General features: G+C 60.3%; 122 protein-coding genes, 1 tRNA gene and 8 pseudogenes (2 of these 131 cut by a window edge). 75 read left to right on the top strand and 56 right to left on the bottom strand.

Annotation, left to right across the window (positions count from 1 at the left end; all coding sequences use genetic code 11):
* The 3 genes from AC1DUP_RS20750 to AC1DUP_RS20740 all read right to left on the bottom strand — a co-directional run.
* Positions 1-74 carry the start of an OmpA family protein gene (locus AC1DUP_RS20750; RefSeq protein ID WP_115038720.1) on the bottom strand. 496 nt of this gene lie to the left of the window's left edge, so only the first 74 of its 570 coding nucleotides appear in the window; its start codon is at positions 72-74; the stop codon falls past the left edge of the window.
* A 52-nt stretch (positions 75-126) separates the two neighbouring features.
* Positions 127-477: a hypothetical protein gene (locus AC1DUP_RS20745; RefSeq protein ID WP_477834218.1), complete on the bottom strand. Its 351-nt coding sequence runs from the start codon at positions 475-477 to the stop codon at positions 127-129.
* A 434-nt stretch (positions 478-911) separates the two neighbouring features.
* Positions 912-2,585, bottom strand: a complete 1,674-nt coding sequence (locus AC1DUP_RS20740; RefSeq protein WP_115038723.1) for an arylsulfatase — start codon at positions 2,583-2,585, stop codon at positions 912-914.
* Positions 2,586-3,010: 425 nt separating this feature from the next.
* Here AC1DUP_RS20740 and AC1DUP_RS20735 point away from each other — a divergent pair, with 425 nt between their 5' ends.
* Positions 3,011-3,967, top strand: a complete 957-nt coding sequence (locus AC1DUP_RS20735; RefSeq protein ID WP_115039224.1) for a formylglycine-generating enzyme family protein — start codon at positions 3,011-3,013, stop codon at positions 3,965-3,967.
* Positions 3,968-5,048: 1,081 nt separating this feature from the next.
* Here the strand turns inward: AC1DUP_RS20735 and AC1DUP_RS20730 are convergent.
* Positions 5,049-5,282 (bottom strand): hypothetical protein, encoded by a 234-nt coding sequence (locus tag AC1DUP_RS20730; protein WP_113307407.1) that lies wholly within the window; start codon positions 5,280-5,282, stop codon positions 5,049-5,051.
* Between the two features lie 515 nt (positions 5,283-5,797).
* Here AC1DUP_RS20730 and AC1DUP_RS20725 point away from each other — a divergent pair.
* From AC1DUP_RS20725 to AC1DUP_RS20700, 6 genes are all read left to right on the top strand, one after another.
* Complete coding sequence (locus AC1DUP_RS20725; RefSeq protein WP_115038727.1) at positions 5,798-6,985, top strand: efflux RND transporter periplasmic adaptor subunit; 1,188 nt, start codon at positions 5,798-5,800, stop codon at positions 6,983-6,985.
* A 3-nt stretch (positions 6,986-6,988) separates the two neighbouring features.
* Entirely contained in the window at positions 6,989-10,105 is a 3,117-nt protein-coding gene (locus AC1DUP_RS20720; protein ID WP_477834085.1) for an efflux RND transporter permease subunit, read from the top strand.
* Positions 10,106-10,136: 31 nt separating this feature from the next.
* Positions 10,137-11,387: an oxalate decarboxylase family bicupin gene (locus AC1DUP_RS20715; protein WP_477834083.1), complete on the top strand. Its 1,251-nt coding sequence runs from the start codon at positions 10,137-10,139 to the stop codon at positions 11,385-11,387.
* Between the two features lie 179 nt (positions 11,388-11,566).
* On the top strand, positions 11,567-12,106 hold the full coding sequence (locus AC1DUP_RS20710; protein ID WP_113300595.1) for a sigma-70 family RNA polymerase sigma factor: 540 nt from the start codon (positions 11,567-11,569) through the stop codon (positions 12,104-12,106).
* A complete protein-coding gene (locus AC1DUP_RS20705) occupies positions 12,093-12,860 on the top strand; it encodes an anti-sigma factor family protein (protein WP_113307403.1) in 768 nt (255 codons plus the stop codon). The genes AC1DUP_RS20710 and AC1DUP_RS20705 overlap by 14 nt, the downstream gene beginning before the upstream one ends.
* Before the next feature lie 20 nt (positions 12,861-12,880).
* Positions 12,881-13,597: a Bax inhibitor-1/YccA family protein gene (locus AC1DUP_RS20700; RefSeq protein ID WP_113300593.1), complete on the top strand. Its 717-nt coding sequence runs from the start codon at positions 12,881-12,883 to the stop codon at positions 13,595-13,597.
* Between the two features lie 338 nt (positions 13,598-13,935).
* On the opposite strand, the pseudogene AC1DUP_RS20695 reads toward AC1DUP_RS20700, so the two are convergent.
* Positions 13,936-14,349 (bottom strand): annotated as a pseudogene (locus AC1DUP_RS20695) (IS6 family transposase); the annotation flags it as partial.
* On the opposite strand from AC1DUP_RS20695, the gene AC1DUP_RS20690 reads away from it, so the two are divergent.
* The 5 genes from AC1DUP_RS20690 (at position 14,296) to AC1DUP_RS20670 (ending at position 16,821) form a co-directional block, all read left to right on the top strand.
* On the top strand, positions 14,296-14,520 hold the full coding sequence (locus tag AC1DUP_RS20690) for a type II toxin -antitoxin system TacA 1-like antitoxin (protein ID WP_477834216.1): 225 nt from the start codon (positions 14,296-14,298) through the stop codon (positions 14,518-14,520). The pseudogene AC1DUP_RS20695 and the gene AC1DUP_RS20690 overlap by 54 nt on opposite strands.
* On the top strand, positions 14,517-15,044 hold the full coding sequence (locus AC1DUP_RS20685; protein WP_477834080.1) for a GNAT family N-acetyltransferase: 528 nt from the start codon (positions 14,517-14,519) through the stop codon (positions 15,042-15,044). Before AC1DUP_RS20690 ends, AC1DUP_RS20685 begins: the two co-directional genes overlap by 4 nt.
* A 348-nt stretch (positions 15,045-15,392) precedes the next feature.
* A complete protein-coding gene (locus AC1DUP_RS20680; protein ID WP_113307402.1) occupies positions 15,393-15,701 on the top strand; it encodes a type II toxin-antitoxin system TacA family antitoxin in 309 nt (102 codons plus the stop codon).
* Entirely contained in the window at positions 15,701-16,243 is a 543-nt protein-coding gene (locus AC1DUP_RS20675; RefSeq protein ID WP_477834078.1) for a GNAT family N-acetyltransferase, read from the top strand. Before AC1DUP_RS20680 ends, AC1DUP_RS20675 begins: the two co-directional genes overlap by 1 nt.
* A gap of 431 nt (positions 16,244-16,674) precedes the next feature.
* Positions 16,675-16,821, top strand: a complete 147-nt coding sequence (locus AC1DUP_RS20670; RefSeq protein ID WP_477834076.1) for a hypothetical protein — start codon at positions 16,675-16,677, stop codon at positions 16,819-16,821.
* Between the two features lie 365 nt (positions 16,822-17,186).
* On the opposite strand, the gene AC1DUP_RS20665 is transcribed toward AC1DUP_RS20670, so the two are convergent.
* The 7 genes and pseudogenes from AC1DUP_RS20665 to repA (AC1DUP_RS20635) all read right to left on the bottom strand — a co-directional run bounded on the left by AC1DUP_RS20665 (position 17,187) and on the right by repA (AC1DUP_RS20635) (position 23,375).
* Complete coding sequence (locus tag AC1DUP_RS20665; protein WP_477834074.1) at positions 17,187-18,221, bottom strand: DUF7146 domain-containing protein; 1,035 nt, start codon at positions 18,219-18,221, stop codon at positions 17,187-17,189.
* Positions 18,222-18,482: 261 nt separating this feature from the next.
* Positions 18,483-18,659 (bottom strand): annotated as a pseudogene (locus tag AC1DUP_RS20660) (DUF932 domain-containing protein); the annotation flags it as partial.
* Positions 18,660-18,695: 36 nt separating this feature from the next.
* A pseudogene (locus AC1DUP_RS20655) lies at positions 18,696-19,156 on the bottom strand (ParB/RepB/Spo0J family partition protein); the annotation flags it as partial.
* Between the two features lie 639 nt (positions 19,157-19,795).
* Positions 19,796-20,926 (bottom strand): RHE_PE00001 family protein, encoded by a 1,131-nt coding sequence (locus tag AC1DUP_RS20650; RefSeq protein ID WP_477834072.1) that lies wholly within the window; start codon positions 20,924-20,926, stop codon positions 19,796-19,798.
* Positions 20,927-20,988: 62 nt separating this feature from the next.
* On the bottom strand, positions 20,989-21,177 hold the full coding sequence (locus AC1DUP_RS20645; RefSeq protein ID WP_477834070.1) for a hypothetical protein: 189 nt from the start codon (positions 21,175-21,177) through the stop codon (positions 20,989-20,991).
* A gap of 6 nt (positions 21,178-21,183) precedes the next feature.
* Positions 21,184-22,182: a plasmid partitioning protein RepB gene (repB, locus tag AC1DUP_RS20640; protein WP_477834068.1), complete on the bottom strand. Its 999-nt coding sequence runs from the start codon at positions 22,180-22,182 to the stop codon at positions 21,184-21,186.
* Positions 22,179-23,375, bottom strand: coding sequence for a plasmid partitioning protein RepA (repA, locus tag AC1DUP_RS20635; RefSeq protein WP_477834066.1), 1,197 nt, complete (start codon positions 23,373-23,375; stop codon positions 22,179-22,181). The genes repB (AC1DUP_RS20640) and repA (AC1DUP_RS20635) overlap by 4 nt, the downstream gene beginning before the upstream one ends.
* A 200-nt stretch (positions 23,376-23,575) precedes the next feature.
* Between repA (AC1DUP_RS20635) and cobF the strand changes: the two genes are divergently transcribed.
* The 5 genes from cobF to AC1DUP_RS20610 all read left to right on the top strand — a co-directional run bounded on the left by cobF (position 23,576) and on the right by AC1DUP_RS20610 (position 27,898).
* A complete protein-coding gene (cobF, locus tag AC1DUP_RS20630) occupies positions 23,576-24,340 on the top strand; it encodes a precorrin-6A synthase (deacetylating) (protein WP_477834064.1) in 765 nt (254 codons plus the stop codon).
* 78 nt (positions 24,341-24,418) lie between these two features.
* Positions 24,419-25,780 (top strand): precorrin-3B synthase, encoded by a 1,362-nt coding sequence (gene cobG / locus AC1DUP_RS20625; RefSeq protein ID WP_477834062.1) that lies wholly within the window; start codon positions 24,419-24,421, stop codon positions 25,778-25,780.
* A gap of 2 nt (positions 25,781-25,782) precedes the next feature.
* Positions 25,783-26,415, top strand: a complete 633-nt coding sequence (locus tag AC1DUP_RS20620; RefSeq protein ID WP_113300575.1) for a precorrin-8X methylmutase — start codon at positions 25,783-25,785, stop codon at positions 26,413-26,415.
* Positions 26,412-27,137: a precorrin-2 C(20)-methyltransferase gene (locus tag AC1DUP_RS20615; protein WP_115038741.1), complete on the top strand. Its 726-nt coding sequence runs from the start codon at positions 26,412-26,414 to the stop codon at positions 27,135-27,137. The genes AC1DUP_RS20620 and AC1DUP_RS20615 overlap by 4 nt, the downstream gene beginning before the upstream one ends.
* Positions 27,134-27,898 carry a precorrin-3B C(17)-methyltransferase gene (locus tag AC1DUP_RS20610; RefSeq protein ID WP_477834060.1) on the top strand — a complete coding sequence of 255 codons (765 nt, stop codon included), beginning with the start codon at positions 27,134-27,136 and terminating at the stop codon, positions 27,896-27,898. The genes AC1DUP_RS20615 and AC1DUP_RS20610 overlap by 4 nt, the downstream gene beginning before the upstream one ends.
* Here AC1DUP_RS20610 and AC1DUP_RS20605 read toward each other — a convergent pair.
* The gene (locus AC1DUP_RS20605; protein ID WP_477834058.1) at positions 27,862-28,632 is read right to left on the bottom strand and encodes a cobalt-precorrin-6A reductase; all 771 of its coding nucleotides are present in this window, start codon (positions 28,630-28,632) and stop codon (positions 27,862-27,864) included. The genes AC1DUP_RS20610 and AC1DUP_RS20605 overlap by 37 nt on opposite strands.
* Between AC1DUP_RS20605 and cbiE the strand changes: the two genes are divergently transcribed.
* Together cbiE and cobM are read left to right on the top strand one after the other, a co-directional pair.
* A complete protein-coding gene (gene cbiE / locus AC1DUP_RS20600) occupies positions 28,631-29,860 on the top strand; it encodes a precorrin-6y C5,15-methyltransferase (decarboxylating) subunit CbiE (RefSeq protein WP_477834056.1) in 1,230 nt (409 codons plus the stop codon). The two genes, AC1DUP_RS20605 and cbiE, sit on opposite strands and share 2 nt — an antisense overlap.
* A gap of 4 nt (positions 29,861-29,864) precedes the next feature.
* The gene (gene cobM, locus AC1DUP_RS20595; protein WP_115038749.1) at positions 29,865-30,623 is read left to right on the top strand and encodes a precorrin-4 C(11)-methyltransferase; all 759 of its coding nucleotides are present in this window, start codon (positions 29,865-29,867) and stop codon (positions 30,621-30,623) included.
* 5 nt (positions 30,624-30,628) lie between these two features.
* On the opposite strand, the gene AC1DUP_RS20590 is transcribed toward cobM, so the two are convergent.
* Positions 30,629-31,441: a TIM barrel protein gene (locus tag AC1DUP_RS20590; RefSeq protein ID WP_115038751.1), complete on the bottom strand. Its 813-nt coding sequence runs from the start codon at positions 31,439-31,441 to the stop codon at positions 30,629-30,631.
* 215 nt (positions 31,442-31,656) lie between these two features.
* Positions 31,657-32,685 (bottom strand): LacI family DNA-binding transcriptional regulator, encoded by a 1,029-nt coding sequence (locus AC1DUP_RS20585; RefSeq protein ID WP_477834053.1) that lies wholly within the window; start codon positions 32,683-32,685, stop codon positions 31,657-31,659.
* Positions 32,686-32,819: 134 nt separating this feature from the next.
* Between AC1DUP_RS20585 and AC1DUP_RS20580 the strand changes: the two genes are divergently transcribed.
* From AC1DUP_RS20580 to AC1DUP_RS20480, 21 genes and pseudogenes are all read left to right on the top strand, one after another.
* Complete coding sequence (locus AC1DUP_RS20580) at positions 32,820-33,908, top strand: fatty acid desaturase family protein (protein WP_115038754.1); 1,089 nt, start codon at positions 32,820-32,822, stop codon at positions 33,906-33,908.
* A 22-nt stretch (positions 33,909-33,930) separates the two neighbouring features.
* On the top strand, positions 33,931-34,245 hold the full coding sequence (locus tag AC1DUP_RS20575) for a MocE family 2Fe-2S type ferredoxin (RefSeq protein WP_115038756.1): 315 nt from the start codon (positions 33,931-33,933) through the stop codon (positions 34,243-34,245).
* A gap of 8 nt (positions 34,246-34,253) precedes the next feature.
* Positions 34,254-35,477, top strand: a complete 1,224-nt coding sequence (locus AC1DUP_RS20570; RefSeq protein ID WP_115038758.1) for an FAD-dependent oxidoreductase — start codon at positions 34,254-34,256, stop codon at positions 35,475-35,477.
* Positions 35,478-35,514: 37 nt separating this feature from the next.
* Positions 35,515-36,318, top strand: a complete 804-nt coding sequence (locus tag AC1DUP_RS20565) for a 3-methyl-2-oxobutanoate hydroxymethyltransferase (protein ID WP_115038760.1) — start codon at positions 35,515-35,517, stop codon at positions 36,316-36,318.
* A 327-nt stretch (positions 36,319-36,645) separates the two neighbouring features.
* Entirely contained in the window at positions 36,646-37,035 is a 390-nt protein-coding gene (locus tag AC1DUP_RS20560; protein WP_113300629.1) for a c-type cytochrome, read from the top strand.
* 147 nt (positions 37,036-37,182) lie between these two features.
* Positions 37,183-38,001 carry a cytochrome c oxidase subunit II gene (locus AC1DUP_RS20555; RefSeq protein WP_115038762.1) on the top strand — a complete coding sequence of 273 codons (819 nt, stop codon included), beginning with the start codon at positions 37,183-37,185 and terminating at the stop codon, positions 37,999-38,001.
* 25 nt (positions 38,002-38,026) lie between these two features.
* Entirely contained in the window at positions 38,027-39,805 is a 1,779-nt protein-coding gene (gene ctaD / locus AC1DUP_RS20550) for a cytochrome c oxidase subunit I (protein ID WP_115038764.1), read from the top strand.
* Positions 39,802-40,515 (top strand): cytochrome c oxidase subunit 3, encoded by a 714-nt coding sequence (locus AC1DUP_RS20545; protein WP_115038766.1) that lies wholly within the window; start codon positions 39,802-39,804, stop codon positions 40,513-40,515. Before ctaD ends, AC1DUP_RS20545 begins: the two co-directional genes overlap by 4 nt.
* A 10-nt stretch (positions 40,516-40,525) precedes the next feature.
* Entirely contained in the window at positions 40,526-41,245 is a 720-nt protein-coding gene (locus tag AC1DUP_RS20540; protein ID WP_115038768.1) for a heme-copper oxidase subunit III family protein, read from the top strand.
* 7 nt (positions 41,246-41,252) lie between these two features.
* Positions 41,253-41,618: a cytochrome C oxidase subunit IV family protein gene (locus AC1DUP_RS20535; protein ID WP_115038770.1), complete on the top strand. Its 366-nt coding sequence runs from the start codon at positions 41,253-41,255 to the stop codon at positions 41,616-41,618.
* Between the two features lie 212 nt (positions 41,619-41,830).
* Positions 41,831-42,727: an NrtR DNA-binding winged helix domain-containing protein gene (locus tag AC1DUP_RS20530; protein WP_115038772.1), complete on the top strand. Its 897-nt coding sequence runs from the start codon at positions 41,831-41,833 to the stop codon at positions 42,725-42,727.
* Positions 42,728-42,796: 69 nt separating this feature from the next.
* The gene (gene nadA, locus AC1DUP_RS20525) at positions 42,797-43,768 is read left to right on the top strand and encodes a quinolinate synthase NadA (RefSeq protein ID WP_113300557.1); all 972 of its coding nucleotides are present in this window, start codon (positions 42,797-42,799) and stop codon (positions 43,766-43,768) included.
* A complete protein-coding gene (locus AC1DUP_RS20520; RefSeq protein WP_115038774.1) occupies positions 43,765-45,309 on the top strand; it encodes an L-aspartate oxidase in 1,545 nt (514 codons plus the stop codon). The genes nadA and AC1DUP_RS20520 overlap by 4 nt, the downstream gene beginning before the upstream one ends.
* A 1-nt stretch (position 45,310) precedes the next feature.
* Positions 45,311-46,210, top strand: a complete 900-nt coding sequence (nadC, locus tag AC1DUP_RS20515) for a carboxylating nicotinate-nucleotide diphosphorylase (protein WP_115038776.1) — start codon at positions 45,311-45,313, stop codon at positions 46,208-46,210.
* A 313-nt stretch (positions 46,211-46,523) separates the two neighbouring features.
* Entirely contained in the window at positions 46,524-47,336 is an 813-nt protein-coding gene (locus AC1DUP_RS20510; RefSeq protein WP_477834046.1) for an aldo/keto reductase, read from the top strand.
* 30 nt (positions 47,337-47,366) lie between these two features.
* Positions 47,367-47,572, top strand: a pseudogene (locus AC1DUP_RS20505) (hypothetical protein); the annotation flags it as partial.
* A 158-nt stretch (positions 47,573-47,730) separates the two neighbouring features.
* The gene (locus AC1DUP_RS20500) at positions 47,731-49,683 is read left to right on the top strand and encodes a tetratricopeptide repeat protein (RefSeq protein WP_115038780.1); all 1,953 of its coding nucleotides are present in this window, start codon (positions 47,731-47,733) and stop codon (positions 49,681-49,683) included.
* A 102-nt stretch (positions 49,684-49,785) separates the two neighbouring features.
* Positions 49,786-49,929 (top strand): hypothetical protein, encoded by a 144-nt coding sequence (locus AC1DUP_RS20495; RefSeq protein WP_477834044.1) that lies wholly within the window; start codon positions 49,786-49,788, stop codon positions 49,927-49,929.
* A gap of 13 nt (positions 49,930-49,942) precedes the next feature.
* Complete coding sequence (locus AC1DUP_RS20490; RefSeq protein WP_115038782.1) at positions 49,943-51,205, top strand: YcaO-like family protein; 1,263 nt, start codon at positions 49,943-49,945, stop codon at positions 51,203-51,205.
* Positions 51,202-51,948, top strand: coding sequence for a TfuA-like protein (locus AC1DUP_RS20485; protein WP_113307368.1), 747 nt, complete (start codon positions 51,202-51,204; stop codon positions 51,946-51,948). The genes AC1DUP_RS20490 and AC1DUP_RS20485 overlap by 4 nt, the downstream gene beginning before the upstream one ends.
* A gap of 58 nt (positions 51,949-52,006) precedes the next feature.
* On the top strand, positions 52,007-52,273 hold the full coding sequence (locus tag AC1DUP_RS20480; RefSeq protein WP_113300180.1) for a hypothetical protein: 267 nt from the start codon (positions 52,007-52,009) through the stop codon (positions 52,271-52,273).
* Between the two features lie 46 nt (positions 52,274-52,319).
* Here the strand turns inward: AC1DUP_RS20480 and AC1DUP_RS20475 are convergent, their stop codons facing one another.
* From AC1DUP_RS20475 to AC1DUP_RS20460, 4 genes are all read right to left on the bottom strand, one after another.
* Complete coding sequence (locus AC1DUP_RS20475) at positions 52,320-52,727, bottom strand: helix-turn-helix domain-containing protein (RefSeq protein ID WP_113307367.1); 408 nt, start codon at positions 52,725-52,727, stop codon at positions 52,320-52,322.
* 231 nt (positions 52,728-52,958) lie between these two features.
* Positions 52,959-53,783: an amidohydrolase family protein gene (locus AC1DUP_RS20470; RefSeq protein WP_115038784.1), complete on the bottom strand. Its 825-nt coding sequence runs from the start codon at positions 53,781-53,783 to the stop codon at positions 52,959-52,961.
* A gap of 73 nt (positions 53,784-53,856) precedes the next feature.
* Positions 53,857-54,642 (bottom strand): IclR family transcriptional regulator, encoded by a 786-nt coding sequence (locus AC1DUP_RS20465; RefSeq protein ID WP_113307365.1) that lies wholly within the window; start codon positions 54,640-54,642, stop codon positions 53,857-53,859.
* Between the two features lie 18 nt (positions 54,643-54,660).
* Positions 54,661-54,966: a hypothetical protein gene (locus AC1DUP_RS20460; RefSeq protein WP_162765565.1), complete on the bottom strand. Its 306-nt coding sequence runs from the start codon at positions 54,964-54,966 to the stop codon at positions 54,661-54,663.
* On the opposite strand from AC1DUP_RS20460, the gene AC1DUP_RS20455 reads away from it, so the two are divergent.
* The 7 genes from AC1DUP_RS20455 to AC1DUP_RS20425 all read left to right on the top strand — a co-directional run bounded on the left by AC1DUP_RS20455 (position 54,965) and on the right by AC1DUP_RS20425 (position 64,660).
* Positions 54,965-55,699 (top strand): SDR family oxidoreductase, encoded by a 735-nt coding sequence (locus AC1DUP_RS20455; protein ID WP_115038787.1) that lies wholly within the window; start codon positions 54,965-54,967, stop codon positions 55,697-55,699. The genes AC1DUP_RS20460 and AC1DUP_RS20455 overlap by 2 nt on opposite strands.
* 73 nt (positions 55,700-55,772) lie before the next feature.
* Positions 55,773-57,050, top strand: a complete 1,278-nt coding sequence (locus AC1DUP_RS20450; protein WP_113300185.1) for an L-fuconate dehydratase — start codon at positions 55,773-55,775, stop codon at positions 57,048-57,050.
* A gap of 737 nt (positions 57,051-57,787) precedes the next feature.
* Complete coding sequence (gene repA / locus AC1DUP_RS20445; RefSeq protein WP_477834039.1) at positions 57,788-59,008, top strand: plasmid partitioning protein RepA; 1,221 nt, start codon at positions 57,788-57,790, stop codon at positions 59,006-59,008.
* Between the two features lie 193 nt (positions 59,009-59,201).
* Positions 59,202-60,194 (top strand): plasmid partitioning protein RepB, encoded by a 993-nt coding sequence (repB, locus tag AC1DUP_RS20440; RefSeq protein ID WP_115038791.1) that lies wholly within the window; start codon positions 59,202-59,204, stop codon positions 60,192-60,194.
* Between the two features lie 207 nt (positions 60,195-60,401).
* Positions 60,402-61,613, top strand: coding sequence for a plasmid replication protein RepC (gene repC / locus AC1DUP_RS20435; protein WP_115038793.1), 1,212 nt, complete (start codon positions 60,402-60,404; stop codon positions 61,611-61,613).
* Between the two features lie 374 nt (positions 61,614-61,987).
* On the top strand, positions 61,988-62,548 hold the full coding sequence (locus AC1DUP_RS20430) for a sugar transferase (RefSeq protein WP_113300189.1): 561 nt from the start codon (positions 61,988-61,990) through the stop codon (positions 62,546-62,548).
* Positions 62,549-62,665: 117 nt separating this feature from the next.
* Positions 62,666-64,660 (top strand): polysaccharide biosynthesis protein, encoded by a 1,995-nt coding sequence (locus AC1DUP_RS20425; protein ID WP_477834036.1) that lies wholly within the window; start codon positions 62,666-62,668, stop codon positions 64,658-64,660.
* A gap of 57 nt (positions 64,661-64,717) precedes the next feature.
* Here AC1DUP_RS20425 and AC1DUP_RS20420 read toward each other — a convergent pair whose 3' ends face one another.
* Positions 64,718-64,840: a hypothetical protein gene (locus AC1DUP_RS20420; protein WP_477834034.1), complete on the bottom strand. Its 123-nt coding sequence runs from the start codon at positions 64,838-64,840 to the stop codon at positions 64,718-64,720.
* A 258-nt stretch (positions 64,841-65,098) separates the two neighbouring features.
* Here AC1DUP_RS20420 and AC1DUP_RS20415 point away from each other — a divergent pair, with 258 nt between their 5' ends.
* The 3 genes from AC1DUP_RS20415 (at position 65,099) to AC1DUP_RS20405 (ending at position 66,817) form a co-directional block, all read left to right on the top strand.
* A complete protein-coding gene (locus AC1DUP_RS20415) occupies positions 65,099-65,320 on the top strand; it encodes a hypothetical protein (RefSeq protein ID WP_477834032.1) in 222 nt (73 codons plus the stop codon).
* A gap of 456 nt (positions 65,321-65,776) precedes the next feature.
* Positions 65,777-66,139 (top strand): hypothetical protein, encoded by a 363-nt coding sequence (locus AC1DUP_RS20410; RefSeq protein ID WP_162805144.1) that lies wholly within the window; start codon positions 65,777-65,779, stop codon positions 66,137-66,139.
* 54 nt (positions 66,140-66,193) lie between these two features.
* Positions 66,194-66,817 carry an RlpA-like double-psi beta-barrel domain-containing protein gene (locus AC1DUP_RS20405; RefSeq protein WP_477834030.1) on the top strand — a complete coding sequence of 208 codons (624 nt, stop codon included), beginning with the start codon at positions 66,194-66,196 and terminating at the stop codon, positions 66,815-66,817.
* Between the two features lie 162 nt (positions 66,818-66,979).
* Here AC1DUP_RS20405 and AC1DUP_RS20400 read toward each other — a convergent pair whose 3' ends face one another.
* The 3 genes from AC1DUP_RS20400 to AC1DUP_RS20390 all read right to left on the bottom strand — a co-directional run bounded on the left by AC1DUP_RS20400 (position 66,980) and on the right by AC1DUP_RS20390 (position 68,785).
* A complete protein-coding gene (locus tag AC1DUP_RS20400) occupies positions 66,980-67,336 on the bottom strand; it encodes a hypothetical protein (protein WP_477834028.1) in 357 nt (118 codons plus the stop codon).
* A 274-nt stretch (positions 67,337-67,610) separates the two neighbouring features.
* A complete protein-coding gene (locus tag AC1DUP_RS20395; RefSeq protein WP_115038803.1) occupies positions 67,611-68,348 on the bottom strand; it encodes a dienelactone hydrolase family protein in 738 nt (245 codons plus the stop codon).
* Positions 68,345-68,785: a hypothetical protein gene (locus AC1DUP_RS20390; protein WP_162805145.1), complete on the bottom strand. Its 441-nt coding sequence runs from the start codon at positions 68,783-68,785 to the stop codon at positions 68,345-68,347. Before AC1DUP_RS20390 ends, AC1DUP_RS20395 begins: the two co-directional genes overlap by 4 nt.
* Here AC1DUP_RS20390 and olsE point away from each other — a divergent pair.
* Positions 68,784-69,671, top strand: a complete 888-nt coding sequence (olsE, locus tag AC1DUP_RS20385; protein WP_477834025.1) for an ornithine lipid hydroxylase OlsE — start codon at positions 68,784-68,786, stop codon at positions 69,669-69,671. The genes AC1DUP_RS20390 and olsE overlap by 2 nt on opposite strands.
* Positions 69,672-69,759: 88 nt before the next feature.
* The gene (locus AC1DUP_RS20380; protein WP_115038807.1) at positions 69,760-70,800 is read left to right on the top strand and encodes a substrate-binding domain-containing protein; all 1,041 of its coding nucleotides are present in this window, start codon (positions 69,760-69,762) and stop codon (positions 70,798-70,800) included.
* Positions 70,801-70,856: 56 nt separating this feature from the next.
* Here the strand turns inward: AC1DUP_RS20380 and AC1DUP_RS20375 are convergent, their stop codons facing one another.
* The 5 genes from AC1DUP_RS20375 to AC1DUP_RS20355 are packed head-to-tail and all read right to left on the bottom strand — an operon-like array spanning position 70,857 to position 75,902.
* On the bottom strand, positions 70,857-72,122 hold the full coding sequence (locus AC1DUP_RS20375) for an ABC transporter substrate-binding protein (RefSeq protein ID WP_477834023.1): 1,266 nt from the start codon (positions 72,120-72,122) through the stop codon (positions 70,857-70,859).
* A gap of 25 nt (positions 72,123-72,147) precedes the next feature.
* Complete coding sequence (locus AC1DUP_RS20370) at positions 72,148-72,987, bottom strand: carbohydrate ABC transporter permease (RefSeq protein ID WP_477834021.1); 840 nt, start codon at positions 72,985-72,987, stop codon at positions 72,148-72,150.
* On the bottom strand, positions 72,984-73,913 hold the full coding sequence (locus AC1DUP_RS20365) for a carbohydrate ABC transporter permease (RefSeq protein WP_113307348.1): 930 nt from the start codon (positions 73,911-73,913) through the stop codon (positions 72,984-72,986). The genes AC1DUP_RS20370 and AC1DUP_RS20365 overlap by 4 nt, the downstream gene beginning before the upstream one ends.
* The gene (locus AC1DUP_RS20360) at positions 73,906-75,069 is read right to left on the bottom strand and encodes an ABC transporter ATP-binding protein (RefSeq protein ID WP_115038811.1); all 1,164 of its coding nucleotides are present in this window, start codon (positions 75,067-75,069) and stop codon (positions 73,906-73,908) included. The genes AC1DUP_RS20365 and AC1DUP_RS20360 overlap by 8 nt, the downstream gene beginning before the upstream one ends.
* Positions 75,066-75,902: a metallophosphoesterase family protein gene (locus AC1DUP_RS20355; protein WP_115038813.1), complete on the bottom strand. Its 837-nt coding sequence runs from the start codon at positions 75,900-75,902 to the stop codon at positions 75,066-75,068. The genes AC1DUP_RS20360 and AC1DUP_RS20355 overlap by 4 nt, the downstream gene beginning before the upstream one ends.
* A 314-nt stretch (positions 75,903-76,216) precedes the next feature.
* On the opposite strand from AC1DUP_RS20355, the pseudogene AC1DUP_RS20350 reads away from it, so the two are divergent.
* Positions 76,217-76,503: pseudogene (locus AC1DUP_RS20350) on the top strand (hypothetical protein).
* Positions 76,504-76,617: 114 nt separating this feature from the next.
* Here the strand turns inward: AC1DUP_RS20350 and AC1DUP_RS20345 are convergent.
* Positions 76,618-77,055 (bottom strand): tyrosine-type recombinase/integrase, encoded by a 438-nt coding sequence (locus tag AC1DUP_RS20345; RefSeq protein WP_115038814.1) that lies wholly within the window; start codon positions 77,053-77,055, stop codon positions 76,618-76,620.
* Here AC1DUP_RS20345 and AC1DUP_RS20340 point away from each other — a divergent pair.
* A complete protein-coding gene (locus AC1DUP_RS20340) occupies positions 77,042-77,236 on the top strand; it encodes a hypothetical protein (protein ID WP_115038816.1) in 195 nt (64 codons plus the stop codon). The two genes, AC1DUP_RS20345 and AC1DUP_RS20340, sit on opposite strands and share 14 nt — an antisense overlap.
* A 535-nt stretch (positions 77,237-77,771) precedes the next feature.
* Positions 77,772-77,849: transfer RNA gene (locus AC1DUP_RS20335), tRNA-Met, on the top strand.
* A gap of 160 nt (positions 77,850-78,009) precedes the next feature.
* Here AC1DUP_RS20335 and AC1DUP_RS20330 read toward each other — a convergent pair.
* From AC1DUP_RS20330 to AC1DUP_RS20310, 5 genes are read right to left on the bottom strand one after another with little or no spacing between them, the layout of a single operon-like run.
* Positions 78,010-79,389, bottom strand: coding sequence for an aldehyde dehydrogenase family protein (locus AC1DUP_RS20330; protein ID WP_115038818.1), 1,380 nt, complete (start codon positions 79,387-79,389; stop codon positions 78,010-78,012).
* A 17-nt stretch (positions 79,390-79,406) separates the two neighbouring features.
* Positions 79,407-79,709, bottom strand: a complete 303-nt coding sequence (locus AC1DUP_RS20325; protein ID WP_115038820.1) for a putative quinol monooxygenase — start codon at positions 79,707-79,709, stop codon at positions 79,407-79,409.
* A 28-nt stretch (positions 79,710-79,737) separates the two neighbouring features.
* The gene (locus tag AC1DUP_RS20320; RefSeq protein ID WP_115038822.1) at positions 79,738-80,421 is read right to left on the bottom strand and encodes a type 1 glutamine amidotransferase domain-containing protein; all 684 of its coding nucleotides are present in this window, start codon (positions 80,419-80,421) and stop codon (positions 79,738-79,740) included.
* Between the two features lie 49 nt (positions 80,422-80,470).
* Positions 80,471-81,526 carry an NAD(P)-dependent alcohol dehydrogenase gene (locus AC1DUP_RS20315; RefSeq protein WP_477834014.1) on the bottom strand — a complete coding sequence of 352 codons (1,056 nt, stop codon included), beginning with the start codon at positions 81,524-81,526 and terminating at the stop codon, positions 80,471-80,473.
* 15 nt (positions 81,527-81,541) lie between these two features.
* Positions 81,542-81,970 carry a heme-binding protein gene (locus tag AC1DUP_RS20310; RefSeq protein ID WP_113300211.1) on the bottom strand — a complete coding sequence of 143 codons (429 nt, stop codon included), beginning with the start codon at positions 81,968-81,970 and terminating at the stop codon, positions 81,542-81,544.
* A 369-nt stretch (positions 81,971-82,339) separates the two neighbouring features.
* On the opposite strand from AC1DUP_RS20310, the gene AC1DUP_RS20305 reads away from it, so the two are divergent.
* The 3 genes from AC1DUP_RS20305 to AC1DUP_RS20295 all read left to right on the top strand — a co-directional run bounded on the left by AC1DUP_RS20305 (position 82,340) and on the right by AC1DUP_RS20295 (position 84,789).
* Positions 82,340-83,563, top strand: coding sequence for an MFS transporter (locus AC1DUP_RS20305; RefSeq protein WP_162805146.1), 1,224 nt, complete (start codon positions 82,340-82,342; stop codon positions 83,561-83,563).
* Between the two features lie 191 nt (positions 83,564-83,754).
* Entirely contained in the window at positions 83,755-84,471 is a 717-nt protein-coding gene (locus tag AC1DUP_RS20300) for an alpha/beta hydrolase (protein ID WP_115039228.1), read from the top strand.
* 12 nt (positions 84,472-84,483) lie between these two features.
* Positions 84,484-84,789, top strand: a complete 306-nt coding sequence (locus tag AC1DUP_RS20295; protein WP_113300213.1) for a putative quinol monooxygenase — start codon at positions 84,484-84,486, stop codon at positions 84,787-84,789.
* A 13-nt stretch (positions 84,790-84,802) separates the two neighbouring features.
* Here the strand turns inward: AC1DUP_RS20295 and AC1DUP_RS20290 are convergent, their stop codons facing one another.
* The 4 genes from AC1DUP_RS20290 to AC1DUP_RS20275 form a co-directional block, all read right to left on the bottom strand.
* Positions 84,803-87,673, bottom strand: a complete 2,871-nt coding sequence (locus AC1DUP_RS20290) for a helix-turn-helix transcriptional regulator (protein ID WP_115038828.1) — start codon at positions 87,671-87,673, stop codon at positions 84,803-84,805.
* 220 nt (positions 87,674-87,893) lie between these two features.
* The gene (locus AC1DUP_RS20285; protein WP_113334845.1) at positions 87,894-88,364 is read right to left on the bottom strand and encodes a nuclear transport factor 2 family protein; all 471 of its coding nucleotides are present in this window, start codon (positions 88,362-88,364) and stop codon (positions 87,894-87,896) included.
* A gap of 2 nt (positions 88,365-88,366) precedes the next feature.
* Positions 88,367-88,990: a pyridoxamine 5'-phosphate oxidase family protein gene (locus tag AC1DUP_RS20280; RefSeq protein ID WP_115038830.1), complete on the bottom strand. Its 624-nt coding sequence runs from the start codon at positions 88,988-88,990 to the stop codon at positions 88,367-88,369.
* Between the two features lie 97 nt (positions 88,991-89,087).
* Positions 89,088-90,062: an alpha/beta fold hydrolase gene (locus tag AC1DUP_RS20275; RefSeq protein WP_477834010.1), complete on the bottom strand. Its 975-nt coding sequence runs from the start codon at positions 90,060-90,062 to the stop codon at positions 89,088-89,090.
* Between the two features lie 410 nt (positions 90,063-90,472).
* Between AC1DUP_RS20275 and AC1DUP_RS20270 the strand changes: the two genes are divergently transcribed.
* Together AC1DUP_RS20270 and AC1DUP_RS20265 are read left to right on the top strand one after the other, a co-directional pair.
* Positions 90,473-92,383 (top strand): PAS domain-containing sensor histidine kinase, encoded by a 1,911-nt coding sequence (locus tag AC1DUP_RS20270; protein ID WP_115038833.1) that lies wholly within the window; start codon positions 90,473-90,475, stop codon positions 92,381-92,383.
* Positions 92,373-93,014, top strand: a complete 642-nt coding sequence (locus AC1DUP_RS20265; protein ID WP_115038835.1) for a response regulator transcription factor — start codon at positions 92,373-92,375, stop codon at positions 93,012-93,014. The genes AC1DUP_RS20270 and AC1DUP_RS20265 overlap by 11 nt, the downstream gene beginning before the upstream one ends.
* Positions 93,015-93,051: 37 nt before the next feature.
* Here AC1DUP_RS20265 and AC1DUP_RS20260 read toward each other — a convergent pair whose 3' ends face one another.
* The 4 genes and pseudogenes from AC1DUP_RS20260 to AC1DUP_RS20245 all read right to left on the bottom strand — a co-directional run bounded on the left by AC1DUP_RS20260 (position 93,052) and on the right by AC1DUP_RS20245 (position 94,903).
* Positions 93,052-93,300: a hypothetical protein gene (locus AC1DUP_RS20260; RefSeq protein ID WP_477834007.1), complete on the bottom strand. Its 249-nt coding sequence runs from the start codon at positions 93,298-93,300 to the stop codon at positions 93,052-93,054.
* On the bottom strand, positions 93,281-93,844 hold the full coding sequence (locus AC1DUP_RS20255) for a hypothetical protein (RefSeq protein WP_477834223.1): 564 nt from the start codon (positions 93,842-93,844) through the stop codon (positions 93,281-93,283). The genes AC1DUP_RS20260 and AC1DUP_RS20255 overlap by 20 nt, the downstream gene beginning before the upstream one ends.
* A gap of 41 nt (positions 93,845-93,885) precedes the next feature.
* Positions 93,886-94,194: pseudogene (locus AC1DUP_RS20250) on the bottom strand (recombinase family protein); the annotation flags it as partial.
* Positions 94,124-94,903: a recombinase family protein gene (locus tag AC1DUP_RS20245; protein ID WP_477834005.1), complete on the bottom strand. Its 780-nt coding sequence runs from the start codon at positions 94,901-94,903 to the stop codon at positions 94,124-94,126. The pseudogene AC1DUP_RS20250 and the gene AC1DUP_RS20245, both read right to left, overlap by 71 nt.
* 297 nt (positions 94,904-95,200) lie before the next feature.
* Here AC1DUP_RS20245 and AC1DUP_RS20240 point away from each other — a divergent pair, with 297 nt between their 5' ends.
* The 6 genes from AC1DUP_RS20240 (at position 95,201) to AC1DUP_RS20215 (ending at position 97,354) form a co-directional block, all read left to right on the top strand.
* A complete protein-coding gene (locus AC1DUP_RS20240; RefSeq protein ID WP_113300218.1) occupies positions 95,201-95,500 on the top strand; it encodes a type II toxin-antitoxin system TacA family antitoxin in 300 nt (99 codons plus the stop codon).
* A 3-nt stretch (positions 95,501-95,503) separates the two neighbouring features.
* A complete protein-coding gene (locus tag AC1DUP_RS20235) occupies positions 95,504-96,028 on the top strand; it encodes a GNAT family N-acetyltransferase (RefSeq protein ID WP_113300219.1) in 525 nt (174 codons plus the stop codon).
* Positions 96,029-96,084: 56 nt separating this feature from the next.
* The gene (locus tag AC1DUP_RS20230) at positions 96,085-96,465 is read left to right on the top strand and encodes a hypothetical protein (protein WP_162805147.1); all 381 of its coding nucleotides are present in this window, start codon (positions 96,085-96,087) and stop codon (positions 96,463-96,465) included.
* Between the two features lie 77 nt (positions 96,466-96,542).
* The gene (locus tag AC1DUP_RS20225) at positions 96,543-96,860 is read left to right on the top strand and encodes a hypothetical protein (RefSeq protein WP_113307300.1); all 318 of its coding nucleotides are present in this window, start codon (positions 96,543-96,545) and stop codon (positions 96,858-96,860) included.
* Positions 96,861-96,953: 93 nt separating this feature from the next.
* Entirely contained in the window at positions 96,954-97,208 is a 255-nt protein-coding gene (locus tag AC1DUP_RS20220; protein ID WP_113300222.1) for a hypothetical protein, read from the top strand.
* Positions 97,209-97,225: 17 nt separating this feature from the next.
* Entirely contained in the window at positions 97,226-97,354 is a 129-nt protein-coding gene (locus AC1DUP_RS20215) for a hypothetical protein (protein ID WP_477834002.1), read from the top strand.
* A gap of 151 nt (positions 97,355-97,505) precedes the next feature.
* Here the strand turns inward: AC1DUP_RS20215 and AC1DUP_RS20210 are convergent, their stop codons facing one another.
* Entirely contained in the window at positions 97,506-97,697 is a 192-nt protein-coding gene (locus AC1DUP_RS20210; protein ID WP_115038837.1) for a hypothetical protein, read from the bottom strand.
* Between the two features lie 105 nt (positions 97,698-97,802).
* Positions 97,803-98,093, bottom strand: a complete 291-nt coding sequence (locus AC1DUP_RS20205) for a hypothetical protein (protein ID WP_113300224.1) — start codon at positions 98,091-98,093, stop codon at positions 97,803-97,805.
* 245 nt (positions 98,094-98,338) lie between these two features.
* On the opposite strand from AC1DUP_RS20205, the gene AC1DUP_RS20200 reads away from it, so the two are divergent.
* Positions 98,339-98,602 carry a hypothetical protein gene (locus tag AC1DUP_RS20200; protein ID WP_477833999.1) on the top strand — a complete coding sequence of 88 codons (264 nt, stop codon included), beginning with the start codon at positions 98,339-98,341 and terminating at the stop codon, positions 98,600-98,602.
* 799 nt (positions 98,603-99,401) lie between these two features.
* On the opposite strand, the gene AC1DUP_RS20195 is transcribed toward AC1DUP_RS20200, so the two are convergent.
* A complete protein-coding gene (locus AC1DUP_RS20195; RefSeq protein ID WP_115038839.1) occupies positions 99,402-99,782 on the bottom strand; it encodes a VOC family protein in 381 nt (126 codons plus the stop codon).
* Between the two features lie 515 nt (positions 99,783-100,297).
* On the opposite strand from AC1DUP_RS20195, the gene AC1DUP_RS20190 reads away from it, so the two are divergent.
* The 3 genes and pseudogenes from AC1DUP_RS20190 (at position 100,298) to AC1DUP_RS20180 (ending at position 102,487) form a co-directional block, all read left to right on the top strand.
* On the top strand, positions 100,298-100,669 hold the full coding sequence (locus AC1DUP_RS20190; protein ID WP_477833996.1) for a hypothetical protein: 372 nt from the start codon (positions 100,298-100,300) through the stop codon (positions 100,667-100,669).
* A gap of 83 nt (positions 100,670-100,752) precedes the next feature.
* Positions 100,753-101,325 (top strand): hypothetical protein, encoded by a 573-nt coding sequence (locus AC1DUP_RS20185; RefSeq protein ID WP_162805149.1) that lies wholly within the window; start codon positions 100,753-100,755, stop codon positions 101,323-101,325.
* A 483-nt stretch (positions 101,326-101,808) separates the two neighbouring features.
* A pseudogene (locus AC1DUP_RS20180) lies at positions 101,809-102,487 on the top strand (DnaT-like ssDNA-binding protein).
* Positions 102,488-102,503: 16 nt separating this feature from the next.
* Here AC1DUP_RS20180 and AC1DUP_RS20175 read toward each other — a convergent pair.
* Complete coding sequence (locus tag AC1DUP_RS20175) at positions 102,504-102,704, bottom strand: hypothetical protein (RefSeq protein ID WP_113302053.1); 201 nt, start codon at positions 102,702-102,704, stop codon at positions 102,504-102,506.
* 313 nt (positions 102,705-103,017) lie between these two features.
* Between AC1DUP_RS20175 and AC1DUP_RS20170 the strand changes: the two genes are divergently transcribed.
* Positions 103,018-103,311, top strand: coding sequence for a hypothetical protein (locus AC1DUP_RS20170; protein WP_477833994.1), 294 nt, complete (start codon positions 103,018-103,020; stop codon positions 103,309-103,311).
* Between the two features lie 8 nt (positions 103,312-103,319).
* On the opposite strand, the gene AC1DUP_RS20165 is transcribed toward AC1DUP_RS20170, so the two are convergent.
* Positions 103,320-103,829 carry a lipocalin family protein gene (locus AC1DUP_RS20165; protein WP_113309744.1) on the bottom strand — a complete coding sequence of 170 codons (510 nt, stop codon included), beginning with the start codon at positions 103,827-103,829 and terminating at the stop codon, positions 103,320-103,322.
* 81 nt (positions 103,830-103,910) lie between these two features.
* Here AC1DUP_RS20165 and AC1DUP_RS20160 point away from each other — a divergent pair, with 81 nt between their 5' ends.
* The 3 genes and pseudogenes from AC1DUP_RS20160 to AC1DUP_RS20150 all read left to right on the top strand — a co-directional run.
* Positions 103,911-104,153 carry a peptidoglycan-binding protein gene (locus tag AC1DUP_RS20160; protein WP_162748526.1) on the top strand — a complete coding sequence of 81 codons (243 nt, stop codon included), beginning with the start codon at positions 103,911-103,913 and terminating at the stop codon, positions 104,151-104,153.
* Positions 104,102-104,554 (top strand): lysozyme family protein, encoded by a 453-nt coding sequence (locus tag AC1DUP_RS20155; protein WP_113309743.1) that lies wholly within the window; start codon positions 104,102-104,104, stop codon positions 104,552-104,554. Before AC1DUP_RS20160 ends, AC1DUP_RS20155 begins: the two co-directional genes overlap by 52 nt.
* A gap of 31 nt (positions 104,555-104,585) precedes the next feature.
* A pseudogene (locus AC1DUP_RS20150) lies at positions 104,586-104,858 on the top strand (DUF1515 domain-containing protein); the annotation flags it as partial.
* On the opposite strand, the gene AC1DUP_RS20145 reads toward AC1DUP_RS20150, so the two are convergent.
* Entirely contained in the window at positions 104,757-105,101 is a 345-nt protein-coding gene (locus AC1DUP_RS20145; RefSeq protein WP_162748525.1) for a hypothetical protein, read from the bottom strand. The pseudogene AC1DUP_RS20150 and the gene AC1DUP_RS20145 sit on opposite strands and share 102 nt — an antisense overlap.
* A gap of 101 nt (positions 105,102-105,202) precedes the next feature.
* Entirely contained in the window at positions 105,203-105,481 is a 279-nt protein-coding gene (locus AC1DUP_RS20140; RefSeq protein WP_113309741.1) for a hypothetical protein, read from the bottom strand.
* A 478-nt stretch (positions 105,482-105,959) separates the two neighbouring features.
* On the opposite strand from AC1DUP_RS20140, the gene AC1DUP_RS20135 reads away from it, so the two are divergent.
* A complete protein-coding gene (locus AC1DUP_RS20135; RefSeq protein ID WP_477833990.1) occupies positions 105,960-106,445 on the top strand; it encodes a hypothetical protein in 486 nt (161 codons plus the stop codon).
* A gap of 37 nt (positions 106,446-106,482) precedes the next feature.
* On the opposite strand, the gene AC1DUP_RS20130 is transcribed toward AC1DUP_RS20135, so the two are convergent.
* The 7 genes from AC1DUP_RS20130 to AC1DUP_RS20100 form a co-directional block, all read right to left on the bottom strand.
* Entirely contained in the window at positions 106,483-106,857 is a 375-nt protein-coding gene (locus AC1DUP_RS20130) for a thermonuclease family protein (protein ID WP_113309739.1), read from the bottom strand.
* Entirely contained in the window at positions 106,854-107,042 is a 189-nt protein-coding gene (locus tag AC1DUP_RS20125) for a hypothetical protein (protein ID WP_113309755.1), read from the bottom strand. Before AC1DUP_RS20125 ends, AC1DUP_RS20130 begins: the two co-directional genes overlap by 4 nt.
* A gap of 36 nt (positions 107,043-107,078) precedes the next feature.
* Positions 107,079-107,354: a hypothetical protein gene (locus tag AC1DUP_RS20120; RefSeq protein ID WP_477833987.1), complete on the bottom strand. Its 276-nt coding sequence runs from the start codon at positions 107,352-107,354 to the stop codon at positions 107,079-107,081.
* A complete protein-coding gene (locus tag AC1DUP_RS20115) occupies positions 107,332-107,598 on the bottom strand; it encodes a hypothetical protein (protein WP_113309738.1) in 267 nt (88 codons plus the stop codon). Before AC1DUP_RS20115 ends, AC1DUP_RS20120 begins: the two co-directional genes overlap by 23 nt.
* 485 nt (positions 107,599-108,083) lie before the next feature.
* On the bottom strand, positions 108,084-108,488 hold the full coding sequence (locus AC1DUP_RS20110) for a type II toxin-antitoxin system VapC family toxin (protein ID WP_113309736.1): 405 nt from the start codon (positions 108,486-108,488) through the stop codon (positions 108,084-108,086).
* Positions 108,445-108,732 carry a type II toxin-antitoxin system VapB family antitoxin gene (locus tag AC1DUP_RS20105; protein WP_477833985.1) on the bottom strand — a complete coding sequence of 96 codons (288 nt, stop codon included), beginning with the start codon at positions 108,730-108,732 and terminating at the stop codon, positions 108,445-108,447. Before AC1DUP_RS20105 ends, AC1DUP_RS20110 begins: the two co-directional genes overlap by 44 nt.
* 91 nt (positions 108,733-108,823) lie before the next feature.
* Positions 108,824-109,100: the 3' portion of a LysR substrate-binding domain-containing protein gene (locus AC1DUP_RS20100; protein WP_477833983.1), read on the bottom strand. The gene runs 776 nt beyond the window's last position; only the last 277 of its 1,053 coding nucleotides appear in the window; the start codon falls outside the window, past its right edge; the stop codon is at positions 108,824-108,826.

The raw sequence follows: 109,100 nt of genomic DNA, 5'->3' as shown, positions 1-109,100 counted from the left end.
TGCTGGGCTGTGGCGTAGCTTGTGGCAAGTAGCAGGCCGACCGCTGTCAATATGCGAATTCGTGCGATGAACATTCTCTTCCCTCCTATACCCTTGGCTCTAGCGCCATCCGGAGTCCGTGATTGCCTAGTCGCATTTCCTGCCATCAACGCGGCTGGTCTCGATTAGGCACGACAGGATGTTGCCGTCCCCCACGACACCGTTGCAATACTGAGACATGTCACGTTGGCAGACCTTGCTGTACGCCATCTGTGCCTCTTGCCGCTGCTTGATCGACGCCATCACGCTCGTGAACGTGGAGGTGCACGCCGGAGACACCCGGGCGACATTCTTTTCAAGACCGGCCTGAATGCGGCCACCGCCCAGATTGACGCCTTTGCAATGATTCTTGATGTCTTCGCCGCTCTCCTTAACGAGTTCTGTCACCGCGTCTGCGTAGCTGATGGTGTCGGCCCGGCTGGCGACGGCGTGGGTCATGAAGGCGGTGAACGTCACTGCGGCGACTAGAATGAGCCTCTTTTGTATCATGGCAAGATCCTTGAGTGGTTGAAGCTTTACGCGACGGCCTGCCGACGTCGACATTATCCGGTCCAACGGGCATCCCTGTTTGTGGCGGGAAAGCCGAGACTCTGTCTATTGCCCTTCGGGAAATCGTTGCTGAGAAGCTACGGAGTGACATTGACTGCACGCGCGTGGCACTTTCGCGCATTTCGCACGCCGGGTGATGGGCCGCAGGTCGATGGAACTGAAAGCGATCGCCGGATTGAACGCCAGCAACTGACAATCGATGGAGAGCGGTCGCCAGTCCAGTGACAGTCCGCCCCTCGGTCGGCCCAAGGACCTGACAGGTGAAGCACGGAGCGGACGCCGCGCAAGGTGTCCGCTCCGAAGTCGTTACGAAACTGCGTGCGTCAGTCGTGACCAGTCTTCATTTCCCGGACCTGCTGCATGACCTGCTCCAGATTGTAGCTTGCAGGGCTCTGAAGCGGCGGGAAGGCGATATAGGTCTCGAGATGCTTCAGCCACAACTGCTGCCCGATGGGCAGGATGTTCCAGTCGTAGACATAGGCGGTGGACGGCGAAGCGATAGCGCCGCCCATACCGAAAAGTGTCTTGATCTGCTGCCCGACCGAGGTCTCGAACGGGTCGCGCTTGATGTTGACGACCTGCGTCCAGGCGTACGGCATCACCCCGCCAATAAAGCCAGCCGGATCGTCGGAGACCATGGCGAAATACATCTTCCAGTTCTTGTAGCGGACAGCCGACGGCTCCTTGCCGGAATAGTACAAGAAACTGTCGCGCGCGGATGGAGACTTGCCTTCCAGGTAGTCACGCTGGTCGATCCCGTCGAGCGTCGTCTTGACAATTGCGGGATATGTACCCGCTTCGATCTCTTTTTTCAGGCCATCGCCCTTCGGACCGCCCGCGATGTTCACCAACGTCGGCAGCCAGTCGAGCGCCGAGAACATCTCGTTCTTCACCGTGCCGGGCTCGATGTGCCCCGGCCAGCGAACCACAAGCGGCACCCGCATGCCGCCTTCCCAAGTGCTGAGCTTTCCGCCCTTGAACGGGGTGGTGCCACCATCTGGGAAGGTAATCGTTTCGGCGCCGTTATCGGTGGTGAAGACGACGATGGTGTTGTCGAGTTCTCCCATCTCCTCGAGCCTCTTCAGAACGTAGCCGATGTTGTCGTCCATCTGCTTCATGCCGGCTTCGTTGACACCCCAATCCTTGCCGCCGGGCTCGCCGACCATATTAAGATATTTGTCGGGCAACACCGTCGTGATGTGCATGCGGGCCGGGTTGTACCAGACGAAGAACGGCTTTTTGGTTTTCTCGGGGTCATTCCTGTCAAGGAAATCGATGACCTTGCCTGAAATCTCTTCGTCAATCGTCTTGGAGCGTTCAAGCGTCAGCGGGCCCTCATCCTTGCATGTCTGGTTGGCCGCGGACCCGTCGGAGGATGTGCACGCGAGCATCGGACGCGGCGGCGTAAGGCAGGTCGTGGTCTTCGGGTCCACGGACGCCGGGTCTTCCCTTAGGCCGGGGATCGGCGTGTTCTTGCAAGGTGGTGCGATCCCCTGCTCGGTTGCGGTCTTGTTGATGTCGGGGAAGCTCACCCCCTGCATGGCATCGAGGTGATAGAGGTAGCCCCAGAATTCCTGGAACCCGTGTGCTGTCGGCAGGGATTCGGTGGTATCTCCGAGATGGTTCTTGCCGAATTCACCCGTCGAGTAGCCGAGATCATTTAGGAACCTGGCGAGATGAGGCGTGCCGGCCCGCAGGTAGGACGGGCTTCCGGGAATCTCCGGGAGAACCATGCCGACGCGCACCGGCTGCATGCCGGTGATGAACGCGGTCCGCCCAGCTGTGCAGCTCTGCTCGGCATAGTAAGTCATGAACTTCGCCCCTTCCCGGCCGATGCGGTCGATATTGGGCGTTTCACCGACTGCGAGACCTTGGTGATAGATGCTCGGCTGCATCCAGCCGATGTCGTCACCCATGATGAACAGGATGTTGGGTTTCCTGCTCTCCTGCGCATGGATTGCCGCCGTGCTCGCCAACAGGCTGCCGGCGACCGCCATTGCTGCTGTTATGAACTTTGTAGTCCGTCTCATTTCGAATGCCTCCCTCACGGGGCCGCATTGGCGGCCAAGGTTAGTTGAAAGATAAGTCAGAGCAAAAGGGGGCTTGTCGGCGACATCCAAGTTTACTGACCAGCAAATTTGACCAGATCTTTTCGGTAAAGACGCGGCTCCTCGGCCCGCACGGTGACCCTCAACTTGCGGAAGAGGGATTTCCGCTCTTCCATCCATTTTCTACATTGTATTGGCGGCAGCAGATATTGCCCTTTGGGGAATCCGCCGGAGCTGAGTCGCCAGTGATGGGAGCCGTCCGCGACGTATTTCCCGCGCCCCGCATCGAGACCTCCCTAAAGGACAATAGGCAGCAACCGCGGCCGCATGTCATAAGATGCTCGCAGGGGGAGGTTCCAGCGATGGGCAGGACCATGAGTGCAGTGGACGCATACGAAACGGAATTTGAAGGCTTCGCCTGGGTGCCCGCCCGAACGTTCACCATGGGATCGAACAGGCACTATCCTGAGGAGGCCCCCGCCCATCCGGTAAAGGTTGACGGCTTCTGGATCGACGTGACGCCCGTGACCAACCGCCAGTTCGCCGCGTTCGTCAAAGCCACCGGACATGTCACCGTCGCAGAAAAGGCTCCAAAGGCTTCCGACTATCCCGGTGCGATCCCCAGGATGCTGCGCGCCGGATCACTCGTATTCACTCAGCCGAAAACCGTCGTCGGCCCCGACATCAGACAGTGGTGGTCGTTCAAGTTCGGCGCCTACTGGCGGCATCCTTATGGCGGCCGCAGCGATATCCGCGGGAAGCTCGACCATCCGGTCGTCCATGTTGCCTATAGCGACGCCCTAGCGTATGCCCACTGGGCCGGGAAGGACCTGCCGACCGAGGCCGAATGGGAGCTGGCCGCTCGGGGAGGTCTCGAGGACGCCGAATTCGCATGGGGCGACGAATTGATCCCCGGCGGAAAGCTCATGGCCAACATCTGGCAGGGTGCGTTTCCCACAGTGAGCACAAAGCCCGCAGGAGCAGATAGAACATCACCTGTCGGGTCGTTCCCAGCGAACGGCTACGGCATCCACGACATGATCGGCAACGTCTGGGAATGGACGACGGATTTCTGGTCGACCCGCCACTCGGAGCCTGCGACGAAATCATGCTGCATTCCCCAAAATCCACAAGGCGGCGACCGAGAAGCGAGCTTCGACCTCCGCGAGCCGGAAATACGAATTCCACGGCGGGTGCTGAAAGGCGGATCACATCTTTGCGCGCCGAACTACTGCCGGCGCTACCGTCCCTCCGCCCGCCATGCGGAACCAGAAGACACGTCCACCAGCCACGTTGGGTTCCGATGCGTCAAGCGAATCCTAAACAACTAAGGCGAGGCATTCGGGTGCGTGTGCTCAGGTCGATCGTGGCATAGCATGAGCGCCAAAATGGAAAGGGCGCTTCTCGACATCATGTCGGAGCGCCCTCGGTCGGAAATGGCAACGTTGCGCGGAGGCCATCGTCCCAGAACCTTATCTGAGCGGATTCAGATATGCCGTGCAAGATTTCGCCCAGCTGCGCAACGTAGATGGCGGTCCACCCACAGACCCTCGACTGCTTGTCCATAAGATTTCCAATGTGGCGGCGCCGAGCACATTTCCCGCCATCAACCGCTTAGCCTGTGTAGGTATTCTCCTTTGCGACGAAACGGTGACAGAGAAGTCCTGATCGTGAGATCGTGATTCCGTTTCAGACTCGATCGAGATATGCTCGCCGTGCGTTTTTAGAGAGCGGGCGGCGGACCTCGAAGAGTGCGGCGGTGAGTACTCGATCCTCCACGCCACGACACAGGTGGCAGTGATTCCGACGTCGTCAATGACCTCATCTGAAGGACGAGCCTGATCTCGTTCCACTCGTCCAGAAGCGCATCAAACAGCGGACGAAACGCTGGCCCCAGAGATGTCGGTGACCCGATCTAGAAACGCAAGCTCATCGGAGAGAAAAGGAAGGCGCTCAAGCCCGCAAACAAGACCGCGAAATCAGGGTGATGGAAGTCTTGCGCGTGATGCTTGCTGCGTTCCTGTTGCTACCCGCTCGCTGTCCTTCCGCCGGACCCACCACGAACCCGGTCGCCAGCCTCCCGTCGGCATGATCGACAGAACTAGGAAAACTCAACTGCCAAGTCTGGTTCACCATCATCGCGGCTACCGGGTTGCGATCTGCACCCAGAGCGGCCATTTCGCCGAAATTACTCCGCCAGGCGACAACTCGCGCGTCATTCGGCATGACACGACGCCATCATCGACGAGTGCATTCCTCCTCAGCGGATGGCGCGCAATTTCACTTCCACTCCGTCGTACGTGTACAGCTTCGCAGCCCCAGACATTGACCCCAGAGACTTCTCGTGGACCGAAACGCAGAACGAGCGCCACGCAGGAGATAAACCAGAACGCGGCGCGAGTGCAGATAGGGTCAGTAGCCGTTAATGCCGTTGCCACGAACTGGGCCAATCCCGGCGGGGGTGGCGTAGGAATTGTTCTCTGCGCCGGTCGTTGCGCATCCTGAAAGCGTACAGAGTAATATTGCTGCCGCGAAAATGTGCTTTAGGGGCATGGCATATCGATCTTTGATTGTTTTTGGCTCGGTCAACTCAGCGATTTCAAAACTGACTTTCTCCGCCTTCAGCTTGCGTGGAAACGGTTGCATGCTTGGATCCTCCCGCTGTCGTTCTACGAGGTAACCCTTCCATCCATTTTCTACATTGTATTAGCGCAAGCAGATATTGCCCTTTGGGGAATCCCCGTAGGGGATCTCGAATTGCCGCCGATCGGAGCCATCGCGAAAACCCAATGCCGCTACCGTCCGCGTCCCGCCGTCCAGTATGTCCGCGTATTCGGTCGCCAGTACGACGGGAAGCGTGGGAAACCGCTCACATGCTCTTAGCGCCGGTCCTTCTGCGTGCCGCCGGCTGCCCGGATGCGGGAGCGTATACCTATGGGGAACGGCGACTAGACCTGCGTATAGATGCGCCGATGCCCGACCGGACGTAGGCTTCTCGCGTGGAATTGATTGGCAGGACACAGAAGCGCCGGTCGGCTGCCGATAATCAGCAGCCTGACCCCTGGCCTCGGCACCACCGTCAATTCAGGAGACAGATACAGAGGCCGCCCAATGCCGGTGGCCGTTGCAGCATATTCAACCTTTAGTCTATGGAGCCGGCAGTGACATCCATCCGCATCATGACTGAACCCCGTCGTCGCCGGAAACCGGCGATCCTTGCTGCGATTGCCATTCTCGCCGTTGCGGGCGGATCGGCCACAGCCTTCTGGTTTGCAGGGACGGAGCCGACCATTGCCGCCCCGGAGCCAAAGTCGCCGGCCGTGCCGGTCGAGGTCGCCACGCCTGACGTTACCGACGTGCCTGTCTATCTCGACGGCCTTGGCACGGTGCAGGCGAACTATACGGTCAATATCACGACGCGTGTCGACGGAGAGCTCCAGAGCGTGATGTTTGACGAGGGGCAGGCCGTCAAGAAGGGCGATGTGCTCGCCATCATAGACCCTCGCCCTTTCCAGGCAGCCGACGATCAGGCTGCCGCAAAGATCAAGCAGGACCAGGCCGACCTCGCCAACGCCCAATATCTGCTCGGCAAGGACCAGAAACTGGGCCAGCAGCAGATCGTCACGCAGGAAACCGTTGAACAGCAACAAAGCATGGTGGCAAGTGCACAGGCACAGCTCGTGCAGGATCAGGCGGCCAAGGAGGCCGCTGACATCTCGCTCTCCTACACGCAAATCCGCTCGCCGATCGACGGCCGCACGGGTATCCGTCGGATCGACGCCGGCAACGAGGTCCACACGACCGATACGACCTCGATCGTCACGATCACCCAGACACAGCCAATCACGGTTGTCTCCACACTGCGTGAGGACGATCTCGATTCTGTGCGCGACGCGCTGAAGGCCGGCCCGGTCGAGGTGACGGCGATGTCGATGGACCAGTCGCGGCAGCTTGCGTCAGGCACGCTCTCGCTCATCGACAACGAAATCGATCAGGCAAGCGGCACGATCCGCATCAAATCGATTTTTGAGAACAAGGATGATGCGCTCTGGCCTGGTCAATTCGTGACGCTGAGGGTCAAGCAGCAGACGCTCCAGAAGGCCGTGACCATTCCTTCCGCAGCACTTGAGCGGGGAGAGGACGGCTTCTTCGTCTACGTTATCGATGCCACCGGCACGGCTGCAGTGCGCAAGGTCACCCCCGGGCCGATCGAGAGCGGCCACGCCGTCATCGAAAAGGGCCTTTCCGGCAACGAACAGGTCGTCACGTCGGGCCAGTATCGGCTGGATGTCGGCACTCATGTCAGCATTCAACAGGCGGCCGCTACGCAAGCTGCCAGCAAGGAGTAGGCCATGTCGATCTCCTCCTGGTTCATCGAGCGGCCGATCGCCGCCTCGCTAATGATGGCAGGTCTCTTCGGCCTCGGTATCGTCGCCTACCCTCTGCTGCCGGTTGCACCCCTGCCGCAAGTCGATTTTCCGACAATCCAGGTCTCGACACAGCTCCCCGGCGCCGATCCGAAGACGATGGCATCGGCGGTAACCCAGCCGCTGGAGCGGCAGTTCGGCCAGATCCCCGGCGTCACCCAGATGACCTCGACGAGCACGCTCGGCTCGAGCGCGATCACTCTGCAATTCGATCTGTCGCGCGACGTCGATAGCGCCGCCCAGGACGTGCAGACCGCAATCAACGCAGCCGGAGGGCAATTGCCGACGGACCTGCCTTCGCCGCCAACCTATCGCAAGGTCAATCCCGCCGATCCGCCGGTCATGGTTCTTGCGCTCACTTCGGATACACTGCCGCTGACGCAAGTCGACGATTTTGCCGAAAGCGTGCTCGCCCAGCATGTCAGCCAGATCGACGGCGTTTCGCAGGTTCTGATCTTCGGACAGCAGAAGCCGGCCGTGCGCCTGCAGATCGATCCCGGCAAGATCGCCGAGATGGGACTTTCGCTTGAGGATATCCGCAGCGCCGTGACCAGCATCACCAGCAACTCACCGAAAGGCAGTGTGCAGGGTGGAGAGCACACCTACACGATCTATGACAATGACCAGCTCCTCAAGGCCGCCCCCTGGAACGATTCGATCGTCGCTTATCGCGACGGCGCTCCGGTGCGCATCAGCGATATCGGTCAGGCGATCGACGGACCGGAGAACGATCAGCTGGCAGCCTGGGCCGATGGCAAGCGGGCGATCCTCCTGCCGATCTTCAAACTGCCGGGCGCCAACATCATCGATACGGTCGGTGCGATCCGCGCTGCCCTGCCGCAGCTGCAAGCGATCGCCCCGGCGGCCCTCCACCTCTCCATCCTCAGCGACCGGACAACCACGATCCGCGCCTCGGTGGCGGATGTCGAAACGACGCTTGTTATTACCATCGCCCTTGTGGTCATGGTGATCTTCGTCTTCCTGCGCAATGTCTGGGTGACGGTGATCCCGAGCGTCACCGTGCCGCTGGCGCTCCTGGCCACATTGGCGCTGATGTATGTCGCTGGCTTCAGCCTCGATAATCTCTCGCTGATGGGCTTGAGTATCGCCGTCGGTTTCGTCGTCGACGATGCGATCGTCATGGTCGAGAACATCCATCGCCATATGGAGATGGACAAAACGCCGAAACAGGCGGCAATCGACGGCGCGCGCGAAATCGGCTTCACCATCATTTCGATCAGTATCTCGCTCGTCGCCGTCTTCATTCCGCTGCTCCTGATGGGCGGAATTGTCGGCCGGCTGTTCCGCGAGTTCGCAATCACAGTGACGATGACGATCGTCGTCTCGGCAATCGTCTCGCTGACCATCACACCGATGATGAGTTCACGCTTCCTTAAGCCGGAAAAAGACGCCCACCACGGCAGGCTTTATGTAATGAGCGAGCAGGCATTCGACGGGCTTCTTGCGGCCTATCGCTACACGCTTGATATAGCGCTGCGCCATCACCGGCTGACCATGACAGTCTTCATCGCTTCGCTTGCGGCAACCGGCTTCCTGTTCGTCAATATTCCCAAAGGCTTCTTCCCGATCCAGGACACCGGCCTGATCACCGGTACACTTGAAGCCGCGCAGGATATTTCCTTCGCTGAAATGTCGCGCCACCAGCTCGAGGCAGGCAATATCGTTGCCAGCGATCCCGGGGTTGCGACCGTCGGCATGGCCGTCGGCAGCGGGGCCGGCCAGACCGTCAATAACGGCCGCATGTTCATCACGCTGAAGCCTGAAGGCCAGCGCGATGCCTCGGCAAGCGAAATCATCAACCGGCTTCGTCCGAAACTCGCGCAGATGCAGGGTGCAGAACTCTTCCTGCAGCCGGCGCAGGATATCAACGTCGGCGGACGGGCTTCGGCCACGCAGTTCCAATATACGCTGCAGGACGGCAATGCCGACGAGTTGGACGACTGGGCAGCCAAGCTGCTTGCCACATTCAAGACGCTGCCGGAGCTGACCGATGTCGCCACCGACCAGCAGAATAGCGGCGCTACCGTCACGCTTACGATCGACCGTGACCAGGCATCGCGCTTCGGCATTGCGCCGCAAATGATCGACGATACGCTTAACGATGCTTTCGGCCAGCGCCAGGTCACCCAGTATTTCACCGACCTGAACAGCTACCATGTGGTTCTCGAGCTTGCCCCCCAGTTCCAGAAATCGCCGCTGGCGATCAATGGCCTCTACATCAAATCGCCGCTGACCGGCGAGCAGGTTCCCTTGAACGAGCTCGTCAAGCAGACGACGGAACCGACGGCCGTGCTTGCCGTCAACCACCAGAGCCAATTTCCGGCCGTCACACTCTCCTTCAACCTCGCAAAAGGGACCGCACTCAGCCAGGCGGTTGCCGCGATCAACAAGGCTGAGACCGATCTCGGCAAGCCGGCAACCGTCATCGGCACGTTCCAGGGCAATGCGCAGGCCTATCAGAGTTCGCTCTCAAGCGAACCGCTGCTGGTGCTTGCTGCGATTGCTGTGATCTATCTGATCCTCGGCGTGCTCTACGAGAGCTATTTCCATCCGCTGACGATCCTGTCGACGCTTCCCTCCGCCGGTCTTGGTGCTCTCGCCATGCTCTGGGCCTTCGGCTTCGACTTTACCGTCATCGCGCTGATCGGCGTGATCCTCTTGATCGGCATCGTCAAGAAGAACGGCATCATGATCGTCGACTTCGCCATTGCCGCCCAGCGCGAGAAGGGACTGTCGCCGGAAGACGCAATCCGTCAGGCCTGTCTCCTCCGCTTCCGTCCGATCATCATGACGACAGCGGCGGCACTTCTTGCCGGCCTGCCGCTGATGCTCGGCCACGGCACCGGCTCGGAACTGCGCCAGCCGCTCGGCTATGCCATGGTCGGCGGCCTGCTCATCAGCCAGGTGATGACGCTCTACACCACCCCGGTCGTCTACCTCTACCTGGAAAAGCTGAGCGAATTCGTCAGCCGCAGACGGCACGCCACCACCGGCGCCTCAACTCAAGCTCCGGCGGAATAACCCTCCCAATCGACACGAAAGGATTAAAACCATGGAACCTCTTTCTAGACGTACGGTTCTAGCGCTTGGAGCGATGGGCGGAACGGCACTGGCGGCGGGTGCTGCGCGCGCGGCGAGCTTCGGCAATCCCGATCAGCCGGCGGAGGGAGCTATCAACGCCAATCCAGGCGGCCTTTCCGATCCCGGCCCGAAGAACCCTGCCATCAACGACCAGTTTCCCGCGTTCGGCAGTCCGCCGGCAACCGATGTCGGCGATATGCAGCTCTTTTGGGGATCATTCAACAATGCGCCCAAGCGCATCCAGAACGGCGGCTGGGCACGGCAGGTGACGCAGGCCGATTTTGCGATTTCCCAAGCGGTCTCCGGCGTCAACATGCGCCTCGGCCCCGGCGGCATTCGCGAGATGCATTGGCATCGGGCTTCCGAATGGGCGATCATGACCAATGGCCGCTGCCGGGTGACCGTGCTTGATCCGCAGGGCCGCGCCTATGTGCAGGACGTCGAGGCTGGCGATCTCTGGTATTTTCCAGCCGGCTTCCCGCATTCGCTGCAGGGCCTTGGGCCCGAAGGCGCCGAATTCGTCCTCGTCTTCGACGAGGGCGACCAGTCCGAATACGGCACGTTGCTCCTGACCGACTGGCTGGCTCATACATCGCCTGAGCTGCTTGCCAAGAACTTCGGGGTGCCGCAGGACACGTTCAAGAACATCCCATTGCAGGATCTCTGGATCTTTCAGGGCAAGGAGCCGGGTCCGCTTTCGGCCGACCAGGAGGCCGTGGCTTCCGCAGGCCTGCCGCCCTACCCTTTCACCTACAGGCTGACGGCTTCGGCACCGCTGAAGCAGAATGCGTCGGGCACGATCCAGCTTGCCGACAGCAACATCTTCAAGGTGTCGAAGACGATCGCTGCGGCGATCGAGACGATCAAGCCGGGCGGCGTGCGCGAAATGCACTGGCATCCGAATGCCGACGAATGGCAGTACTGGATCAAGGGCGAAGGCCGCATGACGGTGTTCGATGCCGGCCCGCGCAGCCAGACCGCCGACTTCCGGCCTGGCGATATTGGCTATGTCAAACGCAGCCAGGGCCATATCATCGAAAATACCGGCAAGACGGACCTTCAGTTCGTCGCCGTCTTTAAAGTGGCTGAATATCAGGAAGTCGGCCTCTCCTCGTGGCTGACCCATACACCGGCCGCCCTCGTTGCCCAGCATCTCAATATCAGTGTCCAGGACATAGCGAAATTTCCCGCCGACCAGCCGGGGATCATGCCGAAGGCCTGACCCCGAATATTATGCCCGAGAGTTGATCCCTTGCATTAAGCCTGCAAAACAATACCTCCGCCCTAGCAGATGGCGGAGGTTTTTGGCATTGCCCAAAAATCGGCATTCATTTTCTGGCAGATTTGAAAAAATCTGCGTTTAGCCGGAATAAAATCGGCCATGCTTTCGTATACTCAATCATGGAACGGAAAGAACGCCCCTTCGATGTCATCGGTCAGCTTGCAGCGCTTCGACGCTACGCACGCTCGCTGGTGCGCAATTCGGATGAGGCGGAGGATCTGGTGCATGATGCGCTGGTCCGGGCCTTCGAGAAGCGCAAGAGCTTCCGCAGCGGCGGAAACCTGCGCACCTGGCTGCTTTCCATCCTGCACAATGCGCATATCGACCGTGTTCGGCAGAACCGCTCCCTGACACGCCGCCATGACGAGGCGGCCGTCGAGGCGGAACAGTCGCTACCGGCCGGACAGGAACATGCGGTGCGCCTGAAGCAGGTGCGCAACGCCTTTTTCGATTTGCCGGAAGAACAGCGTGAGGCGCTGCACCTCGTGGCGATCGAGGACCTTTCGTACCAGGAAGCAGCCAATGCGCTCGGCATTCCTGTCGGTACGCTGATGTCGCGTATTTCCCGAGCCCGCGCCCAGCTGCGCGAGCTCGAGGAGAAGGCGCCGCGTACTGCGCATCTGAGATTGATTGGGGGGAACGGCAATGAAGGCGATTGATCCAATCATTGATGCCGATCTCGACGCCTATGTGGACGGCGAGCTCGATGTCGCACGGCGCATCCAGGTGGAATCCTATCTCTCCGAGAACCCGGCGATTGCCGCCAAGGTCATGGCTGATCTCAGCATGAGAGGCGAATTGCGTTTGGCACTTGCCGGCGAAAGCGCCTTCGGCCGCGCTGAAACGCGCGATGTCGCCCGCCGGCTGGAGCGTGGCCTTTCTTATGGCCGCATCCTGCATTCCATGCAGCGCATCGCTGCGGTCGGTGTTCTCTTGGCGGCCGGCTGGGTGGCGCATAATTCCTTCGGCGCCTTTACGGCAACGGAGGTCGCAGCTTCTGTTCCGGCACCGGCCTATGTCGAGGATGCGGTGCGTGCCTATCGCACCGTTGCCGTGCGCGAAACCATTCGATCGCAGGCGGCCCCGGCCTATAGCGCCGAGGAAATCCGCGCTGCGACAGCAATTGTCATGCCCGAACTGCCAAAGGACTGGAAGGTCGCCGATGTGCAGATCTTCCCGTCGGATTTTGGCCCGAGCGTCGAAATGGCAATCGAGGAAGCCGACGGCAAGCGCCTGTCGCTCTTTGCCGTCCGGCCGGGTGCCTTCGAGGTGAAGCCGGTCAGCCATGTCGCCCTTGAAAAAATAGAAGCCGCTTACTGGCAGATTGGCGAGGTCGCTTACGCGCTGATCGCCGAAAACAAAGGCACCAATCTCGATCAGGCGGCCGAACGGCTTGCCCGATCGCTCTACTAGTTTAACCGAGGAGATCAGTCATGAACCCGATCAATCCCCGCTATGGTACCGGCTCGGCCGCCAATACGCAGGTCCTTTTCGATGAAGGCCTGCGCCAGCACATGCTGCGCGTCTATAATTACATGGCGCTTGGCCTCGTCATCACCGGCATCGTCGCCTTCGTCGTCGGCTCCACGCCGGCGCTCTACGTGCCGATCTTCCAGTCGCCGCTCAAGTGGGTGGTGATGCTGGCGCCGCTCGCCTTCGTCTTCTTCTTCTCGTTCCGCATCCAGTCGATGTCATCGAGCACCGCTCAAATGACCTTCTGGGCCTTCTGCGCAGTGATGGGCCTGTCGCTTGCCTCCGTCTTCCTGGTCTTCACCAAGACCAGCATCGCGCAGACCTTCTTCATCACCGCTGCCATGTTCGGCACGATTAGCCTCTACGGCTATACGACCAAGCGCGACCTCTCGAAGATGGGCTCGTTCCTGATGATGGGCCTGTTCGGCATCATCATCGCCTCGGTCGTCAATATCTTCCTGGGCTCGTCCGCCCTGCAGTTCGCGATCTCGGTGATCGGCATCGTGGTCTTCGTCGGCCTCACCGCCTACGACACGCAGAATATCAAGGAACAGTATTCGGAAAACTACGATCAGGAATCGAACCAGAAGCTTGCTGTCTTCGGCGCGCTCTCGCTCTACCTGAACTTCGTCAACATTTTCCAGCTTCTGCTCAACTTCACGGGCGAACGGGAATAAAGACCGCGCTTCTGGGGGCAATGGAAGCGCAAGAGCGCCCGGTCTGTGATCTGTGACAGGATGGCAGGCCGGGCGTTCACCCTAAAGGAAACGGCTGGGTTTGACGCCCGGCCGTTTTCCTTTGTCTCCCGGCATCGGTGCGCCGATCGGGACTTTTTCGGACGCGGTCGTTGCTGCTATCGGCTGGAATCTTGGCACATCGAGGACGAAGGCTAGAGCAGATCCTACTTAATCCGGATCGTATCCGGCGGCCCGGAAATAGTTCGCGCCTTCGTCAGGGGCATCGTAAACTTAAAAGTCGTGAGGCAATAATAGCGGGCCGCCTTGGCTGTCGCTGTTTACGCCCGAGCGATCTGCGGCCACACGGCTCATCGGCGCAGCACGTAGTTCGCGATAGTGGCTTGAGATGACGTCGTGGCGCGGGATGTAAACAGGTTGGCAATCGGATCATGGATGGAGACGAAGCGTTGCAAATGTCGCTTCGACTTGAAGCATTTCATGATCCGTTCTCGCCGCCTGATTGGCTGACGGGAATTCTCTGCTCGATTGTTCAGCCCCTTGTGAGAGCGATGTTCAACGCCGGGCATGATCTGACGCTTTGCGGCATCGTAGGATCGAAGCTTGTCAGTAACCATCACACGCGGCGCGCGGCCGTGACCCTTTAACAGTTTTCGCATCAAACGCCGGGCCGCCTGGGCATTTCGGCGACTTTGAACCAGCACTTCAAGAACGAAACTATCCTGATCGACGGCGATTTCGTTACGCAGACCGCCTTGCGTGAAGCCGAAGCTGTGATCGAGGCCGCCGAAGTCGTTCGCCTAACGGCGCGCGATCGCGCGCGCGTGCTTGAACTGCTCGAAAATCCGCCCAAGCCCAACGCGAAGCTGCGGGCGACGATAGCGGCGTTGCCTGACACTTTATGACGCTGCCTGCCTGGGGAGAGGAAGCAATCGCGAAATCGCATGATCGCCAGTCGTTCGACTGCGGCGATCCGGCGATGAACGACTTTTTCCGACGCTACGCGCGTCAAAGCCACGAACAGAATGCCTCAAAGACTTTCTGTGCGATCGACGTTTCTATGCCCAACCGCGTACTGGGCTTCTACACCATCGCCCCCTCTGCAGTCACGCACGAGGGCGTGCCGGCGTCGATGACGAAGGGTTTAGCCCAGCACGAGGTTTCTGGCTTCAAGCTCGCTCGGATCGCAACCAGTCTCTCCGTGGCGGGACATGGTTTGGGCGGCCAGCTTCTGGCGGCTGCAGCGCTTAGTTGTCTGCGGATAGCGTCGCAGGCAGGTGGCATGTTGCTAATTATCGACGGCAAGAGCGAGCGTGCGGCCCGATGGTATGTCAGCTATGGGGCCGAGCCGCTGGAGAACCAGCCACTCACGCTTGTCATGCCGCGCGCCACCTTCGCCGGCGACCTCAAGGCCAAGGGCCTTCTCTGACGGAAATCGTCACCGACTATCCTTCGACATCGCGCCTCGCCTTTCGGCAATTACGCAATGGCTCGGCACCGCATTAGATGCCGCATGGGGTGGCGCTATTCCTCTTGCACGAAGCTGCGATAGATCGGAGCATTGAGAGAGGTGCTAGGATCGCATCCGATCCCGTTGCCCGCGGACTCGAGCGACCATACGCCTTTCCACATGCACGGTGCGCCGGAACTATAGACAGGGCGTGACGTTCGGGTGCACGTACGCACACTTGACGTACAATGATCCCGATCTAACTTGACGTGTACGTCATTTTGACGTACACATAGCCACATCGTTACACTCGAATAGGAGGCGACTATGCTTGCTTTCAAAGACATGACTGCCGAAATCGATGAACCAAACGACGCACGTATGGGCTTTCGTACGAAGGCGCGCATCAAGACGGCAATCCAACGCGCTGCTGCGTTGTCGGGTGTAGACGACTCCGCTTTTACGATCAACGCTGCTTACCAATCCGCCATGACGACGATTGCCGCTCATGAACGGACTCTTTTGCAGCCAGCCGATCATGCTGCGTTTTTTGCTGCACTGGACAATCCGCCAGAGCCGACAGATAGACTTAAGGCTGCTTTCAAGCGTCACAGCGAGACTGTCGTCTCAAAATAATGCCGCAAAACGATACGCCCAAACCAATCATCGAGCCGCTCGATCCCTCAAAACATGATCGGGCGGCTTTTTCGTGCGGCATTGAGCAGGTCGACAACTTCTTTCAGAAGACCGCAAACAAGCTTCACAAGAGCGACAATCTTCGTGTTTTCGTGATGACGAAAGACGGAGGCCCGGTTATTGGCTTCTACGCCATCAACAGCCACGCTGTTGATTATACGGAGCTTCCGAAAAGGTTCGCTCGCGACCGACCCGGACATGGGTCAATTCCCGCGGCCTACATCTCAATGATCGGTCGCGACTTGAAATTCGCTGGCAGCGGATACGGCGGCGACCTGCTGATCGACTGCTTGACGCGAATCGCGCGTATCTCGGATGAAATAGGTACGGCAATCGTCATGCTCGACGTCCTGGATTGCGGTGATGCGGAACGAACCGATAGACAAGTAAAGCTTTACAAAGAATACGGCTTCCAGCCTCTGCCGACAAACGCGCTGCGGATGTTCATCCCAATCGCAACGATCAAAAAAATGTTCGACTGAATCTTGCCGCTCGCAGAGTGAAGCGCTACCCGATTTTGGGCCTGCCAGAGCTGGATTTTTCCGGGGTTAAGGCTCAGTTCGGCGGGGGTGCCGATGAGCCGTTCATGAGCGAAATCGGCACCTTGTTGCCGATCGCGCTGTGTGGCCGTAACTCGTTATAGATCCTATGCAAGCTCGTCGCGGAGCTTGATAATTCGCCTCCGCTTTTCCATGGAGGATGATCATGAGAGCTGCAGATTTCAACGATTGCTATATCGCCCTTTAACTCAGCCAGCGAACTTGGCTTATCGGCTACTTCCTGCCTGGCTCAGACAAGGTGTAGACGACCTCAGTTGCCGACGGCAACGCCGAGGCTCTCCTGTTAGTCCAAGAATTCGTCCGCACCTCCCTAACCAAACGAAGAACTGCCTCCTCGGAACGAGGAGTGATGGATGACGATCGAGATTTCAGCGCAATCTGCCTTGTCGCGGACGGTGCAGGGCGGGGATGTGCTTCAGGCTGATGAGGTATTGGCGATGTTGCGGCGGCACGAGCTTGGCTGGGGCGCCAAGCGGAGGGCGTGCATCGATAAATGGTGAAAACCGGGTATGAACCGGGGATCCGGAAAACCCGATGGCGTGACAGCATCCTGTACGCTTCTTGATAGGGACCATGACCCGCGGACTTCATCAGGGCTCGCAATGTTCATGCTGCGAATTTCAAGGCCGGACACATGGGAGCACTCTACCGGAGTTCATTTTTATCAAATCATGCCTTGACCGAAGGGGTGTCCACACACCTCTCGCGGGGAGGAAACCCGACTGACTCGCTGAAGGCCACGAGGCCCGCGTGGTAACGGTCGCCTCTCAGCAAGTCCGGCGGGCGCCCCCGCGCGGAAGGCCCACTTGGACCTTCCTTCACCAACGCAGCCGCCGGCGATGCCCTCCCTTTCCGGCCAGCCTCATCAGGGCAGGAAGGTGATCGCATCTTCCGGTTCCAGTTGAGCCCGCAGGCTTGCGGTCAGCCGGTCCGGGCCTAGCGAGCGCAGATCGTCGTTAAAGTCGCCGAGGTTGGGTGACAGCACCAGTGGCAGGATTCCATATTCCCGCGCTCGTCGACTCAATCCCTCCATACCATGCCGGCCGGCGGCATCCGCGTCGGCGGCGATGTAGATGCGCAGACATCCGGGCGGGAACCGGAAGGCGGCAAGATGATTGGCCGTCAGCGCCGCGACCATCGGCATGCCGGGTATGATGGCGACAAGCGAAAGCAAGGTTTCGAGGCCCTCGCCCACTGCTATGACAGGAACGGGTTCGCTCACAGGAAAGCGGAAGCGGACACCATTGCCGAGCAGCTTGCCGAGCGCGCGGCGGGGATCGTCCACCTTGGCCTTGCCGCCGCCGTCCGGGTCAAGCCAGGTCCGGTGAACCCCGGTGATCTGCCCTTCCCGATCGGTCACGGCCGCGATCAGAGCCGGATAGCTTGTCGTCCGACCGGTCAGGAGATCGCGATAGTGACAGGACGAGTGGAAGCGCAGCGCCGCATGCGTCGATGCTCGCAGGATGCCGCGCTCGCGCAGATAGACGTCAGCAAGCGTGCCTGCGAGCGGCTGTGTCATCCCAAACAGTCGCCGTGCCCGCTCAGTCGTCGGCCACTCGACCGACGCAGAATCACCGGCGTTGCCCTCTCTGAACGAGTGTAGATCGGGCTGGGGCAGGCTGAGGAAATGACGCACCTCATCGGCCACGTCGCGGAAGTCAACGAGACCGCAGCTCTCGCGAACGAGATCCAACAGATCGCCGAACTGGCCGGTCGCAGCATCCGTCCACCTGCCAGCGCGCGGGCCGATCAGATGCACGTAGAGCGACCGACCCTTGCTGTTGGCAACGTCGCCGACGAGCCAATAGTTGCCAGCCCGGCGGCCGGCGGAGAGGTAGTGGTGGCAGACGGCCTCGGCATCTTGCGCGAGACGGTCTGCCAGCTCCGAAGCGGACAACATGGCAAACCTCCGTCACGATTGGCGCGCGATATCGATGAGGCGATGGCGCTGTTTCAATCGCTCGAGGATGACCGGACCTTCCTCTGTCGTGGTTACGAAGAACCGCACCTTCCAGGCGATCATCTCGGAGAAGAGGCTGGTTGACCTCGGCCAGTCACGCATGCCGTGGGTGAAGCCGACGACCTCGACGTGGCACTTGTCCATGACGGGCATTCGCCGCAGGGTCCTCTCACCGACAAGGCCGATGATCGAGGATCCGTCATGGGCGTGATCGGCGCGGGATTTGACCCAGTCGTAAAGTTCGCCGAGGGAAAGATAGCGCTCATCGTCGGGCCCCGAGAACCACTCCGACGACATACGGCCGATGCGCTCGCCGCGCGAGATGTCGAGCTTGAAACCGGTTGACACCGAGCGGGAATGTTGGGCAAGATTGTTCATGGTGCAGTCTCCAGAAACGAAAGAGCCCGGCGGAAGCATCGTCGCGACGGAGACGAAGAGCGCGCGGCAATTTCGTCTTCATCCTGCCCCTGCTCGCGCAGTGTCTGAAACGCCCTGAACTGATCGAGGGGATGGAGGTCGACGCGATGAACGTTCGCGGCAAGAGAATCCTCGACTTCAGGTGCCTCTCCCCTGCTGACAACGCATGGACCGCCGTCGGTCTGCGGAAGTCGCTTCTGGGACACGAGCAATTCACGGGCGTAATAGCGCCGGCCGCCGGCGGGGACGCGATAAGTGCCGGTCTCGTTGCAGTCGCCGTCGAGTTCAGCGCAAGCATTGAGGCTGCTCAACAGTCCCCTACGGGCAATGTCCTCCCCAAGATCCTCGATCGAGACATGCGCTTTGGTCTTCCGGACGTTCTGCTGGCTCAAGACCAGCTTGTTGAAGGAAATATCGCACCCTGCGCTGTGCGTGATTTTCTGAATGGCCTGTGCCATGTCATTTCTCCGTGACGAGCCGGCCGTAGCCTCTCTCCAGCCTCCAAGCCCGTCGCGGAATCCCCCTTCCCTCCTCTTCCTCTGCACCGCCGGCCGCCTGCAACTTCGCATCGCCGAGGCCCGCTACCCTCTCTCGTTGATTGGTCGCGGCTTACCCCCCAATTGCATTGCCACAGTGTGCACCACTCGCGCGCAGGTCCGGTGAGTTGCCGATGATAAAATCCAGCCTGGTTTTCCTGATTGCGTTACGCAACGCCGTTACCACGGCGATGCCGAGCGGATCGTCGACACGACCCTCGACGAGGTGGCGGAATGCTGGCGCAGGCCGGCGCGTCGAGCTTCGCGGCTTAGGAAAAGCAGTGTCGTTTATGACGACGAGGTCGTGAGATCAGCCGACGGGAACCTGGTCATGCCAGCAGCTACCTCCGCAACCGTTCAGGCGCGCTTCCCTTGCGAGCATTCTGTCTGCAGGGGAGAGGGACCAATACGCAATGAAAAGGCCATGGCGTGGCCGCGGTCCAATGGCTTCGAAGGGACCGGTCAATTCTATTTTGTCCAAGTCAAATGTTCTCACGCTAGAAATACCTGAGTTTGCAACAACTACGCGGCAGCATCCGCCAACAACCTGACAACGCCGGATCAGATGATACCCCAAGCCCGGTAGCGGCCGCGACCGGTGATTTCGCGAATGCCAATCTCGTTGATGAGGTTCAGTGCGCCGCGCTGTGTGACGCAGAGTTGGCGGGCGACCATGGCGGCCGACACCATCGGCCGCGACAGGACGAAATCTGCCAATTGCGGTAGGCTGCTGTTCGAGCGGCGGCCGCGAAAGCGCAGCTCCATCTGCGTGCGCGCAAGCGACAGGCGATCGATCTCCTTGAGCCCGGTGACCGCACTCTCCCGCATTGCATCGAGAAAGGCCTGCAGACGCGTCAGCCGGTCACGCGAGCGCCGGCGCTCGTGGCGGATCTGCTTCAGCCCGGGGTGAAAAGAAAAGAGATGCGAGGCGACCTTGCCTCTGACACGCAGGCTGCTGGCAATCAGCAGGCCGCCGAGCCAATGCTGGCGGCGCAATGGCTCGATCCGCTCCCAGGCGTCGAAAAGAAGCGCAGCCGCCAGACTGGGCGGCAGGTCCTCGACGAGCGGGATCAGACCACGCCATTGCTGAAGCCGTTCCTCCTCGTTCCATTCATCGTCGCCGAACAGGCCGAGCGGATCGTCCTCGCGCAGCGCGGACGCATCCTTCGCTGGCTCCTGCGCAACAGGCTTTCCGGCATGATGATCGAGAAGTCTTTGCGAGCGGGCGAGCAGGGCATCGAGCTCGGCGATTTCGGCGGCGAGCGGCGCTTCGTCATCCTGATCGTCAGCCTCGCGCCCGGGGGGTGTAAGATCTGCGGCCTCCGGCGCCCTATCCTCCCCTTCCAGCGTACTGGCGCTCAGCGCGCCGAGGCCTGTCGGGCTGAGCGCCCAGCCGGGATCAGCCGTCTCGATCCGCCGTCGTGTGCGCAGCACCGAATAGGCGATCGTCAGCTCGTGGCTCGGCGCACGGCTGTCCATATGGGCGTCGTGCAAAACCAGATCTTCGACATGAACAAGTTCACCCGCTACCCACAACGCACCGGCGGCATCGAAAAAATGGCTGCGCTCGGCAAAGCCCTGCCCCACCGGTGAACGGGCTGCCCGTTCATCGAGCCGTGCCAGAGCATCCTCGGCCCCAGCGATAGCCGGAAGCAGCGTCTGGAGCATTGCAGCATCGATATCGTAGCGCATTGTTAGGCTTAATGGATTCTCACAAAGGGAAGCGAAAGGCGCATTTTCTTCCGTCAGTTATTTCACGGCATAAACTTGCCGACAACATCATGGCGGGCGAGCACAGGGTTTTCACCCAGTTTTTCGGATACAATCATTTCCCTATATCGATAAGCTCCGGTCGTGACCGGAGCAATCGCTGCGCCTATCAGATGAAATCGTGCCATCCACCATGGCGCTTCATCGCAAACGAGCTCCAGTTCGCCGCTCACCCTGGCCTACTTCCCGGCGTTCGGCTTTTCGGCCTTGTAAGCTTCATAGAGTTCATCGAGGCGGCTTGAGAGATATGCGCCGAAATCCGGCGCATCGCCGGTCTTGAGCGCAATCGTGAAGGACGTGCCGGAGCCCTTGATGCGGCCGGCGATCTTGCCGCCGCTCGCAGGCTTCCAGTCATATTCGACACTCTCGGGCTTCACCTCTTCCTTCTTGGAAAGCTCGGCAATGACCAGCTCGAAACGGCGATCGCTTTCCACAGCATTGAAGGTGGAAGATACAATCAGCTTCGTCAGACGCGCGGCAGCAGCATCGGTCCAGTCCTGAGCAAGCGTCATCCATCGCCTGCGACCGATGCCGGGAGCTGCACCGACGGCCTGGATGACGTCGGCTGGAATGGCCTTCGCCACGGAGATAAGCTTCGACAATTCCGTCTTGTCGGTCGAGAGCGCCTTCATGATGACGGGACGATCGAACTTCTTCAGCTCGAGATTGAGCGCGAAGACGGCGCGCTCGATGTAGGAGAGATTCCGTCGCGCCGAATTTTCAATGCCCTGGGCGATGACGAGATCGGTGTCGTCGAGCTTACGGATGACCGCTTGCACCTTGCGGCCGAGCAGCCTGACGGCCTGGAGGCGGCGATGACCATAGGCGACCTGGTAACGCCCGTCATGATGCGGATTGCGGCGCACGAGGATCGGCACTTCTTGCCCGTTTTCGGCGATCGATTGCACGAGCTCGTCTTCCATATCGAGCGGCTCGTCGGCGAGGCGATCGCGAATGAAGGAAGTGTCGATCAGTTCGGGATCGAGTTCGACGATATGCTCGCCTGATGACAGGGCCTCCTCCATCGCCCTGCTCTCTTCCTCCATGCGACCGAGTGTCAGGGCCATGGTACGCACCGGACCGGCTGCACCGCGCGCTGCAGTTTCCTCGAAGTTGGCCGCGGCCAACTCCTGCGCCGTATCGGTGAACAATCCCTTCAGTCGATCTCGTCTGCTCATGTGCGACCCCATGCTTTATGGATGCTGGCAATAATCTCGCCATTGGCGGCGTTAACCGATTCCAGTGCCCGGTCATAGGTGGAGCGGCGAACCTGGCCCTTTTCGATCTCGTAAAGGGTCTGCTTGGTCAGGCCGGCATCGGCGATCGCCGTCGATTTCAAAATGGTCGCCGTCAACACGTCATCACCGAAGAGACTTCGCAGGAGCGCAACGATCTGCGACTGCGGCGCATCGAAGGGCTCATGGCGCGTAACGACATATTTGATGAAATCGTGCTGCAGGTCGCCGCCAGCCTTGCGCACGACGGAGAGAAGATCCGAGGTCATCAGGAGAAACTGCGACATGGAGGCGACATCGACCATCTGTGGATGGACGGTAATAAGCAGCGACGTGGCGGCGCAGACCGCACCAAGCGTGAGATAGCCAAGCTGCGGCGGGCAGTCGATGACGACGATATCATAGTCCGCCTCGACCTCAGCAATAGCGTTGCCGACGCGGCGGAAGAACAGCTCTTCCGGCCTCTGGCGATCATTCAGGGCACGCGGCGTTTCATGCTCGAACTCCATCAGTTCGAGATTGCCGGGCACCAGATCCAGGCCATCAAAATAGGTCTTGCGGATGACATTCTTCAGCGGGCGTCGCTCCGCATCATAGCGGATTGCGCCATAGAGCGTATCGCCATCCCCAAGATCGAATTCCGGCTGAACACCGAGCAGCGAGGACAGCGAGGCCTGTGGATCGAGATCGATCGCCAGGACCCGGTACCCTTCCAACGCCAGATACTGTGCCAGATAAAGCGTGGTCGTGGTCTTGGCCGAACCGCCCTTGAAATTGGTGATCGCGATCGTCTGCAGCTTCTCACCGTCGCGGCGCAAAGGCAGGTAGGAGAGCGCATCCTTCGGCTTGATCTTGGCCATATGCTGGCGGAGCTCGTTGATCTGGCCGAGCGTATAGGACCGGCGGCCGTTCTGGGAAACGTCCGGCTGCGGCCCTTTGCCGTCAAGCGAAAGCTGGCGAAGATAGCCGTCGGAGACACCGACCATCTGTGCTGCCTCGCCCGAGGTGAAGGTGCGCAGCGTCTTCTGCGAAAGTGGCGGGAAGAGCTTCTCGCGCAGCAGTTTCAGCTGGCGAGAAAGTTGGGTGGCGTGCCGTTCGATGCGAACGTCTGTGGTTGATACGTTAATATTGTCCAAAACACTTGCCCCTTCTCAAAGCGCTTTTCCGTCAACATAGCCTCAAAAAGCGTATCGAAGATGACATGATTCGGGATTCGCGACAATAAACAGTTTGCTAACCACACCGATAGAAGTTGGCCGCGGCCAACTTTTGGTGTGCCCTTGCGAAAGACCCGCTTTAGCGGCACAAACCGCTGGAAATCGCGAGGGCTGAAAACGTGCGGCATATTCACATCATCGGTATTGGCACCGGCAATCCCGAGCATCTGACCATACAGGCGATTAACGCGATGAACACGGCAGACGTCGTGTTCATTCCGACCAAGGGCGCGACAAAGGCCGATCTCGCCGAGCTTCGCCGGGAAATCTGTGAGCGGTATCTGACCCGACAAGGCGTCCGCATCGTCGAATTCGAGGTACCGAAGCGGCTAACCCAGGACCTGAGCTACGGACAGAGCGTAGATGACTGGCATGCGGCGATCGCCGGTATTTATGAAAGCCTGATCGGCGACCTGCCAGCAACCGGTGCCGGCGCCTTCCTCGTCTGGGGCGATCCGAGCCTCTATGACAGCACGATCCGCATCATCGAACGGGTGCGGAATGCCGGCGCCTGCACCTTCGACTACAGCATCGTTCCGGGTATCACCAGCATCCAGGCGCTGGCGGCAAGCCATCGCATCCCCATCAATCTCGTCGGCAAGCCGATCGAGATCACCACCGGAAGACGGCTGATCGAAACCGGGCTGACGCATGAAAGTACCGTCGTCATGCTTGACGGCCAGCAGGCATTCTCGCAGATCGACGATCCCGATGCCGAGATCTTCTGGGGTGCTTATCTCGGCACGGACAATGAAGTGATCCGCTCGGGCCGGCTTGGCGACATTGCCGACGACATCGTCCGGCTCCGTGCCGAGGAGCGGGCGCGCCATGGCTGGATCATGGATATCTACCTTCTCCGCAAAGGGCGGGATTTCGAAGACTAACCGTCCCGGTTCTCAGCGCGACCTCACTTTGCTGCATCCTGCGCAATCATGTAAGAGACGGGTCCAGAGGATAGACGAATGCGCAGCCCCGCCGGCAAAACCTTAAAAGCAGAAAGCCCTGATATAGTGGGGATGCAACGTGGTGCCTGCCCGGCGCTCGCAGCCCCCATGCAGACCGGCGATGGCCTGCTCGTCCGGCTACGGCCGGCCGCCGGTGGGCTTACTCTTTCTCGGTTCCGACAATTGGCTTTGGGCGCGGCACAGCATGGAAACGGTATTCTGGAAATTACTGCCCGCGGCAATCTGCAGATCCGCGGCCTTCGCGCTGAAACCGTGGAGCCGCTGGCGGCTGATATCGAGACTGCCGGCATCACGGTGCCCAATGGCGTGGCGATCGAGATATCGCCGCTGCATGGTATCGATGCCAACGAGATTGCCGATGCGGGGGATATGGAGGCGGCGCTGCGCAACAGGCTCGGCGGGCTTCTCACCTCTCACCACCTCGCCCCGAAACTCTCCATCCTGATCGACGGCGGCGGGCAGTTTTCCCTGGCCTGCCTCACTGCAGATATCCGTCTCGTCGCGCAGCAGGCCGGGCAATGGCTGCTCTCCATAGCCGGCGATGCAGAAGCCGCGACGCCACTGGCTCTCGACAATGTCGATGCCGTGATTACAGCCGTGGGCGAGCTCCTTGAGATGCTGATTGCCAGCGGCCGGCAGATGCGCGCCCGAAATCTCGAGACAGCGGCATTGCATGCGCGTTTTCCACAGATGGATAGCATCCGATTTACTCAAACGGCACCAAAGAAACCCTCCTTCGTCGGCACCACCAGATTGGCCGACGGCAAAATCGTGCTCGGTGTGCGGCTCCAATTCGGGCAAGTGAAAGCCGCTGACCTGATCTCTTTCCTTGACGCTGCCGAAAGCGCCGGCGCGCAGCAAATCCGGCTGGCGCCCGATCGCGGCTTCTTGCTGATCGGCCTGACCGAGACAGCGCTGGCGGCTATGCAACGCACTGCCATCGAACATGGTTTCAGCGTGACGGCCAATGAACCGGCCGAGCAGATTGCAGCCTGTGCAGGGGCAGGCGCCTGCGCCTCGGCCTTCTACGATACAAGGGCTCTGGCCGGTCGGCTGACAGCGCTGATACCCGCACTCTTCGACGGCACGGTGAAACTTCACCTTTCCGGCTGTGTGAAAGGCTGCGCGCACCGGCGCGCCGATCTGGCGATTGTCGGTTCAGCCGAGGGCTATAGCCTCGTCCTCGACGGGCTTGCCGCGGACAGGCCGACTGCAAGGATTGCTGGCGAACGGATCGATTTCGCTATAGAGAGGCTCGCCCGGCTGATTGAAGACAAAAGAAGCGCCGGCGAGTCGAGTGCCGACTGCCTGAAAAGGCTTGGTCCCACCGGTCTCGCCAAAGCGCTGCAACAGGAATAACAATGCCAGACTATGATTATATCCGCAGCGGAGACGCGATCTACGAGCGCTCCTTCGCAATCATCCGCAGCGAAGCCGATCTCTCGCGTTTTTCTCCCGAGGAGGCGGATATTGCTGTCCGCATGATCCATGCTTGCGGGTTGGTCGAAGCCGCACAGAATTTTGTCTTCTCGCCGGATTTTGTCCATGCGGCACGCATCGCACTGCAGGATGGGGCGCCGATCTTCTGCGATGCCGAGATGGTCGCGCACGGCGTGACGCGCGCCCGCCTGCCAGTTCAAAACGAGGTGATCTGCACCCTGCATGATCCCCGCACCCACGAGCTTGCCCGTGAAACCGGTAATACCCGCTCGGCCGCCGCCATGCACCTCTGGCTCGATCGGCTGGGCGGCAGCGTGGTTGCGATCGGCAACGCGCCGACGGCCCTCTTCCATCTTCTGGAACTGCTGCGTGACGGCGCGCCGAAACCAGCTGTCATCATCGGCATGCCGGTCGGCTTCGTCGGTGCTGCCGAATCCAAGGATGCGCTTGCGGAAAATTCCTATGGCGTTCCCTATGCCACCGTCCGTGGTCGGCTCGGTGGCAGCGCCATGACGGCGGCCGCCATCAATGCGCTTTCGAGGCCCGGCCTATGAGCGGCCATCTGATCGGCGTCGGCACCGGACCCGGCGATCCTGAGCTTCTGACGATCAAGGCCGTCCGCGCCATCGAGAGCGCCGACGTGATTGCCTATTTCGCCAAGGAGGGCAGGGGCGGCAATGGCAAGGCGATCGTCGAGCATCTGCTGAAGCCCGGCATCGAGCTGCTGCCCCTTTATTATCCGGTCACGACTGAACTCGACAAAAACGATCCGCTTTATCAGAGCCGCATCACCGGTTTCTACAATGCATCGGCCGATGCCATCGCCCATCATCTCGCTGCGGGCCGCACGGTTGCGGTACTGAGCGAAGGCGATCCGCTCTTCTACGGCTCCTACATGCATCTGCATGTGCGGCTGGCGCAGCGCTACCCGACCGAAGTCATCCCCGGCATCAGCGCGATGTCCGGCTGCTGGTCGCTGGCAGGTATGCCGATCGTCCAGGGCGACGATGTACTCTCCGTGCTGCCGGGCACGATGGCCGAGCAGGAGCTCACCCGCCGTCTCGCCGATACCGAAGCTGCCGTCATCATGAAAGTCGGCCGCAACCTGCCGAAGATCCGCCGCGCGCTCCAGGCCGCCGGCCGTCTTGGCGAGGCCGTCTATGTCGAGCGCGGCACCATGGCGAATGCCGCGATGGTGAAGCTTGCCGAGAAGGACGAGAGCGAAGCACCCTACTTCTCGCTGGTATTGGTTCCCGGCTGGGAGGCCAGCCGATGAGCGGCCGGCTGTTCGTGATCGGTACCGGTCCCGGCAATCCGGAGCAGATGACGCCGGAAGCATTGGCTGCCGTCGCGGCCTCCACCCAGTTTTTCGGTTATGGACCCTATCTCGATCGCCTGACGCTGCGCGCCGACCAGACCCGGCATGCCTCCGACAATCGCGAGGAACTGGACCGGGCAGGGTCTGCGCTAGCGCTCGCAGCCAGGGGCGCCGATGTCTGCGTCGTCTCCGGCGGCGATCCCGGCGTCTTTGCGATGGCAGCCGCCGTCTGCGAGGCGATCGACAAGGGATCGGCGGAATGGCGCGACGTCGACCTCGTCATCCTGCCGGGCATCACCGCCATGCTGGCGGTTGCCGCGCGTGTCGGTGCACCGCTCGGACATGATTTCTGCACGATATCGCTGTCGGACAATCTGAAACCCTGGACCGTCATCGAAAAACGCCTGGAACTTGCAGCACAAGCAGGCTTCGTCATTACGCTTTACAATCCGATCAGCAAGGCGCGGCCCTGGCAGCTCGGCAAGGCATTCGAGCTGCTGCGCCGGCACCTGCCTGAGACAACACCGGTCATCTTCGGCCGAGCGGCCGGACGACCTGACGAGCGGATCACCGTGCAGCCGCTCGCAGAGGCCGATGCCAATGTGGCCGATATGGCGACTTGTGTGATCATCGGATCGCCGGAGACGCGGATCGTTGCCCGCGAAGGGCGGCCGGATCTGATCTATACGCCACGCTTCATGGCCTCGGAGATGAGATGATCGATCGCTTCGAGCGCCGCCTCCACCGTTTCCATCGTCATCATGGCGGCAGCTGGCGCGCGGGCGATCACGACAACCTTGATACCGAGCACACGTGCGGCTTCGATCTTCGCATAGGCAGCCGAGCCGCCGCTATTCTTGGTGATGATGGCCTCGATGTTGTGTTTCCGCAGGAGATCAAGCTCGCCTTCGAGCGCGAAGGGACCGCGGTCGAGGATATATTCGACGTCGGCAAGGGCAAGCGGCGGATCGACAGGATCGACGCTGCGCACCAGATAGGAATGCTGCGGAGCGACCTCGGCATGAGGGGCGCCCTGGCGGCCGGTCGCCAGAAAGACACGCCGCGGTGTCGGGCCAAGCGAGGCGATAGCCGATGGAATATCAGGAACGATGTGCCAATGATCGCCCGGCACTGGCACCCATTCGGGACGGACAAGTGCGATGGCGGTTATGCCGCTGCGTTCGGCTGCGGCCGCGGCATTGGCCGAAATGCGTTCGGCGAAAGGATGGGTAGCATCAATCAGCAGGTCGTAGCGTCCGGCCATCAGGAAATCGGCGAGGCCTTGCGCACCTCCGAAGCCGCCAATGCGGACGGGAACCGGCTGTTCTGCAGGAGCTTGCGTGCGGCCCGCCAGCGACAGCAGGATATCGAGGTCTTCTCGCGCGGCAAGTTCGGTGGCGAGTCTGCGCGCTTCGCTCGTACCGCCGAGGATCAGAATGCGGTTCCTGTCCATGTCTGATATCTCCCCCACCGGCCCGCGCTGGCTCACTCTTATCGGTATCGGCGAGGATGGTCCAGAAGGCCTTGGCGAGGAGGCAAAGCGCTTGATCGCTGCCGCCCCCGCCGTCTTTGGCGGCGCACGCCACCATGCGCTTGCCGGTCCGCTGATTTCGGGCGAGCGTATTGCCTGGCAGAGCCCTTTCGAACAATCCGTTGAGGCGATCCTGACACGACGCGGTACACCTGTCGTCGTACTGGCCTCGGGTGATCCCTTTCTCTATGGCGTCGGAGCGACGTTGTCGCGCTATGTCACGGCGGACGAAATGCACACCATTCCTGCACCATCCGCATTCAGTATCGCCGCCGCACGTCTCGGCTGGCCGCTGCAGGAGACGGCCTGCGTGTCGCTGCATGGACGCCCGCTCGATCTCATCCGCCCGCATCTTCATTCCGGCCGGCGCATTCTGGCGCTGACCTCCGATGAGAAGGGGCCGCAGGCACTTGCCGAACTGCTTGCTTCCGATGGGTTTTCCGGGACGCGGCTGACGGTTCTCGAAGCGCTCGGCGGCAAACAGGAGCGTATCAGGAGCACGATAGCATCGGCCTTCAATCTCAACGATATCGACCCGTTGAATGTCTGCGCCCTCGAAGTAGCAGCGGGGGCAGGGGCGCGCATCCTGTCCTATGCTTGCGGCCTCGATGACGCGCTCTTCGACCATGACGGGCAGATCACCAAGCGGGAGATCCGCGCTATCACGCTCTCAGCGCTTTCACCGCGCCATGGTGAGGTCCTCTGGGATATCGGCGCCGGCTCGGGTTCGATCGGCATCGAATGGATGCTTGCCGATCCATCGCTCAGGGCGATCGCCATCGAGCAGGCACCGGCGCGGGCCGCCCGTATCGCCCGCAATGCCGCCGCCCTCGGCGTGCCGCAGCTTGCGCTTGTCGAAGGAACAGCACCTACAGCACTTGCCGGCTTGCCGGTACCTGACGCGATTTTCATCGGCGGCGGCGGCAGTGAAGCGGGTGTGATCGATGCGGCGATTGCGGCCCTGAAGCGGGGAGGGCGGCTCGTCGCCAATGCCGTGACGCTGGAAATGGAAGCGGTGCTCTTGGCAGAATATGCCGCACGCGGCGGCTTCCTGACGAAGATCGAAATTGCGCGCGTCGCACCCGTCGGCGGCATGAGCGGTTGGCGACCGGCCATGCCAGTCACGCAGTGGCGCTGGATCAAGGAATAAAGGAATGACGGTTCATTTCATCGGCGCCGGACCGGGCGCAGCAGATCTCATCACGGTTCGCGGACGCGACCTGATCGGCAAATGCCCTGTCTGCCTTTACGCCGGTTCCATCGTTTCGCCGGACCTCCTGCAATATTGCCCGCCGGGGGCGCGTATCATCGATACCGCGCCGCTGTCGCTCGACGAGATCGAGGCCGAATATCTCCGCGCAGCGGAGGCTGGCGAGGATGTGGCACGGCTGCATTCCGGCGATCTGTCGGTCTGGAGTGCGGTTGCCGAGCAGGTCCGCCGGCTGGAGAAGCACGCCATCGCCTATACGATGACGCCGGGCGTGCCGGCCTTCGCTGCCGCCGCCGCCGCACTCGGCCGAGAACTGACGATCCCCGCTGTGGCCCAAAGCCTCGTGCTGACGCGTGTTTCCGGCCGCGCCTCGCCGATGCCGAACGAGGAGACGCTCGCAAAATTCGGGGCGACGGGGGCAACGCTTGCCATCCACCTCGCCATCCATGCGCTGGCTGAGGTCGTTGCGGACCTGACGCCGCTTTATGGCGCCGATTGCCCTGTCGCAATCGTCGTGAAAGCCACCTGGCCTGACGAGCGCATCCTGCGCGGCACGCTCGCCGATATCGAGGAGAAGGTGGCGGCCGAGCCGATCGAACGCACGGCGATCATCTTCGTCGGCCGCTCGCTTGCATCAGAGGATTTTCGCGAAAGCTCGCTCTACGACCCTGCCTATAAGCGCCGCTTCCGCGGTCGGGAATAGGCGTCTCAGACCTTCGCTGCGAGATAATCCATGCTCGCTTTCAATGCGGCGGCGGGATCCTTGAGCACATGGACTTCGGATGCGAAAGGCTCGAAGGAGAAAGGCCCCTTGTAGCTTGCCTGCAGCAGCGCGCGGATCTGGGCGGCATTGCCCACCCGGTCATCGGCGTCGACGAGAACCCGGTGCGGGTCGCGCATATCGGCGATGGAAACAGCTGGATTAGTGACGCCGGAAATATGCACCAGCCCCGTCAGATGTGGGAAGAATGTCTTTTCACCGGCCAGGTGATGATGGAAGGTGTCGTGCACCAGCCGGAAAGTCGGCTGCGCGTCGAGCGTCTCGATTGCGTCGGCGGCTTCCGCCTTGGAGCGTAACGAGCAGATCTCGAAGCCCAGCGGCTCCACGAGACCGACAATTCCGGCGGCATCGAGCATTGGGCGGAGTTCTTCGAGCGAGCGGAGCAGATTGGCCTGCCGTTCGCCATCGGCGCATCCCGTGCCGTCATTCTTCGGAACCAGCACTAGCGCCTGCGAGCCGACGGCCTTGGCATAATCGATCAGCTCGCGGGCTTCCCGCTCGCGCGTCGCATTCCATTCATTGAAGCGCTGCAGCGCATTGATGGAGATGATCGCGATGCCGTGGCGAGCCGCAGCAGCCTTGATGACATCGGGCCTGGTGCCATCAAGGATGGCGTTGCCCGAGAGATCGTTGCGGATTTCCACTGCATCGATACCGAGCGAAACGGCAAGCGCGAAAAAATGCTCGATCGAAAGCAAGGGCGCTGCCATATGGTTCAGCGCAAAACGAATGGATGCCATGCGAAGTCTCCTCCTTGCCTCTCAGGTGAGAAGCAATGTGAATGTCTAATCGAATCTCTACTGGAATTTGCGAGCCAATCCACCTGCAGCGCACCATCAAACCCTGTCATAGCTGATAGATTGTTCCATGAGAATGATGGAATTCCATCATTTTAACAGCCGTCTGTTCCGCAGTTGCGGGCTTGAAACCGCTGCACCCATTAGCGGGGATTGCTCTAGATATTCTCCGGCAGAAAAATCTCGAAGGGCAGGAAGGACTGGCCTGGAACGGCAATTTCGCCGTGTTCCAGCGCACCGGTCATCAGCGCCACCGCTTCCTTGCAGAGCGCGGTCAGCGGCGTTGCGATCGCCATGGTGACGATGCCGTCGGCAAGGCCTGCCTTGCTGTCGCCGGTCAGCTCGTTGACGATGAGTATGGTGCGGCCGCCAATCCCCTCCTCCCGAAATGCCGAGATCGCCCCCTCCATGCCGCCGCCGCAGACATAGAGGCCGACGAGATCGGGATGTTTCTGCAGGAGCGTCAACGTCGCCTCATGGGTGATTTCGGGCGTTTCCAGATTGATCAGCGTTTCGACGACCTCGAAATCCGCGGCCTCCTCACGGAAATAGGATCGGAAGCCCATTTCGCGCAGCTCATGACCATGAAAACGATGGCTGCCGACGAAACAGGCAACCTTGCCGGGCCGACGGGCAGCTCTGGCAATCATCCAGGCGGCGGTGCGGCCGACCTTGCGATTGTTGACGCCGACATAGGCGTCCCGCACGCCGGTCGCGAGATCCGAAAGCAGCGAGAAGACCGGAATGCCACGTTCTTTCAACTCCTCGACGGCTGCCGTCACCGCCGGATAATCCGGACCGACGAGAGCGACGGCCTGGTTCCGGGCGCCGAGCAGCTTGATTTTTTCAATGATCGCGGCGGGCGTCGTCGCGGCAGGGTATTCCACCTGAGTCTGGATCCGCGCACTTGTGACATTGCGGGCGGCAATCTCGATCTCGCGGGCGAAGGCCTGATAGAAAGGCTGCGTCGGCTTCTGCAGCAGGAAGGCCAGGCGGTATTGCGGCAGATCCTCGAAGACGCGCTGGCGGATCAGACCCACGGCATGATAGCCGATCGACTGGGCCGCATCATAGACAAGGCGCGCCGTTTCCTCACGCACACGGTGGCGGCCGTTTAGGACACGATCGATCGTCGCGACGCTGACGCCGGAAGCCTGGGCGAGATCGGAGATGGTCGGACGGCGCATGGTTGTTCCTGATAGTTTTCAATCATCAATGAAAGCCATTTTTGATGGTTCTTGATAGAATATATCAAGCCTGCATTGAGCGCCTTTCGAAGTCAACCTATTCTCCTGATCCAGAGCTTAGCAGGGAGGAAAGCATGGCTGGCGGGGCAGGCAGGCGCGATTACAGCCTCTTGGGAGAGAACGGCAGGACGGCGGTGGAAACCGGTCTTGCGGCTGCGCAGTGGTATCACACGGACGTTTCGCGCAAGGAGATGAAGGCGCTGATGCAGCGCTCCGATGCACCGGCCATTCGCGACACGGCGCTGTGGCTTGGTAGTATGGCCGTCTTTGCAGCACTTGGCATTTATTTCTGGGGCGCCTGGATCGCCGCGCCCTTCTTCCTGGCTTACGGTGTGCTCTACGGCTCGGCCTCCGACAGCCGCTGGCATGAATGCGGCCACGGCACGGCCTTCAAGACGCGCTGGATGAACGACGTCGTCTATCAGATCGCCTGCTTCATGATCATGCGCAATCCGGTGACCTGGCGCTGGAGCCATACGCGCCACCACACCGACACCGTCATCGTCGGCCGCGACCCCGAGATCGCCGTCATGCGGCCGCCGGATCTCTTCCGGCTGATCCTGAATTTCTTCGGCATTCTCGATGCCTGGCATGCTGTCATCGACATGATCAGAAATGCGGCCGGCATCGTCAGCGCCGAAGAAAAGACCTTCATCCCCGAGATGGAGCAGCCGAAGACGATCCGCATCGCCCGCATCTGGCTGGCGATCTACGTCGTCACCATCGCGCTTGCCCTCTCCATGGGCTCGATCCTGCCTCTGATGCTGATCGGCCTGCCGCGCCTTTATGGCGCCTGGCATCACGTCCTGACCGGCCTGCTGCAGCATGGCGGGCTTGCCGACGACGTCATCGACCACCGCCTGAACAGCCGCACGGTCTGCATGAACCCGATCAGCCGCTTCATTTACTGGAACATGAACTACCACGTCGAGCATCACATGTTCCCGATGGTGCCCTTTCACGCGCTGCCGAAGCTGCATGCAATGATCAAGCACGATCTGCCGGCGCCCAATCCATCGATCTGGTCCGGCTACCGCGAGATGATCCCGGCCTTCCTGCGCCAGCTTCGTAACGAGGATTATTTCCTGAAGCGGGAACTGCCGGCCACGGCGCGGCCCTATCGCGAGGAATTTCACGTCGAACTGGCACCGGCAGCCCAATAACAGGATCAAGGGAGGAACAGAGATGAGCGGAACCTGGATCGAGGTTTGCGGCAAGGACGAGGTCGACGAGGAAGACGTCATGCGTTTCGATCATGGCGGGCGTACCTTCGCGGTCTATCGCAGCCCGGACGACGAATTTTTCGCCACCGATGGGCTCTGCACTCATGAGCATATCCATCTCGCCGACGGGCTCGTCATGGACGAGATCATCGAATGTCCCAAGCACAATGGCCGCTTCAATTACAAGACGGGCGAGGCCAAGGGAGCACCGGTCTGCGTCAATCTGAAGACCTATCCCGTTAAGATCGAAGACGGTGCTGTCTTCATCGCGATCTGAGGTGCACCGTGGCCCATTGCGTTATTGTCGGAGCAGGCGAGTGCGGGGCACGCGCCGCCTTCGCGCTCAGGGAAAAGGGATTTGGCGGAGAGGTCACGCTGGTTGGTTCCGAGCCGCACGCGCCCTATGAACGGCCGCCGCTTTCCAAGGCCGGTCTTGCCGGCGGTGTCGATCCAAAATTCATCGCGTCACACGAAACCTATCCCGCTGGCAAAATCCGCCTGCTGACGGGTGTAACCACAATCAGCGTCGATGCTGTGGCGCGCACCATTGCCCTGTCGGATGGCAGCCAGCTTGCCTACGATCGGCTGCTGCTTGCGACAGGCGCCAGCGCCCGCAACTTTCCGAATGCACCCGAAAGCAGCCATATCCGCTCGCTGCGCACCCACTACGATGCCGTGACGTTGCGCGCCATACTGCAGCCCGGCAGGCGGCTTGCTGTCATCGGCGGTGGCTTCATTGGGCTGGAGGTCGCCGCGACCGCCCGACAGCTCGGCGCCGATGTCGTTCTCATCGAAGGGCTGGAGCGGGTGCTGAAGCGCGGCGTTCCGGAGGAAATTGCCCATGTGGTTGCCGAACGCCATCGCGCCGAGGGCGTCGACCTGCGTTGCGGTGTTTCCATCGAAAGCCTGACGGAGCGGAACGGCAAGGCCGTCATCGCGCTTTCGACCGGCGAGATGATCGAGGCCGATCTGGCGCTTATCGGCATCGGCGCCCGGCCGAATGTCGAGCTTGCGGAGGCCACCGGACTTGTTATCGACAACGGCATTGCCGTCGACGACCGGCTGCGCACCTCCATCCCCGATATCTTTGCCGCCGGCGACTGCTGCTCCTTTCCCTTGGCGATCTATGGCGGCCGGCGGGTGCGGCTCGAATCCTGGCGCAATGCACAGCAGCAGGGCATGCTTGCCGCTGCCAATATGCTCGGCGCCGATGAGCCGGTTTCTGCCGTGCCGTGGTTCTGGTCGGATCAGTACGACATGACGCTGCAGATCGCCGGCCTCGCCGATGGCGCGGTCATGCGTCTGCGCCGCGATCTCGGCGAGCGAGCCTTCATCCTCTTCCACCTCGATGGCGAGGGTCGGCTCATTGCCGCAAGCGGCATCGGGCCGGGCAATGCGGTGGCGCGCGATATCCGGCTGGCGGAAATGCTGATTGCCGCGCGCGCCCATCCAGATCCCGCCGCACTGACCGCCAGCAACGTCAAGCTGAAGACGCTGCTCGCCGCCTGAGAGAGATATCCAGATACTGGCCCCAAAGGAATTTGCGATGAAAAGACACTATCGCGCGACGGTCGCTGACCTGCTTGCACTCAAGGGAAAACGGCAGCTCACCATGTTGCGCATCACCTCGCTGGAGGAGGCGGAAGCGGCGGAAAAGGCGGGGATCGACATGGTCTCCGTGCCACCCGCTTTGCTCGGGCCGGTTTTTCGCGAAGCGGCGCCCACGCCCTTTGCCGTTCCGGGTCTGGAATATGGCGACCACGTTTCGGCCGAGGAGTATATGCGTGAGGCCTTCAAGGCGCTGAAGGCGGGCGGCGATGCCGTCTATTGCGCCGCAAGCCTGCAGATCATCAGACGCATGCGCGACGAGGGCATTCCCGTCTGCGGACATGTGGGCCTCATCCCATCGAAAGCCACCTGGACCGGCGGCTTCCGCGCCGTTGGTAAGACGGCCGCCAGCGCTTTCGATATCTGGCGCCAGACGAAGGCGCTGGAGGAGGCGGGCGCTTTTGCGGCCGAGATCGAAGTCGTTCCCGGCGATGTCGCGGCGGCAATCTCAAAGAGAACATCAATGCTGATGATCTCGATGGGCGCCGGCCGCGGCTGCGATGGGCAATATCTCTTCGCCGACGACGTGCTCGGCACCAACCGCGACCACACTCCGCGCCACGCCAAGATCTATCGCAATTTCGCCGCCGAACATGACCGGCTGCAGCGCGAGCGTATCGCGGCCTTCAGCGAATTTGCCGAGGATATCCGCTCCGGCGCCTATCCGGAAAAGCGCCACCTCGTCGGCATCGATGAGGCTGAGTTGCGCAATTTCCTGCATCGGCTGGAAGCCGGCGAATAGCAGCCACCGACACCCCTCGCCCGGCGGGAAGAAGATACCCCCGTCAGGGCAGATGAGGAGATCCGCTAGGGGCTCGGGGGCCGCTTCCGCTGAACTTTCTGCGTTGCCTTCCACGCCGCTCCATTCCGGCAACCTCTCCTGGGCCCAACCGGCAGGCGCGAAAGCCGGGTTTCGGCCTTGCGGCGATGCGTCACTGCACCGGAATTGTGGAACGATTGACTTGCCCCCGTGAAGGATTAAGCTTTGCGGCATCCCAGCCACCGTCCGCGCGCCAATGCTACGGAGAGTGCGAGTGGCTTGGCGACCTTGAGGAGGATGAGGTTTGCCGTGGATTACCGTGTTGTTCTGCTGATTGGCGTATCCGTGATTGCCCTTTCCCCTGGTAAGTCAGGGGCGCAGGAGGGTGATGCGACGGCAGGCGCCGTTGTCTTCAAGAAATGCGCGACCTGTCATGTCGTTGAATCCGATACGAACAAGGTCGGTCCGTCGCTGAACAAGGTGTTCGGTCGAAAGGCCGGAACGCATCCCGACTTCGCCTACTCGCCCGCAATGAAGGCGGCCGGCGAAGGCGGTCTTGTCTGGGACGAGACAGTGCTGCGCGACTATCTGCACAATCCGAAAGCAAAGGTGAAGGGCACAAAGATGGCCTTCGTCGGCGTGAAGGACGATCAGGAGATCACCGACCTCATCGCCTATCTCAAACAATATTCTCAGTGATGGGCAATACTCCAAATGACGGGCCTTTGATCGGCGGCGCATGCCTAAATTGCCGTAATTGCCGATATTTTCTATCTGTGCGATAATAAAGACGGACTTTTTGCGGAATGCGGTTTCACGGGTCAACCTGCTCGAGGAGGAGCAGAAATGGCTGTCGTGCTGATTCTCGTCCTGATTGTCGTCGGCTCCGTGCTGTTCCATGTGCTCAGCCCGTGGTGGTGGACGCCCATCGCGTCCAACTGGACCTATATCGACAGCACGCTGATCATTACCTTCTGGATCACCGGCATCGTCTTTGTGGCGGTGATTTCCTTCATGGCCTATTGCGTCTTCCGCTTCCGACACAGACCGGGCAACCGCGCTCATTATGAGCCGGAGAACCGCCGGCTGGAATTGCTGCTGGCAGGAGGAACGGCAGTCGGCGTGGCGGCCATGCTGGCGCCCGGCCTGATCGTGTGGAACCAGTTCATCACGGTTCCTGCCGATGCCGCATCCGTCGAGGTCGTCAGCCAGCAATGGCTTTGGAGTTTCCGCCTGCCGGGCGCGGACGGAAAGCTCGGCCGTGCCGAGACGCGCGATGTCAGCCCTGAAAATCCGCTCGGTCTCGACAGGAACGACGCAGGCGGTCTCGACGATGTCATCATCGAGGGTGGCGAACTGCATCTGCCGATCGGCAAGCCGGTGCACATTTTGCTGCGTTCCGTCGATGTGCTCCACGATTTCTATGTGCCGGAATTCCGCGCCAAGATGGACATGATCCCCGGCATGATCACTTATTTCTGGTTCACGCCGACGCGCACGGGGACCTTCGAGATCCTCTGCGCCGAACTCTGCGGTGTCGGCCATCCGCAAATGCGCGGCACCGTCGTCGTCGATAACGACGCGGACTACCAGACCTGGCTCGGGCAGCAGCAGACATTCACCCAGCTCACGGCGTCATCGGGAGAGCCGCCGCCGGCAAACTGAACCGGCAAAGGAAGGAAGAGAGATCATGGTCGAGATTCCATCCGGCAGCGCGGGCGCCATCCCATCCGCCGAAGTCGAGGATGTCGAACTCTATCATCCGAGAAGCTGGTGGACGAAATATGTGTTCAGCCAGGATGCCAAGATCATCGCCGTGCAATATTCGGTGACGGCGATCGCGATTGGCCTGGTGGCGCTGGTGCTCTCCTGGCTGATGCGGATTCAACTCGCCTTTCCCGGCGCTCTCTCTTTCATCGATGCCGATCACTATTATCAGTTCATCACCATGCACGGCATGATCATGGTGATCTATCTGTTGACCGCGCTGTTCCTCGGCGGCTTCGGCAATTACCTCATTCCGCTGATGGTCGGCGCGCGCGACATGGTTTTCCCCTACGCGAACATGCTGAGCTACTGGATCTACCTCGTCGCCGTGCTGATCCTGGTCGCGGGCTTTTTCGCCCCCGGTGGCCCGACCGGGGCCGGCTGGACGCTTTATCCGCCGCAATCCGTTCTCTCCGGCACGCCCGGCGGCAAGGACTGGGGCATCCTCTTGATGCTCACCTCGCTGATCGTCTTCATCATCGGCTTTACCATGGGCGGGTTGAACTATGTGGTGACCGTGCTGCAGGGACGGGCGCGCGGCATGACGCTGATGCGCATGCCGCTCACCGTCTGGGGCATCTTCACCGCGACCGTGATGGCGCTCTTGGCCTTTCCGGCCCTCTTCGTCGCCTGCGTCATGATGCTGTTCGACCGCGTGCTCGGCACCAGCTTCTTCATGCCGGCGATCGTGGAGATGGGCGAGCAGCTGAAACATGGCGGTGGCAGCCCGATCCTGTTCCAGCACCTCTTCTGGTTCTTCGGCCATCCGGAGGTCTATATCGTCGCGCTTCCGGCTTTCGGCATCGTGTCGGACCTGATCAGCACGCATGCGCGTAAGAACATCTTCGGCTACCGCATGATGGTCTGGGCGATTGTCATCATCGGGGGCTTAAGCTTCGTCGTCTGGGCACACCATATGTATGTCAGCGGCATGAACCCGGCCTTCGGCTTCTTCTTTGCCACCACGACGCTGATAATCGCCGTGCCCACGGCGATCAAGGTCTACAACTGGGTGCTGACGCTGTGGCGCGGCGACATCCACCTGACGCTGCCGATGCTCTTTGCGCTCGCCTTCATCGTCACTTTCGTCAATGGCGGCCTGACCGGCCTTTTCCTCGGCAATGTCGTCGTCGACGTGCCGCTGTCGGATACGATGTTCGTCGTCGCCCATTTTCACATGGTCATGGGGGTCGCGCCGATCCTCGTCATCTTCGGGGCGATCTATCACTGGTATCCGAAGGTGACGGGCCGCATGCTGGACGAGACGCTCGGCCAGATCCACTTCTGGATCACCTTCCTCGGCACCTATGCGATCTTCTTTCCGATGCATTATCTCGGCCTGCTCGGCGTGCCGCGCCGCTACTTCGAGATGGGAGAGACGGCCTTCGTTCCGCCTTCGGCTCATACGCTGAATATCTTCATAACCATCATGGCGCTGATCGTCGGGGCCGGGCAGATGGTCTTCCTGTTCAATCTGGTCTGGAGCTTTTTCCGCGGCCGGGAGGCGGGCGGCAATCCATGGCGGGCAACGACGCTGGAATGGCAGACGCCGCAGACGCCGCCTGCGCACGGCAACTGGGGCAAGGATCTGCCCGTCGTCTACCGCTGGGCCTATGACTATAGCGTGCCTGGCGCGGCCGAGGATTTCATCCCGCAGAATGTGCCGGCAAGTGACGGCATAACACGCGAGGTGCCTGCATGAACGTCATGCTGATCTTTCTTGCCGCAATCGGCGCCATCATCGTCTGGTGGCTTTCCGGGCAGCGCCTGACCTCCAAGCCCTGGCTCGAAACCGGGTCGGTGCAGCTGCCGGCCCATGACGGCGCCGATCGGCAACCTGTGCCAGCGGTCAAAATCGGCCTCTTCGTGTTTCTCGGCGTGGTCGGCGCGCTCTTCAGCCTTGCCGTCAGCGCCTATTTCATGCGTGCGGCGTCGGCGGACTGGTGGGGGATGCCGGTTCCGCGCCTCCTCTGGGCAAATACCGCTGCACTCGCCCTGAGCAGCGCTGCGCTGCAATGGGCCAAACGAGAAGCACAGTACGGCCGCATGGACGCCCTGCGGCCGGCACTTGTTGGCGCACTTGCGCTTGCCGTCGCCTTTCTCGTCGGGCAGATCCAGGCATGGCGCGAGCTGACGGCAGCCGGCTACGTGCTGGCCGATAATCCCGCCAACAGCTTCTTCTACATGCTGACCGGCCTGCACGGGTTGCATATCCTCGGCGGACTTGCCGTGCTCGCCCACACGACGGTCAAGGCCTTTGCGGTCGACGTTGCGCCGGAAAGGCTGCGCCTCAGTGTCGATCTTTCCGCCATCTATTCGCATTTCATGCTCGCCGTCTGGCTCCTGCTCTTTGCGCTTTTTGCGGGCTGGGCGAATGATTTCGTCGATCTCTGCCGCACATTGCTGAACTAGGGGGATACAGATGGCACAGACAATCGAGACGCACGGAGAGCCAGGCCTCAGGCCATCTGGCCTGCGCGGTGTCGCGGCCGATTTCAGCTCCGATCAACGCGCCTTCAAGACCGCCTCCTGGGGCAAGGCGATGATGTGGATCTTTCTCTTGAGCGACACCTTCGTCTTCGGCTGTTTCCTGATCGCCTACATGACCGCGCGCATGTCGACGCCGGTCCCCTGGCCCAATCCGAGCGAGGTCTTCGCGCTCCATATCGGCGGCCAGGACGTTCCGCTGATCCTGATCGCCATCATGACCTTCGTGCTGATCTCGAGCAGCGGCACCATGGCGATGGCGGTCAATTTCGGCTATCGGCGCGACCGCCACAAGACAGCTGTCCTGATGCTGCTGACGGCGCTTCTGGGAGCATGTTTCGTCGGCATGCAGGCCTTCGAATGGACGAAGCTGATCACCGAGGGCGTGCGACCCTGGGAGAACCCGTGGGGGGCAGCACAGTTCGGATCGACCTTCTTCATGATCACAGGCTTTCACGGCACCCATGTCACTGTTGGCGTCATCTTCCTCCTCATCATTGCCCGCAAGGTCTGGCGGGGCGATTTCGACGTGGAACGGCGCGGCTTCTTCACCAGCCGGAAAGGCCGCTACGACGCGGTCGAGATCATGGGCCTCTACTGGCACTTCGTCGACCTGGTCTGGGTCTTCATCTTCGCATTTTTCTATCTATGGTGAGGTCGTCATGAGCGAGACAACGGCGCATGCACAAACCCAAACGGCGCATGCTCAGGCACATACCGGACAGCAGCATCCGATCCGGCTCTATCTCATCGTCTGGGGCCTGCTCTTCGTGCTCAGCGCAGCGTCCTACATGGTCGATTATCTCGGCTTCCAAAGCTATACAAGGTGGACACTCATCCTGCTGTTCATGATGCTGAAGGCCGGGCTTATCGTCGCTGTCTTCATGCACATGGCCTGGGAACGGCTGGCGCTGGTCTACGCCATCTTGCTGCCGCCGGTGCTGGTGCTGGTTTTCGTGGCGTTGATGGTATCGGAAGCGGACTATACGATCTTGACCCGGCTCGCCTTTTTTGGAGCCGGGCCGTAGAAGGGGCGGGCGGCTCTATGAGCCACGGAAAAGTTGCGGCGAAAGCAATCATTGCCGGATCGTTTCGCAGAATTCGTTGGTAAGCACCGCCCCCACTTCCCTTCCGCCTGCCGGCACTTCTCTCCGCTGAGGGAGAAGGTGGAGCCTCCATTGGCATCAGTGCCAGCCTATGTCAGAGAATAGATCCATCAGGAACAGATTCTCGGTAACCGGTGACGATAGGCTTTGCACATGCGGAATTGATCGCGGTTCTCGTCGCGGTGACGGGCGACGAACCGCGCGTCATGACGATCCAGGGGGGCGATGCGCTGCCGTCAGGTTCCTTCGAAATGGGCCATCGCACGCTGCAATCGGGCTTGCGCGAATGGATCCAGGAACAGACCGCCCATCCGGTCGGTTTTCTGGAGCAGCTCTACACCTTTGCCGATCGCGACCGGAACAATGATATCCAGGGCGGGCGAACCATTTCGATCAGCTATCTCGGCCTCGTCAACGAACAGATGGGGGCGGGGCGGCCAGGATGGCACGGCTGGTACGAATATTTCCCCTGGGAGGACCATCGCGACGGACGCCCTGCCATCCTCGATGAGCTTGTTGCGCGCCTGCGGCTCTGGGCCGATGCCGATCTGGCAAAGCGCGAATACCGCCATCGCCGCGCCGACTTCACCTTCGGGCTCGACGGCGGTGGCTGGAACGAGGATCTGACGCTGCAGCGCTACGAACTGCTTTATGAGGCGGGCCTCGTCACTGAAGCCGGCTGCGGCAAGAAAGACAATCTCGGCCGGCCGATGTTTGCCGACCACCGCCGTATTCTGGCAACCGGGATTGCAAGGCTTCGCGCCAAGATCAAGTACCGGCCTGTTGTCTTCGAACTGATGCCCGAGAGTTTTACCCTGCTTCAATTGCAGCGGGCCGTCGAAGCGCTGGCCGGCCTGACGCTGCACAAGCAGAACTTCCGCCGCCTGATCGAACAGCAGGAGCTGGTGGAGGAAACCGGCGAGGCGACGAGCGAAACCGGCGGCCGGCCGGCCAAGCTTTTCCGCTTCCGCCAGACGATCCTCGAAGAGCGCGCGCTCGCCGGAACGAAATTACCGCTCTCCCGCAATTGACATATGCTCACCATGAGAATATCTCTTTGCTTGAGATATGCTCAAATCGAGCATAATTAGGAGCCGGCCATGAACCACCTCGTATCCGCGTCTTCCCTGTATGACCGCGTCAGCCGCGTCATTCCCAAAGCCGAATGGATGACGTTTCAGGACGATGTCGAAGCAATCCTGGAACTGAAGCGCAAGCGCAATGCGGTCATCCTGGCGCATAATTACCAGACGCCGGAGATCTTCCATGGCGTTGCCGATATCGTCGGCGACAGTCTCGCACTCGCCAGAAAAGCGATCGAAGTCGATGCCGACGTAATCGTGCTGGCCGGCGTGCATTTCATGGCAGAGACGGCAAAGCTCCTGAACCCGGAAAAGACGGTGCTGATCCCCGATATGGGTGCTGGCTGTTCGCTGGCAGATTCGATCACCCCAGAAGATGTCGCCCTGCTGCGCCAGGCTCATCCCGGCGTGCCCATCATCACCTATGTCAACACATCGGCTGCCGTCAAAGCCGCCTCGGATATCTGCTGCACCTCGGGCAATGCCAAACAGGTGGTTGAATCCCTCGGCGTGCCCAGAGTGCTGATGATCCCCGACGAGTATCTTGCCCAGAATGTTGCCAAGGAAACCAATGTCGAGATCATCGCCTGGCATGGCCATTGCGAGGTCCATGAGCTCTTCACTGCCGAGGATGTGCGCCAGCTGCGGGAAAACCACCCCGGCGTGACGGTGCTTGCCCATCCCGAATGCCCGCCGGATGTCGTGGCTGAAGCTGATTTCGCGGGCTCCACCGCCGTCATGTCCGACTATGTCGGGCAGAAGAAGCCGGCCCGGGTCGTGCTGCTGACCGAGTGCTCAATGAGCGACAATGTCGCCGTGCACCACCCCGACGTCGAGTTCATTCGCCCCTGCAATCTCTGCCCGCACATGAAGCGCATCACGCTCTCCAACATCCGCACGGCGCTCGAAGAAAACCGCCACGAAGTGACCGTCGATCCCGCGGTCGCTGTCGCTGCCCGTCGGGCTGTGGAGAGGATGCTGGCAATATGAGCGAGATTGCCGATCGACTAACCGGCCGCACCGTCATCGTCGGCAGCGGCCTTGCGGGCCTGATGACGGCGCTGACCCTTGCCCCAGAGCCCGTTACCATCGTCACCCGCGCGGCCCTGGGCGCGCAGACGTCGAGCGCCTGGGCACAGGGGGGCATTGCCGCCAGTCTCGGAGCTGATGACAGCGCCGAGCTGCATCTTGCCGACACGCTTGCTGCAGGCGACGGGCTTTGCGATCCCGTTATCGCCGCCGGCATCGTTGCCGAGGCGCCGGCGGCCATCGCCGCGCTGGAGCGGGCCGGGGTCCGCTTCGATAAGACGGCTAATGGCAGCTTTTCGCTGGGTCTGGAGGCCGCCCATAGCCGCCGTCGCGTCGTGCATGCGGAAGGTGATGGCTCGGGTGCTGCGATCGTCCGTGCGCTGGTCGCAGCCGTTATCGCGACACCTTCCATCACGGTGCTCGACGGTCACGAAGCCCGCCGTATCCTGACCGACGAGAGTGGCGTGACCGGGCTCCTCTGCGCCGGCGACAGCGGCGCCGTCACTCTGCCAACGCGGCGGATCGTGCTGGCGACCGGTGGTATCGGCGGGCTTTATGAAGCGTCCACCAATCCAATGGGCAATTTCGGGCAGGGCATCATGCTTGCGGCGCGCGCTGGCGCGGTACTCGCTGACATGGAATTCGTGCAGTTTCACCCGACTGCGCTCGATTCCCGCCGCCAGCCGTTGGCGCTGGTGAGCGAAGCCGTCCGCGGCGAGGGTGCCGTGCTCGTCAACGAAAGCGGCGAGCGCTTCATGGCTGGCGTGCCAGGCGCAGAACTTGCGCCGCGCGATGTCGTGGCGCGTGCCATCAGTGGGGAACTCGCGCGCGGTGGCAGGGTCTTCCTCGACGCCCGAGTTGCACTTGGAGATCGTTTTGCCACGCGCTTCCCGGTCATCGATGCGCTCTGCCGGGAAGCCGGCATTGATGCCAGTCGTCAACTCATCCCCGTTCGCCCCGCCGTTCACTACCACATGGGCGGTGTCGCCACCGATGCCGCCGGCCGCAGTTCCGTTGCCGGCCTCTGGGTTGCCGGCGAGGCGGCATCGACAGGGCTGCATGGCGCAAACCGGCTTGCAAGCAATTCGCTGCTGGAGGCTGCCGTCATGGGCATGCGCGCAGGATGCGACATTCTCGCAGGTCCGGCAGCAAGCACGCCTGTGACCCAAGCTGCCTATCCGCTGCCGGTCGTGGCCGATGCCTTGCTTGTCCGGCCGATCGTCTCGCGCCATCTCGGCGTGCTGCGCAATGCAGGCGCGATCCACGGCGCAGTCGCAAGCCTGCTGCCGCTGGCCGAAGGCGACGGCCCGGCCGCCGATCCGGCAATTGTTGCGCTATTGATTGCCGTCTTTGCCAGCCTTCGGACAGAATCGCGCGGCGCCCATGCCCGCACCGACTTCCCGTTGAAGCGTGCTGAAGTCGTGCGGCGGGCAATGACGCTTGCCGAAACCCTGGAAATTGCCCGGGCCACAGCCTCCCATCCCCTTGCAAGGAGTGCCTGAGATGAACTTCGCTTCCCTTCCGCGCGTCATTGTCGAGCCGCTGGTGCGTTCAGCTCTTGTCGAAGATCTCGGCCTTGCCGGCGACATCACCTCGGCAGCCGTCATCCCCTCAGATCATCGCTCGACGGTCGTCATGGCCGCCCGCCAGCTGGGCGTCGTTGCCGGCCTCGACGCAGCAGAACTGGCCTTCCAGCTCGTCGATCCCGCCATCACCCTGAAACGGCATCTGCCGGATGGTGCTACGGTGCAGCCAGGCAGCGTGATCGCCACCATCGAAGGCCCGTCGCGCGGACTTCTGGCGGCGGAGCGCACGGCACTGAACTTCCTCGGCCATCTCTCCGGGATCGCCACGGTGACGGCAGGCATCGTCACCGCGATCCGCGATACGAAAGCCTCTGTCGTCTGCACCCGCAAGACGACGCCCGGTCTCCGAGCGCTGGAAAAATATGCCGTGCGTGCCGGCGGCGGCATGAATCACCGCTTCGCACTCAATGATGCGGTATTGATCAAGGACAATCATGTCGCCATCGCCGGCGGAGTTTCGGAAGCAATCCGGCGCGCCAAGACCGGTGTCGGCCATATGGTCAAGATCGAGGTGGAGGTCGACACGCTCGATCAGCTTCATGAAGCCATGGCCGAGGGGATCGATGCCGTCCTTCTCGACAATATGACGCCCGATCAGCTCCGCGAGGCAGTCGACATCGTTGCCGGGCGTGCGATCACCGAGGCCTCAGGCCGCGTGACGCCAAGAACGGCACCTGCCATTGCCGCCTCAGGCGTCGACCTGATCTCGGTCGGCTGGCTCACACACAGCGCCCCGGTGCTCGATATTGGCCTCGATTTTGTCGAAGCCGATCTCGAAAGCGCGACGCTGTTGCGCCGGGTCGCCCAAGCCTTCTAGAGAGATTTGGCCGCCTGAGCCGCTCAAGCCGAGTGGGGCTTGCGGCTCCATATCGGAGTTGAACTCCAGAAGTCCGATCACGACACCGAGGTCCTTCACGGTGTCACGATGGCATCGCGCCCTCGTCCTCCCGAACCCGCGCTCCGCACCCGCCGCCTCCTGGATACAACGTCCGAATTCGAGACTTGTACTATTGCTGACCAGGCCGGAAATTTGCCTGAGGCCAACAGGTGTTTTTCGCTGTACTTCGCGGCACGCTGTTGCAAAGCTCGGCAAGTCTCTGGCGGAGTGAGGCGAAATGGAGGAGATACTCTTGGAAAAACAAAATGTTATTCCATTGATGGGATTTGGCACCTTTGGGCGGAACGGCACGGAAGGTATCGATGCAATCCTCTGCGCGCTCGAAACCGGCTACCGGCATCTCGATACCGCGCAGACCTATGACACCGAATTCGAAGTCGGCGAAGCGTTGCGCCGCTCCGGCCTTGACCGAGACGAGGTTTTTCTAACGACGAAGATTTCGACCGACAATTTCGGTCCCGGCGCACTCGTCCCTTCTCTGGAAAAGAGCCTGGAGACGCTCAGGGTCGATCAGGTGGACCTGACACTGATCCACTGGCCGTCGCCCAATGGCCGCATTCCGCTCGAAGTCTACATCACCCAGATCGCCGAGGCGCAGGCCCGCGGTCTGACGAAGCTGATCGGCGTTTCGAACTTCACGATTGCCCTGCTGGAGGAGACGGAAGCACTGCTCGGCAAGGGCAGGATCACCAACAACCAGTTCGAACTCAACCCGATCCTGCAGAACAAGAAGCTCGCAAACTACTGCCGAGAAAAAGAAATACTCGTCACCTGCTATCTGCCGATCGCCCGTGGCGCCCTTTCCGACGAGCCGGTGCTGCGCGCAATCGGTGAAAAACACGATGCGACGCCGGAACAAGTGGCGATCGCCTTCGAGCTTGCCAAGGGCTATTGCATCATCCCGACATCGGGCAGGCCGGAACGCATCCGCTCGAACTTCAAGGCAAGCTCGATCAGGCTTTCAGCTCAGGAAATCTCCCATATCGAGACCATCGACCGCAATCACCGAGTCGTGGATCCGGACTGGGGCCCGAAGTGGGACTAGGTGTTTGATCGGTTGCCTCGGCAGGCTGTCGGATCCGATCTCTGTGAGACCGAGGTCGAATATCTCGTCCAACATGAATGGGCCCGGCACGCGCAAGAGGTGCTCTGGCGGCGCAGCAGAAACGGGCTTAAATCTAGGCAGAGGAAGCTGCAACACAGGACGAATATATGGCGGCATCGCCGGTCCGCATGCTCCAAAATAGAGCGGTGTCTCACGCCGATATGCAGCATTCGTAAAGTATGCCGGCAGCAAGCACCTGCCGCGACCGTAAAGATTCGATGAAAATCTTGCTCCATCAAAGCAAAAGCGCTTCCCGTTGCCCGCTATTCACTCTAACATCATCCAATCGGCCGGTGCGCTCCAGGCGTTCCGGCTTTTGAAGGTGAGAACCGTGATGGACGGGTCAACGGGGGAAGTGAAAGCGAACAGACTATGTCTGCTCGGCAGGCCGCAATTGTTGGCCGCCGGGACTGAGCTTCCCTTACCCGAAAAATCCTACTTCCTGCTGGCAATGTTAGCGCTGTCGTCGGAGCCGCTGGTCGACCGCGAAACCATCCGATGCCAGCTCTGGCAATCCGAACTTCCCGAAAAACGCGCCGGCAGCCTACGCCAGCTCCTGTCCCGCATCGAGCAGAGCATTCCCGAAGGCCTGCCACCCTTGCTCACCGCCACGCGCACGCATCTCGGCCTGGCACCGGGTTGGGAGATCGACCTCAATATCCTCAAGCGGAAGGATGTGCTGGAGCGTGACGAAAGCGGCATCCTGCTCGGCGAACTGCTCGAAAGCGTCAAATCCCCGACGCAGGGCGCAGAAGACTGGCTGACCTTCGAGCGTCAACGCATCGACGAAACGCGCTCGGCCCATCTTGTCCGCCTGCTGGAAAGTGACGACGGACGCCCGGACGTGGAACTGATCGCCTTTGCCAAGCGGCTGATCGAGCTCGATTCCGCCAATGAGATCGCCTGCCGGGCGCTGATGCGCGCCCATGCCCGCATGAACGACCTGCCGGCGGCGCGTCAGGCCTATCTGAAGTGCCGCAGCCAACTGAAGAACGATTTCGATATCGAGCCGGACGGGGCCACGACGGCGCTTGCCCGTGAACTCGGCATCCTGGCCGCCGCGCAGCCGGTAACAGAACGTCCGCGTCCTACCTCGGAGTTGCTGATCGATCCGGCTGGCCAGCCGCGCATCGTCATCCTGCCCCCCGAAAGCATCTTCACCGATCCGCTGATGGAGCGTGTCGGCCGCGCACTGCTCGAGGATGTCACGATCGGCCTCAGCCAGCAACGCGGCTTCAAGGTGATCGCCGCCCATACGAGCCTCGAAATGCTGAGCCGCGCCCTCGACCCGACGCGCACCACCGTCGGCCCGCTCGACCTGTCCTTCGACTATGCCGTCTATGTGACAATCCAGGGCCGGGACGAGGATGTCTATGCCACCTGCCGGCTGACGCGCACGGCAACCTCTGAGGTTCTGTGGGCGGTCGAAATTCCCTTTGCGATGCAGAAGATCAGCGAAGCCTTCAGCCAGCTCACACGGCGCATCGTCATGACACTCGCCGATACGATCGAGCGCACCGAACTGGCGATGCCGCTCGGCGATGTGCCCGCTTCCGCCTATCGCCTCTATCTCGAAGGCAAGCGGTTGATTGCCCAGACCGACCTGCAGCACCTGCGCCAGGCGCGCAAATGGTTCAAGTCGTCGCTCAGCCGTTATGAACATTTCTCGCCGTCCCATGCGGGCATGTCGCGCGCCCTCGGCATGGAATGGCTGATCCGCGGTATGCGCGACCGTGACCTGCTCGACGAGGCCTATAGCGCCGCGAGGATGGCGCGGCAGACCGATCCGAACAGCGGTCGGGCCTATCGCGAACTCGGCTTCGTGGCGCTCTATCGCCGCCGCTTCGACGAAAGCCTTGAGCATTTCCAGCAGGCCCAGGATCTCAATCCTAACGATGCCGATATCCTTGCCGATTTCGCCGATGCGCTTTCCCATGACGGCGATTTCGATCGGGCGCTGGAGCTCAGCAAGGCCGCCTTCAAGCTTAACCCGCTGCCACCAGACTATTATTACTGGAACCTCGGCGGTATCCACTTCATGCGCGAAGAGTATGAAGAGGCGATCGAGGCGCTGGAGCCGGTGAAGGCGAAACAGGCGACAGCCCGGTTGCTCGCCGCTGCGCACGCCATGGCGGGCCATGCCGCGAAAGCCAGAAATTACGCCAGAGTGGTGCTGGAAAACTTCCCCGATTTCCGCAGCGAAGAGATCCGTCATTTCGTTCCCGATCGCGATCCGGCCTTTACCGAACCGCTGATAAAAGGCCTGCAACTCGCCGGTCTTCCATGACGCGCAGCCTTTTAACGAAGCCTGTAACGCTTAAATGACGCAGGCAATGCTCTCTTCCAATGGTTAACGGCGGCCAGCCGCCCAACCAATCGGAGAGAGATCATGAAGACCGTTGAAACCAACGCCGCAATCCAGACCCAGGCACTTCGTTTTTCCGCTGCCGCCAAGGCCGCCATCAAGCAGGACGAGCTTACCGTATCGGCAAACGGCCTCGAAAGCCTGACGCATGCGCTGAGGTTTCGCTAAGGAACCAATCAGCATGTCTGCTTTGGCCGACCTTGAAGTGCTTGCCGCCGACCTCAACCGGTCTTCGGCAGGCGTCAACAGTTACCACGACCGGTCGATGACACCGGCGCAGACCTTTGCGGCGATCAAACCGCATCTGCGCGACTTCGGCATCACCCGTGTCGGGCTGCTGACCGGGCTCGACGTGCTGAACATTCCGGTTGCCTTCGCCACACGTCCGAACAGCCACACGCTGTCGGTCTTCCAGGGCAAGGGCATCGACAAGGAAGCGGCGATGACCTCGGCCGCCATGGAGGCGATCGAGACCCGCATCGCCGAAATTGCGCCTGCCGACCTGACGCTCGCCAGCCTTGAGACCATGAAAGCGGAGCGGGCCGCGATGATCGATCTCGACAGCGTGGCGCGCTGTGCCCCCGACGAGATCGGCGACGGCCAGATCCCCTGGTGCTCCGGCTTCGAGCTTCTTTCTGGCAGCACCACTTTCGTGCCCTGGTGGCTGGTTGGACTCGACCATCGCGGCGAGCGACCACCGGGCTTCGAACAGTCGAGTGATGGCCTTGCCTCGGGCAATACGCCGGCCGAAGCCGTCTTGCACGGGCTCTGCGAACTGGTCGAGCGCGATGCCTGGGCGCTCACCCAGCTCAAGTCTCCTGAACAGCTCAAGCAGAACCGCGTCGATCCGCTCGCCTTCGGCGATGCCGTGATCGACGTCATGGTCGATCGCATTCGACAGGCCGGCATGCGCCTACTGCTGATCGACATGACCACCGATATCGGTGTCCCGGCCTTTCTCGCCGTCATCATTCCGGGCAATCTTTCCGATCGCGTCGATGCCCGCTGGGCTCACGTCTGCGGCGGTTGCGGCTGCCATCCCGATCCGGTGCGCGCGGCACTGCGCGCCATCACCGAGGCCGCCCAGAGCCGGCTGACGGCGATTGCCGGCAGCCGTGACGATTTCTCGCCGAGGATTTACCAGCGGATCGACCGCAGCGCCGGCATGCGCCAGGTCGTTGATCTCTGCAACGATGATGCGGCGCTCAAACCCTTCCCCATGCGCCCGCATCGCCCGGCGACGATCCAGGATACGATCCGCCATATCGCCGGCCGGCTGAGGGCCGCCGGCATCAGCCAGATCATTGCCGTGCCGTTTTGCCATCCCACCCTTCCGGTCTCCGTCGTGCGTGTCATTGTGCCGGGCCTCGAGGTCGATATCAGCGGCCAGTATATCCAGCTCGGCCTGCGCGCCGTCAACGTCATCAGGGAAGCCGCGGCATGAAAATCCTGTTCGTCGGCCCGAGCCTTGCAGGCGACATCGCCGAAGCCCGCAAGCAGCATCCCGATATCGATTTTCGCGCGCCCGCGGCCTGCGGCGACATTCTGAAAGCAGTGCATGAGGGGGCGACAGCGATCGGCCTGATCGACGGCTATTTCGGCGATCTGCCGTCGGTCTGGCACAAGGAGATCCTCTTTGCACTGCAAAAGGGCGTTGCCGTTGCCGGCGGTTCCAGCATGGGGGCGCTGCGTGCTGCCGAATGCTCCGTCTTCGGCATGGTCGGCATAGGCTCGATCTTCGACGACTACGAATCGGGCGATCTCATTGATGACGAAGCGGTGGCGCTCGTCCATGCGCCGCAGGAACTCGGCTGGCTGCCGCTTTCCGTCCCCTGGGTCGATTTCGAGCCGACCATAGAAGGTCTCTATGCCAAGGGTGAAATTAGCGTCAGCGAGCGCAAGAAGCTGCTGCTGGCCGGCCGCTTCCTGCATTTCTCCGAACGGACCTATTCGAAGGTGGTCGACGAATGCCATTTCGCCCGCAAGCTGCGGCGCGACCAGATCCTGGCGGCGATCCGCACCAACCGCGTCGAACGCAAACGCAGCGACGCCCGGTTGATGCTGGACTGGCTGAAGAAGGGTGAGTTTGCGTCAACACAGCGTGACTGGAGCTTTGCAGCAACCTCGCATTGGGACCTGCTGCAGGCCGAAATCACGCAGCAGATGCAACCTGTAACGCTCGAATAACGGTTCAAAGCCCAAGGTATCCTGCGTGGGGATTTGACTGTTGTCGAGGGCGGAAACAATGTTTGAAAAAAGGGACCAGGGTGCAGGCAGGGAATACGCAAGGCTCTTCCGGCTGCTGTCGGCAGCCAAGGACGAGGCTGAAAAACTTCAGCTGCGCAATCTCATGCACCTGACAAACATGGCACTGCTGCAGGTCGTCATCGATTGGGACGGCATCGATCCGGACAGGGAGCTCGATGCGAACCTCGAAAAACTCGTCGGCAGCAAAGCCAAGATCGCAATGAAGGACGCTGGCGAAAATCTGATCTTGATCGAACGCCATTAATCCCGATGCGGGGTGCGACTCATCGCTATAAATTCAGGCCGACGTGTTATTCCGCAGCGTCGGCTTCCATCTGCTCGGTACTGGCGATTGCCTGGACGAGCTTAAGGATTTTCTTGCGAAGCGGCTCATTCTTGATCGAGAAAAAGGCAGCGTTGAGCTGGACGCCTTCACGCGAAATGACGAATTCTTCGCTCGGAGCGGGATTATCATTTGCGTTGGCGGCAGCTGCCGTCAGATCGTCGAAGAAGGTTCTGACGTCAACGCTCAGCGCGCCGGCGATTTCGACGAGCATGCTGGCGGAGACGCGGTTGGATCCCTTTTCGTATTTCTGGATCTGCTGGAAGGTCACGCCAACACGATCGCCCAGTTCCGTCTGAGAAACCTTTCTCAGCAGTCGCTGTATACGGATCGTTTTGCCGACGTGAACGTCCACGGAATGCGGTTCTTCTTTCATCTGATATTCCCTCCTGCGAAAACCGGCCAGACAACTTACACGGCCGGCAGTAACAACTTTTAGCCGAGTTAGTTCAACCTAGCAATTGTTCGCATGTCGTTTAGGCTGGGCCAAAACATCGCGCCATCCGAGAGCCCCTACCGATTGCACGTCGCGACAGATCACTTCAAACGAGAATCCGGTAGAATTGAACGTCGAAAGCGCGACGCCGGGTGAGCTATCGGGGCAAACTCAGAGCTTCCACAGACGCTGCGCATTGCCATGAAGGAGCTTCGAACGCTCCGTTTCCGCCGTGCCCGACAGAACGGCCTGGGTGGCCGCGACCCAGGTGGAAAGGCCGTTCGCCAGCGTGCAGACGGGCCAGTCGCTACCCCAGACCACACGATCCCAGCCGAAGCTTGATACGACATGCTCGATATAGGGACGCAGGTTTTCCGCCGTCCAGCTTGTCGGGTCAGCATTGGTAACGATGCCGGAAATCTTGGCGACGATATTCGGCCGGCGGGCGATTTCGACGATACCGCGGCTCCAGGGCTCGAAAGCGTTCGACTTGATATCCGGATTGCCGCAATGATCGAGCACGAACTGGACATCGGGCGCGGCATCGGTGAGCGCGCCCACCTTGCTCACCTGATGCGGCAGCGTGCAGAGATCGAAGGTCAGACCAGTGCCGGAAAGTCTTCTGACATTTTCGCGAAAGAGCTCGCCTTCAGAGATATCGTCGGGCACCACATGCAGCACGCGCCGGAAGCCCTTGACGAAGGGATCGGCTTTCTGGCGATCCAGATAGGCGGCAAAGCCGTCGTCTTCCGGCCGGCAGGAGACGATCGCACCGGCCACCAGATCGCCGAGGCGGCTGACATAATCGGTCTCGGCCTGCATGATGACGGGATCGACGTCCACCTCCACGTGCAGCGCTTTGGTGATGCCACAGCGTTTGGCTTCGCTCGCGTAGGTTTCGTAGAGAAAATCGCGGTCGAGCGCGGGCACATCAGCAAGCCAGGGATAACTTAACGCCGAACGGTCGATGACGTGCAGATGGGTATCGATGAACACGCTCTTTTCCTCCAAAGAGTGGCATTCAACCTATCCCTGGTGAATGGATTGTTCAAATAGAAATTCTGCTGGCCTAACTCGGTGCGGCGATGCTGGCGCCGGCGAGCGCCGAAAGCTCGGCCGCCGTCTTCTGCACCATGCCGATCGCCTGGGTGATATCGGGCGCTGCCGGCGCATTGACGAGCGCGATATAGGGGCAGGTGAGCGCCGCAATACCGCGTCCGTCCGACCCCAGAACTGGTGCCGAGAGATTGTAGACGCCAGCGGTCTGGGCGCTCGCCATCATCTCATAGCCGCGCTTGCGGATCTGGTTCAGCCGCTCGTGAAAATCCGGGCCGAGATCGACCTCCTCGCGGCTGCGCGCATGCTCCGAGATCATCATCTCGCGCTCCTCGTCGCTGCGGAAGGCAAGCAGCACATGGCCGGACCCGGTGTCGAAAAGGCTGATATGGGAACCGATGCGGATCGACAGGCCCCAATAATCGGGCGCCTCCTGCTGGGCGATAACGACGGCAGCCCCACGGTCGAAGACGGCCAGATGGTTTGCCTGACGGGAGCGTTGGGCGAGATCGCGCATGAGCGGCGTCGCATAGGAAGCAAGCCGGCGCACCGGCGCATGCAGTTGCGCCAGGCCGAAAAGTTTCAGGGTGAGAGAATAGCGGTCGCCATCGAGCCGCGTGACGTAACCGCGCTTCACGAGACGGTCGAGCATGCGGTAAAATTCGTTCGGGCTGCGCTCCAGCCGCTTGGCGATTTCCGCCTGCGTCAGGCCGCTATCGACACCCGCCAGAAGTTCGAGAATATCGAGTCCCTTGTCGAGCGCCGGAGCGCGATAGCGATCTGACTCGTCGGTCTCCATTCTTCCCTCCTGTGAATATCATTCTGCATATACGCAGACAGGCGGACGGAAAAGAAAAAGTTCGCGCTTGACCATAGAGCTATCGTCTGTTTGTCTATAAACAGACAAATCAAGTCTGAGGATATCGTTCCCGGAAAACTCGCCAGGGCGAGACAAAAACAAGATAACGGGAGAGGGAGGAAGGCCATGCGCAGGGATATCGTGACCATCTGCCTGATGTCGCCCGACAGGGCGTTCGAACGCGGCCTGCATCCTGACCGATCCTTTTGAGATATATTTCAGCATCACCGCCAGCGCGCGCAATCCCCACAGAGGCCATGACATGACAAGCAATCTTTCCGGCAAGAGCGTTCTCATCACCGCAGCAGGTCAGGGCATCGGCCGCGCCACCGCGCTTGCTTTCGCCGCGGCCGGCGCCAGGGTGCACGCCACCGACATCAATACCGATGCTCTTGCGAGCCTGGCGGCGCAGGCCAAGATTTCCACCCACAAGCTCAACGTGCTCGAAGACGAGGCGGTCAAGGCACTGGTGGCCGAAATCGGCGCCGTCGATGTGCTCTTCAACTGCGCCGGCATCGTCCATAACGGCTCCGTGCTTGACATGAAGGATAGTGATCTCGAGTTCGCCATCGATCTCAACGTCAAGGCGATGATCCGCACCATCCGCGCAGTGTTGCCGGGCATGCTGGAGCGCAAGGATGGCTCGATCATCAATATGTCCTCGGTCGCCTCGAGCATCAAAGGCGTGCCGAACCGCTTTGCCTATGGCGTCACCAAGGCCGCCGTGATCGGGCTCACCAAGTCGGTCGCTGCCGATTATGTCACGCAGGGCGTGCGCTGCAACTGCATCTGCCCCGGCACGGTGGAAAGCCCCTCGCTGCAGGACCGCATGCGCGCCCAAGGCGATTATGACACGGCGCGCGCCGCCTTCATCGCCCGTCAGCCGATGGGCCGCCTCGGCACGCCGGAGGAGATCGCCGATCTCGCCGTCTATCTCGCGGGCGCCACCTATACGTCCGGCCAGGCCTACGCCATCGACGGCGGCTGGACGATCTGAGCTTTCGCATGGCCGGCTCGTTGCGAAGCGGATGCCGGCCAACCCAACGGCCTAGCCAAACGGGAAAGACATCATGACCCGCATTACCGACGTCCGCGTCTTCGACCTTCGCTTTCCGACCTCGCAAAGCCTCGATGGTTCCGATGCGATGAACCCCGACCCGGATTATTCCGCCGCCTATGTAATCCTTGAGACTGACAAGCAAGGTCTCGCCGGCCACGGCCTGACCTTCACCATCGGCCGCGGCAACGACATTTGCTGCGCGGCGATCGAGGCGATGCGCCATCTGGTCGTCGGCACAGAACTGTCGGAGGTGAAGGCGCATCCCGGCAAATACTGGCGGCATCTGACGAGCGATAGCCAACTTCGATGGATCGGGCCGGAGAAGGGCGCAATCCATCTTGCGACCGGCGCCATCGTCAATGCTGTATGGGATCTTCTTGCCAAGGAGGCCGGCAAGCCGGTCTGGCGTCTCGTTGCGGAATTGCCGGCCGAAGAGATCGCCGATATCGTCGATTACCGCTACCTCACCGACGTGCTGACACGCGAGGAAGCAATTGCCATCCTCAGACAAGCCGAAGCCGGCAAGGCGGAGCGCATCGCCACACTCGAGAAGGAAGGGTATGCCTGCTACACGACCTCGGCCGGCTGGCTCGGCTACGAGGACGAGAAGCTGCGCCGTCTCTGCCAGGAAGCGATCGATGCCGGCTTCAACCACATCAAGATGAAGGTCGGCCGTGACCTGCAGGACGATATCCGCCGTCTGAGGATCGCCCGCGAGGTGATCGGCCCGGACCGCTACCTGATGATCGACGCCAACCAGGTTTGGGAAGTCGGACAGGCGATCGACTGGGTCAAGCAGCTCTCCTTCGCCAAGCCCTTCTTCATCGAGGAACCGACGAGCCCTGACGATGTCGCCGGCCACCGCAAGATCCGCCAGGGCATCTCCCCGGTGAAGGTCGCGACCGGCGAGATGTGCCAGAACCGCATCATGTTCAAGCAGTTCATCGCCGAAGGCGCGATCGATATCGTTCAGATCGACTCCTGTCGCATGGGCGGTCTAAATGAAGTGCTCGCCGTGCTCTTGGTCGCGGCGAAATTCGGCCTGCCGGTCTGGCCGCATGCCGGCGGTGTCGGGCTCTGCGAATATGTACAGCACCTGTCGATGATCGATTATGTGGCGGTGTCGGGCACCAAGGACGGCCGCGTCATCGAATATGTCGACCATCTGCACGAACACTTCCTCGATCCCTGCATCATCAAGGACGCCGCCTATATGCCGCCGACACGGCCCGGCTTTTCGATCGAGATGAAACCTGCCTCGATTGCCGGCTACACATTCCGCGGATAGGGTGGGAAGCCCCTTTTCAACTGGCTTCGCCGGCATGCCTGGCGGGGAAAGCCGCAGGGCCGGCCATTGCAAAAGGCTCCCGGTTCTTCTATAAGACTGGCCTGTGAAGGCTGCTCGAGAGAGCCTTTTGAGAGCCCCGGGTAGCCCATTTGGCCTATTTCTAACTCACTGTTTTTTCTCACATCTTTCGCTGATACGGAATCGATCTGGCAGATTGATTCTGTCACCTCCTGGTCAATACCAGCCGTCGAGAACGCGCGTCAGAAGGCGGTTTTCTCTTATGCGCTCACCAAGTGGACGCAGCCTGCTGGTCTCGTGTTCCGGATTTGAAAAAGCGAACCCCGCTCCATTCTTCGCCGTAGCCCATAGAGTTGCGGCAACAGCACCTTCCCGGCTCCTAGCCATCGGTTCCTTTGCCGGCGAAGATTAGGGACCGGTAATAGCTGATTCTTCTCAATGGGATGGCCCGCGGCCCGTCTACGGGATCAAAACAGCGGCGCTGCCGCGTCGATCGCAAAAATCATGTGGGGATGACACGACTTTAAAAGACGAATCGAATTTCTGTTAACTGACGGAGATATCAGGGGAAATTGTAATCCTTCTGTCGTAAACTCCTGATCCTGGCCGCTCCCGCTAAGGGCTTGTCTGCCGGAGTACCTTGCCAGAATCGCTGCGATCGGTAATCGTCACGGTTAAATAGCCGTTTCTGGTATTTTTCCGTGATGAAAGATTAGAGCGTGAGCAAGGCACAAAGGACTTCTCGGACCCTTCAGCGTAGCGTCGATGAGACGATCGGCGCCCATGCGTCGACGATCAGTTCGCAGTTGCAGGCGATTAGCGAAGCCCTGTTTCCGCCAACCGCGAGCAAGACGCTGCGCCGCTTCACCTCGGGCGAGGCTGCCAAACTCATTGGTGTCTCAGATTCGACCTTGCGAAAGATGACGCTTGCCGGCGAAGGCCCGCAGCCCCATGTCGGCACCAACGGCCGACGGCTCTACTCCTTGCGCCAGCTCAATGAGCTGCGTGCCCTGCTTGCCGCCTCCGCCCGTGGGCGTGAAGCGCATGACTTCCTGCCGCGCCGCGGCGAGAACGACCATCTTCAGGTCATTGCCGTTACCAACTTCAAGGGCGGATCGGGCAAGACAACGACCTCGGTGCATCTTGCGCAATATCTCGCCCTACAGGGTTACCGCGTGCTCGCCCTCGACCTCGACCCGCAGGCCAGCATGTCTGCGATGCTCGGCGTCATGCCGGAGACAGACGTACGCTCGAACGAGACGCTCTATGCGGCGATCCGCTATGACGAAGAGCGTCGTCCCCTCTCCGAAGTCGTGCGCAACACCTATTTTGACGGTTTGGATCTCATTCCCGGCAATCTCGAACTCATGGAGTTCGAACACACGACACCACGTGCGCTGACCCGCGGCCACCGGGATGGCGAAGGCGTGTTTTTCATGCGTGTTGCCAAGGCGCTTGACGATGTCGCCGAAAATTATGACGTCGTTGTCCTGGATTGCCCGCCGCAGCTCGGTTACCTGACGCTGAGCGGCCTTTGCGCCGCAACCTCGATGATCGTCACTGTGCATCCGCAGATGCTGGATGTGGCGTCCATGAGCCAGTTTCTGCTGATGACCCATGATCTTCTCGCCGTCGTGCGGGAAGCGGGCGGCGAGCTCAATTATGATTTCATCCGTTATCTGCTGACCCGCTACGAGCCGCAGGATGCGCCGCAGACGAAAGTCGCTGCCCTCTTGCGCAATCTGTTCGACGATCACGTCATGATCAATGCGATGGTGAAATCGGCGGCGGTCTCCGATGCCGGCCTCACCAAGCAGACGCTCTATGAGATCGGCCGCGAGAACCTGACGCGTTCGACCTATGATCGTGCGATGGAAGCGCTCGATGCCGTCAATGGAGAGGTCGAGATGCTGATCCGGCAGGCATGGGGACGCGCATGATGCTCTCCTTGATCAATACCGATTTACCTTGTTTCGACGGACCAGCGGATCTGTTGGGAGCTCCCAACAAGAGGGGCTGGCGTGTAAGTATCCGGCTAAGATCCGTCCGTCCATCGGCAGCCATCAAGCGTGTTGGGAGCTCCCAACTGCGCTATTCCAGCTTGCCCGCATCCGACTGGAAAGGAGAGAATTGATGAGCAGACGCGATACGGTCAATTCACTTTTCATGCGTAAAACGGATGCATTGGCGCCATCTGCCGGTGTCGAGAAAAACCCGGACAGGGTGCGCACTGGTGCCGTCTCGGCCATGGGCGCATCTCTGCAGGAGATGACGGAAGCGGCACGTGCGGTCGGAAGACTGCAGGCGCAGATTTCGTCAGGATTTTCCATTCTGGAGATCGACCCATCGGACATTTCCAATTCCTCGATCAGCGATCGTATCCCGGTCGAGCGCGATGCCGATTTCGATGCTCTGGTGACAAGCATAGCCGAACACGGCCAGAAGGTGCCGATCCTGGTGCGCCCCGATCCCAACAAGGAAGGGCATTACCAGATCGCCTATGGGCGGCGGCGCCTGCGTGCTGCGGCAAAGCTTGGGCTCAAGGTCAAGGCAATCGTCCAGAGCTTGAGCGACGATGAACTGGTCATCGCACAGGGCAAGGAAAATCTCGACCGGCAGGATCTCTCCTTCATCGAGAAGGCGCTGTTTGCCCATCGTCTCGAAGAGGCCGGTTATCCGCGCGATGTCATTATCGCGGCACTCTCGACCAATAAGGCCGATCTCAGCCGTTATATCTCGGTTGCCCGTGGCGTGCCGCACACTGTGATCCTGGCGATCGGCCCGGCTCCCAAGGCAGGCCGCGCACGATGGCTGGCTCTCGTCGATGCCGTCTCTTCTTCTCCGAAGAAGGTGGAGGCGATCATTGACGACAATGCCTTTGCCGATCTCGACAGCGATCAGCGCCTGCAGCGCGTATTGTCCAAAATCGCGGCGCGTGATGCGAAGAAGGCAACGGGCGAAACCTGGAAAACGCGCCACGGTCAGAAGGCAGCGCAGATCGAACGCTCCGGAGCCAGGACGCGTATCACGTTCGATGAACGCATGGTGCCTGAATTTGCCGATTATCTCACGACCCGGCTGGATGAACTCTTCGAGGAGTTCGGCGCCGTCAGGTCACAACAATAACTGTTGGCAGGCTAGGCCTGCTGATGAGGATCTAACTGTCATGAAAAGGAGCCAATAGGCAAAGAAAAAGGCCCCCGAACAAACATCCGGAAGCCCTCTTCTCTCGTTTAGCACCTAGAGAATCGCACTTCCCGGAATCGCTGTCAAGGTTTTTGAACGCCGTTTTGGCGGGCGCCGATGATTTGCCTTTGTATAAGGTGAACCACGATGGATACGGGATTTGTCACGACGCCTTTCGGGCGGCGGCCGATGTCGCTTGCCTTGATGAGAGGTCAGCTTCAGGCCGAATTAATTAAACCAGATAAGTCCGTCGACAAGTGGAAGGTGTTTCGCGACGTCTGCGAAGCACGACCGCTGCTCGATATTTCCGACCGCACACTGGCTGTGTTGAACGCCCTTCTCTCCTTCTATCCCGAGAGCCATCTCTCCGGTGAAGCGAGCATGGTCGTCTTTCCATCCAACCGGCAGCTCATGGTCCGGGCGCACGGCATTGCAGTCACGACGCTGCGCCGGCACCTGGCGGCTCTGGTGGATGCCGGGCTCATCACCCGCAAGGACAGCGCCAACGGCAAACGTTTTGCCCGCCGGAAGAGCTCAGGCGAGTTGGAAGATGCCTACGGCTTCAGCCTGGTGCCGCTTCTTGCCCGCAGCGAAGAACTGTCTGCCATGGCTCAAAAGATCGAGGCCGACCGGATTGCACTTCGGCGTGCGCGTGAGCGCCTGACCATCTGCCGCCGCGATGTCCGCAAACTGATCGAAACCGCAGTCGCCGAAGGCGTTCCCGGCAACTGGGACGACGTCGAGGCTGCCTACGCCCATCATCTCGCATGCCTGTCCCGCAATGCCGCGGCTTGCGATCTGGACAGCGTGCGCCTGAAGCTCGAAATCCTTCGCGCTGACATCGTCAATCTGTTGACGAACTTCGATAATTTCAAAAAAACGAGCGCCAGTGTGGTTCAAAATGAACCGCACATACAGAATTCAGATACAGATTATCTTGAATTAGAATCTTGTGCGACGATGGAAACAGAAACGCTGCCGCCTGCGACAGAACCAATTGGTACTAGCGGACCCCAAAAAATATTCCCTCTTGCACTCATCCTGCAGGCTTGCCCGCAAATCAGCGATTATGCTCAGGGAGGGCCGATCAGGGGATGGCGGGATCTCGTGACCGCTGCCGTCACCGTGCGTTCCATGCTTGGGATAACGCCGGAGACGTATCAGGCAGCCTGCGAAAGTCTTGGCCGGGAAAATGCCGCTGTCACCATTGCCTGCATGCTGGAGCGGGCGACCCATATCAACTCACCGGGCGGCTATCTGCGGGATCTGACCCGCAAGGGAGCACGTGGAGAATTCTCGCTTGGACCGATGCTGATGGCTCTGGTACGGCAGAACAGTCCGGTCGCGCGCAGGGCCTGACACGGCTTGAGCAAGGTCGATAACGCCGCTGCCGTGACGGTTCATTTGGAAGAAGGAAAGGCACGGAAAGATGATTGCGACTATTTGCGCAGATCATAAGGACGATTGGGGAAGCATATCTTTCTTTGGCCAGAGCGCAGGGTGTCGGAAATGAAGTCTGGATTAACTTCCGCAGTGGAGAGAGAGGTATGTCTTATCAGTGGCTTGCATAAAATGTCGTCTCGATCGGTGGTGGCTGAATTGCCGCAAATACCCGAGAAACAACGCCTAAGGCGCCCGGAAGCCGGAAAGGATCGTTGACGAGAATTGGGTGGAGACGATAGGGCAGACGGGTCGGTGGAGGCGGGAAGAATGTGCAAAAGGCGAGGACGGACGTGAAGCGGGCAGTGGATCTTTTCCTGGCTTTGGTGGCAGCCGTGATCCTGATCATTCCGATCGGCGTCGTGGCACTGTGCGTGCGCCTGACCTCACCGGGACCGGCGCTTTACTGGTCGAACCGTGTGGGCCGCCGCAACAGGATCTTCCGAATGCCGAAATTCCGCAGCATGCGAATTGACACGCCGACGGTCGCCACGCATCTGCTCGATGATCCCTCCCGCTACCTGACGCCGGTCGGCGGCTTCCTGCGCAAGTCGAGCCTCGATGAACTGCCGCAGCTCTGGTGTATCCTGAAGGGCGAGATGAGTTTCGTCGGCCCGCGCCCGGCGCTCTATAACCAGGACGACCTGATCGCGCTGCGCACGGCCAAAGGTGTCGATGCGCTGCTGCCGGGGCTGACGGGCTGGGCGCAGGTCAATGGCCGTGACGAGCTGCCGATTCCCGAAAAGGTAAAGTTCGACGTTGATTATCTGAACCGCCGCTCCTTCTTCATGGATATGCGCATACTGGTCATGACTGTTGGCAAGGTATTGGGCAGCAGAGGCATAACCCATTGAGGTTACGACCTAAGGTTATGAACAGGTTGCTCACGCGACTACAGATTATTCGGTTGCACTTGAAATCGAAAAGGACAAGAAGAAGTTAGGCTGGAATGATGGGTGGACAGTATAAAAATGCATGATGATCCCTCAGGCGACGGATCAAAGACCAGCCGGTCCTGGACGTCGATGCAGGCATTGGTTGGACCGCTCTTGGCAATGCCGCGTCCGGCCAAGCGTATTATTGCGCTTCTCGTCGATTCCAGCCTCTGTGTTCTCACCATCTGGCTTGCCTATTGTTTCCGCCTGAACGAGTGGACCATCCTGGCGGGCGTGCAGTGGCTCGCCGTTCTTGTGTCGCTATGTCTGGCGCTGCCGATCTTCATCGTCATGGGCATGTACCGGGCGATCTTTCGTTACGCCGGCATTGCCGCTTTCCTGGCGGTGCTGAAGGCGATTGCGATCTATGGTGTTGCCTTCGCGACGATCTTTACCGCGCTCAGCGTTCCCGGCATCCCACGTACCGTCGGCATTCTGCAGCCCTTCCTGCTGTTGATCGCGATCGGCCTTTCCCGCCTCGGCATCCGCTACTGGCTGGGCGATACCTATCAGCGCATCCTGCATAAGGGCGCGATGGCAAAGGTGCTGATCTACGGCGCAGGCAGTTCGGGCCGTCAGCTTGCCGCCGCGCTGACCAACAGCGATGAGCTCAGCGTTGTCGGCTATCTCGATGACGACACGAAGCTGAAGGGCGGCATCATGGGCGGCCTGCCGATCTATGATCCTTCCGATCTCCAGGCGCTCGTCCAAACGCTTAATGTCCACAATGTGCTTCTGGCTCTTCCCTCGGCATCACGCCAGCGACGCAACGAGATCCTCGAGCAGATCCGCAAGGCGCGGGTGAATGTGCGCACGCTGCCGGATATGACGGCACTCGCTCAGGGCCGCATCGCCGTTTCCGATATCCGCGAACTTGAAATCGAAGACCTGCTCGGCCGCGAGGCCGTGACGCCGCGCCAGGAGCTTCTCGATAAGGCCTCCCTCGGCAAGGTGGTGATGGTGACGGGCGCCGGCGGCTCGATCGGCAGCGAGCTCTGCCGCCAGATCCTGCGCAGCGGGCCGACGCATCTCATCCTCGTCGAGCAGAACGAATACGCCCTTTATGCGATCCACGGCGAGCTGCAGAAGCTTTCGGAACTTTACGAACAGCAGAAGGTGCAGATCGTACCGATCCTCTGTTCGGTGCGCGACCGTGACCGCATGGAACATATCATCATGAGCTGGCGGCCGCAGGCGCTCTATCATGCCGCCGCCTACAAGCATGTGCCGCTCGTCGAGCAGAATGCCGTCGAAGGCATCAAGAACAATGTCATGGGCACGCTGATTACCGCACAGGCGGCTGAAAAATACGGCGTGTCGAACTTCGTGTTGATCAGCACCGACAAGGCGGTCCGCCCGACCAATGTGATGGGTGCCAGCAAGCGGCTTGCCGAAATGCTGCTGCAGGCGCTATCTGCCGAGCAGCCGACCGGCCGCGCGCGCACCAATTTCTCCATGGTCCGCTTCGGCAATGTGCTCGGATCCTCCGGTTCCGTCGTGCCGTTGTTTCGCCAGCAGATCAGGGATGGCGGCCCGGTGACGCTGACGCATCCTGACATTACCCGCTATTTCATGACGATCTCGGAGGCGTCTCAGCTCGTCATCCAGGCGGGGGCCATGGCTGACGGCGGCGACGTCTTCCTGCTCGACATGGGCGAACCGGTGCGCATTGCCGATCTCGCCCGCCGGATGATCGATCTCTCGGGCCTGACGGTCCTCAGTGAGGACAACCCAGAAGGCGATATCGAGCTTTCGGTCACGGGTCTCAGGCCTGGTGAAAAGCTCTACGAGGAACTGCTGATCGGCGACAATCCCGAGACGACGCAGCATCCGCGCATCATGAAAGCGCGCGAGGATTTCCTTTTCTGGCCGGAGCTTTCCAAGCGCCTGAAGGTTCTCGATGCCGCGCTCGACCGCAACGACATACCGGCCGCCCGCCTGATGCTTGCCGAACTCGTCTCCGGCTATGCCTCGACCGGCGAGGTAACCGATCTCGCCCTGAGCGCAGCCGAGGCCAATACGGCCGCATGATTAAAGTCCGGTATTGCGCCGGGCTTCTTTCTTCTTCCTCTGCAGAAGTATGTCTCTTCAGGCATTTGCCCCTTTGTCGTCCGTCCAGGCCGCACCGGTGATCGAACGGGCAGCCGGCGAGGCGAGAAGGACGATGTCGGCAATCTCGCCGGGATCGGCAAAGCCTACCGGATTGGACATCAGCCCTTTTCTTCTCCTCGGAATGCGGCCCGCCTGCCGGGTTCATGCCTGAACCGGCCGATGGGCATTGCGCCCCGAGCCTCTATGTCGCCTTCGGCTCCAAAGAGGCGCTCTTTATCGAAGAGCTTGATCTCTACCAAGCGACGGTCAACACCGAGATCTGGAATGCGCTCGAGGGGAACGATAGCCGCGGCGATCGAAGGTTCCCTTGTCGATACCGCCCGCGCCTATAGCCGTCCGGATGTGCGTGCCGCCTGAATGATCGTGCTCGGCGCAAACCCGGATGCCAGCGAAGTTGAAGCAGTCGGCAACGATATCAGCCCGCGCCGTACCGAGAATATTAGCCAGCTCATAAAAAAGTTCGAACAGGCCATCAGCGAAGGCGAACTTGCCCGGCAATTTCGCTGCAAGGCTGCTGCGATCTTCTTTGCAACGGCATGTCGCTGCCTCCCCGTGACGGCGGCTGAGACGATGTGCTGATGGCGGTTGCCTGGAGCGGCGGCGGCCCCGCGCTTGAAGGCATGACCCGCGGCCATCGTCGCGGATGAACCGGCACTCAGCAATACGATCCATCCCTATGATCTGCAGGTTCAACCTTTGAATGAACACTAGTATCCCAGGATTACCTATAACTGCTGATTGCAACTAGGATGGTTTGAGCTCATATCAGGGCATCCCGTTTTCGCGCCTCGCTATGCTTGCTCCCGGTCACAGTCATGACTTCGAGGAGCCTGCGATGACGGAGTTCATTTCATGGATCGCCGAAAACTTCAGGAGGACATGATGAGAGCCAGCGCAGTTGTAAACAGGGCATTGGTCGCAACCAACAAAGGAACGCGCTACGGGCTAGGTGCTGGGGGAATGAACCCCGGCAAGCCGTCACCGGCAGCGAACGGGAAATGTGACTGTTCCGGGTTCGTGGCCTGGTGTCTCGGCATGTCGCGAAAGACGCGGGAGGCCTTCTATGTCGAGGAGAACGGCGGATGGATCGAGACGGCAGCGGTTTCGAAAGACGTTCTTGCCTCGACAGGGATCTTCGCGCCGCTGGATAAACCCTTGCCGGGCTGCGTCGTCGTCTATGGCGATTACAAGGACAGCAACGGCCGCCATCACGAAGGCCACATGGCTGTCGTTACCGAGGTGAACAGCCGCAGCGGCATCGCGGGTATCGACAAGATCGTCCATTGCTCCGTGAGCAACGATAATTCCGGAGACGCGATACAGGAGACCGATGCGCGGATCTTTGCCAACAACAGGAATAGCGTGATCGGCTGGTCCATTCTCGCACACGAAGGCTGATCAGCGCAATCCACATCGTCGCAGGGCCGATGACCGGCAAATAGGAGGAGGATCATGCCAATAATAGGAATTATTGAAGGCTGCGAAATCCATCAAGATGCCGACGGCCGCGTCCATTTTACCGCCGATGCCGCCATCGATGCCGATGGCGCCAATGGCCAGCATGGCGCAGCGCCGGCCTACAAGGAAGACGACAGCGGGAGCGAAGCGTTGGCCAATGGCGGTATGAGGATCAACGCCCACGAAAAAGTCATCTGCGCTTACGACTGGGCGCGCAGTGTCGTTATTCTGAATACCGATAACGAGCCGAAGATCTTTCCGGGTGGCATCATCGCATCCCGGACCTGGTATCGCCACCGCAATCGGCCTGCCGGCGATCCCGCCGCTTACGTCGATGCGCAGACGGTGCCCTATATCGTCGTGCCGCCCCTCATCGTCCAACGCGTCACACCTGTCGTCCGGGGCTCGAGGGCGAGGGTGACATGGCGCGACAGGTCGGTCGAATGCGTTGTGGCGGATCTCGGACCCGGCAACAAGATCGGCGAGCTCAGCATCGCAGCCGCCGATGCGCTCGGCATGCCCTCGAGCCCCCGCCACGGCGGGGTCAACCACAAAGAAGTTCTCTACGAGCTGTGGCCGGGGGTGGCAATGAACGGTTACGAACTGCAGCCCGCCTGAAGCGGTCCCATCTCTCGCGGGCATGACCCGCGGCCATCGCCGTGCGGAGGCCTGTCCTTTCGCGGGTGAGCGAAAAGAGATGGAAATGCTTGCACATCAATTCGTCCGTAAGCCCTCGGTTCGGTTTCCCGACCGAGGGCGTTTCATGTCGGCCGGCAGCCGTTATCGGAGCGCCGGGCAGCCGCGGACGTTGGCAAAGCTGATCTCGTCGGGACCCCGCCGCGTCCAGCCCTGAACAATCACACGCCGCGGCGTAACGTCCACGACGCGAGCGCGACGGAAGCCAAAATCGCGCGCCTTGTCCGCTGCCCATCGGGGATCGCAGCCACCGCGCTGCGGACGACCCCAGCCAGGCGGCGGCGGCGGAGGCCGGCCCCAATCCCTGTCAGGTTCAAAACGGGGCGGCGGTCCCCTGTCGTAACCTTCGTAATATTGCGCAGACGCGATGCTCGATGTGGAGACTACAGTGCCAAGGGCAAGCAGAATGCCGATGGCAGATTTCGTGAAGTTGATCATCAATCCAATTCTCGTTGGGGCATACGCCTGCGAGGTTAGAGCACATCGTGGCAAACTGATGGCCAAGTGTATTGTCGCCGTCCGGCGAGACAATTCGCTATCAAGCCCAATGGGTTAATGTCGCAGCCAGCTTCAGCACATCGGCGCGCACTGCTGCGGCCACCCGCAAATGGCCGGCATGATCGCGCCATTGGGTCAGCGCCGTCCGGATAGCCTAGAGCAGGTCGCAGTGATCGCAGACCCCGCCCGAGGCCGGACGGGATCGCATTTCCTGATCTCAGCCAAGCGTTTCTGCAAAAAGTTCGAGCAGGCGCTTCCAGTGCCGCTCAGAACCCTTTTCGCTGTAGATCTCGCCGCGGTCGGGAACCGTCCAGCCATGCGACATGCCGATATAATTCTCGATGATGTGGTCGACGCCACCGGTGCGGAGCGCCTCGGCAAGGCGAGCGGACTGCTCGGGCGGGAAACTGCCATCGACGCCAGCGACGCCGACATAGATGCGCGCCTTGATGTCGCCGGCAAGGCGATGCGGACTGTCGGGCGCCTCGCTCGCCAGATTGCCGCCATGGAAGCTTGCGGCCGCCGCGATCCTGTCGGCATAAACGGCCGCTGCCGTCAGGGCGCGACCGCCGCCCATGCAATAACCGACGGCGCCGACCGGACCGGAAACGCCCTCGGATTCGAGCGCGTCGAGGAAGGCTGCGCTGTCGCGCTTCGTCATCTCCTGCGTCGTCTCGCGGATCATCTTCATGATCTCGGCACGCGAGGTCTCGTTGCCGAAGGAGGAGCCGTCGAAGGGGCCGTACGAGCCGAAACGGTAGAAGAGATCGGGTAACAGCACGACGTAACCGGCATTGGCGAGACGCTCGCCCATGATATCGGTTGCCTCGCGCGGCCCGAGCGCATCCATATAGTAGAGAATACCGGGCAGGACCTTGCCCTCACTGCCTTCGGGGCGGAAAAGTGACGCCTTGGCAACGCCGTCGGCCGTCGTGATTTCAATATCGCGTTTCATGCGTCAATCCCTTTGATTTTATTGAAGCAGCCCCAAAACCACTGCAGCAATCTGGCAAAGAACAGCAACAGTCTCAAGACACGAATATCTGGGGAGGGGTGCCGTTCAAGGGCGACCAGCAGGTCGCCGCGCGACAAAAGCAGTGCCGTGTTGAATTTCACAGCGCCCGGCACCCAGCCGGTTACAGGGACTGTCGCACCACTCGTCAAAATCACCGGCCCCGCAATGCACATGCAATCCTCCATCCACAAGTTGGCCCCATCGTTCCACCAGGTGATGGGCGCAAGCGATTGCCGATCGTCGTGATCGATGGCATGACTGACGGGAACACCGGGCCGAGGGCGATCCGGGCAAGATTGGGCGACGGGCTCGAAACGCGGCGAGCTCTTGAGGGACATGACATTGATGCCGAAAGCAGCCGCAGCCGCAAGATACATGCTTGCCTACCTGGCCTGGCCACTGGTGTTTTTCTCCGGCCTGACGGGCGCCTATTTTGGCTTTGCGAGTGGGCATCCGATGGTCGCATTTGCAGCCACTTACGCCGGTGCGGTCCTGCTGCTCTTCCTGCTCGAACGTATCATTCCCTATGAAGAAGGCTGGCTGCAGCCTGATGGTGAAACGGCCAACGATATTGCCCACACGGTGTTGACCAAGGGGCTCGTCGAACTGGCGGCGCTGGCCGGGGTCATCTTTCCGATGCTTGCCGCGGCCCTGCTGCAACCGCTTGCCGCCATGCAGTTCAGTCTCTGGCCGTCATCCTGGCCGATGCTCTTCCAGGCGGGCCTCGCCGTCGTCATCGCCGAGTTCGGCCTCTACTGGGCTCATCGCATCGCCCATGAGCGGCTGTTTTTCTGGCGCTTCCACGCCCTGCACCACAGCGTCACCCGTCTCTGGGTCGTCAATACCGGGCGCTTCCACGTCGTCGATTCGCTGTTCAAGATCGCGCTGAGCCAGATCCCGCTCTACCTTCTCGGCGCACCGCTGCAGGTCTTCTGGTGGCTCGGCGCCGTCACCGCCTTCATCGGCATCCTGACCCATTGCAACGTCGATATGCGAACAGGCCCTTTCGACCTCGTCTTCTCGACGCCCAGACTTCACCGCTGGCACCATTCGAAGGATCTTCGCGAGGGCAATACGAATTACGGCGAGAATGTCGTGCTGTTCGACCAGCTGTTCGGAACCTATTTCAATCCCGACCGGCCGTCCTCGACGGATATCGGCATCAAGGGTCAGATCGCTCCCGGCTTCGTCAGGCAATTGGCGCAGCCTTTCACCAAGGACGGCGTGCGCCAGATTCTCGGCCGCCATCCCAAGCGCGGCTGAAGCTAAGGCCTGTCCCGGACCGTCATCTTTTTATGACATGCTGCCTGTAATAGCCGGCGAACTTCGACGGAAACGCACGGGGACGCCGATGACGACGTTGAAACAGGTTGCGCTGAGGGCCGGGTGTTCCATGGCGACGGCAAGCCGGGTGCTGAACTTCAGTGGCCCGGTCAGCCGGGCGGCAGCACTTCGCGTGCGCCGCGCTGCGGCCGAAGTCGGCTATCGTGCGGCCGCACCGTCGGCCCGCAGCGGCCGCCGGCCTGTTATCGGCGTGCTGGTGCCGAGCGTCACCAATCCGGTTTTCGCCTCGTCGCTGTCCGGTATCCAGAACCGCATGCTGGTCGCCGGCCACAGCGTTCTCATTGCCCAGTCGAATTACGACCCCGATCAGGAGGCCGATGCCGTCGCCGGGCTTCTCGGCGAGCGGCCGACCGGGCTCATCCTCACCGTCTGCGATGCCGGCACCAGCCCGGCGCTCGCCCAGGACCTGCCGCCGACCGTGCTGCTCGGCAATCCTCCGACCCCCCGATATCCTGCCGCCGTTACCGTCAACAATTATGCGGCAGGCTGCAGGCTGACCGAACACCTGCTCTCCATGGGACATCGTCGCATTCTCTACGTCTCCGGCAGCTTCAAGGCTTCGGACCGCGCGCTGTTGCGTTATCAGGGCTATCTGCGGACCATGGCGGCGGCGGGCGTCGCGCCACTCGACGCCGTAGAGGTGTCCTTCGTCAGCGGCTACGACCAGATGGATCTCGGCCAGGCGCTGCGGACATTTGCACCGACCGCCATCATCGGCTCGAACGATCTCATCGCGCTCGGCGTCGTCGGCGCCATCCATCGCGAGGGCCTGCGTGTTCCCGACGATGTCTCCGTTGCCGGCTTCGACGGCATCGCCATCGGCAAGCTCATAAATCCGACGCTGACCTCGATCGAAATGCCCGATCTCAGCATGGGGGCGACGGCGGCATCGCTGCTGCTCGATATCGTCGAAAACGACGCGCCGCTGCGGCATCTGGAACTATCGCATGCCTTGCGTGCCGGCGGCACTGTTCGAAACCTCCAGAAAGACGAAACCGCCGCACCGATGGGATGCGGCGGTTCGGGATCGAAGCCAAGAGCGGCTTAATGCAATTCCGGCAAGTGAGCGGATCTTGCGTCCGGAACTGCGTGATAACAAGAAGCTTAGCTGCGCGGCAGCATGCCTTCGACGTCGGAGGCTGCGTCGTCGAGCGCTTCCTTCGGCTCGGCCGAGCCGTCGACGATGCGCGACAGGTTGTCGACGATCGTCTGGGTAACCTTGACGCCATTGGTGCCCGGGAAGGCATACCACGGGATCATGCGCGGCATCTGGCTGAGGCCAGCCTGGAAGAGCGGGTTCGTCTTGTAGAAATCACCGAGATATTCGGCGGACTTGGCGGCAAGCTCGTTGTTCGGCACATAGCCCGTGCCGGGCACGACGACCGAGGCGCCATAGGGGCCGGCGGCGAACTTGGCGAACTTCCAGGCAGCGTCCTGCTTGGCGGCATCCTTGGCGAGGATGACGACGGCGTTGCCACCGGTCGGTAGATGGCCCTTTTCCGGGTCGAGAAGCGGGATCTGGGCAGTGCGCAGATCGAACTTGGTGCCGACGTTCTTGATCGTGTTGACAAGCGCGCCCGTCGTCTGGAATTCAAAGCCGACCTTGCCGGCGGCGAATGCTTGTTCGCCTGCTGCCTTGGTGAAAACAGGCATGCCGCCTTCCTTGACGAAGCGGCTGATGAGTTCGACGGCCTTCTGTCCCTCGGGACCGTTGAAGGCGACCTTCTGCTCGTCGTCGCTCAGCATCTTGCCGCCGGCACCGAAGAGCAGGGCGGAGAACATCCAGTCGTCGCCCTGCCAGCGGAAATCCATGCCGTCGACGCCGTTGCCGAGCGCCTTGATCTTGCCGGCAAGCGCGATGACCTCGTCCCAGGTTTTCGGCGGGGTGTCCGGATTGCCGCCGGCTGCCTTCACGAGATCGGCATTGTAATACATGATCGGGTTGGAGGTGGCGAAGGCAAGGCCAACCTGCTTGCCGTTGACCTGGGCGAGCTTCAGGATCGTGTCCGAGAAGCCCTTCTCGGCCATGTTGCCTTCCTTCTGGACGAGCGGCGTCATGTCGACGGCGACATTGCGCTCGTTCAGCATGCGCAGGCGGTTCAGGCCGATGAAGGTGATGTCGGGCATTTCAGACGTGCCGGCCTGGCGCAGGATCAGCTGGATACCGTCTTCATAGGTCGCCGAAGGGGCGGCGAACTGGATCTTGATGTCGGGGTTTTCTTCCATGAACTTCTTCGAGATCGTGTCCATCACGTCCTTGAAGAAACCCGGCATCGGGTAGTGGATCGTCAGCGTCGTTTCGGCGTGGGCCGGCAGTGCCGCCACCACGGACAGAGCCGCTGCTGCGAGGAACTGGGTGAAATGCTTCATCGCTCGTTCTCCTGGGTTTAACCGGTCAGCCTTTGAGACCGGTCATGGTGATGCCCTCGACGAAGCGTTTCTGCGCCAGCAGAAAAGCCGCAACGAGGGGAATGGTGATGATGATGGTCGCCGCCATCAGCGCGCCGTAGTCGTCGCCGGCTTCGGCGGCGCGGAAATTCATCAGGCCGAGCGGCGGAGTGGCGTAGCCCGGCTTCGAGATGACGATCAGCGGCCAGTAGAGGTCGTTCCAATGGGCAACGACCGAAAAGATCGCGAAGGCCGTGACGGCCGGCCAGGCATTCGGCACGACGACGCGCGAGACGATGCCGAGTTCGGACATGCCGTCGAGACGGGCGGCATGGATCAGGTCGTCAGGCATGGCGCGGAAGAACTGCAGGAACAGGAAGATCGCAAAGACCGAGATGGTAAAGGGGGCGACCAGCGCCGTGTAGCTGCTGAGCAGCGACAGTCGGTCGAAGGCGACATAGAGCGGCAGAGCGGTGGCATGGATCGGCACCAGCAGACCGAGCAGTACGAGCACCATCATCAAGCGGGCGGCGCGGAACTTCAGCTTCGCCATCGCATATGCGCAGGGGATGGCGACCAGCACCTGGAAGAAAAAGATCAGCGCGCAGACCACCACGCTGTTCCACAAGAGCGTGCCCATCGCCACCTTGTCGAGCGCCTTGGTAAAATTCTGCAGGTAAAAGAAATGCGTCGGGATCAGCGAAAGTGCTGCCGTGAAGATATCGTCCTGCGACTTGCCGGCCGCCGATATCATGAAGATGTAGGGCGCGAGGAAAATGACTGTGCCGAGAACAAGCAGCGCCAGGCGGGTCAGCCGGCCGGGGGTAAAGCGGGGTCGCGTCTTCATGAATAGTGCACCCGCCGGTCGAGGAAGCGGTACTGCAGGAACATCATGACGACGAGGATGGCGAGGAAGACCACGGTCATGGCCGAGGCATAACCGACCTTCATGTAGACGAAGCCCTCCTGATAGATGGTGAACAGTAGGACTTCCGAAGCATGATTAGGTCCGCCATCGGTCAGCGTCTTCACCGTCTCGAAGGTCTTCACGGCGTTGATGATGCTTATCGTGGAGACGAAAAGCGCCGTCGGCCCGAGCATCGGCCAGGTGACGAGGAAGAAGCGGTCGAGTGAGGATTTGGCGCCGTCGATCTCGGCGGCGGCATAAAGCTCGCGCGGGATCGCCGTCAGCCCGGCAAGGAACAGCACCATGTTAAAGCCGACCGTCTGCCACACACCGATGATGGAGAGGCTGTAGAGGGCGGTCGACGAGGCCCCGAGCCAGTTCGGCTTCGGCAGGCCGGCCGCACCGAGCAGCGCATTGAGCGGGCCGATGGTCGGATGGAAGAGATACTGCCAAACGGTCGCCATGGCGACGATCAGCGAAACCACCGGCAGGAAATACGCGGTGCGAAAGACGCTCTTCCCCCAGCCCTCGCTTTCGATCAGCATCGCCACACCAAGGCCGAGCAGGATCGAGACGGGCGCGACGATTGCCGTATAGACCGTGGTGTTCCACAGCGACTTGCGGAAGGTGCGGTCGGTGAAAAGCTCGGCGTAATTCTCCAAGCCGACAAAACGTATCTTGCCGACGCCGAGCTCGAAATCGGTAAAGCCGAGAACGACGACAGCGACGATCGGCAGCAGCACGAAGAGGACAATGAGGATGATCGCCGGCAGCGCCAGCAGCCAGGCGGTCTGCGCCTCGCGGCGCTCGTGCCGGATAGCCGATGCGGCCGGCCGGCCAACCTCGCCTGCGGCAATGCTAGCCATGCGCCTTCTCCCGTGCAACGTCGGCCGGAAGCGCTGCCGCACGCAGCCGGCGGCCATCGGGGGCAAAGACCATGGCCTTGTCGGGCTGAAAAGACAGCGCAACGGCCATGCCGGCGGCAAGTCCCGCAGCTTCGGCCGGTGCAAGCTTGGCAAGCACGGTCTCGCCGATTGCATTCAGTCGGCAGAACAGGATCACCTCGGAGCCGAGGAATTCCATGCGCTCGATACGGGCGGGAAGGGCCGTCTGGCCGTCTGCAGCAAGCCGCACAAATTCCGGGCGGATGCCGATTGTCACGTCTGCGCCGGTAAGATCAGATTCTTCCAGCGCCAGTCTAATATCGCCGAAGGCGATCGTCCCGCCATCGGCGCGCGCGGTTAAGAGATTGATGCGCGGCTGGCCGACGAAGTGGGCAACCTCGATATGGGCGGGGTCGTCATAGATGACCTGGGGTGCTGCCAGCTGCAGCAGTTGGCCGCCGATCATCACGGCGACGCGGTCTGCCATGGAGAGCGCTTCGGCCTGGTCGTGGGTGACATAGACGGTCGGCACGCCGGCGCGCCGATGCAATTCGACGATCTCGCCGCGGGCATGAACCCGCAGGTTGGCGTCGAGGTTCGACAGCGGTTCGTCCATCAGAAAGACGCTCGGATGGCGCACCATGGCGCGGGCAAGCGCCACGCGCTGCCGCTGGCCGCCCGACATCTGGCCGGGCTTGCGCTCCAGGAGGTGGTCGATCTTCAAAGCTTTGGCCGTCTCCTGCACGTCACGAGAAATACTCATGCGAATAGCGCGGTAGCCGGGCATGACCGCACCGAGGAAGGGAAGGCGCTGAACACGGCTCAGCCGGCGCATGGCCAATGGCACGGCAATATTCTGGCCGGCCGACAGATGCGGATAGAGCGCGTAGGACTGGAAGACCATCGCGATATTACGGTCGGCGGCCGCCACGCCAGACATTTCCCGCCCGCCGATGACGATCTCGCCACTATCGGCATGATCGAGGCCAGCAAGAATACGCAGAAGCGTACTCTTGCCGCAGCCCGAAGGGCCGACCAGCGCGATGAATTCGCCCGGTTGAACGTCGAGGCTGATATTCTTGAGGATGGCGCTGTCGCCATAGGATTTTGAAATGGCCGAAAGCGTCAGCGCGCTCATTGCGCCGGCTCCTTCTGCACTTTGTGGGCCTCGTGCGGATAGACTTCGGCGACCACATCGTCGAGCACATGGGCGGTCATGCCGGATATGGCGACGATCTCGCTCGAGGCGTGATCGCCGAGATCGTGAAGCACGGCTCCAACAAGCTTCTCGCCTGGCATCTCTCGTTCCATCGTGCCGATGATGAAGGCGGCGGACGGTCCCCAGACGAGCGAGGTATCGTTGAGGGCGCCCTTCCAGGCCCAGTGCAGATGGCCGCTGGCGTAAAGCGCGACATCATGGGCCGACATCAGGTCGTAAAGCCGGCGGCGCTGGGCCGGGCGGATGCTCCAATAGCCGGTGTCGCCCTCATCGGGCGCATCGACGAAGAGCGGCTTATGGGCAAACATCGCGATCCGCCGACCGGCGCGCTCGGCAAGCGCTTTTTCCAGCCATGCAAACTGCGCTTCCTGCTCGCCATCCTCCATGCCCATCAGCAGGCTGTCGAGGCCGATCAGCCGCCAGTTGCCGGCATCCTCGAGCCAGTAATCGGGGCCAACGAGCCTGCGCCAGCGGTTGAGCCTTGTCTCATCGACCGGTTGGAGCGAGCCTGGCAGATGGCCGACATCGTGATTGCCGGGAACGATCAGCATCGGGATCTTCACCTGCCGCATCAATTCCATGCAGAAGGTGAGATCTTCGTCCTTGTCGGCGCCATCGACCGCGAGATCGCCGGTATGGACGACGAGATCAGCACCGCTGCGATTGATCCAGTCGGCAAGCGGCTGCCAATTGCCGTTGAAATGCGGTATCGACGGGCTGAAATGCGTGTCGGTGATCTGGACGATTTTCATGCCGGGGCTCTCCACTAAGGCCCGCGGCAGGTTTCCGGCGGCAGGCAATGCTGATGCCGCCTCTTTAGAGCGCCCCAATGTCAGGCGAGTTACAAGCGTTTCCACCCTTGTTCCAATTGTGTCGTGCAATTGTCATGGAGCCGATCGCACCCAAAGCCAAATCCGCAATGTATCGGCAATCGATCGGCGCTGTCGCCTGGGTAGGGATAAATCTGGGCGCACAGTACCGATTGATGAACGCATTGATGGAGAAAAGGAAACGGAGTTGGCCGCGGCCAATTCTTCTCGGCTTCGCCGTACTTGCGACCACAGCCATGCTCGCGACCTGTGCCTCGCAGATCACTAAGAGCTATGTCGGCGTGCCGATCAGCAGTGTCATGCTGGATTAGGCCCCGCCCGACAATGTCTATGAGATGCGCCCTGGTTAGCGGGCCTATCAATGGCGCGAGGACAAGACGTGGTCTCCGGCGGCTCGAGCGGCGAGCTACGCCAGACGCGCCGTGGTGAGCGCTATGAGGTGACGGAGAGGCATGGTTATGTCGAGCGGACGGAATGTGCCTACACCTACTACACCCGCAATTCCGGGCGAGGCCTCCAATAACTTTTCACCCCATTGATAAGCGATTGCAAAGCCGAGATGTTTTTCGAGGTGTGGCAGTTTGGACTTGAACCGTTCCGCCACACCTAAAGGCAGGTGTGGCAGTCTGTTCCCGGTTTAGCCGCTCGCCGCTTCCGTTTCATCGGGCTGTTCGGCGATCGCCAGCAGCTTCGTTCCGACGCCGTCCCAGTTGATTCGTGCGACCGTCTGGCGCGCCAGGGGGGCTCGGTCGGCATTCCTCGTATAAACTTTTGACGTTTTTGCATCGCGCCATCCAAACATCGCCTCGAGCATGCTGTCGGTCGCTTCGTTGTGGGCGACATCGGTCGCAAGGCCCTTTCGGACGGAATGCGCGGTGAGGTGGCCGAGGCCGGCCTGTCGAAACCAGTCCGAGATCCTGTTGCCGAGGCCCTTGATTGAGAATGGTCTGGCGAATTCAGTGAGCACGTAGGTGAGCGCGTTGGTCTTGTGCAAAGCCAGAACTGATTCGAGGATCGGATGAATGGCGATCTCGATATCGTAGGGCGTCTTGTTTCTGTTTTTGAAGAGGCGCATCGCAGCCGACGCGCCGATTGACGAGCGCACCGCCTACAGGGATCCGGATGCGAAGCCGATGGCCTGCTACTTCGATAGCGAGTTGACCGACTTCGACTGGGCCATCAAGCAGAATGAGAAGCGCAGGGCGCGCGAGGCCAAACGCCGCGAGGAAGAGGCCAAGAAGCGTCAGGCCGCGTAACCCCAGCAGCGGCATCGATTGGGCGATGTCACTCGGGGCTGTTCAATTCGGCGATCTAGCTGTCGCCATAGCCGCCTCCGGGCGGCTTTTCCGTTCTAGGCGTGGATCACGGTATCTTCGCGACGGGCTTCTTTCGGTTACGCGGTGCGATTGGCTTGGGACCATTCTTGCTGGCCGCCAATTCGGCGTCCCTTGAGAGACGCAACTCGCGAAGGCGAGCAGTCTTCGCGTCGCGGGCAACGTCTTGGGCGGAGGTAAGAGCTTGAGATTCCCGGTGGGTGGTCTCGGCTTTGTTTTCGCGGATTTTACTGGTCATCAGTTTCAAGTAGTTCAGTCGGGGCGGAAAAGAAGCCCAAACCGGCTCCTGAGACCTCATCCCGATGAAACAACCCGGTCGGACTAGCTTAGTCTGATGGCCCAGGCCCAAGGGATGCCGAGACCAGCGGGAACTCTGCGGCCCACCAATTGCTACGCTTCGCGGGTGTAGCTAGCCCGAAATCGGTCCTTGTAACACCTGGGTCGGCACGCCATTTCATGTCGGAGTAGAGCAGCCCGGTAGCTCGTCAGGCTCATAACCTGAAGGCCGCAGGTTCAAATCCTGCCCCCGCAACCAATCTCTGTTCATCAAAGCAAAATTCTATCGCTGGCGATCCTAATTTTTGCGGGCGCGCCGGCACTTCTCGACCGAAAAGCCAATCTTTCGTTCGGCAACACGCGTGGGTATCGCCCGGAGCATTCCAAACGACACAACACGCGTGCGCTCCGAAGGCCAGCTAGTGCTGCGTGAAGACGATCATTTTCTCTGCCGTCATTTCACGCGCGGTATATGGAATGCCGCCAATTCCGTAGCCCGACGTCCGCCGACCGGAAAATGGCATCCAGTCGGTCCGAAACGCGCTGTGGTCATTGACCATGACCGTTGAGGCGTCTAGGTGCTCGGCTGCCTTGAGCGCGACCGCGAGATCGCGCGTGAAGATGCTGCTCTGAAACGAGACCGGCAACGAATTTGCCTCGTGAATGGCTTCATCGAGACTGGAAAATGAGAACACGCAGGTGACCGGGCCGAACACCTCCTCGCGCGATACCTTCGCGTTTTTCGGCGGTTCCACGAGAATAGCAGGTGCCAACGCGGTGTCGCTGAGGCGTTCGCCTCCGATAAGCCGTGCACCTCCCGAGGCTGCTTGCGCGACCCAGTCTGCGACCCGATCGGCTTCTGTGGGCGTAATGAGTGGGCCGACTTCGGTCTGGGCAAGCAGGGGATCGCCGACACGCAGTTGCTCGACGCGCGCGGCGAACCGATCGACGAAGGCGTCCTTGAGCGTATCGTGGATGTAGATGCGTTGAACGGAAACGCAGACCTGACCGGCGTGATAGTAGCCGCCCTTCGCGAGCGGCTCGATGATTGCGTCTATATCGGCAGTCTGGTCGATGATGACAGGGGCCACGCCGCCATGCTCGAGCGCGCAGCGGGTTCCCGCCGCCAGATTGGCGCGCAGGTGCCAACCCACCGCGGCCGAGCCGATGAAGCTCACTAAGGCGATCCGAGGATCGCTTGCAAAGGCGGTCGACAGATCGCGGCTCTCGGGAAGCAGGGTCTGGACCCAGCCTTCGGGCATGCCGGCTTCATGGACGAGCTTGACCAGCTCCAGGCAGCTAAGCGGTGTCGCGGCGGCAGGCTTGACGATGACAGGGCAGCCCGTGGCGATCGCCGGCGCGATCTGGTGCACAATGAGATTGAGAGGATGGTTGAACGCCGAAATCGCGGTAACCACGCCGATGGGTTCCAGGATCGTCCAGGCGCGGCGGCCCACGCTGGCCGGGGTGAGGCCCATCGGTATCTCGGTGCCGCCTCTGGTGCGAAGCAGTTCGGCGGCGTTTTGAATTCCATCGATCGCGCGATCGGTTTCGACCAAGGCGTCGGTGTAGGGCTTGCCGCTTTCTCGTGCGATGCGGATCGCGAAGGTCTCGCGTTGCTGCAAAAGCAGATCGGCAAGGCGGAGGAGAATCGCCCGACGCTGGTGCGGCTGCAGCCAGCCGCGCCGGTCTTCGAAGCGTTTGCGCGCGACGGTCAGCTTGCGTTCGAGCGCTGTGGCGTCGTCCGTCGGAAGATCGGCGATATGTTCGCGGTCATAGGCTTGCACGACTTCGAGCATGAGACACTCCGTTGCAGCTATTCGCCAAGCGCGACAGCTTCGAGAACAAGCGCCGAGCGATCCGCCAGCGCCGGAACGCGGGCGAGATAGGCCTGATAGTGCGATGTCTGGCGATGGGCTTCGACCGCCTCGGCGTCACGATAGAGCTCGTCGAGCACGTAGCGCGTGGGCATTGAAGTGTCTCGCCAGATGTCCCAGCGCAAATTGCCCGGTTCTGCCCGGCTATGCGGGATCATGCCGATCAGCAGTTCGCGCAGTTCATCCGCCTTGCCGGGATGGGCGGTCAGGCTGGCGGTGATTTTCACGGATGATTGCGGCATGATGGTTCTCCCGTTTGACGTTGCCGCCTCAGGCCAAAGAGGCGCGGTCTCGAAGGGCCGCGAGCAGTTTCCTCCCGAGCTCTCCTGCCGAAGCGGGATTCTGGCCCGTGATCAGCCGGCCGTCGACGACGACATGCTCCTGCCAATTGGCAACCGATGAATAGTCCGCGCCCTCGGCTCTGAGCGCATCCTCGAGTTCGTAGGGCACATCCTCGCGGGCGTAGTCATATTCTTCTTTCGTGGAGAAGCCCGTGAGCCTTTTGCCATGGACGAAGGGCTTGCCGTCTCCGACGTCCACGCCGAGCAGCGCGCAGGGTCCGTGGCACACGGCGGTCACCAGCTTGTCCGTCGTCCAGGCGCGCGCGACCGCGTGCTGCACCTGCGCATTGCGCTGTATGTCGACCATCGGCCCCAGGCCGCCGGGCACAAGGATGGCGTCGTAGTCGGCCGCGTCCACCTCGCTGAGTTTACGGCTGCGGTTCAGCCGCCGAAACGCCTTGCTCTGGAAGAACGCCTTCTGGGCGGGGTCGTTTTCGTCATAGGCGTCATAGGGCGTCCACCCGCCGGCGGGCGAGGCAAACTCTACCGCAATGCCGGCGGTGTCGAGGACATCGAACGGGTGGGCAACTTCCGCAAAGAAGAAGCCGGTTTTCCGGTTATGCGGTCCGATAACGGCTGCGTTGGTGACGATGAACAGGACATGCTGGGTCATGATTGTCTCCTAGACATATGGTTCGGTTTGGTTCTCGCAGGCCCTGCCGTCAGAACATGACCACGGCACGCCCGACGATCTTGTTGTCTCGCATGAGATCGATGTATTCGTTGATATCCTTGAACGAGATCGTCTTGATCGTGTGCTGGATCTTGCCCGCGGCAGCCAGCGCCATGACCTCGATGAGATCGGCGTTGTTTCCCCAGAACGAGCCGTGAAAAGTCTGCTCGCCGGAGACGCGCGGAAACAGCGGAATGTTGATCCGGTCGCCGATGAAGCCGACGTCGGCGTAGTGCCCGCTGATCGCCAGGCGTGAGAAGGCGAGCTGCATCATCTCCGTCGCGCCGGCGCAGTCGATGATCGCGTCGAACTTGTCCTGGCCGGTCGCCTTCTTGAGCTCCTTTCCGACATCTTCCGACGACTTGCCCTCGATCGCGATGACGTGGTCGGCGCCATATTTCGTGGCGACCTGGAGCTTCTCCTCGTTTCGCGCGACGGCAACGACCGGGCCGCCTGCGCCCAGCAGCTTGGCATATTGGACGGCATAGGTGCCAAGACCGCCAATCCCGAATACGCCGATGACTTTATCGGGTCCCAGGCCACCGGCATCGCGGATCTTCTTGAGCCCGCGATAGGGGGTCAGCCCGGCATCCGTCAGTGGCGCCAGCTGCTCGAACTTGAGGTGCTTGGCGACCGTGATGGCATAGCGGGCCGGCACCGGGATGTATTCGGCAAAGCCACCATAGGTACCGAAGCCCGGCCAGCGGACATTGGGGCAGATGTGCGTATTGCCGACCTGGCAATGCTTGCAGACGCCGTCGCCCCATCCGGGCGAGACGACGACATGGTCGCCTTCCTGAAGGCCCGAGGCCTTGGCCACGACGCCGCCGATCTTCTCGACCGTTCCGGTGATCTCATGGCCGGGAATGACGGGGGGCGGGATATCGCCATAGCCCTGGAAGAACCCATCGATGAGCAGCACGTCGGAGCGGCACATGCCGCATGCGGCGACCTTCACGAGCACCTCGTCGGGCTGAATGTCGGGAACCTTGATGTCCTCGAGGACGAGGGGCTTGTTGTATTCAAGAATACGCGCGGCCTTCATAACGGGTCTCCTTCATCATGTTGGATTTGTCATGATCGCGGCGGCCGCCGCCTCGGCGACCGCGATGTCCTGCTCGACGGAACCGGCGCTTGCGCCCACCGCACCGACGATCTGATCGCCAATCGTCACAGGCAAACCGCCACCGAAAATCACGACACGGCCATCGTTGCTCTGCTCGATCCCGAACAGCGGTGCGCCGGGCTGTGCCAATTCAGCGAGATATTCGGTCGTCTTGTTGAACATCCGGGCCGTCTTCGCCTTGCCGATGGCAAGATCGATGCTGCCTTCGAGCGCGCCGTCCTGGCGTGCGAAGGCGATCAGCGCGCCACCCGCATCGACCACGGCGATGTTGTAGGCAATGCCAAGATTGGCCGCCTTGGCCTCAGCTGCCTGGAGCATCTGCTTGGCGTCCGATAAAGTCAGTGTGCTCAGCGCGCGAGGCATGGTTCCTCCTCGATCCGATGATCTCTCGACCAGTCTGGTCTAGGCGCAAGCAGGCATGGCCGACACAGACCACCGAAAGCTCGAACCTGCTGATGCTGTCGGGCCGTAACCTAAGGGAGTTCGTTATTCGCCGGCCCCATCACCTTGATATCATCGCTCAAGGAAGGTCGCCGGTTAAAAAAGGTGAATCTTCTCTCTTCGACACGGAGGCCGTCATGTTTCTCATCCGATCGGCCACCTTCCAATCGGTCCCGCCGGTGTTACGACTGTGGTCAGCCGTGCGTGAGTTGCTGACAGAGATAGATTGCGCATAAACTTTGTGCCGTGATTGCGGTTGCCGAACTATTGGTTTCGACGAAGGAAGCCTTCATGAAGGGAGCGGACTTCTCCGAGTTCAGGAACGGCTGGCGGATCGTTCTGGCCAGCCTGCTTGGAACGGCTTTTGGCTTGCCTGCCATAGTGTTTTACACGATCGGCGTTTTCGCGCCGATCTTCGCGCGGGAATTCGGCTGGTCGTTTACGACGATTTTTGGCGGCCTGTCGTTGTTGGCCGCTTCGGTTCTGGCTATCGGGCCATTTTTCGCGATGTTGATCGACAGGTTCGGAGCGCGGCTGGTGGCGTCGACCTCTCTGTCATGCCTGGGCCTGAGCTATATGACGCTTGCGGCGTCGAGTGGCTCCATCGTCCAGTATTATCTCTCGTGGCTGGCCATCGCGATCTTCGGGCTGGGGGCGACGCCGGTCGTCTTCACGCGGGTGGTCAACGGCGTATTCGAGGAGCGCCGGGGGCTTGCACTTGGCATCGCGCTGTCAGGCGCGGGCCTGTTTGCCTTCGTGGTAAAGCCGCTGGCGCAATTTTTGATCGAGACCGGCGGCTGGCGTGTCGCGATCCTCATCGTGGGCGCCATGCCTATCCTCATAGCATGCCCGTTGGTGCTTTGGGGCTTTGCCGGATTGCGCAGCAGGAATGTCGACGCGGCGCTGGCGCCAAGGATTGCGCTGGAAGGCATGACCGCACGCGAGGCCTTCCGCTCACGCTCGTTCTGGCTTCTGGCTATCGTCTTCATCCCGATGTCGCTTGCCGTTGCGGCGCCGCTTCCCAACATCGAAAACATCCTTCGTTCGCTGCGTCTGTCGCCGACCGAAGTTGTCCAGCTCGCCTCGCTCGTCGGCATAGCGGCCGTCGCCGGTCGGCTGCTTGGCGGCGTTCTGGTCGACAGGTTCTGGGCGCCTGCGGTTGGTACGGTGATATTGACGCTCGGCGCGGTCGCCTGCTTCACCCTGTCGCTGGATGAGGTGAGCTTCGCCACGGCTTGCATCGCCATTCTATTGCTTGGCCTGGTATCCGGGATCGAATTCGACCTGATGGCCTATCTGGTTTCGCGCTATCTCGGGATGCGGAGCTACGCCACGACATATGCAACATTATACGGGATCTTCGTCGTCGGTGCCTTCGTGGGCCCCAGCCTGTTTGGGTACGCGTTCGACAGCACCGGCACCTATGCGGGCATCCTGAAAGCCTGCGCTTTGCTCCTCATCGGCGGCGCGACCGTGGTTCTTTTCCTGGGACCTTATCCGACCCGGAAAGCCTAGCAGCGCCAGCGGGCCGATCCCGGTGGGTTGTGTGAGCGACTTCGATTTTTACGTCTTTTAACCAGCCGAGCCGCAACCCTCACGATATCATCTCCGCAGTTTCCAGGACGGCCGGCATCGGTGCGCCGCCCATCGCGAGACATCAGGAGTTCGACAAAATGAAACCCTCAATCTGGATATTGTTCGCGGCCATGACTGCTTTTGCCCCAGCGGCCTCTGTCGCCGCCGAAAAACCCGTCTCGATCGTTCTCGTGCACGGCGCGTTCGTCGATGGCTCCGGCTGGCAGGCGGTGTTCGACACCCTCAGCAAGGATGGATACGAGGTGCTGGTGGTCCAGAACCCGACGATCAGTCTCAGTGGCGATGTCGCGGCCACGGAGCGCGTGATCTCGAAGGCGAAACATCCCGTGGTCCTCGTTGGACACTCCTATGGTGGGATGGTCATCACCGAGGCCGGCGATAACCCGAAGGTGCGCAGTCTGGTCTATGTCGCGGCGTTCGCGCCCGCCGCAGGCGAGTCGGTGGCGTCGCTCGCGGAACAGCCGGTTCCCGCCGGGGAGTCAGGGGCGCCGCTATTGCCGCCCAGTGATGGCTACCTGCTGGTGGATCCGTTGAAATTCCCGAAGGCATTTGCCGCCGATGTCGACGCCTCGATCACGGGCTTCATGGCCGCGGCCCAGGTGCCCTGGGGGCTGGAGGCTGTGAAGACGCCGATCAGCAAGGTGGCGTGGAAGGCCAAGCCCTCGTATTTCATGATCACCACGAAAGACATGATGATCCCTCCAACCTTCCAGCGGGCGTTCGCCAAGCGGGCAGGGAGTGTGACCACCGAGATCGACAGCAGCCATGCCGTGATGCTTTCGCACCCCAAACAGGTCGCAGCCTTCATCGAAAGCGCGGACAAATAGCGGAACCGGATCATGCCCTACGTCAAGATCATGGCTACCTTGCTTGCCAGGCCGGGCAAAGCCGAAGAGCTCGAGGCGCTGCTCTTTTCTATGGCACCCGACTGCAGGATGGAGCCGGGCAACCTGAGATGGGATGTCTGGCGGGATCAGGCGAAAGCCGACCGCTATGTTCTGGATGAACTCTATATCGACAACACCGCGGTGGCAGCGCACCGGGAGACGCCGCACTTCAAGCATTACCTCGCCAGCATCCATGATCTCGCCGAGCGGAGCGCCTTTGTCCTCGACCCTGTTCTGGTCGCGAACAAGAATGGTTAGCCAGGGGCGAAACTCAATGAGGATAGGTGTTCTGCCGGAGCGCTTCCAGAAGTTGGCGCGCCTTCACCACGGTCACGCACGGCAACACGTCATCGAACTCGGCGCAAACCGGAGACAGCAGTTCGGCGGCGGCCGCGTGCCGGTCGGCTTCCACCCATAGTTCCGCCAATGCCGTCGATGCCCGAAGCCGGAAGAAGAGCGCACCGCTTTCCCTTGCGGTTTCCGCCGCGAGCAGCAGCGTTTCCGACGCGCCCGACAGGTCGCCATCCAGTCGCTGCAGCATTGCGCGCACGCGGAGCAGTTCCGGCCGCGACCAGTGTTCGCCCTGCCGGTCGGCGCGGTCGAAGGCGTCGCTCAGGCAGTCGCGGGCAAGCGCGATGCGCCCATCGCGCAAGGCAGCTTCGGCGAGAGTGGTCAGATAGAACGGCACCCGAACAAGGAAGTTGTTAGCGATGAGTTGCTCGATCGCGAGCTTCATCGTGTCGATTGCTTCCGGGTCGCCGTCCATGCTCCCGACGACGCCACGATAGAAAAGGCAGACCGGTCGCCAGATCGCGATCTCGCGCAGGGTAAGATTGCGGGCAAGTGCGGCGACACGCAGGCGCGCGACTTCGGTATCGCCGGACCAAAAAGCGATGGGCAGGGCGGCCTGGGCCAGAGCGTTGGAATGCGAGACGGTGTGGTTGAGTGCGACGCTATGGTCGAGCGCGTCCTGCAGCGCCGCCGCGGCTTCACCGCGATCTCCCGCTACCCAGGCGGTCATCGCCAATGCCACCCGCACCGAGACGAACCGGTCCATCTGGAAGCGGGCGACGGCCGAGCGCTTGGCGGTGGTGGCATTTTCGCGCGCCAGCCGCTTCAGGTCCAAGTGCGCGCGCCTTACCTCACCGCGATAGAAGATCGCCGTCAGCCGGACCCGTTCTCCCTCCACGACAGCCAGCCGTTCATCCTCGCCGCCTGCGAGCTGGGCGAACTGCTCGAGCGTCGCGATCGCCTGCCTGTGCCGACCCGTGAAGCTCTGCAATATGCCAAGGCCCCACAGCGTTCGAAGCTGATAGTCGACATTGCCGATCTCGCGGGCCAGCCGGTTGGCCTCCGTCCAGGCCGCGTCGGCTTCGGGGCCGAGACGATCGGAGAAATTGAGGCCGGAGGCATAGGACGCGATGAGCTTCATCCTGACGGCGGGGTCGCAGCGCGACAGCGCTTGCGTGCATTGCAGCGCCTGCTCGACACATCGCCGGCTTTCAACGACGGTCGACAATTCGTCCCAAAGCGGAACCGCGGCAGCGGTAAGGCGCACGCCCACTTCCAGCTGGCCGCCGTCGCCGAAGGTCCAGTCGATTGCCTTGCGCAAGTCGTTTGTTCGCTCTGCGTAGAACGCGGTCCATTCGTTCCTCGGTCTCCATATCCACTCCGCTTCGGCTTGCTCGAACAGCCGGAGAAGATAGCGTGCGTGGCTGGATCGGGCATCGGCGGCTTCGCCACTCCCGTCGAGCTGCGCGGCCGCGAAGCTGCGGGTGCTGTCGAGCAGCCGATAGCGTAGCCCTTCGGCGTCGTGCGAGACCGACAAAAGCGATTTCGCCGCGAGGCTTTCCGTGCAAGTGGCGATCTCCCCGATGCCCAGGTCGATGTGACCCGCCACGCCGATGATATCGGAGATGGAAAAGCTTGCCGAAAAGACCGAAAGGAGGCGTAGAAGTTTGGCCTCATCCCTGGACAGGAGCTGATAGCTCCACTCCATGGTCGCGAGCAGTGTCTGGTGTCGTTGCGGGACACCCGCAGAGCTGGCGACGAGCGGCTCGAAACTGTGTTCAAGCAGAACGAGCAGGGTTGTCGGCTTCAATATCGGCAGCCGCGACGCTGCGAGCTCGATTGCAAGCGCAATGCCGTCCAGGCGCCGACATATCGCTGCCACGACGGGCGCGTCGGCATCATCGAGTTGGTAGCCGCAAGCTTCGTCAACGCGTTGAACAAAGAGCTGGACGGCGGGGAAAATCAGGGCATCCGCTCGGCTTTCTCCGCTGTGCTCGTCAGGGTACGGGAGCGGAGACAGGCGATAGACGCTCTCTGAGCGCGATCGAAGCGGCTCCCGGCTCGTGGCGATGATGTGAAGACCCGGAAGCGCGAGCGTCAGGTGTTCGGCGATCGCCGACGCGGTGCTGAGAACATGCTCGCAGTTGTCGAGCACCAGCAGCATTTCGTGACTACGCAATGCCTCGACGATCCCGGCAAGCGTATTTGCCCATCTGCCGCCGATGCCCAACGACCTTGCTATCGTCACATCCACAAGCTGGGGATCGCCGATGACGGCAAGATCCACAAAACAAACACCGTCCCGATAGCGGTCCAGAAGGCTTCGCGCGACGGCGACGGCGACAGTCGTCTTGCCCACTCCGGCCGGTCCGACGACCGTTACCAGGCGGCTTTGCGGGAGCCTGGCAGAAAGCTCCGCAACGATGTCATCGCGACCGACAAGCTGCGGCAGAGGAGGCAGCTCGCGGGTCGAGGCCTTTGCCGCATCGAGGGAAGGTTGCGGCTGGTCCCCACCATAGATGCGCAGAGGCGCAGCGAAGCGGTAGCCGCGCCCGTTCACGGTGGCAATGCACGACAGGCCCGAAGCCATTCGTGGAAGAGCACGGCGCAGCGCCGCGATGTTGACTTTCAGGTTGCTCTCATGAACGAAGGTGTTCGGCCATGCGAAGCTCATCAGCTCGTCCTTGCCGACGACTTCTCCCGAGCGGCTGACGAGCAGGTGGAGCAGATCGAGAGCCCGGCTTCCCACTCTCAACGGCTTGTCGCAAAACATCAGCAATTGCCGGTCCGGAATGAACCGATAGTCACCAAAGCAATATGTCTTGCCGTCTGGTCTGCCGGATCGTTCCATGCGCCCTCAAATGATTCCGCCGTGAACGTGCTTTTCCAAGTGGCGCCGAACTGCATCGGACCGAAGGTATTCGAGGCTTTGGCGCATGTCGGCCAATTTAGCCGTTTTGCGCGCTAGCGTCACCCACACCGGTGCTGCTCGGCAAGCTGAGGCGCCCCTTCATCATGGCACAAGACGGCCGCCCTTGGCGCGAGGTCGGACGTTTCATCTTTTGATCGTCCTAGAAGCCAAAGTCGCTGAGGCCGGGATGATCATCCGGGCGGCGGCCCTGCGGCCAGTGAAACCGGCGGTCCTGTTCCGGTATCGGAACGTCGTTGATCGATGCGAAACGCTCTCGCATCAAGCCGTTGGCATCGAACTCCCAGTTCTCGTTCCCGTAGGAGCGGAACCAGTTGCCGCTGTCGTCGCGCCATTCGTAGGCGAAGCGAACCGCGATGCGATTGTCGGCAAAGGCCCAGAGCTCCTTGATCAGCCGGTACTCGAGCTCGCGCTGCCATTTGCGCGTGAGAAAGCCGATGATCGCTTCGCGGCCGGTCACGAATTCGGAGCGATTGCGCCATTGACTATCGGGCGTATAGGCCAGCGCCACCTTTTCGGGATTGCGGCTGTTCCACCCGTCTTCGGCAAGCCGGACCTTTTCGCTCGCGGACATCAGGGAGAAGGGTGGAAGGGGTGGCCTCGTGGTGTCCATGTCTATTCTCCAATCGCTTCGATGCGGCTGCGCAACGCCAGATTCTCGGCTTCCAGTTGAGCCAGCCGCTCACGCAATGGCGTCACGGCCTGCTCGACCTCGCGCTCGGTGTATCGCGGGGTGATATGTTGAGGGCAATTCCAGTCGAACGCTTCCAGCCGGAGCCGGAAAATCCGCTCCGCCTTGGCCCGGTATCCGACGTCGGAAACGAGGCTGGTCAGCGCGGGGTCGCTGTCGAGCGTCAGCTTCTCGACGTGCATGTAGATCTTGAGGCGTGCCCGTCGCGGGTAATCCACCAGGAAGAGGCAGGCCCGGTCGTTTGCGGCAAAGTTTCCGGTGCTGATGTATTGGCGGTTGCCTCTGTAGTCCGCGAAAGCCATCGTCTTGCGATCCACGGCTTTGAGGAAACCTGGTGGCCCGCCGCGATGCTGCACATAGGGCCAGCCGGTTTCCGACACGGATGCCATGTAGAAGCTGTCGCGCGCGGCGATGAAGGCAAGCTCGTTCTCGGTGAAACTGTCGGACTCGCGATGATGATCGCCCAGCCAGATTTGATCCGCCCCCATTTCGGCCTGCGCCAGCCGCACATTCGGAGTGATTGCAACGTCCAGGAAATGGTACGGCATGGGTGATCTCCGGATTTCAGGTGCCTGCTCTGCTGCAGTTCCGGTGCGACCTTAGCTTACACGAGCCTCGGCACCTTCAGTCAGCACGGCACCGACATCATTTGCCTGCGATGTTGCGATCCAGGAAGTCGTTGATAAGCGGCGCAGCGACGTCCAGCTTCTCTTCGAGCAGGAAATGACCGGAGTTCAGGATATGGACCTCGGCATTTGGGAGGTCCTTGAGATAAGGATGAGCGCCCGCCTCAGGGAAGATGTAATCGTTCTTGCCCCAGATGATCAGCGTCGGTGGTTTACGCTCACGAAAGAAGCTCTGGAAATCTGGATAGAGCGGCACGTTGGTGCGGTAGTCGTACAGCATGTCGAGCTGGATGTCGCGGTTGCCCGGCCGGTCCAGCAGGGCCTGGTCGTGGACCCAGTTGTCAGGGCTGATGCGCGAAACGTCTTCCATGCCGTCGGTATATTGAAACTTCGTCGTTTCCAGCGTGACGAGACCATTAAGCGCCTCACGGCTCTTGGCCGATCCGTCGGACCAGTAGGTCTTGATCGGATCCCAGAACTCCTTCAGCCCTTCGTCATAGGCGTTGCCGTTCTGGATGATCAGGCCGATAACGCGTTCCGGATGTTTCAACGCCAGGCGGTAGCCCACCGGCGCTCCATAATCCATGACGTACATCGCGTAGCTTTTGACCGCCAATTGATCGAGAAACTTGTCGACGATATTTGCGGTTGCGGCAAACGTATAAGCATATTTGCCATGATCGGGAGCAGCACTCTGGCCGTAACCCGGATAGTCCGGCGCAATGACATGGTAGCGATCAGCAAGGAGCGGGATCAGGTTGCGGAACATGTGTGACGACGTCGGAAAGCCATGCAGAAGCAGAACGACCGGCGCATCGGCAGGACCGGCTTCCCGGTAGAAGATATCGAGGCCTTCGATATTCGCGGTCCTGTAATGGACGGGAACAGGGGCTTTGCGAACGTCTGCCGTGGCTGCTGCGGGGGCAGCGCTTACCATTGCCGCGGTCGTCATGGTGGCGGTTGCCAGCATCAGGCCTAAAATCAAATTACGCATAATGGTCTCCCATAAGTAGCGATGGAACGAAAATGTGGCCGCCTGCTCATGCAAGCGGTAGTGCGATCGCTGCGACAAACGCCGCCAAGGCATCGGCCTGGAAATTGCGAGCGCATCGCTGCCCCGTATCTCTGTCACCGCGGCACGATAAATCTCGATACACGTTCTTTGGACTTGAACTGTACGAGCGCCGTGCTGATCGGGGTCCGTCGACTGCTCCGATGCCTAAGGATTAAGTCGGATCACGATCACTCTCAATTGCGATCTAGGTCCCTTGCAACTAGACCATGGCATTGCAGCCATCGACCTTGGTATATTGATTAGTTGTTACGTAACTCACAGAAATCCCGTAAGAATTTCACTTGAGGCATTGGCAGCTTGAATGTTGCAAACTCTGCGCGGAGCATGTTGTGGATAGAAAATCGGAAGCCGATCCCATTGTCGATCTGATACCTGCGATGGTTTGGTCCGCAACGTCGGATGGGATGCTCGATTTTGCCAACCAGCACTTTCTGGAGTTCATCGGAGCGCCACTGCACACGATTTCCGGCGTGGGATTCTACAGGATTTTCCATCCCGACGACACTGCGCGTCTTGCTTCGGAATGGCATGCCATAATGGAGTCTCGCCACGCTCGCGAGGTCGTGGGCAGGATCCGGCGCCAGGATGGCCAGTATCGCTGGTGCACGCTTCGACAGAAGCCGCGGCTGGACGACGAAGGCAATGTCGAGCGGTGGTATGGCGTGGTTCTGGATATCGAAGACCGGAAGCAAGCCGAAGATGCCTTGCAGGCGACAAAGACGGCACTTGCCGCAAGCGAGGAAAACCTCAGCCTGATCATCAATTCGCTGCCGGTCCTCGTCTGGTCGGCGCGCCCGGATGGAAGCGCCGACTTCGTCAATCAGAGCTGGCTGGATTATGCCGGTCTTCCGGTGGAGAAAATCCTCGGCTGGGGTTTTCTCGATCTGTATCACCCGGATGATGTTCCAGGCATGGTGGACATCTGGAGACGGGATCTCGCGCACTCCGACCACACTGTCTTGAAGGGGCGCATTCGCGGAGCCGATGGAAATTACCGGTGGTTCTATTTTTCGGGCCGCAAGCTAATCGATGCCAGCGGCACGGAGCGCTGGTTTGGCGTCAACATCGACATTGATGATCTTCAATCTGCCGAGGACGCGTTGCGAGAGGGCGAGCAGGCCCTGCGGGAGAGCGAGCGCAAGCTCAATCTGATCGTCAATACGATACCGGCGATGGCCTGGTCCTGCACGCCTGATGGCCGACTGGAATACTGGAACCAGAATCTCATCGATTTCGTCGGGTTGCCCTTCGACGAGATCGTTGGATTTGGCTTTTATCGAATGTTTCATCCGGACGATATCGAGCCGATGCGCACGGCCTGGGAAGAGATACTCCAGTCGAAACGAGGTCGCCCCGTAGATGCGCGTATCAGACGCGCCGACGGCGAATATCGATGGTTCAATCTCCGACAGAATCCGCTCATGGATCCCGATGGAAATGTCATCCGGTGGTATGGTGTGGTCGTCGATATCGAAGATCGCAAACGGGCGGAAGAATCGTTGCGACAAAGCCAGAGTGACCTGGCGCATGTCACGCGCCTGACCGCCGCGGGCGAGCTTGCAGTGTCGATTGCCCATGAGGTCAACCAGCCACTGATGGCGATTGTCACAAATGCAGGCACCTGTCTGCGGTGGCTGCAGCCGGGGAATACCGATCTGGAACAGGCGCGCCTGGCGGCAGAAAGGATCGTGAAAGATGGCCATCGCGCCGGAGACATCGTGGCCAGTATTAGAGCAATGGCTCAAAAGCTCCCAGCCAAGATCGAGCAGACTGAGCTCACCTCTGCGGTGCGTGACGTTCTCGATCTCCTGCGGGGAGAGCTTCGAAAACGCGCGATTGAGGTCAATCTGGCTATACCGGATCTCCCTGTCACGGTCCTTGGGGATCGAACACAGTTACAGCAAGTGGTGCTGAACCTGGTCATGAACAGTGCCGAAGCGATGACGGCTTCTTCAAGGGAAAGGCGGATCAATATCCGTTGCGCTTTAGATGAACCGCATCTTGTGACCGTGAGCGTGTCGGACACTGGCCGCGGCGTTTCCGCAGGCGAAGCGGATCGCGTGTTCGAAGCATTCTACAGCACGAAAACCGACGGCATTGGGATGGGGCTTTCAATATGCCGTTCGATTGTTGAGGCCCACGGTGGCCGAATATGGATTTCGGCGACGGACAGCGACGCTGGCAGTGAATTCACCTTCATCTTGCCAACGGTGGAGGGCAGGCCAGACTATGATCGATGATCGCAAAAGAGGACAGCCAACCGTCATTGTCATCGACGACGATGAAAGTGTTCGCGATGCCCTGAGGGGACTGTTCGAATCCGTGGGACTGACTGCCGAAACCCATGGTTCCGTGAGCGAGTTTCTTGCCGCCGACGATCCCGATCGAGCAGGCTGTATTGTTCTCGATATTCGCCTGCCAGGCCAGAGCGGCCTGGAGTTTCAGGAAGCGCTGGCGAAAAGCCGGCATCCACGATCCGTGGTGCTGATCAGCGCCCACGTCGATGTAGCGATGGCCGTCCGCGCCATGAAAGCCGGCGCCATCGATGTCCTTACCAAGCCGGTGCGGGAGCAGGATCTCCTGGAAGCGGTGAACCGCGCATTGGCGAGCGATAACGCCCGACGCGAAGAGGCAAATCAATCGGCTGCACTGCGCCTGAGGTACTCCAAACTTACCGAGCGTGAGCGGCAGATAATGACGATGGTGGTTGCCGGTAAGCTAAATAAACAGATCGCAGCCGATGTTCAGCTCGCCGAGGCTACCGTAAAGCTTCATAGGGGCCACATGATGCGCAAGATGCGCGCGTCGTCAGTTGCCGATCTGGTAAGGATCTCAGCTATTATCGACAGCGAGGAGCCGAACGGAGTGTAACGTCCACCTCATATCGAGGCCGAAAATATGCAAGCCTCTATGCCATCAGGCCCCCGCATTGCGACTTGCCCGAGCCTTCGGCGGGCTTTTGCGTTTTTACCGACAGCGTCAGGATTCCAGCGAGATCACTACGAACGTCGATCTCGAGTTTGCCTTTGACCGGCGTCAGGATGATGTCCTCGACAAGCGAACGGATTACGTTCGCCGCTTCAATACGCTTCTCCTCGGAGTCGTCCTGGAGCGTTTCGTAGAGTTGCTGAACTCGCTTACGATATTGCTGCGCCATTCCAGGATGGGAGAAGGGGAGGCGGCTCGTCCGCGGTCGTGAGGAATGCGGTGAGCTCGGCCTTGCGGAGCTTCAACAGGTCGCCCCGTTCCTTCACGGCTTCGATGGAGATGGCCGCTTTAAGATAGAGGTCCATCAACCGGCCTTCCTCCCGGCTGATCTTCTCAATCTCAGCTTGAGCCGCATCGATATTCGCGCGGCTTTCGATGCGCAGACGATTTATCTCCTGTGTATAGGCGTCGCAGAACTCCGCAAAGATCGCTGGATCAAGCATCCGGTTTCGGAGCGCGTTGAGCACGCGCGATTCCAACTCGTCGCGGCGAATGTTGACACGGTTGTCGCAGGTGCCCTTGTCCGCGCGGTCGAGCAGCCGATCAGATTTGCCGAGATCGCCGAATTGCCGCCTCCGCAGCAGGCGCATCTGGTAAGCCCTGAGAAGAGGTACTTGGGTCGACGGCGCGTGTTGATGACGGCGACATCGGCATGGCCGGTTGCGTCGCGCTCGATCCTGTTCTCTCCTTGACGGACCTTTACTGTCTGCCACAGTTCGTCGCCGATGATGCGCAGCTTAGGCGCCTCCTGAACGACCCATTCTAACTCTGGATTGGCCCGCGCTTGGCGCTTGCCCGTATCGGGATCCTTGACGAAGCGCTGACGGTTCCAGACAATCTTGCCGACATACATCTCGTTGTTGAGGATGCCGTTCCCGCGTTTCGGGTCGCCGTTGATCGTGCTGAAGCCCCAGTCGCCCCCGGAAGGGTACGGTATGCCCTCCTTGTTGAGGGCGAACGCGATGGTCTTGGCAGACTTTCCGGCCGCGTAGTCACGGAATCCGCTCGACGACGCTGGCCTGGGCCTCGTTGATGGTGCGGTCACCGCGAATAGGCTCGCCATTGCCGTCCAGCTTTTTGACGACATCGTAGCCGTAGGCGTTCCCGCCGCCCGATTTACCGGCCTCGACCCGCCCGCGCTGACCGCGGCGCGTCTTGTCGGCCACATCCTTGAGAAACAGGGCGTTCATTGTGCCCTTGAGGCCAATATGAAGATGCGAAACTTCACCTTCGGACAGTGTGAAGATATTTACGCCCGAATAGGACATCCGCTTGAACAAGCCGGCGATGTCTTCCTGATCGCGCGACAGGCGATCCATCGCCTCGGCCAGGATCAGATCGAAACGACCGCGCGTGGCATCCGAGATCAGCGCCTGAATGCCGGGTCGAAGAAGGGAAGCGCCCGAGATCGCGTGATCGGTGTATTCCTCTACGATGTGCCAACGTTGCTTCTCGGCGTGAAGCCGGCACATGCGGAGCTGGTCGGCGATGGAAGCATCGCGTTGATTGTCTGAGGAATAGCGGGCGTAAATGGCGACTTTCAATTGGGGTCTCCGGTCTTCAGGAGCTGTCCGAACCGCTTGTTCGTCTGCGCCGCGAAATTCTGACGCGCCATCTGCTGCTGAGCAACCGGGCGAGTTGCACGAGACGGGATCTGGATTGCCGCGCGGGGTCAGTGTCAGTTCTGGCGCGTCCAGAAGCATCGCTGCGAGCAGCTCTTCGCGCTCGCTTTCCGATACCCCAGTCCCTGATGGGCGTGCTTTCTGGCTCATGCCCCGCAGAATTCACGCTAAAACCATGATTAACAACTGAATTCAAAGGTGAGCAGGCGGCAATGGTCGGGGCGGATGCGCGCGTTATGGAGCAGTCCAGCGAAGCATATCGTATGCTGGCATAGTGAAATGACCTACGAAAAATCCGTGAAACCGATCCGTGGCACATATAAACTCCTCGGTGACCATCCTCCCGCGCCAATTCCATAATGGCAAGGCAGGTCGTGAACGAGATTGATAGTATCGTATTGCATTTGGCGCTACAGGTCGCTATTTTCCTCGTAAAGGAGACAAGTCATGGCCGCCACTGTTGAACGCAAGGAATACCCGATCTCAATGCGCTTGCCCGAAGCAGACGTCGCAATGATCGATCGTGCGGCAAGCCTGCGCGGCCGCTCACGAACCGATTTCGTGCGGGAGGCCGCTGTGCGCGCCGCAGAAGAAGTCGTTATGGAGCAGGGACTCATCCGCATGAGCCCGGAAGGCTTCGCTGATTTCATGGGTGTCTTGTCCCTACCGGCCGCTCCTGTTCCCGAGATGGTGGAACTGGCCAGGCGGCCCGCTCCGTGGGAAGCGGGTTCCAAGCCGAAGCAATAAGCCGTGGCATTATCGGCTCCAGAACCGCTTACGGCGGCGCATAATGTTTCCGAATTTTCCTGTGGCAAGCCGACGCTCGATCATTGGCTGAAGACGCGCGCGCTTTCCAATCAGGAGAAAGGTTTCACGGCGGTTCTCGTCGTCCACGAGGCGGGGCGCGTCGTCGGATATTATGGCTTGGCGCCGACCGCTGTCGTTCCTGCGATCCTGCCGCGCTCAATCCGCACCGGGCAACCGCCCGATCCGGTTCCCTGTCTTCTCCTCGGCCAGCTTGCGACGGACACGGAGTGGGCGGGAAGAGGCATYGGTACAGGTCTGGTGAAACATGCCCTTGAGCGATGCGTCCAGGCCGCTGCTCTGATCGGTGGCCGAGCGTTGATGGTCAATGCAGTCGATCAGGAAGCGGCTCAGTTTTGGCAGCGCCGAGGTTTCATGCCCTCGAAGGACGATCCGCTCGTCCTGTTTCGCTCCATCGCCGCAATCGCCGCATCGCTGGCGGAGGCGCGGTCGCAAGGGCAGGGCAAATAATCTGAAGTCTTCCCAAGCCAGGCAATTGGGCAAAAGGCATAACGAAGCATTTGATAATGGACCACGAAGACGACATTCTCGTTTCACAATATTCTGAATATCGGAAAGCTCTCCGCGACATAGAACCATGCATGTCATTCATGCCATATGGATGGTTCGAGCCGCCGAAAACCGTCCGGCTCGACGCGGAGTTCGGCCGTCAGCAGATGGTCTATCGCGATCTGGCGGATGATGCCGCACGAGATCTTGCCAACGGGATCAATCACCTGACCGGTCTCACGATGCGTCTGGAGGCTTGGAGCAAGGTTATCCAAGGGCTTGATGTCCACGACAAAAACCTGCTGCTGCACGTTTGTTCAAGACCTGGCCGCCACGGCGCTTTAAATGCTGCCTCCGCAACCAAATCCAGCCCGCCCGGTTCGCCGAGGCGGGTGTAAACATGAACAGCAAGTTCACATAACGTTCATCCCCGTAAGAGCATGGTCGCCCACATTAGAAATGGAAAGGCGTAACCATGAATAGTTTTTCTCGCATCGGTACTGCTATAGTTGCTGCTGTTATCGCAGCATCGAGCTTCGGCATGGCCTCTGCCGCCCCGCTCGTCGCGCAGCATCAGCAATTTACATCCGACGTAGAACTCGCCCAGTACCGTGAAGATCGCCGGGATGACTGGCGTCGCGACAGGCACCACCGGGATCGCTACGAACACCGGCGCGACCGTCGCGGCTACTGGAACGGTCATCGTGGTTACAGGGACTACCGCAAGGGTTATCGTCGCCACAGCGACGGCTACTACTATCCGCGGTCTGTGTTCCAGCTCTACATCCGCTAAGCGGTTTTAGCTTCCTTCGACAACCCCGTCAGAAATGGCGGGGTTTTTTCGTTCCGAGTCCGGCGGTATCCGGACCAACAAGGAGAAGACGCCATGAGCGTACAGGCAATGTTTTACGCGAAGGAAATCAACCATCGCTCCACCACTAATCCCGGCGACGTCAATGTCGAAGTGAAGATGTCCGCTGCCTTCGGCGGTTACCTTCGCGGCCTTCCGGAAGGCAATGAAGACTGGTCGAAGTATACGCCCTCGGGCGAGCTTTCCATGACCGTCACTAACCCGGCCGCCATCGAGCAGTTCGAACCGGGCGCGGTCTATCGCCTGACATTCGAAAAAGTCAGCCAGTAATCGAGGAGGGGAGCGTCATGTCGAACTGGAAGCGGGCGCTCCTCATCCTGGCGGTCGTTGTAGCTGTTTCCCGCATGGCTGCGGGATTCCTCACGGCCTGCCAGTCGTATCAGCCGCCAGGCGAGGGGATTTGGCGGGCGCTGTAAGAGGCTTTCAAGGCGTCAAGAAGTCCAGGTAAACGACGGCGGCGTTCACCGCGAATACAATGATGGTCAGCGAGTACGCGACTATGCGTTTGCCGGCTTTTTGCTCGGTATCGTTCATGGCAGCTTAACAGCGCGGCCCGCACTTGTCCCTTCAATGGGCAGGTCGGCCCATAGCTGCATATTTTCGGGATAGCCGCTCGTGCTCGTCTTTGGCGTATTGATCAGCCTTCTCTCGGCTGCGAAACGTTTCCCGAGATACGACGGCTCCATCGTCATTGACAGTCACGATGTGACGTTCGTTCTCGCTCTCGACACTCACGCTGAACGGCGGCTTCATATCCATTGTGGTTTCCTCCTCGCCAAATCGGGAAAACGCGCGAGAAGGCAAAACGTCTATCGTACGTCTGAATCAGGCTCGTGCCTTCACCAGTAGGCTCCGGCGTGCGCTTTAGGGTCGCTCGTCAGCGCGCCACAGGCTGGCGATGATGTACGGGTTCTCGCCAGCCATGTAGATGATGCGATCGCCGTTGCCTTCATCGCGATCAGCCTTGAAGAGCGACGGTGTCTCAGCGATATCCCGCTCCGACAAGTATCTCTTGGCCATTGTCTCGATCTTCGCAATGATCTGGGCCTCGGTCGCGTCAGATAACGGGATGAACTCTTCGGAAATCAGTTCGGCCCCATTCATCTCGGTGATGCGCCATACCTGGTCTTTGAAGCCGTCGATTATGCTGCTCATGTCACGTGTTCTCGGCGATCCGGTCGATATGTCATTTAGCAACGCGGAAGGGGGTTTGGCAGTTCCTAGGGCCATGTGTTCCTCGTGCTGTTGATGGTGAGACTTTGAAATTAATCAACACTGGAAATCAAGATGGCACACGGCGGCCCGCGTAAGGGTGCTGGTCGCCCTAGAGGGGTGCCACAAGGCGAACTCGCCAGATCGCGGACAGAGAGAGCCAGAAAGGCATAACGCCCCTGAAGGTCATGCTGAAGGCAATGCGAGTGCATTTCGGGAAGAAAGATTGGGATGCTGCTGCTTCAATTGCAAAGGACGCGGCTCCCTCCATGCATACCAAGCTTGCCAGCGTCCAGCATACGGGCAAGGGCGGCGGACCAATTCAGACCATTGACCTCACGAACGTATCGGAAGAGCAGCTGAATGCACTCGAAGCCATCTTTGGTCCGCTTGCCATCGGCAGCGGAGATGATGGAGGCGATCCGATCGGAGAAGGCGAGGCGCGCAGCTGAGGCGGAACGGGAGCGTATCGCCAAGGATGCGGAGCGTATCCGGGCGCGCTGCCAAACCCTGGCCGGCTTCTTTCGCGAGGCTTGGCATGTGCTGGAGCCTCAAGCCACATTGGCTTGGAACTGGCACCTCGATGCGATCTGCTCGCACCTGGAAGCGGTGACGCGAGGCGAGATCAACCGCCTCCTGATCAACGTTCCGCCCGGCTCGTCGAAGTCGCTCACCGCCTCGGTCATATGGCAGGCATGGGAATGGACATTCCCGCAGCTTCGATCGATGCGCTACCTGACGACGGCGTTCAACGATGGCCCGGTGACACGCGATACCCGCAAATGTCGCGATCTGATCAGGTCGGAGTGGTATCGGTCCTGTGGCCGGAAGTCGTTCTCAGCAGGGCCGGGGAAACCAGTTTCGCCAATACCGAGACCGGTGCCCGTGAAGGGGTGGCCTTCGGCTCTCTCACGTCACAGCGCGGTGATCGGCTCATCATCGACGATCCGCACTCGACCGAGACCGCGGAGTCGGACACGGAGAGAGCCAGAACTGATCGAGATGTTCCCCTTGATGTCACAGGCGGGATCGTAAAGCGATCGAGGCACGAGAGAATAACCGCTGGCACCTAGGAAGGATGCTGCAGACGATAGCAGGACGATGACCGAGAACTTGCTCATACCCTTTCATACAAGGAGGGCTTGTAGGTTTCGTTTTCGCAACTTTTAAAATTCTAACGACCCCGCCACCACATCATCATGTGAATCGCTCGCAATGATGAACTGACCGTCGCGGCGACCTGCGTCTTGGCTAAGGCGACACGCCCGTCACATTGCCATCGGGATCGGTCGTGAACGTGCCTTTGCTCTGATCGAGAATTGTCAGCATATTTCCGAAGGGATCTCGCACGACAACCGCAATACCGATCGGCAGTTCGAAGGGTTCGCAGACCCGCTTCCCACCGGCCGCTTCGAAGCGCTCAAGGGCAGGGCCAAGCTCGGATACGAGAAGGTCAATCTCGGGACCTGTTTTCGTGTGCAGCACAAGCTCGGCATCGGTATCGGCCATGCCAAGGCCGGCAGCATCGAGTGTACGCCAGAGAAGTTCGTGACCAAGGGTACGCTGGTAGAAGGCCAAGCCTTTATCCAAATCCGGCACTTTTAAGATGACGCAGTCGACTTTTCGGAACATGACTCCTCCGTCTGTAGCGACTTGTAGACCTACTGCCTCATCATCGTAAGCGGGGACGGTTATACAGGATGCAGCTGAAGGCCATGGCGGTTAGTAGGCGATCTCCCTACATCGCCGTAGACCCCACCGCCCCATCATCGGGTGCCGGCCCCGCCCCATTCGGGCTAGCGAGAGTTTGGAAGCCGTCTGCTAGGAGTCGTAACTTGCGGGGTCGGCACAGCTAAGAGATGCGGAGTTACAAGAATATGCAACGTAGCAAAACGGCGTAATCCCGCCAGCTAAAAAAGCGATTCCCGAATAATCATCACCCAAAAGGCTCATGAACGGTTGATGAATCAACCAGCAACTACAGTTTAGGGTTTGCTAATGGCTCCGTTCAAAGCGCGAACAGACTCCACCGCCCCATCATCACGCGAGGGCTCCCGCTTATCTTCGAGTTGCCTGCTGCCGCTTCTGAACTGCGCAGTACGCATACCAAGCTAGATTGCAGCCCCGCCTATCAGGGCCTGCCGGATATGACCGAACGCATTATCCGAACAACCCAAGTCGTTGCATTCATCGGTGCGTATCCGCCAACTCTTGTATTGGGATTTCCTTTGCTACTCTATTTCAGGGGACGCATAGGGCCGTCCCTTGCAAATTGTGTGATGGCTGGAGCCTTCGTGGCGACCTTCCCCTGGATATGCCTGGTCCTATTTTTCGGCCCGGATCAGGCTTCTACTGATGACCACGTCACCTACCAAAACGGAATGATGACATGGTGGGGATTTCTGGAAGCTGTCGAATTGCTCGCAGAAATAGCCGTATTCGGCAGTGCTCCCGGCGCCTTATTTTGGCTTTTGGCCGCCGCAGGCGTCAAGAGTCACCCCGCTTCTCAAAGTGAATAGCGGCCCCACCGGCCCATCATCATTTGCTTGGAAAATCGGAGAGCTTTATGAAGGTAATAGCTCACTAATTCTGCGAGGCATTCATGGACGATTCACCGCAGCCAGCAAGATTGCGGATTGCAAAACTCATCGTAATTTTGACTGTTACCTGGCTGTTTCTCGGCGGTGTCTCGTCGATTGTGGTGATGGGAGGTTCCGGTTTCATACCTTCTGCAGATTGGACGTCTGAGACACGTCTTCCGCGCATCATCTTAGGCCTGCTGTCCACGGCTTTTCTTGTCTGGGCCGCATGGAAAGGTGGCAAACGGGCTCGACGGAACGAACTGAACCTCGCCCTTTCAGGTGCAGCGTGTCTTGGGTATTTGACGGGAAGCAACATCCTGTTCATTTGGCCGATACTGCTCCCATTGTTTGCAGGTCATCAAGTTGCGCTCCCGTTCACGGTAGTTAAAGCAATTGACCTCGGTGGAGCGAAATGCCCGTCGAGAGTTGTCTTTGAACAGATGCCCTTCCTACACCAATTTTGCCGTGATCGTGAAAAGGTAAGGTTGAGCCTGTCGTTGGGTGAACGTATCGTTGCAGTCGGTTGGGGAACGCAATACGGATTGTACGCGCACGAATTGCGCGCCGCGGACGTTAGAGGCCCCCGCCGATAGTCATTGCCGTGCCGGCCCAGAGCCCCACCGCCCGCTCATCAATTGACGGGGTGCTAGCACGAAGTTTAAAGCAAAAGACCCGCCGGAGGGTTGCCAAGCGGGTCTTAAGCTGGATGGAATCCAGATGGCTGATTGACTTCAGCCAAGGCGATTGAAACACCATATTTCGGGTATGGCAACGCCCGCCCATTCTCACATATCTCGGAACCGTCGCCTTCGGTCCCCATGAAAGGCGACGGCACTTGACCGGGTACCGGCCCAGCGAGACCAGCGAGGATTGGTAGCGGATCGCTGGTTACTCTCGAGGTCGGAGCCGGCAAGGAAAATATGACAGAGGCGAGCTTTCGGCGACAGTCGCCAATAGGGCTTAACCCGCTCACAAAGGTGGCGAAAACCGAGGAAAAGTAGGCCGTAGCGCACATAGCGACGATGCAGCGCGATTGGCTGTTTTGGCCCTTTCCCTGACTGCCTTGTATCTCTGCCATGGATGACCATCAGGCCGTAGACATGTTCAGATGCCATTTATTTCGATCACAGTGCGATCTGTATCGCGGGCCGTTTGGCTCAAGCCAGGCGGCCCGCACCCAAGCATCGTCTGCCGCTTCGAAATTTGGACCGGCAAGGGTGCACATCAACGCAAGGAAAGGGCAAGAAGTGGCTTTCATCGTCGAAACAGGCGCCGGCCTTCCAAATGCCGATGCGCTGATCTCCGTCGCATTCGCTGATACCTATCATCAGGGGTTCGGGAACACGTCCTGGACGGGCGATGAGGCTGCAAAGGAAGGCGCCATTCGTCGAGCGACGGCGTTCATGAGCAATTCCTACTCGCGGCAGGGCGCAATCGCTCGCCTGGCCCCGGGCCGGCGTCGAAGATGCGGAATGCTACGGCATCCGCATCGACCAAATCCCGATCGAGGTGAAGAACGCCACAGCAGAGGCTGCCCTTCGCGAACTCGTGGCGCCTGGCTGCATGAACCCGGATTTCACGGCGTCTGCCACGGTCAAACGGGAGAAGGTCGGACAGCTCGAAGTCGAGTATGCGAATGGGTCGATTTCCGCCGATGCGCAGCGCGCGGTCCTGATGGCGGTCCGCGACGTGATTGGGCAGTTCCTCAAGGCCGGCGGCGGTAACGCGCTCGTGGGCGAGGCGTATCGGGTATGAATTAGGCGCCCTGTAGCTACCAAAGAGTCTTGATAGCTAGAACGATCGCCAAAAAACACATCAGCCAAAGGACTACCTGACCGGAAGCCCCTTTGAACTCAATGCCGAAGGCTTTGAACTCGAGAGGTCCAACGGTTTGGCGCAACGTGCTGACCACGAGTAGGGAGAATAGTGCTGCGGCAGGAAGGCCGAAAATGACATGGAATTTATCGGTCATTACCGATCCAAGCGTCTTCCCACTCGGAGACTGAGCTGTGAACCACTCCGAGATCTGGCGTCCGAACGCAAGAAGTATTAATAGGAACGGCAAAACCAGCAGCCATATCCCTAGGATAGACCATAGAGTAGCAGAATTCGTCTTGTTGCTTGATTTTGGTTTTACTTGTCCATTCTCATCCATCTTCGCCCCTTACGACCCCAATACATCGCATCACACATCGTGAGGTGAAGCAAGGACATACAGATGCACAGCCCGCTCTATATTCGCCTACAGGGCACAGCGCAGCGCCTTATCACTAAGTATGGGCAAGTTGGCACAATCCGTCGCATCGCGCCGCCCGATCCGGTCACCGGTGGGGATGGTGCCGACGGATTATCCCTGCCGCATGTTCCCGGCCGCCTATGACCGCAAATACGTGGATGGCACGAACATCCTAACGTCGGACAAGCAGCTTTACATCGGCTCCATCGGGCTAGGCGTCTCGCCGAGGGTTGGAGACGTGGCGATCGGCGCTGACGGCACGGAATATCACGTCATCCACGACGATCCGAACAACTATGACGGCATGACGAACGTCGTTTTCATTCTATTGGGAAGGGTATGAGGCTCGGTTTATAGGCTTTTTAGTAAAGCGTCGCTTACCTCACGCCCTGTGTGGGGTGTTCTAACGAGCTTCGCAAGATCGAAGCCCTGTCGGCAAGCTTCGTCCAGGTATTCTTGGAGAGCGGCTTCCGGGATGAAGCTTTGTCGAGCGAGAACCCAAAGAAACTTGCGGTCCGGGGTCCCGACCAGAGAGATTTGATAATCAGGGTCAATCTTTAGCACCCAATAGTCCCCGTCCGTGAATGGCAGCCACCGGAGAGCAGCCGGGAGAAAGTTGACTTTCAATTTTGCGTTCGTGTTATCAACCGCACTGGCCTCGCCGACCGCGTTGGTTGGCTTGTTGGTTTCGTCGAAGCAACGATTGTCAACCCGAACCTTACCGTCGGGATTTAGGGAATAATTCGCTGTGATATCGGTAGCGAGCTCGTCTTCGTACTTAATGGGAAGGCGAGCAATCTCATACCAGCGCCCAAGATAGCGGTTTAAATCAAGGCTCGGGACCGAGGTGACGTCGCTCATTGCTTTTCTCCTTCAGTGATCAGTCGCAACGGGCCGTCGGGGATTCAGTTCCAGCCGGCGCACATTGGCGCGCCCACGAATGTGGCCAGGCTCGATAATCTGGCGCCCGGTGTCTCCTATGTCGTCTTCGACGGCAACGTGAATTCCGGCGTCTCCCAGTCCATCAAATGGCTGCAGCGTGCGTTGCAGGGCCTTGGGCTCTATCAGGGCGCGATTGACGGCATCATTGGGGAGGGGACATCCTGGCGGCGGCTGCCGTCAACGACAACGATATGTTGTTCGCACGCATCATCGAGCGCCGTGAAGCGTTCCTCCGAGCTCTGAAGACCTTCAAGACCTTCGAAAAGGGCTGGATCAGCCGCATCAGGGACGTGAAGGCCGTCGGGCAGGCTTGGGCCACCGGATCTGTCGGCCCTGAAGTCAGCCACCAGCCCGGCGGCGAGGCCATGGCCTTCCTATCCAGCGCCAAGGCGGCGCCGACGCTGGCCGTGGCAGATGATTCGACTGGCAACGGCGTGGGCTCTGGTGGCATCGCTGTGACCCTCCAGCAGGTGCAGGATCAGCTTTCGCCCCTGCGCTACTCCAGCGAGCTTATCGGCAAGGTGGTTGCCGGCTTGATCAACGTGAGCGCCGTCCTGACGATCGGTGGCTTTGCCTATCGCTGGTACGCGAAGCGCAAGAAGGACCGGCTCAGAGATGCCCTCGATATCCCGGTGGCGTCATGACCATCGGAACCCTGCTTAAGCTCGCCCTCGCCAAGCCAAGCAGATCGGCCATCTCGACACCACGGTCGCAATGAGCGGCGGTGTCGACGCCCAGATCCGCGAGGAAATCAAAGCCCTCAAGGAGACCGTTGACCGCAATCATGCTTCAGTCCAGCCTGCCTTGGAGGAGTGGAAGCGAATGAGGACGCTCGGGGTAGGAATCTCAGGGCTGATTACGTTCGCTGGCCTGACGATCGGCGGCATTGTTGCACACATCGGAGACGGTGCAGTTGCTTCCATCCGGCATTGGCTGAAGATTGACTGAGCAGCCAAGGCTCGACAGGAAGTGCTCCTCTAATTCGCTACATACGCTCATATAATGGACGAGAATTAATTCGTGATCACCGTCGTCGCTTAGGTATTTCTCTTTGGACTCAACGGCATCGCCATAGGTCTCGATTAGTTCGGTCAAATGGTTTGCCATTGGCGCATACGGTCGGAGTTCTGAATGCTTATCGAGCAAAGCTTTCAGGCCGAAATGAAAACTGGCAGATCTGACTTCGTGCACTTTGCCTACCACTTACAATACGCTGCGTTTATTGCTCGTCCTCCCAGGTCAACCCTGAACAAGAGGTGAAGAGCCAAGGGACGGCGTCAGCCGTGCATGTCCTAGCTGGCGCGTTTCAAGGGGCGGTGGGACGACGAAGGGGGCGTATCCGCGGGTTCGGATTCGGCGAGTTCCTTACTGCCGCGAAGTTGCGCGATGCCTAGCTGAACGACTTTGATCATATCGGTCATCCGCTGGCCGTAGCCGTCTTGGTATTGTTCCAGCGTAGGGGTATTGAGCGTGACGTCGAGCAGCGCAGAAATGCGATTTTCTGTCACCGCTTTAGCGCCGGCGGTCCAAACCCGTTTGAACAATATTCGATCTGATTCAATAATTGGCATGATGTTCCGCTAGTTGATTGACCCCAACGCGGCAGAGCTAGCGGCGAGCCCTTCGTCATCAAGTGGACTAAAGTCCGATTCTACGAGAACATTTCCCGTTGTTGCTATAACGCATCACATAGAGAAAGCGACTGTATCTGTAAAATCAGCTCGTCTTGAGAAGATATATACTTCCCCGTGCAAAACGCTCATGGGATATTATCACCTATGGAGTGCTTTTAGATTGGGCGGTAGTTACCGTTCGGCATTGGCTGAAGATCGACTAGGCGCGCTTCGCAGGCGCGGCACGAACATTGGTCCTGTTTGTATCTAGTCACTATTCGGTTGAGTAATGCATTTGATCAGGCATAGTCCCAGCATGGTTGATCTATCGTTTCCTTGGCCCATTGGTCCCGTCCCAATAGCCCTGACCGCTTGGGCGTCATACGGGCTCTACCGTGCGATTGTGACGCGGGACGGGCTTACGTGGGTGTCCGCAGTGTCAACACTGGGGGTGGTGGCATTTCTGGCTGCACTTGCCGCCCACATTGTCAAACCCGCTTTCAACCTTTTTTTTGTGATTATGCTTGCCCAGTTTCTCGCTACAGCTGCGTGCTTCCTGTTTGCCAAGTTACTCTGGTCTATAAAAAAAACGAAACCGGTGCAGTCACTCAGACGGCAACCAAGTGGAAAACTGCTTCGCGGCATAGCCGCTATGGCTAGCTTCCTGCTTATTATGGATGGAGCTTTCTATTTATTCCCCGACGCAGGCAAGTGTGAACATTTCAAAGATTACCTGGCTGATAAGTGTGCTGCGAAGGAACTATTCATAGGGATTCACGACCTTCCAGTGGTGATTTATTTTTGTGTCGTTTTGGGCGTTCTTGCGCTGGTCGCGCTGATTTTATACGTTTGGTTGATGATCAAGACAGCTGGTCTTCCAATGGCCGACGAATCAGATACGGAAAACAGTCCCAGCGGATAGCGTTTGGTTTCCGGGCCTGGTGCGGTTCTCTTGGGCGTTAGTCTGCGCACCAGTCGTTCCTATGGTGCGGCCGCCACTCCCTGGCGAAACCCTCATCGAGCAGCTTGGCCCCAATCTCTTCCCCATTCGTTCGATAGATGTTGATCAGCGGGCGATGCTTCGGTGTGTTGTCGTAGCCCTTGATTTCGATACGCAGTCCGCGTTCTTCCAAAAGCTCTTTCAGCCTTCCCTTGGCGATTAGCGCCAGCTTCCGTTCCTTGATGCACTTCGCGTGCGATCCGATCTCCGGGGTGTCTATGCCCCACTGGAACGGAACTCCTCCTCCCAGCAATCGCATGAGCTGCCCATCGCAGCGCACGGTGTCGCCGTCTACCGCAGTCAGGGTGGCGCACATCAGCATTCCGGCGATCATTGCGGTCTAACCTGTCCGGTGGTCTGTTCCTTGTAGGGATAGTGCTCCCAGCACCACCAACGGGTCTCCTCGGCCTTGTTGGTCGCAAACCCCAATCCTCCCCACTTCCCGCAGCCCGTGACAGAGCAATAGTGCTCGACGATCACGTTCGCCCCTGGCGCCGTCGAATGGCCTTCGTTGCTCATGCCGCGTCATCTCCCGTGATAAACCGTGCATCTCTTTCAGTTTGGCGTGATGGTCCTCGACCATCCTTGACGCTTCCCGCGCGTCGCAGCCCACCCCTGTTGCGGCATGATGCGTCGACGCACCCATGAGGCAAACCCGCCGTTCCAGCGCCACAGGTGCTCTTTGCCAGAGGTCGTGGTGTCGACCTGGATGCGGCCGAATAGTTCCTCCGCATCATACCCCGAGAAGTCCTGCTTATTTTCACCGGGCCAGGTCTCGCGCCATTGGTGCCGCGGTTTGTATTCTTCATCACTGCAGGTTTCGGCGTCCATTGATCCGGTCGCTCTGGATTCTGAGTAACGCGCTCAAGACGACCATTCCCAAGACTTCGCTGAACTCTTCTGTGCTCGGCCCGTCTGATGACCAGCGCTGCAAAGGTTCACCGGCGACAGACATCAGCAGTTCGGCGGCGGCAGGTGTGCGGTAAGCTGCAATCTGCCAACGGTTTTCTCGATCGAGAAAACGCCAGCGTGCAACCTGCTTGTTGGGAAGGCGGATTTCATCGAAGCGTTTCATTTGGGAACGCTAAGGTGACGGGTTACAAACAATAGCGGGGCCGCACAGCACTCTTTGGTGGCGAAACAAGGAGGTAGCTGCACGGCCCGCTCACCTTGCAAGGTGTTCTTTCATTCTGGGAGACGATGAAAACCGCGCCGGCGCGCTCATGATCTCCTGGCGGTTTGCGGGCATCAGCGCGTTTGTCTCGGCGATGATCTCCGCGGTCATCTGCATCCCGTTGGCCGCATCATTCGGCTGGATCGTGGGCCTGCCGCCTGCGTCTACCGTTGACCTGATGTTTCTGATGGACCGCGTTCTGAGCCTCAGGCTCGGAGAACATTGGATCACATATGCTACGGAGCTATGGCTACTTCCTACTATCTTCGTCTGTGCGCTGGGATATCTCGTCGTTAGCCAAAAGACGCGCGGATGGACGATCGATGCCGTCGGATCCGAAGCCTGTGTGAATTGTCCTGACGATTTGCGGGCCGGCGTTGGCGATATCACGGAACGGTTTCGATATCAGTCTCACTAAATTTATTATCTGTCGCCAGAATTGGAACGCGATAGTATTTCGCGCAGGCGTAGTGGAGGCAGTCGCCAAGGTTAAGGCCCCTGCGGCCGGCGCGATATCGATGCGCAGCGAAAAGAGCGAGATGCGTTGTTTCACGAGCCGGGGGAAGGTCGCGGATCTCGATGCTACGAGCCTCCAGGAATTCCATTAGCAGCGCTTCCACCGCATCAAGCGGCAAACCAAACTTGTCGGGTCGCGCTAGCCCCGAAGCCGCCTCGAGCGTTGCGACAGGAGAGGTGAATGGGTCAAGTGCCACCACGATCGCGTCGGATACCCGCTTGGCCTCCGGTTCATCCGACAAGAGGGCGATGATCGCGCAGGCGTCGATGAACATCAGCCTTCGTCCCACAGGGAATCAAAGACCTCATGGAAAGCGGCTTGCGAGAGGATGGCGTCAGGGAAATACCATACTTCTTCCTGAGTCGGGCTGCAGTCTCGGCCGGGCTCTCGCGACTGGTGCGACGTTCGATAGCCTCTTTCATGGCGATCACAATCGCATCAGTAATATTGACCCCGGCCATGGTGGCGAACGCCCGGGTCAGAGCATCCGCCTCTGTGTTGTTGACGTCGATGGCCATCGCCGACTCCATGTAGATAATTCTCTCAAATAATGCAGATCACTTTATTCTTCATTCCAAGCTTTGAAGTTGGATGGCAGATGGATCTGCGTCACAGATCGACTTCACGCCCTTCCTCGTCCGGTCTCGACAGATCAAGTTCGGCCCCGACAAGCGGCGAACGGCGCAATGCAGACAAAGTCGTGTCCGATGGTTCGCAAGACACCGGCGCTTTGACTGTCCTGTCGGAAGCCGGAGGGCTGATCTTCTGCCGGTGCCGGCCAATGAAAGCCTTGGTGGCAGGCGAACTTTCGCCCTTGCGGTAGGCGATCGCCACGTCTGACGTCACCGTGACGCTCTGAAGCGGCCGGTAGTGGATATCGGGCAGT

The sequence above is a fragment of the Rhizobium sp. 01L419 genome (assembly GCF_056400025.1).
This window is presented reverse-complemented; position numbering and strand designations above follow the sequence as displayed.

Coding starts and splice junctions, on each gene's coding strand:
- AC1DUP_RS20745 (WP_477834218.1), bottom strand. CDS start 477: ATGACCCACGCCGTCGCCAGCCGGGCCGACACCATCAGCTACGCAGAC.
- AC1DUP_RS20740 (WP_115038723.1), bottom strand. CDS start 2,585: ATGGCGGTCGCCGGCAGCCTGTTGGCGAGCACGGCGGCAATCCATGCG.
- AC1DUP_RS20735 (WP_115039224.1), top strand. CDS start 3,011: ATGAGTGCAGTGGACGCATACGAAACGGAATTTGAAGGCTTCGCCTGG.
- AC1DUP_RS20730 (WP_113307407.1), bottom strand. CDS start 5,282: ATGCAACCGTTTCCACGCAAGCTGAAGGCGGAGAAAGTCAGTTTTGAA.
- AC1DUP_RS20720 (WP_477834085.1), top strand. CDS start 6,989: ATGTCGATCTCCTCCTGGTTCATCGAGCGGCCGATCGCCGCCTCGCTA.
- AC1DUP_RS20715 (WP_477834083.1), top strand. CDS start 10,137: ATGGAACCTCTTTCTAGACGTACGGTTCTAGCGCTTGGAGCGATGGGC.
- AC1DUP_RS20710 (WP_113300595.1), top strand. CDS start 11,567: ATGGAACGGAAAGAACGCCCCTTCGATGTCATCGGTCAGCTTGCAGCG.
- AC1DUP_RS20705 (WP_113307403.1), top strand. CDS start 12,093: ATGAAGGCGATTGATCCAATCATTGATGCCGATCTCGACGCCTATGTG.
- AC1DUP_RS20700 (WP_113300593.1), top strand. CDS start 12,881: ATGAACCCGATCAATCCCCGCTATGGTACCGGCTCGGCCGCCAATACG.
- AC1DUP_RS20685 (WP_477834080.1), top strand. CDS start 14,517: ATGACGCTGCCTGCCTGGGGAGAGGAAGCAATCGCGAAATCGCATGAT.
- AC1DUP_RS20680 (WP_113307402.1), top strand. CDS start 15,393: ATGCTTGCTTTCAAAGACATGACTGCCGAAATCGATGAACCAAACGAC.
- AC1DUP_RS20675 (WP_477834078.1), top strand. CDS start 15,701: ATGCCGCAAAACGATACGCCCAAACCAATCATCGAGCCGCTCGATCCC.
- AC1DUP_RS20670 (WP_477834076.1), top strand. CDS start 16,675: ATGACGATCGAGATTTCAGCGCAATCTGCCTTGTCGCGGACGGTGCAG.
- AC1DUP_RS20665 (WP_477834074.1), bottom strand. CDS start 18,221: ATGTTGTCCGCTTCGGAGCTGGCAGACCGTCTCGCGCAAGATGCCGAG.
- AC1DUP_RS20650 (WP_477834072.1), bottom strand. CDS start 20,926: ATGCGCTACGATATCGATGCTGCAATGCTCCAGACGCTGCTTCCGGCT.
- repB (WP_477834068.1), bottom strand. CDS start 22,182: ATGAGCAGACGAGATCGACTGAAGGGATTGTTCACCGATACGGCGCAG.
- cobG (WP_477834062.1), top strand. CDS start 24,419: ATGCGCAGCCCCGCCGGCAAAACCTTAAAAGCAGAAAGCCCTGATATA.
- AC1DUP_RS20620 (WP_113300575.1), top strand. CDS start 25,783: ATGCCAGACTATGATTATATCCGCAGCGGAGACGCGATCTACGAGCGC.
- AC1DUP_RS20615 (WP_115038741.1), top strand. CDS start 26,412: ATGAGCGGCCATCTGATCGGCGTCGGCACCGGACCCGGCGATCCTGAG.
- AC1DUP_RS20610 (WP_477834060.1), top strand. CDS start 27,134: ATGAGCGGCCGGCTGTTCGTGATCGGTACCGGTCCCGGCAATCCGGAG.
- cbiE (WP_477834056.1), top strand. CDS start 28,631: ATGTCTGATATCTCCCCCACCGGCCCGCGCTGGCTCACTCTTATCGGT.
- AC1DUP_RS20605 (WP_477834058.1), bottom strand. CDS start 28,632: ATGGACAGGAACCGCATTCTGATCCTCGGCGGTACGAGCGAAGCGCGC.
- cobM (WP_115038749.1), top strand. CDS start 29,865: ATGACGGTTCATTTCATCGGCGCCGGACCGGGCGCAGCAGATCTCATC.
- AC1DUP_RS20590 (WP_115038751.1), bottom strand. CDS start 31,441: ATGGCATCCATTCGTTTTGCGCTGAACCATATGGCAGCGCCCTTGCTT.
- AC1DUP_RS20585 (WP_477834053.1), bottom strand. CDS start 32,685: ATGCGCCGTCCGACCATCTCCGATCTCGCCCAGGCTTCCGGCGTCAGC.
- AC1DUP_RS20580 (WP_115038754.1), top strand. CDS start 32,820: ATGGCTGGCGGGGCAGGCAGGCGCGATTACAGCCTCTTGGGAGAGAAC.
- AC1DUP_RS20575 (WP_115038756.1), top strand. CDS start 33,931: ATGAGCGGAACCTGGATCGAGGTTTGCGGCAAGGACGAGGTCGACGAG.
- AC1DUP_RS20565 (WP_115038760.1), top strand. CDS start 35,515: ATGAAAAGACACTATCGCGCGACGGTCGCTGACCTGCTTGCACTCAAG.
- AC1DUP_RS20555 (WP_115038762.1), top strand. CDS start 37,183: ATGGCTGTCGTGCTGATTCTCGTCCTGATTGTCGTCGGCTCCGTGCTG.
- ctaD (WP_115038764.1), top strand. CDS start 38,027: ATGGTCGAGATTCCATCCGGCAGCGCGGGCGCCATCCCATCCGCCGAA.
- AC1DUP_RS20545 (WP_115038766.1), top strand. CDS start 39,802: ATGAACGTCATGCTGATCTTTCTTGCCGCAATCGGCGCCATCATCGTC.
- AC1DUP_RS20540 (WP_115038768.1), top strand. CDS start 40,526: ATGGCACAGACAATCGAGACGCACGGAGAGCCAGGCCTCAGGCCATCT.
- AC1DUP_RS20535 (WP_115038770.1), top strand. CDS start 41,253: ATGAGCGAGACAACGGCGCATGCACAAACCCAAACGGCGCATGCTCAG.
- nadA (WP_113300557.1), top strand. CDS start 42,797: ATGAACCACCTCGTATCCGCGTCTTCCCTGTATGACCGCGTCAGCCGC.
- AC1DUP_RS20520 (WP_115038774.1), top strand. CDS start 43,765: ATGAGCGAGATTGCCGATCGACTAACCGGCCGCACCGTCATCGTCGGC.
- nadC (WP_115038776.1), top strand. CDS start 45,311: ATGAACTTCGCTTCCCTTCCGCGCGTCATTGTCGAGCCGCTGGTGCGT.
- AC1DUP_RS20500 (WP_115038780.1), top strand. CDS start 47,731: ATGGACGGGTCAACGGGGGAAGTGAAAGCGAACAGACTATGTCTGCTC.
- AC1DUP_RS20495 (WP_477834044.1), top strand. CDS start 49,786: ATGAAGACCGTTGAAACCAACGCCGCAATCCAGACCCAGGCACTTCGT.
- AC1DUP_RS20490 (WP_115038782.1), top strand. CDS start 49,943: ATGTCTGCTTTGGCCGACCTTGAAGTGCTTGCCGCCGACCTCAACCGG.
- AC1DUP_RS20485 (WP_113307368.1), top strand. CDS start 51,202: ATGAAAATCCTGTTCGTCGGCCCGAGCCTTGCAGGCGACATCGCCGAA.
- AC1DUP_RS20480 (WP_113300180.1), top strand. CDS start 52,007: ATGTTTGAAAAAAGGGACCAGGGTGCAGGCAGGGAATACGCAAGGCTC.
- AC1DUP_RS20475 (WP_113307367.1), bottom strand. CDS start 52,727: ATGAAAGAAGAACCGCATTCCGTGGACGTTCACGTCGGCAAAACGATC.
- AC1DUP_RS20465 (WP_113307365.1), bottom strand. CDS start 54,642: ATGGAGACCGACGAGTCAGATCGCTATCGCGCTCCGGCGCTCGACAAG.
- AC1DUP_RS20455 (WP_115038787.1), top strand. CDS start 54,965: ATGACAAGCAATCTTTCCGGCAAGAGCGTTCTCATCACCGCAGCAGGT.
- AC1DUP_RS20460 (WP_162765565.1), bottom strand. CDS start 54,966: ATGTCATGGCCTCTGTGGGGATTGCGCGCGCTGGCGGTGATGCTGAAA.
- AC1DUP_RS20450 (WP_113300185.1), top strand. CDS start 55,773: ATGACCCGCATTACCGACGTCCGCGTCTTCGACCTTCGCTTTCCGACC.
- repB (WP_115038791.1), top strand. CDS start 59,202: ATGAGCAGACGCGATACGGTCAATTCACTTTTCATGCGTAAAACGGAT.
- repC (WP_115038793.1), top strand. CDS start 60,402: ATGGATACGGGATTTGTCACGACGCCTTTCGGGCGGCGGCCGATGTCG.
- AC1DUP_RS20425 (WP_477834036.1), top strand. CDS start 62,666: ATGCATGATGATCCCTCAGGCGACGGATCAAAGACCAGCCGGTCCTGG.
- AC1DUP_RS20420 (WP_477834034.1), bottom strand. CDS start 64,840: ATGTCCAATCCGGTAGGCTTTGCCGATCCCGGCGAGATTGCCGACATC.
- AC1DUP_RS20415 (WP_477834032.1), top strand. CDS start 65,099: ATGATCGTGCTCGGCGCAAACCCGGATGCCAGCGAAGTTGAAGCAGTC.
- AC1DUP_RS20410 (WP_162805144.1), top strand. CDS start 65,777: ATGTCGCGAAAGACGCGGGAGGCCTTCTATGTCGAGGAGAACGGCGGA.
- AC1DUP_RS20405 (WP_477834030.1), top strand. CDS start 66,194: ATGCCAATAATAGGAATTATTGAAGGCTGCGAAATCCATCAAGATGCC.
- AC1DUP_RS20395 (WP_115038803.1), bottom strand. CDS start 68,348: ATGAAACGCGATATTGAAATCACGACGGCCGACGGCGTTGCCAAGGCG.
- olsE (WP_477834025.1), top strand. CDS start 68,784: ATGCTTGCCTACCTGGCCTGGCCACTGGTGTTTTTCTCCGGCCTGACG.
- AC1DUP_RS20390 (WP_162805145.1), bottom strand. CDS start 68,785: ATGTATCTTGCGGCTGCGGCTGCTTTCGGCATCAATGTCATGTCCCTC.
- AC1DUP_RS20380 (WP_115038807.1), top strand. CDS start 69,760: ATGACGACGTTGAAACAGGTTGCGCTGAGGGCCGGGTGTTCCATGGCG.
- AC1DUP_RS20375 (WP_477834023.1), bottom strand. CDS start 72,122: ATGAAGCATTTCACCCAGTTCCTCGCAGCAGCGGCTCTGTCCGTGGTG.
- AC1DUP_RS20370 (WP_477834021.1), bottom strand. CDS start 72,987: ATGAAGACGCGACCCCGCTTTACCCCCGGCCGGCTGACCCGCCTGGCG.
- AC1DUP_RS20365 (WP_113307348.1), bottom strand. CDS start 73,913: ATGGCTAGCATTGCCGCAGGCGAGGTTGGCCGGCCGGCCGCATCGGCT.
- AC1DUP_RS20360 (WP_115038811.1), bottom strand. CDS start 75,069: ATGAGCGCGCTGACGCTTTCGGCCATTTCAAAATCCTATGGCGACAGC.
- AC1DUP_RS20355 (WP_115038813.1), bottom strand. CDS start 75,902: ATGAAAATCGTCCAGATCACCGACACGCATTTCAGCCCGTCGATACCG.
- AC1DUP_RS20345 (WP_115038814.1), bottom strand. CDS start 77,055: ATGCGCCTCTTCAAAAACAGAAACAAGACGCCCTACGATATCGAGATC.
- AC1DUP_RS20330 (WP_115038818.1), bottom strand. CDS start 79,389: ATGCTCGAAGTCGTGCAAGCCTATGACCGCGAACATATCGCCGATCTT.
- AC1DUP_RS20325 (WP_115038820.1), bottom strand. CDS start 79,709: ATGCCGCAATCATCCGTGAAAATCACCGCCAGCCTGACCGCCCATCCC.
- AC1DUP_RS20320 (WP_115038822.1), bottom strand. CDS start 80,421: ATGACCCAGCATGTCCTGTTCATCGTCACCAACGCAGCCGTTATCGGA.
- AC1DUP_RS20315 (WP_477834014.1), bottom strand. CDS start 81,526: ATGAAGGCCGCGCGTATTCTTGAATACAACAAGCCCCTCGTCCTCGAG.
- AC1DUP_RS20310 (WP_113300211.1), bottom strand. CDS start 81,970: ATGCCTCGCGCGCTGAGCACACTGACTTTATCGGACGCCAAGCAGATG.
- AC1DUP_RS20305 (WP_162805146.1), top strand. CDS start 82,340: ATGAAGGGAGCGGACTTCTCCGAGTTCAGGAACGGCTGGCGGATCGTT.
- AC1DUP_RS20300 (WP_115039228.1), top strand. CDS start 83,755: ATGACTGCTTTTGCCCCAGCGGCCTCTGTCGCCGCCGAAAAACCCGTC.
- AC1DUP_RS20295 (WP_113300213.1), top strand. CDS start 84,484: ATGCCCTACGTCAAGATCATGGCTACCTTGCTTGCCAGGCCGGGCAAA.
- AC1DUP_RS20290 (WP_115038828.1), bottom strand. CDS start 87,673: ATGGAACGATCCGGCAGACCAGACGGCAAGACATATTGCTTTGGTGAC.
- AC1DUP_RS20285 (WP_113334845.1), bottom strand. CDS start 88,364: ATGGACACCACGAGGCCACCCCTTCCACCCTTCTCCCTGATGTCCGCG.
- AC1DUP_RS20280 (WP_115038830.1), bottom strand. CDS start 88,990: ATGCCGTACCATTTCCTGGACGTTGCAATCACTCCGAATGTGCGGCTG.
- AC1DUP_RS20275 (WP_477834010.1), bottom strand. CDS start 90,062: ATGCGTAATTTGATTTTAGGCCTGATGCTGGCAACCGCCACCATGACG.
- AC1DUP_RS20265 (WP_115038835.1), top strand. CDS start 92,373: ATGATCGATGATCGCAAAAGAGGACAGCCAACCGTCATTGTCATCGAC.
- AC1DUP_RS20260 (WP_477834007.1), bottom strand. CDS start 93,300: ATGGCGCAGCAATATCGTAAGCGAGTTCAGCAACTCTACGAAACGCTC.
- AC1DUP_RS20245 (WP_477834005.1), bottom strand. CDS start 94,903: ATGAGCCAGAAAGCACGCCCATCAGGGACTGGGGTATCGGAAAGCGAG.
- AC1DUP_RS20240 (WP_113300218.1), top strand. CDS start 95,201: ATGGCCGCCACTGTTGAACGCAAGGAATACCCGATCTCAATGCGCTTG.
- AC1DUP_RS20230 (WP_162805147.1), top strand. CDS start 96,085: ATGGACCACGAAGACGACATTCTCGTTTCACAATATTCTGAATATCGG.
- AC1DUP_RS20225 (WP_113307300.1), top strand. CDS start 96,543: ATGAATAGTTTTTCTCGCATCGGTACTGCTATAGTTGCTGCTGTTATC.
- AC1DUP_RS20220 (WP_113300222.1), top strand. CDS start 96,954: ATGAGCGTACAGGCAATGTTTTACGCGAAGGAAATCAACCATCGCTCC.
- AC1DUP_RS20215 (WP_477834002.1), top strand. CDS start 97,226: ATGTCGAACTGGAAGCGGGCGCTCCTCATCCTGGCGGTCGTTGTAGCT.
- AC1DUP_RS20210 (WP_115038837.1), bottom strand. CDS start 97,697: ATGGATATGAAGCCGCCGTTCAGCGTGAGTGTCGAGAGCGAGAACGAA.
- AC1DUP_RS20205 (WP_113300224.1), bottom strand. CDS start 98,093: ATGAGCAGCATAATCGACGGCTTCAAAGACCAGGTATGGCGCATCACC.
- AC1DUP_RS20200 (WP_477833999.1), top strand. CDS start 98,339: ATGCTGAAGGCAATGCGAGTGCATTTCGGGAAGAAAGATTGGGATGCT.
- AC1DUP_RS20195 (WP_115038839.1), bottom strand. CDS start 99,782: ATGTTCCGAAAAGTCGACTGCGTCATCTTAAAAGTGCCGGATTTGGAT.
- AC1DUP_RS20190 (WP_477833996.1), top strand. CDS start 100,298: ATGACCGAACGCATTATCCGAACAACCCAAGTCGTTGCATTCATCGGT.
- AC1DUP_RS20185 (WP_162805149.1), top strand. CDS start 100,753: ATGGACGATTCACCGCAGCCAGCAAGATTGCGGATTGCAAAACTCATC.
- AC1DUP_RS20175 (WP_113302053.1), bottom strand. CDS start 102,704: ATGACCGATAAATTCCATGTCATTTTCGGCCTTCCTGCCGCAGCACTA.
- AC1DUP_RS20165 (WP_113309744.1), bottom strand. CDS start 103,829: ATGAGCGACGTCACCTCGGTCCCGAGCCTTGATTTAAACCGCTATCTT.
- AC1DUP_RS20155 (WP_113309743.1), top strand. CDS start 104,102: ATGTTGTTCGCACGCATCATCGAGCGCCGTGAAGCGTTCCTCCGAGCT.
- AC1DUP_RS20140 (WP_113309741.1), bottom strand. CDS start 105,481: ATGCCAATTATTGAATCAGATCGAATATTGTTCAAACGGGTTTGGACC.
- AC1DUP_RS20130 (WP_113309739.1), bottom strand. CDS start 106,857: ATGATCGCCGGAATGCTGATGTGCGCCACCCTGACTGCGGTAGACGGC.
- AC1DUP_RS20125 (WP_113309755.1), bottom strand. CDS start 107,042: ATGAGCAACGAAGGCCATTCGACGGCGCCAGGGGCGAACGTGATCGTC.
- AC1DUP_RS20120 (WP_477833987.1), bottom strand. CDS start 107,354: ATGGACGCCGAAACCTGCAGTGATGAAGAATACAAACCGCGGCACCAA.
- AC1DUP_RS20115 (WP_113309738.1), bottom strand. CDS start 107,598: ATGAAACGCTTCGATGAAATCCGCCTTCCCAACAAGCAGGTTGCACGC.
- AC1DUP_RS20110 (WP_113309736.1), bottom strand. CDS start 108,488: ATGTTCATCGACGCCTGCGCGATCATCGCCCTCTTGTCGGATGAACCG.
- AC1DUP_RS20105 (WP_477833985.1), bottom strand. CDS start 108,732: ATGGCCATCGACGTCAACAACACAGAGGCGGATGCTCTGACCCGGGCG.